Origin of the sequence: Nocardia sp. CA-119907, assembly GCF_050955995.1 — a bacterium.
Taxonomy (GTDB): domain Bacteria; phylum Actinomycetota; class Actinomycetes; order Mycobacteriales; family Mycobacteriaceae; genus Nocardia.
In genome coordinates this window covers 5,974,946-6,090,288 of sequence record NZ_CP192091.1, presented here as the reverse complement: position 1 = coordinate 6,090,288, position 115,343 = coordinate 5,974,946, and the positions used below count along the sequence as shown (strand labels likewise).

Sequence of the window (115,343 nt, the reverse complement as noted above, 5' to 3'; positions counted from 1 at the left end):
GATTCTCATCAAGGGCTACCGGAGGCTGGCGGGGACGCTGTCCGGAGTAGTCGCTGGCACTGGACTCGTTGCACTCGTCGCCGGACACACCTGGTTGACCTTCATCCTGACAATTCTCAGCTTGTTCGCGGCCTTTTTCACCGCGGCCGCTTCCTACCTGCTGATGTCGTTCTTCATCACCGCCGTGATCGGGCTGCTCTACACGCTGCTCGGAGCCTACAACGACACCGTGCTGGTACTTCGACTCGAAGAGACCGCCATCGGCGCCGCCAGCGCGATGGTCGCGGCGCTGCTCGTGCTGCCGACATGGACCGAGCAACAGACCACCGAAAAGATAGTCGAAGTCCTGCACTGCATGCGCCAACTAGTTGCCGGGGCCACGGCGCACCTTGGTGGCGATCCGCAGAAGGGACTGCTCGATGCCGTGAGAGAGGCGGAGGTCGCGCTAGAAGGCTTGCGTGCTGCCGCGCAGCCACTCCTCCATCCTGCGAACCCGCTCCGCGCCCAGCGCAGCCGAACCTGCTACATCCTCGATGCGCTGGAGACCAGCGTTTACCACGCCCGCGGTCTCGCCGTTGCAGCCGAGCGCGCAGGCACTGTCACGACCACCACTGCCTGCGACCCTGGACTGAAAACGGTCGGACAGCGAGTGGAAGACAACGCGCTATGGCTCGAAGATCTCCTATCGGGCAGTGGCGGGATGCCCCAACCAATCGTCAGCCGTCCCAGCGCGGCCACACGCATCGAGCATTCCGCGAACCCCGTTAGTCCCGACTGCGCGATCATCGCACGAGCTTTGAGCCACCTACACCGGCTCGACGACTGCGTCACCGCCTTGGCGCGCACACTCGGAGCGCCGACCGCATCCAGCCAGCCTGAGGCCTCGTCCGCACTTCACTCGTCCACGGCAGGGGCCACCTCCGCTCGCCGTTTCAGCCGTGCACAGCGGTAACCTTCTGGGGGAGCCAACCGTCGTTCTTCTGCAGAGATTCGAGCACAGCGCCGACGGCCGCTCGTATCGCAGTGTCCTTCTCCTCCCCGCGCCGACAAAACACGGCAGTCTCCCATCCCAAGGGTTCGCCCTCGATGGGTCGCCACGCGACATTCCCGAGTCGATCGACGACCGTGGCGGGGATGAGCAGCACCGCATTTCCAGAGGCCAGTTCGGACTCCACCGTGAGGCTATGGAAAGACCACTCACCTTGCCGAATCCGCTTGGGCCGGAAACCGTGCGCGGCGCAGGTCGCAAGGATGTTGTCATACATCAGTGGCGATTTCCGGCGCGAGAACATGAGGAGCGTCTGACCTTGCAGCGCTGATAGCGCAATCGCACTGTTCCCTGCGAGCGGATGATCATGTGACATCGCGATACCGAGCGTCTGCCGCAAGCGCGGTGATGCCCACAGTCCTGGCTCCTGGATAGGCGTGCGAAGCACACCAAGATCGAGACCACCTGTCAGCAGCATCTGTTGCTGGGTAGACGACGAGGCCTCCGTCCAGTCGAGGCTCAGATGAAGCTCCGCCAATTTGACACGAAGCATGCGTAGCACATCGTGGGATGTGTCGTTGGGGAAGCCCACGCGAAGCGGGCGGTCCAGATTTGCCGGCATGGCCATCGCCGCGCCGATCGCATCGAAGGCCCGAAGAGCCTCCACGGCCAGAGGCAGCAATCGCTGCCCGTGGGCTGTGAGTTCGACCGATCTGCTAGTTCGCACAAACAGCGGCACCCCGAGCTCGTGCTCGAGCTCGGCAATTCGCTTCGACAGCGGTGGCTGACTCATACAGAGCCGACTCGCGGCGCGTCCGAAGTGCAGCTCCTCCGCGACGGCGGTGAAGTAGCGCAGGTGGCGAATCTCCATACTTAACGATACCAATCCGGAATTGATAGGTAAAGACTTTGGTCTTGGACGAAGCCCTGGCTGGCTGTCTAGCATGATGTAGAACACAGGGAGATGCCACACAATGGCAGGTTCCGAGCATACGCGTCAGACCGCTAGTTCCAGAAGTGTAGGTGGCGCACCACATTGCTGCTACGCGTGGCCGATGCCCTTGGAAGCCGCCCGTTCCGTTGCGCTACTGCGCTTGAGACCGTGTTGCCACAATTTAAGTAGCAAGCATGAAAGGTAGCCGGCTCACTCGCTTCGCAAATGACATAATCGCGAATCCCAGCCGTCTTTGTGCTGCGCGATTACCTCAAAAGAATCGGGACGACCTCCCCGGAAGTATTTCACACTTCGGCTCCGCTCGGACCGATTTCGATTACAGAAGACCTATTAAAGCTCCTCGACTTGCGGCACCGTCGACGCATGTCGAGACAGATTTCGGCAGGAAAGCTCGACGGTGAGAAAGGACTCTCCGATGACACTCTCCGGCTTGAAAAATGGCGCTTCTGAAGATCTGCGCACGAGCACTGATCTGGCGGTGACCTTTCAAGGACGCCAGTTCTCAGCCTTGACAGCGGCCACGTACAGCCTCAAGGGCGAGGCCGCCGTGCACGAATTGTGGCGCCATGCCCTGTCCGCAGAGCAAAACATCAAATATGTTGACGGTCTCACCAAAGTCGGAATCTCCTCCGACGAGCCGCCAGCGGTGAAAGCGGCAAAGTACCACTACTTCACCAACATCATCGGCGGCCTCGAGATGGAATACATCGAAGAATCCGACCGGAAGGTGTGGATCCGCTACCGCACACCTATGTGGGCCTATAGCGGCGTCGCGCTGATCGCGATGCCCGAACGGCTGCGTCGCACCATCTTCAGTGTGTGGCATCCACGTGACGGGATCCTGATGGGCACAAAACGACTGGCGTTCGTCGCCACCAAGTTCTCACTGGAAGGCGACCCATACGACGAGTGCTACTGGGAGGAAGTCGACAGAGATCTCTCGCCGGAGGAGATGATGCGCTACGAAGTCGCCGTCCGCACGCCAGAGTTCGATCCCGATCGTGCACCGCGGCTGGACACCGAGCTGTGGCCGGAGACCCGTATTCTCAAGGCTCGCCACAAGTTCTCCGAAGGCTATGTCAGGGCCACAGTCGACGGGCTGTACACGATGTTCGGCGCGTTGACCACACATCACATCGTGGAGACCGCGATGCGAAAGCTGGCCATTCAGATCACCCCGGAGTTGGCCACCTTGGCCGGTGTCACCGATCGATCGGTGGCCGGTGTCGCACGACTGCACCAGCGGCTACTGGTAGCTACCCGACGTAGCACCGAGGTCCAGTGGAAAGATTCCAATACCGCTGTTCTGCGCGTGACCGACCGCCGCCCATTCGACATGTCGTATCCGTCCGACCTGACCCGAGCGTTGTTCGAATTCCACCGAGCCGCGACACAGATGCTCAACGGGCACCTGAGCATCGAACAACGTATCGAGGCCGACGGCAGCGAGACCTGGACGCTCACCGATACCGGCCGCTGGCTGTGGTGAGCCGGCTCGCCCCACATCGTCGGCGTGGATGCCGATGCCGATGCCGCGGCCGTGAGCCGCGCCCCACCATCTACAACCTTTCCGAGCACAGGCTGGCTGGATCTGCCGGACCGTCCTCATATCGATGAAACTGGACAGAGTAATGAACACCACCGAAGTCGGGACCTCCGCCACAGCTGAACCCTCGCCGATCGTTAGTCGCAACGTCATCGGTGCGGCCGTCGGAACCCTGACCGAGTACTACGACTTCGCCATATACGGCCTCGTCGCCCCCGCAATCGCCACAGAGTTCTTCCCGCACGGCAATCCGACCACCGCGACACTGAGCACCTTCGCCATCTTCGCGCTGGCCTTCGTCACCCGCCCTATCGGCGGAGTGGTGTTCGGATACCTCGGGGATCGAGTGGGCCGCAAGAGTGTGCTGGCCGTATCGATCCTGCTGATGGCTGTATCGACGGCTGCGATCGGCGTACTGCCCACCTACGAGACCGTCGGCCTGCTCGCGCCGGTATTGCTGCTGATCTGCCGATGCCTGCAGAGCCTGTCGGTGGGCGGCGAATTCTCGGGTGCAAGTTCCTACCTTGCTGAAACCGTGCCCGCCCACAAACGCGGCACCTACGCAAGCATGGTTACCGCGGCGGCCGGCCTGCCGTTCATCTTCGCTATCGCCATCATCCTGCCGCTGTCGGCTTCGCTGGACGACGCTGCTTTCAACTCGTGGGGCTGGCGCGTACCGTTCTTGCTCGCTGCTCCGCTAGGCCTGTTCGGGCTCTACATTCGTATGAAACTCGAGGAGTCCGCCGCCTTCACCGAGCTGAAAGCTTCAGGTTCGGCACCGCGCAATCCACTCCTGACCGGCATTCGCACCCAGTGGCGAAAGATGATCCTAGTGTTCTGCGCTGCGGCGGTGACCGCATCGGCCTACTACATTTTCAGCGCCTACATGGTCACCTACGTCACCTCCACCTTGCATTACGGACGTGACACCGCGCTGATGATCAATGGCGTGGCAACAGCCTTCCTTTGCGCAGGAATCCTCTTGGCTGGCCGAGCCTCCGACCGTTTCGGGCGGCGCCCTGTCATCGCCACCGGCCTTGCCGGTTTGGTGATCCTGGGCGTCCCCAGCTTCCTACTCCTCCAGACCGGCAGCACGGCCGCTCTTCTTCTCGGCCAAACAGTCTTCGCATTGTGCATCGCTCCGGTCACCGCCGTCGTGCCAACTCTGGCATCCGAGCTCTTTCCGACCTCGGTGCGATACAGCTGCAACGCTCTGAGCTACAACCTCGCCTATACAGTGTTCGGCGGCACTGCGCCGTTCATTGCTGCCTGGTTGATCTCTACCACGAGCCTCAAAATCGCCCCCGCAATCTATGCATCGACTATTGCCTTCCTTGGCGCAATCGTGATTCTGGGTCGCTTGAAGGAGACTCGGGGCACCGCACTTCACCAGATCTAGCACAGCCACGCGGGCCCGCGACACGACAACGCTGCGATATCCTATAGAAACACGCGGTCTTGTGTCTGGCGTAATCCGCCCGGGCATGCCCATTACGTCGCTAAACAATGAAATCGAAAGGCTCCACAATGACCGACAGCGGCAACGCGATGAGATACCTTGAGATGCATTCGCGTGAGCGTCCCAATCATATTGCCTTGCGATTCGTGGACCGCGAGTACACATATGCGGAAGTGCATGAGGAAACAGGCCGGCTTGCTCAAGCTTTTGGCGACCTCGGTGTGCAGCGCGGAGATACGATCTGTCTCATCATGCCGAACTGCCCAGAATTCGTCTTCACCTGGTATGCCCTTGCTCGGCTCGGAGCGATCACCGTACCGATCAATGGCGAGTATACGGAGGATCGTCTCGCTCGTCTGATCAATACAGCGAGCGCCGAGATTGTGGTTGTAGACAGCCGCTACAGCGAGTCGCTTTCCAGTGCGCTTACCTTGGGAACGAAAGTTCACACGATTATCCACCATGGCTCTCGTCCCGAGACCGGCGCCGACCAATTCCGTACGATTGAATTCTCCACACTCGGTGCCGGAAAGTCCGACGCAGGGCCGTGGACGTCCGTAGGCCCTCTGGACACTTTCATGCTGGTGTTCACCTCTGGAAGCACGGGGGAAGCCAAGGCAGTGGAAATCAGCCACGGGTTCGCCGAGTCGTTTACTACGTCGCTGGCCAACTATGCCGGTTACAACCGCGACGACGTGCTCTTCACCTGCTTCCCGCTCTTTCACGCCGACGCAGCCTTGACGACAGTACTTCCTGCCCTGATTCTCGGCGGGACAGCCGCAATAGTAGAGCGTTTCTCCGCGTCTCGCTTTTGGGATCAGATCCGCAGTCTAGAGGCTACCGCATTTACGGCCATGGGGGCTGTGCAGGGAATCCTCCTGAACCGAGACCCGAGTGAAGGTGACCGTGACCACCAGGTACGCGTCACGGTGGCGGGCGCGGTCCACGATCGCGTCCGCGAGTTCGAAGATCGTTTCGGCCTACAATTGATCCAGGTTTACGGCGGCACCGAATTCGGGTTGGTTGCCTTCCATCGAGACGGCAGACCCGCACCCGGAATTATCGGGCGCGCAACCGAATATCATGAGATCCTCGTGGCTGACGACGACGACGTGCCGGTTCCGCCCGGAACCACAGGTCAACTTTTGGTTCGTCCTCGAGTCCCCCAAGCGTGTATGAGTGGCTATTACGGTGACGGTGCCGAGACCGCGCGCGTGTGGCGAAACCTCTGGTACCACACTGGTGATCTCGGCTACGTCGACAATGCGGGCGTGTTGCACTTCGCGGGTCGAGCAAAGGACGTAATCCGACGCCGCGGCCGCAACATACCACCAGCAGAAATTGAAACGGTCCTCCGAACCCACCCCGACGTCCTCGATTGTGCTGCCATCGCAGTGCCGTCCGAACTCATTGAGGACGAAATCAAAGCCGTCATCGAGAGTCGGCCCGGCACCAATCTCGGTATCGACGATATCGCCGAATTGGCTCGCCAACGGCTGCCCCGATACATGCAGCCCCGATACATCGAAATCGTGGAAGAAATCCCGAAGACGCCTACAGGGAAACTGAACAAACCGAAGCTACGCCAGGACTGGAAAACTCCTTCAACGGTGGATCTCGATAGAAAGAGAACCGATCGCGACGAACGATCCGAAGCAACAGCCGGCGGCACTTTGAGAAGCTTGCCCTGATAACCGAACCGCGGTTATATCAAGACGATAGACCCCTTACATTTGGAGCAGCTTGATGTTACTCAAAGATAAAGTCGCGATGGTAGTCGGCGGAAGTGAATCCATCGGGAGAGCTGTCGCTACCGCTCTTGCCGAGGAAGGTGCGAGCACCGCAATTTGTAGCCGCCCGAGGCCTGAAGAGCCTGAGGTGGTGGCGGACCTTCGCGGACGCGGACTTGAAACCATGTGGGCTCCAGGTGACATGACGGAGGCGGCGAGCATGGTGAGCGCTGTCGAGCGAGTGATAGAGCGTTATGGAAAACTAGACATCATGGTCGTGAGTGGCGCCCCGGCCGGCTTCGAGACAGGACTCTTCGAAGATCTGGATCCTGCGCAATATCACATTATGATCAGCTCTCAGCTGACATCACGATTGAATTGTCTGCACGCCGCTCTCAAGCCAATGATCTCACAGGGATACGGAAAAGTCGTGTTTATCACGACAGATGCGGGTAGGACGCCGACTCCTGCCTCGTCCGTAACTGGAGCCGCAGCAGCTGGCGTTACCTTTTTCACCAGGTCCGCCGGGAGGGAACTCGCCCGAAGAGGAATCCGGATCAATTGCATCGCGACAACACTGACTGCTGACACTCGGCAATACAACGAACTCAAGCAGAAGGGTACAAATCCGGTTCATACCAAGAGCTACGCTAAAGCGGAAAACAAATTCGGATTCCGAATCAATCTCCCATCGGACATCGCCGACGCTGCACTGTTCTTCGCTGGACCACAATCCGATCAAATTTCAGGAGCAGTTGTCAGCATCAATGGCGGACTATCGTTCCCCTGATGATCGTGGGTGATATACCTAAACACTATCGGCGTCCGCGACGGTTACCGCTGAACTGTCCCGGGTATCACGCGTTCCCGGCAATCTGGGTCCCGCTAGTTTTCACAGCGGTTAGCCTGGTCCTGCGAGTTCGATGATCAGACACGGCAGGATCGAGCGCATCGCATGCCGCGATCCGGACGCAAATTGCATCTCGCATCGGATGCAATCACTCTGGCCGTGGTGTTCCGTGTCAACGGCCGACCACCGGAACACCCGAACCAGCTCGCATCGGCCCAGCTCGACAGTGTTCCGCTCATCCTCCGCTATCCGGAACAATTCCGGGATATGGGTGGTGGGGTACTGCCGCTGTTCCATCGGCGAACAGGACGTCGAGATCTGATCGATGGCTGCTCGCCCGCGGTGTGCCACGCGAGCGGATCTCATCGACCGAGGCTTCTCCGGCACCACGCGCCGGAACCGCACCAGCCTGTACGACGCGCTTGCCGCGGTGACCTCAGCGGCGGGTGCGGTCACAGGCTGCTCGGTCGTGTTGACCGTGACCAAGTTCGACCGGGTTCGCCCGCGGCGTGGCCGAGGCCAGCGGGATCCTGACCTGCCAGCGTGAACACCGGTGTGCTGTTCGGGCTCGACAGCGCGGCCTACGACTGGAAAGCCCGTTCGGCGGCTTGTGCGCCTGCAGACCCTGGCCATGGTCGCGAATTCGCAGCCAACCTGGGGCGCCCGCGCACCTACGAATGCATGGCCAAAGCCCGCGTGGACGGCCGAAACTGGCCTCTGGCAGCACGAAAAACGATCCATCTCTGCGACCACGACCGGTGTTTTGCTGGCGAGTCGGTGCATCAGCAGAGGACCAAAGGCAGCTCTCCAAGTGGCCTTACATGCCTCGGCCGTGTTCTGCGACCCAGGCTGCGATCTGTGACCTGGAGGTGAATCCAAGTTTGGTAAGGATATGCTCGACGTGTCCTTGTGCTGTGCGCTGCGAGATCACCAACCGGGCGGCGATTGCCTTGTTGGTCAGTCCCTCGGCGATGAGGTCCACGACTTGACGCTCGCGCTTGGTCAGACTCGCGGCTTCCCGGTCGGTCGATGCCACGGCTTCGTCCCGCTCTCCCAGCGCGAAGTCGACTGCGGCCTCGAAACTCATCGCGGAGCCCTCGCGGTAGGCGGACTCGTACTCTCGACTGCTGAGCGCGTCACGGGTGTGCTGCTCACACTCGACATGGTAGGCAAGTAGATGGGGAGATTGCACGATGCCGGAGCCGCCGCCCGCCTGAAGGAGTTCGTGCGAGGCACCCAACAGTACGGCTGCGCGCCGGGCATCGTGCTTCTCGGCCGCGATCCAGGCCAGTATCTCCAATCCGATCGCGGCAACGATCGGATTGACCACCTGTCGCGCCGAACGAAGGGACTCCTCCAACAGCTGCTCAGCCCGCTGACGCTCACCCTGCTGCCAGACCGCAAGCGCCATAGGCCGTAGAGCTATCGAGCGGTACGCCGTTTCGCCGTGAGATTCCGATATGGTCAGCAGTTCCTCGAGACGGGCGATGGCACTCTGCATATCTCCCTGTAGAACACACGTCCAGGCGAGCATGACCAGCGCCCGCATTCGGAACTCCGGGGAGTTATGTGCTTCGACTGCACCGCTCCATTGAGCGCGCGCGAGCTAGATCGCCGCTGCCGAAAGCGGTGAACGCGTCGGCGTAGGCGAGTAGGGCCCCAATTGTGAGGTCGCCGGTGCTCTCGGCAAGAGTGCGCAACTCGAGAAGCCTACTGATTGCGGCTGGTAGGTCACCGAGATGTCCGGCAGAAACGCTGCTTGTATGGATGGCCTTGGCACGGTCGGCCGACGATGCGTCAGGTGTGCTGTCGAGCAGGCAATCGCACCAGCGACGGCACTCGCTGAGCCGCCCACTCGTATACCAGAAATTGTAGAGAGCAGAGACCGTGCGCAACCCGGCAGCGTCAGCCTCTGATACAGGCGGTCAACCGGCGATCGACAGGCTGCGGCTGAGGCAACGTACGAACACCTGATAAGTCCGACGGCGGCAGAACCGTGACTACCGCGAGACCCAGTCCGGTGGCGGTGGCGTGGTTTGCAGACATCGGTGACTTTGCCGGTGGCGACCTCCAACGCCGCGAACAGAGTGGTGGTGCCATGGCGATGTAGTCGTGGGTGTGGCGATCGACACTGCCGATCTGCGTCGGCAGTGTCGGTGCCGTCCGGTCTAGGGCTTGGATCTGGGATTTCTCGTCGACGCACAGCACGATCGCGTTCTCGGGCGGGTTCATGTAGAGCCCGACGACGTCGGTGACCTTGCCGGCCAGTTCCGGGTCGGTGGAGAACTTGAACGTCTCGGACCGCCACGGCGCCACCCCGTACTCGCGCCACACTTTGGATACCGTGCCGTGCGCGATGCCGAGGTGATCGGCCAGCAGGCGCGAACTCCAATGCGTCACAACGTATTTCTTCGGCGGCGGAGTCGGCGTGGTGGTGATCAGCTTGTCTCGATCCAAGGTCCGAGGCCGACCCGAACGGTCCTCATCACCCAAACCCGCGATGCCCTGTGCCTGATTAGGTTATCGCCAGTTGATGACCGTCTGTCGAGAGATATCGAACCGCCGCGCGATCTCGGAGTGGGCCACACCATCGGCGGCCAGCACGAGTCCGCCCGCAGCGCCAGCCCGGACTTCATCGACCGCGACCGGATCCAGTCCTGCATGATCTCACATCACCTTCACGCAACACCAGCGGAGCAGCACGTATTGAGCGGTCCCCATGACGCGACCACCCGGGAATAGAGCCCAGGTGATTCTGTTCCGTGTTCAGTTGGTCCCGCAGGCCACCGGGTGGTGGGTGTGGGTGCAGGCCGCAGCGTACTCGGCCGGCGTCAGATAGCCCAGCGCCGAATGCCGCCGGTGCCGCTGGTTATGGTCGGCCTTGAAATCGCCGATCACCACGCGGGCTTCGAGCAGGCTGGTCCAGTGGTTGCGGTTCAAGCACTCGGTCCGTAGTCGGCGGTTGAACGATTCGACGTAGTCGTTGTTCCAGGGCGTGCCTGGTGGAATGTAGGAGATGCCCACTCGGTCGGCGCAGAACCGTTGCAGGGCATGGGAAATCATCTCCGGGCCGTTGTCCATACGCAGGACCCGCGGCGGGCCGCCGGCCACGGTGAACACCTTCTCCAACTCGGCGACCAGGCGCTCGGCGGTGATCGACCGCTCCACCATGTGCAGGAGGGATTCGCGGGTATGTTCGTCGATCATCGATGCGATCTTCACCGCCCGACCATCGACCGTTGAGTCGAACTGGAAATCCAAGGCCCACACAACTTTCGGGGCATCGGCCTCGATCGGCGGCACCGACTACACTCCAGCCCGCTTCCGCGGGTAGTGTTCGCGGACCTGCAGGCCATCTTCGCGCCAGAGCCGGTGCACCTTCTTGATGTTGACGTCGCCGCCCTCGTCGAACCACAACGCCGCCCACGCCCGCCGGAACCTGTGACCCTGATTACGGACCGCATACGAGCGCAGCCAGGACCGCAGTCCGCCAAGGACGCCGCCGCACCACCCTTCTCGTAGTACGCCGAACGCCACCGCCCCCGATGAGGGAGGGAAGCGGTGGCGTTCGACTTACTGTCGGCCGGAAGGGGATTCAGCCGACGAGCTCCAATTCCGGCTCCTGCGCCCGCGCCTTTGCCCGCCTGGGCAGGTAGGCCGTCATGGCGATGAGCGCGCCGACAATGGCGACACCGGCGGCGAACTGCCTCACCGACCGAACCGCCGTAGACGGTCTGATCGTGGGAGAACACCGCGACCGGACGACCGTCGACCATGCCGTGCCCGGTGACCACACCGTCGCCGTACAGCGCCGCCGGATCACCCGGCTTACGCACCAGCGCACCGATTTCCACGAAGGTCCCCGGATCGAGCAGCATATTGATCCGGTCGCGGGCGCTGGGGATTCCCTTTTTGGCCCGCTTCGCCACCCCCGCTTCACCAGCCGGTTCCTGCGCTAATTCCAGTCTTTTGCGCAGCTCGGCGAGCTTCTCGGCCGTAGTGCTCACTTGGCCCCTCTCATCAGGTGCACCCCCTAAGCCTCGATCCACCGATGTGGTTTCTCGGTGGTCGGCGCGACTGCGGTGCGTGGATGGCCGGATTTTGGGTAGCCGGTAGCCGCTGGTCTGGCCAGCCTTTCCACTGTTGTTCCTGGTCGTAGGGATGGTTTACCGGTGTTCAGGCGGTTGAGAGTGTGGCGGTGGTGGCGTGCCACAGCGCCCGCCATGCGGTGGCCCATGGCCAGTGAGCGGGCAAATGCAGGACGGGTTTTCGCTGCGGACGCGCGAGGCGAGCAGGAACGGCGATGATCTTGCGTCGTAGCGTGGCTGCGCGGGCTCTGCCCAGTGGCGGGTCGGCGAGTGCGCCGGCGGCGCGCAGCAGGTTATGCGCGATCGCTGCGCACAACACCCACGCGGAGTTCGCGCCGAACCGCCCGGAGGGCATGTGTGCCAGCGGGCCGTCGATGAGATCGGCGAACACGGTCTCGATGACGGCGTGGCGGCGGTGGGTGAGGTCGGCATCGACGGTGGATTCGGTCGAATCGGTGAAGAAGGGGTGATACCGCCAGACCGGGAACAACTCGTCCTGGCGGGCGACGTCTTTGACGCGGCGCACGATCAGCCGGGCGGTGACCCTGTCGGGTTTGGAAGCGAAAGCGGTGTAAGGGATTTCGGCGACCTCGGCGTCGGAAATCCAGCCACCGGTGTCAGGGTCACCGACCGCGCCCGGATACTTCACCGGTATCCACGCGTCGGCGGGGATCGACGCGATCGCCCGCGCCACGGCGCGGTTCTTCGTCAGCACCAGCGAAAACCGTGCCCCGAGACGGCGGCACGCACCGATCACGGCCCGGCCACCGAACGCCGAATCGCCACGCACCAGGATCTCACCGCTCACCCCGGCCGCGCGGGCGCAGGTGATGGCTTGGGCGACCATCCGCCCGGCCCCTTTGGCGGAGGCGGCTCTCCCGGCGCGCAGCCGCATTCCCGCGATCACCGGCGCGGCCAGATCGGTGCTGATCGTGGTCGCCAATGGTGAAAGACCTTTACGCAGAACCTGTTTGCCCGCAATCTTGGTGAACCCGTAGGACGCGCCCTGCTTGGCATACCCATACACCGGCCGCAGCAGCGAGTCGATATCAACGAACGCCCGATCGCCAGCACCAGGCAATAACTCGACCCGCTCGCACAACCGGGACAGGTGCACGGCCAGCACCGACTCCAACTGCCGGGCGTGACCGAAGGTGAACTCCCGCAACAGGGTTCCGATCGTCGAGGGCGCATACACCCGCTCGAACACTCTGCTCATGCCGCCGCTGCGCAGCACATCGACATCGTCAATACTGTCCGCACCTGCGCACATCCCGGCGATCAACGTGGCCAGCTTCGGGCCTGGGTTCGCCGACCCGGACTTGATCCGCGGCTCGGCGATCGCCACCTTCTGGGCCAGCAGCTCACTCAGCCCGGTCTGCTCGGCCAGCCGCATCACCGGCACCAGACCGGCCAGCGACACGAGATTCTGATCATCGAACACCGCTGACTCCGCGGCGAACCTGTGCGAAACTTGCACCCGAAGTGCCCTTCTGAAACGGGACCGATCACTGCCTAGACAACAGCGATCATCCCAGCTCGAAGGGCACTTTTCTCATTCACAACACACAGACGGGCATAAGCCCGTCAGTGGATCGAGGCTTAGTCCGGAGAAAATAGTTCCAAATCCGTGCCGAGTGCGGAATGTCGGTCCGGATCAACGGCGACGGTCCGACGTCGGTGTCTCTCATGGCGCGGGTGCCTGCGCCCCTCTCATCGCGGCTTCGAGGTACTAAGGACCATCCGTCCGGCCCGGACCAGGGTTTCGGCCGCTGATGCTTTGCGCGGGCAGGACTTTGCCCGGCATGCGATGTGGGTTTGGAGGACTTGGTGTGCCTCGGCTGGAGTGAACGGCAGGGTCGGTGCGACATGAGCGCCGGCCTCATACAGGGCGATTAGTTGATTCATGGCAAGGGAATGGGTGGTCATCCGGTATCTCCAATTCGAGCGGATTCTGTTCTTGCGGTGCCCGGCACGGGGGACTCGAAGCCACCGGCCCGCCACCCACGGAAAGGCCGGTGCGCCGCGCGAGGGGTGCAGCATCGGCCCGGTGCCGGGTACCAGGACTGACCGTAGATCCATAAGGAGGCCAGGTACGCCAACAAATTACGGTTCCTGTTCTAGATATATGGAAAACCGTATATTCTCCGGGGACAACGGTTTTCGGGTGGACAACCAAGCAAAATCGGTCGACAATCGGGGGCGTTGGATATGCATATGACGACTGGCGAAGTCATCCGACGGATTCGTAGGTCCATCGGCATGACTCAGACCGAGCTGGGAAAGCTGATCAATTTCTCACAGCCCGCGATCTCGGGCCTGGAGCGTGGCGGTCCCGCCGCGGACGACCTTCGCGTCCTACGCCTCGTGGCGCGTGCACTTCAGGTTCCGCTTGCCATGCTGGTAGTGGAGTCGGACGAGGAGGCAGACGTGGACCGTCGCAACTTCTTCAGAGCAGGGGTGCTAGGCAGCGCCGGAGCAGCCGTGACGGCAGCGACCGGATCGTCCCACGCGGGATCGGCATCATCGGTGAAGATCGGTGCTGAGGATGTCTCCGGGATCGGCGCCAGCATTAATCAGATCCATGAACTCGACCTGTTGGTCGGCGGCGACCGGCTTTGCGCCCTCGCGGCCGGGCAGGTTCGATACGTCAAACAGTTGCTGGACTCGGGCACCTACACCGAAAACGTCGGTCTACGACTCGCCACGGCGACCGCCGAGATGATGACAGCAGCGGGCTGGGTGCACTACGACGCTGATCGCCGGGACGACGCACGCGCGTTCTACGCCGATGCAGTCCACACTGCGAACGAGGCTGGTGATGGCATCGCTGCCGCACATGCTCTGATGAATGCCAGCATCATTGACCTCGACACTGGTGGATTGGTGCAGGGTGCGAGCGCCAGCCATCGGCCACGTCCGCAGAAAGCCGCACACCTGGCACAGGCAGCTCAGAATGCCGCACGCCGGAACGGTGGTCCGAGAGTTCGAGCGTTGGCGGCTCTCCGCGAAGCCCAGGCCCAGGGCGTGATCGACAAGACAGCGATGGGCAAAGCGATCGGCCGCGCGCACCGAGCCTACGAATCCGGCCGAGGGTATGACCCGGACTGGGTCTATTTGCCCGAAGCGGAAATGTTGGGCCTCACTGGTATCGCGCATATGTTCGCGGGTCAGTACACACAAGCCGAGGAATCCCTGCAGGCGGCTATCAACGAGTCTGCCGAGTGGCCCCGTGAGCGCACGGGGTGGCAGTTGTACTTGGCCCACACCTACATCGAGGCCGGTGACCCCGCTAAGGCATGCTCGCTGCTCACGGACAACTTCAGCACGATCAGCGCCGTCGCGTCCACCCGCCTGCAGCGGAAGCTGGACACTATCGCGACCGCGGTCCGCCCGCATCCAACAGTTCCGGAAGTCCGAGAATTCTTGGAGATGCGGGAATCACGCGTATAAGAACTCGCGCTGTGGGCCGTCGTTCCTCTGCACGGCCGTGCCCGTTTACTACTCACCTTGCCGTAGTCCCGCGTTCCGCGGGATCACCAACCGGTGGCTCCACGATCTGCGGAGACGTGGGCCAACCCCTTGTCGTGCACGACAACTTATGTGATTGGCCGCCCGTGGACCACCGCACCAGGTCAGTGCTGACTCAATCGCCTTGTGGCCGTTGGATCCTGGACCAGTCCTGTATCAGGAGCTGTCGCTCTGTGTTTCCGTTAGCGGTACGGAGTCCAGATCGCTGCGGAGTCGTTGTCACGAAACGTTGTGAATCTGTAGCGCCATTGGTCTGTCAGTGACGGGTTCGCGTGCAGCACGGGCAGAACGCTCGTGACGAGCTGGAGTTCGCGAACACGACGGAGGACCGGGAAGTCTGGCCAGTCCATCACGTCGGTGCCGTACTCGGCGACGAGCTGGCTGTGGTGGTCGGTTCCGTATGCGAAACGGAGCTTGCCGACGGCGACGGGGGTGAGGTCCCATTCGCGTGGTCCGTATGAGGCTGAGTCGAAGTCGCAGATGACCGCGCCACGGGGGCCAGCGATCAGGTTGCCTACAAAGCCATCGGCGTGGATCGGACCTATCGGCAGCCGGTAGTCGACATGTGCCAGCGCATCTTCGACGTCATCGCAAATGTCGAGCAAGAACTGGTGCTCGGCCGAGGTCAGGACGTTCTCCTCAGCAATGCGCTGGCGTATCGCAGTCAGGGGCTGCCAGGTTGGGAGGTCGGCTGCTGGGAGCGCGTGGTATCTGTGAAGGATCCGTCCGAGGTCGTGGCCGTTTGGGGGAGCTGCATGCTGTGGTTCTATCACCCTGTGCCAGAACGTGATTGAGTGGTCGCCGAGTGACAAAGGCTCAGGAAGTTCCTCGATCAGCCGCACGGACGGCATGTCGTGTTCTGCCAACCACCGCGCAACCGAGATAACCTTGCTCACGCGGTTGCCGACTGCCGAGGAGCCGGGAATGCGGACAACTACGGGTGCTTGTTGCAGTGCAAATACCGCGTTATTGGTGAACTTGATCAACTCGGCACCGGTTGGATTGAGGCCAACTGCAGCGCAGGTCTCTTCCAGAACCGTTCTTGCCCAATTGACGTCGTGCTCGGCCTCGGCGTCGTTGCCGATTACGGATTTGGTCATATACGAGCCTCTTCATCCTTGCGTGTGGGAGTCATTCGGTTGATGTCCTGTGCCAGCTGCTGCAAGTCGGCATCGTTGGGGTGGTCGCTGGCAGCGTCCCGTAGCGGCTCTAGCCTGTCGATGGTTCGCACTGAGCGCACCGCCGCCGCAGCCGTTAAAGCCTGCTGGCCTACTCGTAAACCGGACTCACGGGATCCCGTGAGTAGATACGCGGTGGCTAGGGCTGTGAGCTCAAAGGCTTGGCTGCGAATCATGGCGGGCGTGCGGAGACCGATTGCTGTCGTGAGGTGTTCGATACCTTCGTTCAGTTCTGCGTCTCGTGCAGCCGGAATTGCTGTGAGCGCGACCCCGACTGATGCGTGAAGGTCGGCTGCACCGAAGAACTTCACCCAGTCGGGCGCATCGCCGACGATGGCGCGAGCGTAGGCATCCTCTGCCCAACCGAGCGAACGACGCATTTGACTGCGATCGCCGATCGCGGCGTAGGCCTGAGCCTCATTCGCGTAGAGCATCGCGACAGTGAGCGAACATCCTGAATCTTGGGCGGTAATTTGTCCCAGTTGGAAGAATCTGAGGGCTTTGTCTGGCATCTTGCGGTGCAGGTGCAGTTTCCCCGACCGATACAAGATGTTCGCAGCAAGTGAGTGGTCTTCTGCCTGTCTCGCCAGGCCGAGGGCAGCCTTGAAATGCTTACGAGCGACGGTATACATACCAACGTCGAATGATGTCCAGGCCGCCAGATTGTGCAGGTCGGCCAGAGCGATCAGCAGCTGGGACCTGATCTCGTCGGTGCAATGAGAGTTGAGGAGTTGTTGTGCCCAGCGCACCTGTGCGGCGATGGCATCTCGGCATGCTCCGCCCCCGCTACGGTAGTCGACGGTCCGCATTGCTGCGGTAAGTCCGCGAATGTGCTCGACGTCTGAGATGCCGATGGCGTCGGGTGCAGGGGCGGTCTCACTATCTATGGGTTGCCACCAAGAGGCGAGACCATCGACGTCGATACCCATGGTTACGTTCGCAGCATAGGACAGCAGCTCCGCGACCTCGTCGCGTTCGATGGCGTCGGTCGAGCACGTGGCTGTTGCTAGGTCAAGTGTGACCTCTGTTGTGTGGTCGTATGCCAGGCCCATGTAGCCGCGGGGAATCCCCAAGGCATCTGCTACACGCACGAGCAGGTCGTAGGCCATGATCTTCCGCCCCTTGTGGAGGATTCGATATATCTCCGACAGGTTCAGATCTACTCTTCGTGAGATCGCGCGCTGCGAGATGCCATGGCGTTGAAGCAGTTCGAACACTGTCTTGATGTCCCGCGCTGCCAATGCTCGGCGCATTTCTGGGGTCTCCCACAAGGCTGGACTGATTGGCGCCGCCGGTACTGCATCCAGGTTCATAGCGACTCCGTTCCTGTTGGCGGCCGTCGAGGTCTGACACCAACCCCAGGCTAACCGGCTCGTCGCATGGCTGGCAGTACCTGACCAAAGTGACTGCATCTGGCAGTCGCCTAAGTGACTGCTGAAGCTGCCATGTGGCGGGACTTACTCTGGAGCCGAGGAAACCTCAATTCTTGTTGCTATCACCACAAACCGAGTGGACGGAGCTGTGTCATGACCAAGCTCTTGTTGCCTGACAAAGATGTCATGGTGGCGGTGTGCCGTGGGCTTCCCGCCATCGTCGATCATCCAATTATCGATTGGGTTGGGGAGCTCGGGCATTGGCACGGCCTGTACTTGCAGCGCAACCTCACCGACTCGAAAGTGTTTGATGGCCACCGTGCACGGCTGGCCAGGGAGATCGACCGATGGGTCAACCTCAACCCTGTAGCACTGGCCGGTGCTTGCCTACATACGGAGACCTTTGGCTCCGTGGTTGATCGACTGGCTTACCTATGTGCGCTCGCCTTTCACGCACCCAGTGAGATGCTCAGGGGCGGAGCGCGTTTCGACGCTGAACTACTCGTGCAAGACCTAGCCGACGGGTACCAGATACTCAATGTGCAGGTTTCGCAAGGGCACCGTCGCTTGCCCCTCGTTTGCGATTTGGCCTCGACACCTGACGCACTGGGCGTGTGCTTGGCCGCCCGATGCGCGCCGCGCCGCAGCTTTGTCAACCGATCGGCCAGAGTAAGGCCGCCATAGACGTCGACTGAAGCTCGCATGCAATTCGATTTTCGTTTGGAGAGATACCGGCTATGGGAGCGAAAAGCATATCCGAATTTGACGTGGAGTCCGGGCGTCGTCCGGTGCTCAATATCGGCACATCTGATGGGACGAAAAAACTGCCGTCCCCGAACCAGCGGGACCTGTGGCTAGTCAACGGCCGCGATTGTGCCAGCACGCCTGACCCGGGAATTAGTGACGCGCACGCTGATTTCCTCGCGACCGTGCACGCGGGTCACGGCGGTGGCTGCTGTCAGTTCCTCGGTGCTGTTGCGCGTCGCCGTGAGGCATGGAGTCGACAGTGACTCGGCACAATATACGAATTTCCGTATAACCAAAACAGGAACCGTAATTTCTGGATCTACCGGCCCTTCTTACGGATCTACGGTCAGTCCTGGTACCCGGCACCGGGCCCGATGCTGCACCCCTCGCGCGGCGCCACCGGTATTTGCGTGGGTGGCGGGCCGGTGGCTTCGAGTCCCTGGTGCCGGGCACCGCACGAACAGAATCCACTCGAATTGGAGACACCGGATGACCACCCATTCCCTTGCCATGAATCAACTGATCGCCCGGAACGTCGCTCATACCGACGCGCACGCGAACATCTTCTCCCAGGCAGGCCAGCCGTCAATGCCGCCATGGCTGACGGAGCCGGCCGAATCCGCCCGAAAGACAAACTGGGACAACGGCAGTCGCCGTCCGCCGGTGCTGGATGCTGCTGTGGCCGTCTGGTGGACCATTGTCCGTCGACTGAAATTGACTTCCTCGCATGGTGTTTGCGCCCCATGCCACATCCCATGCGGAGCGTAGACAGCTGGGTCGGTCTTGGGCGGAGGATTTACGCCCGCTCGCGTAGCTCACAGCACCGCATTGCCCTCGCAACCAGTAAGGCACGTCGAACATGAGCGCACCCTTCACAACGAGTACCGCACGCGCCCGCGGTTCCGAACTGACCCGTCAGCGTCTGCTGGTCACCGCGACTGATCTGTTTCTCAGCGATTCCTATGCCGCGGTGTCGCTTCAGCGGATCGCTGAATGCGCCGGACTCACCCACCGTGCGATCGCGCGGCACTTCGCGTCCAAACCTGCCCTCGCCGACGCCGTGCTGGAGCAGCTATTTCTCCGCGCTGATGCCCATGTGCATCGCTACCAGGTCCGCGACCACGATCAACTCGTCGCCACCATCTCGACATGGGTACTGTTCGCGACCGCGCACCCTGGATGGGTGCGGCTCGAACTCGATCTCGGCGCCGCCGCACCAGGGGCCGTATCTCGTGACCGGCTGCGTGAAATCCGGTGTATAGCAACGGATTTCATAGACAGGGCTATAGGCGAGGCGGGGGTGGATCCGGCTGTGGCGCCTGAGGTGGGCGCTTGGATGTTGCTGACGAGCGTCGTCGGACACGCCGCTACGGATAGCGGCGCTCCTTGCGCTGCAACGGCAGCGCTGCGTGCATTGGTCGAACATGTGCTCGCCGAACGCGCCGCGTGATGTCTCCACGATGAGCGCCAACGTATCCGCGCGCGGCCCAAGGGTGCACGAGCGCGCGCAACCCAATCATGATGAAAGGCGAACATCTGTGAGCACCGGGAAGCCACACCCGCCGGGCGACGCGGCCGCACCGGTGCCGATATGGGAGCCATGGTTCACTGTCTACTCGCACCCCACCTACTGCGCGATGCGCGAGCACCAGGGGTCGCTGGTCCCGGTCGAGATCGCACCGGGTGTGGAAGCGGACCTGGTCCTTGACCACGAGATCGCACGACTGATCCTGCCCGATGACGACCACTACCGGGCCGATCCCCGCCGCTGGCAGGACACTGTCACACCCGACTGTCCCGCATTGCCGTTTCTGAGCTGGCGGCCCGACGCCTTGCGTTCCGACGGTACCGAGCACACCCGCTACCGGCGCGCGGTGACCGACAGCCTCAAGGACATCGACCAGTACGCGTTGTGCCACACGGCCGAAACCACCGCGAAAGCACTGATCGACCAGTTCTGCGCCGCCGGTACGGCAGACCTGCTGCACGACTACGCGATCCCGCTCACCGTGACCGTTCTCGACGCCGTGCTCGGGTTGCCGCCCGAGACGGCCCGACAGGCATTCACCGCGACCGCAGCGCTGTACGACTCGGTCGACCCTGCCGCGGCGCACCAGCTACTGATCGAAACGATGCAGGAAGCGGTGGAAGTCAAAAGGACTCACCGCGGCAGCGATGTGGCCACGTGGCTGCTGGCGCACCCTTCCAAGCTGTCCTCCATCGAGGTGGCGCACGCGCTGGCGATGCTGTACGCGCTGGGGACCGAACTGACGTGGAACCTGATCTGCATCACGGTGCTGGAAGCGATCACCGCCGATCTTGCGGCACAACCGTTGCCGACCCGGGAGCTGATCGACGAAGCCCTGTTCAACAACCCACCGCTGGCCATCGCCAGCCCCCGGTTTCCGCGGGGGATACAGCCCCTGGACGGCATGACGCTGCAGCCGCATCGACCCGTGCTGATCAGCCTGGCAGCAGCCAACCGGTCCGTCACAGGCGACCGCACGGGCAACCGCTCCCATCTGGGGTGGGGCGCTGGCCCGCACGAATGTCCAGCCCAATCCGAGGCCCTGCTCATCGCGGGAGAAGGCGTCGGCCAGCTACTCGACGCGCTACCAGAGATCGCGCTGGCCACACCCGCTGACCGATTGCAGTGGCGACCGAACCCGTTCCGCCGCGCGCTCAAAACTTTTCCGGTCACCTTCCCGCCGTCACTGCCGCTTCCGCTGACCTAGTAGGAGATTTCCGCTGTGCAGCCGCACACATTCGCGCAAACCGGCACGACCGGCGGTGTCTCGATCGAGGACCTCGGGCCCCGAATCCCGATCTACACACCCGATTTCGTCATCGACCCGCTGCGCCGATACCACGAGATGCGCGACCAATACGGAGCGCTGGTGCCGGTCGAGCTCGCCTCCGGCTTGGACGCAACACTGGTCATCGACTATCGCACCGCGATCGGCATCCTCAACGACTCCGAGCATTTCTCCGCCGACCCGCGCGCCTGGCAGCAGACGGTGCCCGAAACCCAGCGCCGCAAGTGGGACGTCTACACCATGATGGAATGGCGGTCGAACTCGTTGCGCAGCAACGGGAAAGAACACGATCGATACCGTGAGGCGACAACTGCCGGACTGGCCGGGATCAACCAATACGCTCTACAACAACTTGTGGAACGAACCGCGGGGGCGGCGGTCAACACCTTCTGCCGCGACGGGGGCGCCGATCTGCTGGGTCAGTACTGCGGGCCGGTGGCATTCGGAGTGGTCACCACCATCCTGGGGTGCACGCCCGAGTTGGCAGCACGTCTGGGTGCCGCCTCGGCGGCGCTGTTCGACGGCCGCGACACCGACACCGTCAACCAGATGTTCGACGAGGCGTTGCGGGAACTGACCCGCAACAAACGCGCCGCCCCCGGCGACGACGTCGCGTCTCGGCTGGTCGAACATCCTGCTCGTCTAGACGACGACGAGATGGTGCAGCAGCTGTTGACCATCGTGTCGGCGGCGATCGAGGTGCCGCAAAACCTCATCGCCAACACCTTGCTGCTGTTGCTGAGCGAACGCGAGCGGTTCACCGCCAGCACAGCGAGTGGCTTGCCTCCCTCGACCAGTGCGGCCATCGACGAAACCCTGTTCATCAACACGCCGATGGCCAACTACTGCATCACTTATCCACGACAACCCCGGCGCATCGAGAATGTGTGGCTGCCCGCCGGTCAGCGTGTCGGCAGCGTGTGGCTGCCCGCGAATCAGCCCGTCGTCACCAGCATGGCCGCGATCAACGACAGCCCTGAGATCAACACCGGCCACTACCTCGGCAACCGGTCACACATGGCCTACGGGTCCGGCCCGCACGCATGCCCGAACCCCGCGCGCGTCATGGCCCGTCTGATGGCAGAAGGCGCCATCGACGAACTCCTGGACCGCCTGCCCGACCTGCATCTCACGGTCGATCCCACCGAGCTGGCCTGGCGGCCAGGCCCATTCCATCGCGCGCTGACCGAGCTTCCCGTCATCTTCCCCAAGTCCCGGCCGCTGCCGATCCACGTCTAGGAAAGATTATGAGCACCATCTACCACCACCGTCCGGTTCGGCATCCCGTACTCGACGCTCACGCTGTCGCGTTCTTCGCCCGCCAGCTGGCCACCATCACGCTGACCGAGGCACAGGCATTGACCCTCTGCGATGTCTTCGAAGGTCCCGTCGCGTACGCCGACGATTCGTGGCTGCCGGAGCCGGGCCGACGTATGGCAGAGGAGGTCCAGGCTCGGGCCGCTCAAGATCCCCATCACGGCGAGCGGTGGGGCGTGCACTTCGCCTCACTGGCCGAACTCTGCGAATCCTGGCATCCGGCACAGGCTTTCGCGGTCTTGAACGCGATCGACCGGTACTGGATCAGCGACCACGACGACGCCCTATGCGCGGTAGGTCTGGTCCGCAGACCTGCGGCCGACATGGAATCCATCCCGGCACTACCACAAGCACCCGGCACGGTCTGACACGAAAGGTCGTGCAGCACAAAGAAATTCGGTGATACGCAACTCGGCAAACCCCGCGCGAGGAGTGCGTCGCCGGCAGTAGAACCCGAAGGGGAAGCCATGACAACCCATCCCATGGTCACGCCAATCGAACCAGTCGACGCCGATCCCGTGGTCGATGCCTTGCGTGCGGTGCTGGTCGGCTCCGACGGCCCCGTGCACGAACGGGTACGCGACGCAGTGCTCGCGGTAGGGTACGTACCGACATCCGGGCAGACGCAGGCACAACAGGCCACTCGCACACCGGATCTGCTGCGCGCGATGATCGCCGAGATGGGCGGGTCCGCACTCGACATCGCCCACGATCCGCATCTGCGCGGCATCACTTTCGAGTGGACCGCCGTCGCCGCACCAGCAGTGTTGACGGTCTCGAGCGGGCAATTTAATCTGGCAGGCCCCGCAGTGGCCGCATCGGGGGGCGAGTCGGAGTACGTGCGGCGTTGCGCTGCTGATCTCGACACCGGTAAGGCGGTGGGAGTGCTGGCGTTGACCGAGCTGGGTGGGACGAATGGGTCCAACTGCTGCACGACCGCTACCTGGGACGCTGCCGCTGGCGGGTTTCGGCTGGCGACACCCGATGTCGACGCCGCGAAGTTCATGCCCAACGTCGCAGACCCGAAGACCCCAAAAGTGGTTGTCGTGACAGCGCGTCTGAAAATTGGCGGCCGTGACGAAGGAGTGCTCCCGTTCCTGGTGCCGCTGCGCGATGCGGGGGGACGGCTGGCCCCTGGCGTGCGGGTGGCGGCGTTGTCGGACAAGGTTGGTGCGGCCATGGATCACGCGATGATGTGGTTCGACCCTGCCGACTGTCTGATTCCTCGACGGGCCTTGCTGGGCGGGGACTGGGCATGCATCGGCCGTGACGGTGCGTTCGAATGTGAAGTGCCGCTTGAAAAACGGTTCGACCACACGATTGTTGTGCTCAGCGACGGCCGCCTGGACCTGGCCAACGCCGCCATTGCCAGTGCCCGCGCCGCACTGGCTGGCGTGGTCAACTACGCGTCCCAGCGCCGGCCGGGCAAGACAGTGATGATCGACCGTGGCCCGGTCCAGCGCGATCTGGTTATCGGCCTGGCCGCGGTGTGGGCGACCAGCGTCCTCGGCCGCCAGCTGCGCGAGCTACGCGCGACGGGTTCACCACAGTGGTCGGCACTGTGGCCGATGGTCGCCAAGCCGTTGTTGTCCGCCGCCGCCTACAAGATCCTGGTCACCTGTCGGCGTCGCGCCGGCGCTCAGGGAACCCTGCGCAGCAACTACATTCCCGACTGGATCGCCAACGCCGACAATATCTCGACCGCCGAGGGCGACGACCAGATCATGCAGGTCGCGGCGGGAAAGCGCTACCACGCTCTGGTCGAACTGCAGCTCCCAGACACACCCGAAGACCTCCCGCAACACATCGAGTTGCTGACCGCCCGCGAACACGCCATCGCCGACGGCCTGCACCGCGGAGATTTCGGTGCGGCCGGTCCGGTGTGGGGCTGGGACTCCGCGGCCGCCGAACTGGCGACCGCGACCGGGGAACGGCTCGCCGCGACCGCGCTGCACAAGGCGGCGTCCACCGCGACCGACCCGACCGCCGAGCATCTCCTCCGATCCGCTGCCGCCGCCTACGCGCTGGACCGGATCTGGCAAAGCGGCGGCTGGTACGCCGCCCACGGCTGGATGACCACCGACAAGGCACAACAGATCTGCACGGACCTGACCCGCCACCGCAGCATCCTGGCCGACTCCCTACCGGAACTGGTCGCCGCCTTCGGCATCCCCGCCCTCCCCGGAGCCGCCCTATTCGCCCGCGATTACCGCGAGCCATACCGGCAGCTCTGGAACGGTGCGAGCGCCAACGACCGAGACACCGCGTGATCGAATCGTCGACCGGTCCGGCGCTCGGACCGGGCCGGTCGACTACACGACCGATCTTTCAAACATCGCGCACGCGACCCTATGGAAATGGAGACAACGACCCACATGCTCACGGCACCATGATGTCTCGCTCGGCCCCGGCGCCCATCGACGACGCGGAAACTCTCGGCGACACGGGCGAAGCGCGGTGTATGCGGCTATGACGGCACCGACGAAACGCCGAAGCCGCGTACGCGGCCACAATCGAATTCGCCACTCGTTGCCCCGAATTCGCGGGATTGGCCGCGCAATTGCGGGCTGCTGGGCTGCCGTCCCATCCGTCACCGGTACGCCGATCATCCGGGATGTCGAGGCGGGCGGAGATCCCGACGACGCAGTCACGGTGGTGTACGCGGCGCAGCTGCCCGAACTCGTGCTGGTGGTCACCAACGACGAAATCGGCGGTGAGCGTGCATGTTCCGAGGCGGGTCTGATGTTGCACCGCGAGATGGCAGAGCACCGGACATGATCACCCGAACTGCGACCGCTGCCTTCGCGGTGCTCGCCGGTGCCGCGCTCATCATCGCTGTGCGAGCGGCGCGGCAACTGGCCCGAGGTCTCGACTGCAGCGGCGGATACGGCAGCATCGGCACCTACGAAGACTGGCCGACGAATTCGCCGACGACCGAACACCCGGAGCGGCAATGACGCGAAACCTCGTTTACCCCACCGCAGCATCGCTCATCGGCGAATCGCGAGTCAGGGTCGTTCTCAGCGATCTCCAGGTCGAGCTCATCGAGGTCCTCACCGCTGCTGAACACGGCAGCACTACAACCGAACTCGCCGCCACGACCAGCTTGGCCCGCACGCAGCCAGTAGTACCGGCGCTCACCTCTCTCCGATCCCGGCAGCTCGTCGATGACAGCACCAACTCGGAGTCAGCCAGAGTGTGGACGATCACCGAACTCGGGCGCGATATCGGAGACATCCTCTCCCGTTCGCGAGAGGAAAAACTCGTCAACGGCACAACATGCGGCAATCGGATCGCCGCGCCCTGACCTGCCCGCCGGGAGCTGACTTCCCTTGCCCTGAAACAGAAAGGTGTCCAATGGCCTACAGTCCGCGGCCGGAGTTCGTATTTGTCAGCGAGGAAGTGATGGCGGTGCATCAAGCCGCTGAGTTGATCGCGGAGCTAACCCGCCAGTACGACAGCGAATACGTCCTGTTGCTCTCACAGGCGGTTGAGTCCGGTAGGCGCAACGATCAAGCGAGTTACAAGACCTGCTTGGATGCCGCAATCGGCGTGCTTGCCCACGGGGGCTGTGGCATGGAGACGGCCACGCAGATGGTCTTCGATCACCTGGGACACTTCTTCGCCGCGTTGCGTGCCGACTCACAAGGAAGCGGGCACCGCGACGTCGCCCCAGATCTTCCACCACGGTGATGTCGATTCCGGGGGTGCCCTGTTCGAGGGGTAGGTGACGGGCCGAGAGGCGGCCCACCCTTGGAAGGACAGAGCAATGCGCAATGTGGTGGCTTTCGAGCACATGACCCTGGACGGCTACGCCTCCTCCGGCGAAGGCCTGGGGTTCGAGTTCACGTTCCGCGCTTACGACGAGGAGCTGATGGCGTATGCCGAGCAGATCCAGGCCGACTTCGACACCGCCGTCTATGGCCGTGAGACGTACCTGGGGATGTTCGGTTTCTGGTCGCAGCACCCGAACGCCGACAGCTCGCCGTACGAGCGTGCGCACGCCGAGTGGGTCAACGCGGTGGACAAGATCGTCTGCTCCACCACGCTGGAGTCGGCCGACTGGAACAACACCCGGCTGATCGGCAGCGACGTCGCTGCGGAGATCGATGCGCTGAAGCGGAAGGAAGGCGGCGCGATCGCGATCTACGCCAGCCCGAAGCTGGTGCATTCGTTCATCGACATGGGTCTCATCGACGAGTTCCGGATCGTCGTGCATCCGGTCACGCTCGGTTCGGGCACGCCGCTGTTCCACGACAAGGCGAAACTGGACCTCGACCTGCTGGAGTCGAAGTCCTTCGGTTCGGGTGCGGTTTACCTTCGCTACCAGGTCCGATAAGGAAGGATGCGGACATGCGCTATCTGATGCTGCTCCATTTCGACCCCACGGCCGCGCCGACGCAGGGTCCGGATCCCGCATTGGCCGAGGACATGGGCAAGCTGCTCGAGGAGATGACCAAGGCGGGCGTGCTGCTCGACACCGCGGGACTGCGCCCGCTCGCGGAAGGTGCCCGGGTTCGCCAGACCGGCGGCAAGCAGACCGTGCTCGACGGCCCGTTCAGCGAGTCCAAAGAGGTCATCGGGGGATACTGCCTGCTGCAAACCCGGTCGCAGGACGAGGCCATGGAGTGGGGTTCGCGGTTCCTGCGGCTGCACGGGCCGCAATGGGATATCGAACTGGAGATCCGCCAACTCGACGACCAGGCTTGACCCGATGCCGTTACCCGAGGTGAGCGGCCGTTCGCACGCTGGTGGCGACGGCCGCTCACCGGCGGCGCGGGCCGTCGAGGCAGCGTGGCGCATCGAATGGCCGAAGCTGGTGGCGGGACTGACCCGGATGGTCGGTGATATCGCCACAGCCGAAGAGTTCGCACAAGACGCGCACCTGGCGGCGCTGGAACAGTGGCCGCGCGACGGGATTCCGCCGAACCCGGGCGGCTGGCTGATGCTCACCGCGAAACACCGTGCCATCGACAGGATCCGGCGCGACGCCACCTTCGCCCGCAAATTGCCGATGCTCGGGCATGACCTGCTCACCGAACAGACTGCGGAACAACCGAATACGGCCGATGACATCGAGGACGACCTGCTACGCATGGTGTTCACCGCATGTCACCCCGTGTTGCCGCAGCCCGCGCGAGTGGCCTTGACGCTGCGCATGATCGGCGGCCTCACGACGGACGAGATCGCTCGCGCCTACCTCGTGTCGGAAACCACGGTGGCGCAACGGATCGTGCGGGCCAAGCGCACTATCGCCAAGAAGAAGGTGCCCTACGACGTTCCGTCAGGTCCGCAGCTGGCGGATCGCCTGGAGTCCGTCCTCGAGGTCATCTATCTGATCTTCAACGAGGGTTACGCCGCCACCTCCGGCAAGAACTGGGTGCGCGCCGAACTGTGCGACGACGCACTGCGATTGGCGCGCATCCTGACCGGCCTGATGCCCCAGGAGCCCGAAGCGTTCGGCCTCGCCGCCTTGCTGGAATTGCAAGCCTCCCGTACACATGCTCGCAGCGACGCGACGACACAGCTTGTGCTGCTGCCCGATCAAGACCGGAGCCGTTGGGATCAGCTGTCCATCCGTCGCGGCTTCGCCGCCCTCGGCCGGGCGCACACCCTGGCCCTGCGGCGCGGCGTTCCGCCCGGCCGCTATGCCCTCCAAGGGGCTATCGCCGCCGCTCACGCCATGGCCGCCACCCCGGAGGACACCGACTGGCGGCGCGTCGCCGGCCTGTACGCCGTTCTCGCCGACCGCTTCCCGTCGCCCATCGTCGAGCTGAACCGCGCCGTTGCGGTAGCCATGGTGCACGGCCCCGCCGCCGGCCTCGACCTCGTCGACGCGGTCGCCACGACCGGCGCGCTCGACTCCTACCACCTGCTGCACGCCGTCCGCGCCCATTTCCTTTCCCGCCTGGACCGCCCGACCGAAGCCCGCGCCGCCTACCTCCGCGCCGCCGCCCTCACCGCCAACACCGCCGAACAAACGTTGCTGCGCGACCGCGCAGCCCCGCTCGACTAGGTTCTGTGCCCTGACGGGTGTCGGAGCCATTGGTCGATCGCGGCGATATAGATCGTGGCCAGGTAGCGGACGGCGAGTTTGAACCTAACCGCGGTCCAGGGGTGGGTCGGACTTGTATCGTTCATCGATCGCGGCGATCGTGTGATCTTCTCGGTGAACCGGGATGGGGCGGAAGGGTTGTGTGTGGCGGTCGTTGGGAGGCCGAAGTTTCGTTGTGGTCTGTGAACGCTTTGGTGTAGTCGGCTGTTTCAGTTGGTCCCCAGGGCTCCGTCGGAGGGAGTATTGGTCGTTCACCGGGTTGTCGTTGGCGCCGAATCGGCGGTCTAGCCATCTGTGCCAGTCGTTTCGGTGTTGTCGATGCTGGGTGATGCGCTCTGCGCGGCGATTCGCGAGCCCGTGGGCGGTAGCGATCGTGTCGAGGCTTGTCGGGCCGGTTCGGATCGAGCCGTGTTCGTGGGTGATCAATCCGATCGTTGTGAGTGTGGCTAGTGCGGTGTATCCGGCGGTGCGGCCCATGCGTGCGCCCGCGATCGCGTCGGCGGGCGTTGTGGCTCCGTGATGGGTGATGAGTTCGTAGATGCGTCGGCAGTGCAGTCCCAGGACCGTCCACGACTCGTGGATGGGTTCGACCCGCGTCCGGTTCAACAGGACGGGGTCGGGTTCGAGTGGTCGATCGCCGAGATACGGTGTCACCAATGCGTATTGGTCGGCGAGTACCCCTGCTGCGCGCCGAGTACGCAGGAGAGGTGATCCGGGGAGATCACGGAGTTCGCGGAGTGCTTCCCACACAGTCGTTTCCGGCATGCAACCAGCCATGATCGACAGGGATCGGCCACCGAGTTCGACCACTGGCACACTACCCACGACGTGACCGCCGACGACGGACGCGTAAGCGATTGCTTGGCAGATGGCGTGCATGGTCCATCGCCGCGGTGATTGCGGCCAGTGGGCATCGATCCATGCGGTGGTGGTGGCGAGCCATCGCGTTTGGGTTTCTGCGTGAAAAGCGTTGTGCCCCTGCCACCCCCCTGTGTGTTCTTTCTTCTTGTGCACGGTTGGTAGGAATTCGGGGGCGTTTCGTGCCGCCCACCGGCAGGCTGAAGCCCAGTCGCGGTGCAGCGCGTCGTGTGCACGGTGACCGTAGCGGTGGTAGGCGGCCGCCAATCCCGCCCAGTCACCGCCGGCCTCGGGGAGGCGTGCGTGGATATCGGTCAGGCTGTATCCGCGCAGTAGCGCGGCGGCCAAGACCGATTGCCGGGCGGCGGAACGATCGAGGCGACCGTCGCGTGCGCGCCATCGCGCGTCGCCTGGCGCGTCGCCCGCGCGCGCGAACGCGATCGTGGCCTGCGGTAGCGGCCCTCGGCGGCGGTATTCCGCGCGCAGTCGCGCGTGGTCGCCGCTGCCTTCCCATATATCCGTGTCGAGCGGTGCTGGCGCGTTCGATGTGCTCGTACGCGCTGCGCGCTGAGTGAGCACGGTGCGCGCGGTATCGCGCGCGGCGGTGCGCGCGCGCTCGATACGTGCACTGCCGAGCAGCAGAGTGAGTCGTCCGAGGAAGTTGGGGTCACTGCGGACGGTGAGGGCGTCGACAGCAGCATCGAGGGTGCCGTCGAGGGTGCGGAATCCGCCTTCTTTACAAGCGGATCCGGGTGGGGTGATGCACCCGGAGTTCTCGTTGCACATCGGGGTGATGTCGAGAGTGACCAGACGCTCGGCCAGCAGTCGCACGATCGGAACGACTTGCGCTCTGGTGAGCGCGATACCGAGGGGGAGCGGGATGAGGATGTGGCGGCCGCTGCTGGTGCTGTGGTCGGTGATGGCACGGCCACCGCATTCGGTAATCCATGCGAGGGCGCGGTCCACATCGGCGTCGACGGTAGTGGGGCCGTGGTGTTTAGCGTCGAAGTCCAATGCCAGCAACCGAGTACGGCCCCGCTGATACAGCGGCAGCGCGGCGGGGGTGTGCGGGAGCTTACGTGTCAGACGTTGGGCATGGTCGCGATAACCATTATCCGCAGGGCTCCATAGACGCATCGAACGGCGCGCCGCGAGCAGCGGTGCCAGGCGGGCGAAAACCGTTTGTGCCCTGGGGCGGCCGGGTGCGGGATCGGTTGTTGTAGTGGATGGTTCGAGTGGAAGTAGCGCAGGTGTGGATACGACTGGGCGACCGCTGGCACAGGGGCCAGCGGTTGAAGTCGTCTCACGGCATGGGCTACCCTTAGACCTGCTTCGCAGCACTTGCAGCCTTCGGGTTGTTCGGCCCTCAGTTCGCAGCTGGGGGCCCTTGTTTTGTTATCGGTTTAGGCGTGGGGTGCCTCGATAGGGACGAGGCACCCCACGACCCCGGGATCGACCCGGGTCAAGGTTTCGAGAACGCGATTCGGCGGGTTTCATGCCGTTCGCGCGATGACGGACACCTCCTGTCGATTCAGGGTGCGGAATCCGATGGTGTCGGCGCACTTGATGATTCGATCGACCGTTGACCGGGTCCAACCTGTTCGGGTGTCGCGACTCATTTGGGCTGTCACGGCGTTGGCGTTGAGTCCATGGTCGGCCAGTCGCAGGATTTCCACGATGTGAGCCACGGACTTCTGAGACGCTCGGGTCCGCACCATCTCGATCGCGACTCGGGTGTAGCGGTCATGCGGTTCGACATCGACGATCGGTGTCGCGTCCGCGACATCGTCGACCAGCGTTCCGGTAGCGGACAAGTCGTGCGAGGCAACGGATTCCGCGGCATGCGACGAGGGCGTCACCGGTGCGAGGTAGCGAAGCGCCGCGTCCGGTGAGCTGATGTGTGCGGGATCGAACGCTGTCGTGCCGGGCACGGATAGACGAGCCTCATCCGGTCCGGCGGAAGGAGGGCCGTGTCGGTAGGCATCGGTGTCACTGGACTGGTCGGTGGTGATGTCGCTGTTGTGTTCTGAAGTGGCGACGGTGTCGATCAGTGTGGCGTAGCGAGCCATGAGCCAGGCGTGCAGCCACATCAGTACGACCACCATGATCGGTGCGACCGCGTATTCGGCGGCGCGTCCGAAATGCCCAGCGGCGACGTGTGGTCCGCAGTTGAGGCTGACCGTGGCAACCAACAACGTCGCTTCGAACGCGATGATCCTGGTGCGTTCGACCTGTTGTCTGAGCCGAGCCGCAGTAGCGGCTTGGGACATGATCTCGAGGATCGGCACCGAGATCATCGCCTCGATGCCGAAGGACAGGATCCACAACATCCACCAGGAAGCCCCGGTCGGGCCGTCGGTCGGGGCGAGGTTGCGCCCGACATTGATCGCCGACCACACCAACCCGACCGCGATGACCCCGCGGAGTCGCAGCGACGACCACGTCGCCTTGCGATGCAGGGTCGCCTCTTGGGCGTCGGCGCTGGTGTACCGTAGCCGACTCGCCCTCGAGCGCGCATGCCACCTGCGTTGCCGCTCCTGGTCGCGGCGCACCCGTACGGCTTCGCGGCGATCACGATTCTGTCCAGCGAGTTCTGCACCGAATACGCGCCCTCGTTGACGGCGCGCCTTGCGACGCAACCGTTTGTGCAGGCGCACTTCGGCGTCGATCTCGCGGTCGTCCATCACCTCATAGAGTTCGGGACGGTGCTGCAACAGGATTCGCTCGCGCGCCTGGTCGAAACGTTCGGCCAATCCGGGCGCATGACGAGACCATCGCCGTGGTGGTAGGTGTCCGGGTTCGGTGGTCGCAGATTCGACTTCTTCTGCCGAATCCAGCGGATCTGGGCCGAAAGCGGTTGTGGTGGTGAGGTTGTCGACGAGGCCAGGTTTCACCGATCGTCTCCCTTGGTGATAGCCCGGACGTTGGCTCGAGCGATTTCTTGGGATATTGCACGGGACAAACTGATCGGTCCCGACATCGGTTCGATGTCGGCACGAAGGACCGAGGCATTCTCGGAGGTCTGCCAGAACAGATCGCCGCCGTCGGTGAGCGGGTGCGGCTCACCGGTCAGCAGCTCGAGCGCTTCTGCGATTTCCTCGATGCCCGCGCGGGTGTAGATATCGTTTGCGCTCTGGAACCGATCGAAGTGTCCGCCGTAGGCTTGCGCGACTGCTTTGCCGAAATTACGTTCGACAAATCGCAGCGTGGTATGACGAATCCAGTGAACAGTGATCCCGTGTGACTCGACGGTCGGCACATGTTGTCCGATCCGCTCGAACAGATAGGCATACCGGCGGTCGGTGATCGGCTTGGTGCTGCGGTAGCGCAGCAGACGCTCACCGGGCACCGCACCACGAGACGAACCGTGGTAAGAGAGTTCGGCCATTAAGCTCGGTGACACGGGCTGCCACCGTACTGTTCCCCCCTTCTCCCGCAACTGGACTACGCATTGTGTGGGATCGAGGTCCTCCGGCCGCAATGACAGCGCGCCCGATATCCGGCACGCGGTCTCGATATGTAATCGGACTATCAGGCTGTCGAGTTCAGGGTCGTCGCCGGTCGTGTCGGCGACCTCGATGATCCAGTGAAGTAACTGGCTTGGTAGGGCCCGGCGCCTGGACCGCGCATATGACGGTTTGGCCAGCCGCCTCGCCGGGTCATCGGCATGGTTGATGAGCCGATCGTCGACGGCGCGCCGGAACAAGTAGCGCAGTGCAGCGATTGCATGCTGCACAGTGCCGCGCCCACCACGGTCGCTGCGGCGGATGGTCCGAGTCGCTCGGAAATGTTCGACCATTGTTTTGCACTCGGTCACCGTCGGCTCGTCGATCGCGCGGTCGGACCATCCGTAGTCGAGAACCTTCTGCCAGTAGGTGCTGTAATTCTGCCGGGTATTGCCCTCCGGCAACGATGCAATTACGACCGGGATGTACTCGCCGAATGTTGGAATGGACTGCCGCCCGACCGGTGATGCCAGTAGATCCTCGGGAGTCAGATCCATCCGCTCGAGTAGCAGCCGCGCGGCGATGAGGGTGTCTTCCCCAGGGAGTGAGGCGCGTTCGGTCATGACAGCTGCTCACCGAGCGATGTGGCGATATGCGTCAGGAGGGCTTCGTCCAGTGCCAGCATCGGAAAGACCACGACGATTCCCCGAGCGAGGCCACCGGTGACCAGGACCCGATCGCCGATCCCGAGCCGCGCTGCAAGGCGCGCGCGCGAAGGAATCCGGAAATAACCCTTGGACGTGATCGCGGTAGTTTCCCCGGGCGGCACCGTCGCGGCATGCACCGGTCGGGTGACGACAACCAGACCGGATTGAAACTGCCACCGCAGCCGATCGCCCGGTGACCAACCCAGGAGATCAACGATTCCCTGGGCGTGTACGCAGGCGTTGCTGTCGATCGGACGAACAGTGTGGAAGGCGCCGGTCCTGCGGTGCCGACGAAACTGCGGCAGCGGCAGTCCCGCAGCAGTCGATGAGGACGACAGACCGCGCTCGGAATCCGGGTCGACGCGCTTGGTGGCTCTCTTCTGCGAGGTCAGGGGTGGTCTGGTCACAGCGACCACCCCGCTACCGGATAAAACCGCAGGTCAAAGGGGTGAGTGAACGGCGTGGGGGAGGATGGTCGATCTGTCCCGTTATCGGGGGTGAATTCGCTCCAAGAGTGCACTCGTATCGGTGAACGGACCATCGAGCACGGTCTGCTTCCCGCCGGACTGGGCGATCTTGGTGGCTTCGGTGATCGAGTGCAGACCGGCGGTATCGAGCAGCACCCCGGCCTTCGTCATCTCCTCGATCACCTTGTTGACCTGTTCGATCAGTGCCTCGTCCGGCTCCGGCGCATTCGTCGGGTCGACTCGGATCAGCATCATGTGTCGCATCTGGCCATCCTTCGCTCGGTGGTCGGCATTGTCCGACCCTCACCTCAACGCATCGAACGGCGCGGGCTCGAATCGACATGCTCAGCGAAAATTCTTCCGGAACCAGCCGGTGGGCGCACCGGAGGGCTGCGACCGACCAGCCTCGCTGCAGCGTTTCGCGGGTTATCGGCCCAGTTCAGCGGTACGTGGCGCGCGTGATCGAGCACGAACGGGCGGAGTGCGCGGCTTGCTGCATGCTTATGCGGGCCAGGCGCGGACCGCGGCACGCGCCGTCCAGCGGCCGTCGTCGTAGCGCACGGCCACCGGGTGGTCGAAAGCCGTCGATACGGTCTCCGTCGTGACCGTATCGATGGCGGCTCCCGAGGCGACCGTGCGCCCACCGGCGATCAACAGCGCGTGCGTTGTGGTGCTCGGCAGCTCTTCCAAATGATGCGTGACCAGGATCGATGCGACCTCGGGATGGGTTTCGCCGAGTGCGTCGATGGTCTCGAGCAGTTGTTCGCGCGCCGCCACATCGAGTCCGGTGGAGGGCTCGTCGAATAGCAGTAGGCGCGGTTCGGCGATGAGGGCGCGGGCGATCAGGGTTCGGCCGCGTTCGCCCTGGGACAGCGTCGGCCAGATCTCCTCGGCCTTGCCTTTGAGACCAACGGTATCGATCATGGCGTCGGCGCGGCGCAGGTCATCGGGTGTCGGCGTCCAGCGCATCGGGGTGTCGATGGTGGCGGTGATGCCGGTGAGCACGACCTCGCGGACGGTCAGCGGATAGCGCAGTGGGTGGCGGGGATTGACGTGCCCGATCGAGTGGCGCAGCGGCGCGAGGTCGACGCGGCCCATGCGCCGGCCGAGGATATCGACGGTGCCCGAGGTCGGGAAGGTGACCGCGGCGCAGAAGCCGAGCAGGGTGCTCTTACCCGCGCCATTGGGTCCGAGCAGTGCCCAGTGTTCGCCCGCGTGCACGGTCAGCGAGATGTGGTCGATGATCTGCTTGCCTTCGCGGCGGAAGGTGACATCGGTGAGTTGTAGCACGGGGGTTCCGGTCATGGGAGATCTCCGTTCGGGTCGGACGCCGTCGTATCGGTGGTGCCGCCGCGCGGTGCGACCGCCGAGTGGTCACGAGAACGCGTCCTTGAGGGTCATCAGGTGGGAGCGGCTGAATTCGGCTGCGGCACTGGGCTTTCGGTGTGCGATCGCATCGGTGAGCCGAATGTGTGCGTCGTGGTCGGCGGGTTCGGAGGGGACCGGGCGGATTTTGAGCATGTCGACCATGGCCACTCGTAGCCGGGGGAGGAAGGTGTCGAAGAGCTGGGTGAGCACATCGTTGTGCGCGGCCACGATGACGGCGCGATGGAAGGCCATATCGGCATCCACATGGTCGGCGATCGGTTCGCCGTGTGCCTCCCGCGCGGCCAGTGCCCGACGGATGGCGCGCAGGTCGGCGGGGGTGCGGCGCTGTGCGGCCAGTGCGGCGGCCTCGGCCTCGATGGCGATGCGGGCCTCGATGACCGCGGCGATGCTGGCGCGGCGCAGTACGACGTCCCAGTCCTCGGTGACATCGAGGGCGGTGACGAAGACCCCCGCGCCCTGGCGACTGTCGAGCACGCCCTTACCGGCCAATTCGCGGATCGCCTCGCGCAGTGTGGATCTGCCGACACCGAGCTGTGCGGCCAACGTCGTCTCGCCCGGAAGGCGGTGTCCCAGTGGCCATTCCCCGTCCCGGATGCGGGTGAGCAGCAGTTCGGCCGCCTGTGCCGCCAGGGGATGGCGCCGTACCTGCGAAACCATCGCAACCTCTCTACTTGTCTGAGGAGTTGTGTATAGTCTAGCAATCATGCGCACCATGCTTCTGCTTAGCCGCCACGGCGGGGCCTAACGACCGGCCGCCCGCCGTGGGGCTGCGTCGTGGCCGGTCACCTGTCCGTGACGGCCACAAGGCCAGGAAGCAGTAATCATGAGCACTTTCCCCACCATTGCCACGCCTTCCGGTGCGCTGGCGGCCAATGCCCCGGCGTGGAACAGGCAGCGACATTCGCGGATGCCCTCGCACCGCTACCGCGATGTCTACGATCGCGTGGACGTGCCACTGACCCAGCGTGATTGGCCCGCTGCTCGGCTCACCGATGCGCCGCTGTGGGTGCCGGTCGATCTGCGTGACGGCAACCAGGCGCTGGCCGAGCCGATGGACCCGGTGCGCAAGCGACGGTTCTTCGAACTGTTGGTCGCCATGGGCTATAAGGAGATCGAGGTCGGCTACCCCTCCGCATCGCAGACCGATTTCGACTTCGTCCGACTGCTCGCGCGCACCGATATCGCGCCGGCGGATGTTGCGATCGTCGTATTCACCCCGGCTCGCCGCGATCTCATCGAGCGCACGGTGGCGTCGGTGCGCGGCATTCGCAACGAGGTCGTCATCCACATGTACACGGCTACCGCGCCTACCTGGCGAAAGGTGGTGCTGGACAAGGATACTGCCGAACTGCGCGAGCTGATCCTGTCCGGTGGCCGCGATGTGCTCGAATTCGCCGGTGACCTGCCGAATGTGCGATTCGAATTCTCGCCCGAGGTCTTCAACCTGACCGAACCGGATTTCGTACTCGATATCTGTGACCGCATGACGACGCTGTGGGATGCCACCCCGCAGCGCCCGGTGATCCTGAATCTGCCTGCCACCGTGGAGGTCGCGACGCCGAATGTCTACGCCGACCAGATCGAATACATGCACAAGAATCTGGCCAGGCGCGCGAGCGTGATCCTGTCGGTGCATCCGCACAACGACCGTGGCACCGGTATCGCCTGTGCCGAACTGGCCGTGCTCGCGGGCGCCCAGCGCGTGGAGGGCTGTGTCTTCGGCAACGGTGAACGCACCGGCAATGTCGATATCGCCACCCTGGCACTCAATCTGCATGCCCAGGGCGTGGATCCGATGATCGACTTCTCCGATATCGACGAGATCCGCCGGACCGTCGAGTACTGCACGCGCATGCCCATCCACGAAAGGCATCCGTACATAGGCGATCTGGTGCACACCGCGTTCTCCGGCACCCATCAGGACGCGATCAAGAAGGGAATGGCCGAACACCGCGATCGGGCCGCCGCCACCGGGATCGCCGAACGCGAACTCGACTGGCGGGTCCCGTATCTGCCGATTGATCCGGCTGATATCGGCCGCAGCTACGACGCGGTCATTCGGGTGAATTCCCAATCCGGCAAGGGTGGTATCGCGTATCTGCTGGATACCGAATACGGTCTGGATCTGCCGCGCCGGCTGCAGATCGATTTCGCGCGACACGTCCAGGCGCGCACCGACGACACCGGTCTGGAGATCACCGCCGCCGAACTGTACGAATTGTTCGAGGCGAGGTATCTGGACACCCCGACGGAGTCGGTCGGTCTGCGGGCATGGCGGACCACGGGCGCGGGGGACGACACGGTCACCGAGGTGACGCTCACCATCGGCGGCCCGGCCGAATATCGCGATGTCGGTCCGATCGAGGCGCTCACCGCGGCATTGGCTCGGGTCGGCTACCCGGTCGAGGTGCTCGGGCTGACCCAGCAGTCGATCGGCGCGGGGAACGGCGGCACCGCGATCACCTATCTGGAATTCCGCGGCGGCGAGCGCACCGGATGGGCCTGCGGACGCAGTGATTCCGTACTCGCGGCCTCGATGGCCGCGGTCATGCGAGCGGCGAATACGCTGGTGGTCGACTAGCGAGCCGGCCGCGAATCCGACATCTCGGTCAAAATGCCCGAGACGGCGGCCGCACGTGAAAAGGTATGCAGCGTGGTGCGGCACGAGACAGGGAACCTCCCCGCTGAGGTGACGAGCTTCGTCGGTCGTGGCGCCGAGGTGGCCATGGCACGCAAGCTGCTGTCCAGCACTCGCCTGCTCACGCTGACCGGGCCGGGTGGCGTCGGCAAGACCCGGCTCAGTCGGCGGGTCGGGGAGGCGGTGCGGCGCGCTTTTCCCGATGGTGTGTGGTTCGTCGAGGTCGCGCACGTGCACGATGGGGAACTGGTGGCATTGAGCGTCGCGCAGACCTTGGGTCTGCGCGACGACACCCGTTCGCCGGTTGTCAGCCTGACCGACTATCTGGCAGACAAGAGTCTGCTGTTGATCCTGGACAACTGCGAACACCTGATCGACGCGTGCGCGGCCCTGGTGGACCGGGTGATTCCGGCGACGAAGGATGTCCGGATCCTCGCGACCAGCCGCGAACCGCTCGGGGTCTCCGGGGAGCAGGTCTTGCCGGTGGCGCCGCTCGCGGTGCCGGAGGTGGACGAGGATGCCCAGGCACGTCGTCCGGCTCAGGTCGACAGCGACGCGCTGCGGCTGCTGATCGATCGGGCGACCGCGGCGAATCCGGACTTCCGGGTCACCGATGCCAATCGCGGGGCGCTCGCGGCGATCTGCCGTCGCCTCGAAGGAATTCCGCTGGCATTGGAACTGGCGGCCTTACGGTTGCGGATGTTCACCCCCGATCAGGTGCTCGCGCGCCTGGACGATGCGATCCGGCTGCTCACCACCGGGTTGCGCACCGCGCCGGAGCGCCAGCAGACCCTCGAGGCGGCCATCCGGTGGAGCTATGACCTGTGCACACCGGATGAACAGCATCTCTGGGAGCAGCTATCGGTCTTCGCCGGCGGCTTCGACCTCGAGGCCGCGGAGGCGGTCTGCGTCGTCGATCCGGCCGATGAGCTGCTGGACGCGCTGACCGGATTGGTCGACAAATCCGTCCTCGGCTATCGACAGGATGCTGATGGCACCGGCCGGTACACCATGCTCGAACCGCTGCGCCAGTTCGCCTTGGCGCGGCTGGTCGCGCACGGCGGTGAGCGGGCGGTGCGACTACGCCACCGCGACCATTACCACCGGGTCGCGCAGCGGGGGCGCACCGCGTACTGGGGCAGTGAGGATGTCACGTGGTTCCGCGATGTCACCCGGGAACATCCGAATATGCGTGCGGCACTGCAGTTCTCGCTCGCCGATCCGGAAAGCGCGCATCGCGCACTGGAAATCGCGACGGAACTGCGACCGTTCTGGGAGCACTACCGATTCCTGTTGGAGGGCTATCGCTGGCTCCTGGAGGCCTTGGACAAGGATCTCGACCATACGAAGGATCGGGCGCGGGCACTGGCCGCCGCCTCGGTGATTGCCGCCATGCTCTCCGATCCCGAGACGGCGACCCGATTCGCCGGTGAATGTCTGGAAATCGCCAACGAACTCGATACCGAGGACGTACTCGTCGAATATGCCCTGCTGTCGGCGCTGCTGGCCTTCGCCAACGGCGATTCGATGCGGGCACTCGATATCGCCGAGGCCGCCTCGGACCGCGCGCGAGCCTGTGCGCACCACGGAGTCGAGATGGAGAGCCTGGCATTCGCCTACGTGTGCGCACTGGTGCTCGACGACGAACGCGCTGGTTCCATCGCGGATCGGTTCCTCGCCAAGACGGAGGAGTACGGCTCGCATCTGCTCGGCGGATTGGGCTATTGGGCGGTGGGTACCTACCACTGGCGAAAAGGTGAGCAGGACAAGGCCATCGAGGATCTGCGCAAGGCGGTCGAGCTGTTCAGTCTGTTCGATCGGTGTGTGTGGACGGCATCCGGATTCGACGGGCTGGCGTGGGCGGCGACCGCCGACGGCGATCTGCAGCGGGCGGCACGGTTGATGGGGGCCGCATCGACGGTGCGGCGTGGCAGTACCCAGCGACTCGCCCATGAGATGACCGAGTACGTCGGCGATAAGGTGCGCCTTCAGGTGCGCGATGCGATGGGCGAGAAGGAGTTTCGCACCGCCTTCGACGCGGGCGCGGCCCTGGGGCTGGAGGAGGCGGTCGGTTATGCCCTCGGCGCCGAGCCGCGTCCGGCCGCGAAACCGGTGAAATCCGTTGCGGCAGATGTTCTCACCCGTCGTGAGCGGGATGTGGCGCGGTTGGTCGCGGCGGGCTACAGCAATAAGAACATCGCGAGCGAACTGGTGATTTCGATCCGGACCGCGGAGAGCCACGTCGACCACATACTCACCAAACTCGGCTTCACCTCACGCACCCAGATCGCCGGGTGGGTCAGCCACAATCAGCTCTGAGGCGGCTCAGTCGCCGGTCGCGCCGTCGATACGCTCACGCAGGAAATCCGCGTGACCATTGTGCCGCGCGTATTCCTCGATCATGTGCACATAGACCCAGCGCAGGCTGTATTCGGTGGCGCGATAGCTGAAAACGTGCTCGAGCGGCAGATCGGCGACGGCGGCGTCGGCCAGCTCGATCTCGGCACGCAGGGCCGCGAGGTCCGCGGCGGCATCGGCATCGGCGATATCGTCGAAATCGCCGTTCGGGTTGTCCTCGCCGCAGTAGAGATAGTCCAGCGGTGCACCGCGAGTGGCGATGCGGAACCAGCCGCGTTCGCATTCGGTGAGATGGCGGACCAGGCCGAGCAGCGAGAGCGTCGATGGTGCGACGCAGCGACGCTTCAACTGCTCGGCCGCTAGTCCGGCGCATTTCCACTGTAGGGTCCGACGGTGCAGGTCGAGCCAGGATTGCAGCATGGTCCGCTCGTCGGCGACCAGCGGCGGCTTGGTTCGGGAGAGTTCGGGTGCGGTCCATGTCACGGGGCGACTCTAACTCCGAACCCGCGACCGAAGCTCCCGAATTCCCGTGACATCGGCCGGACGTCATGACGCCGACGCCGTGGCAGGGGCGCTACAGACCTGAAGTCAGGAAATCGATGACCGCACGCTCGAACGCGTCCTTGCGTTCGATCTGCACCCAGTGTCCGCAGCGCCCGAACAGCCGCAGATCGGCACGGGGCAGCTGACGCGACGGCAGCAGCGCGCCCTCGACCGGGGTGACCCGATCATCGCGCCCCCACAGCATCAACACCTCGTTGCGCAGCGCGCGCAACCGCGCCCACAGCGGAACCGCCTCCGCGAACGCGGGATTCGCGAACGTCGCATAGGCGTCGCGGATGGCCGCGATGGCGGCCGGATCCGCGGCCGTGGCCAATCGGTTGTCGACGAGTTCGTCGGTGAGCACCGCCTCGTCGAACACCATGGTCCGCAGCCAGGCCAGCACCCGCTCCCGGGTGGGTTCGGCGGTGAAGTCGAGCAGCCGCCGAATCCCCTCGGACGGTTCGGGTCCCAGCACATTGACCCCGACGCCGCCGGGCGCCATGAGCACCAGCCGATCGACCCGCTGACCGTGTTCGAGCGCCACCAGCGTCGCCACCGCGCCGCCCATGGAGTTGCCGAGCAGGTGCACGCTGGGCAGTGCGAGCTGATCGAGCAGCCCGACCACCGCATCGGCGGAGATGCGCAGGTAGTTGCGCTCGTACACGTCGGGACGCTCGCTCGCGCCGAAACCGGGCTGGTCCAGGATCAGGCAGCGGAAATGTTGGGCGAGTACGGGCAGGTTCGCACCGAAGTTGGCCCATCCCGACACCCCGGGACCGGATCCGTGCAGCAGCACCAGCGGTGGACCCGAACCCGCCTCGTGGTAGCGAAGTTTCAGCCCGTCGACGGTGATATGGCGACTGGTATCCGCCGCGTCCATCAGACCATCCGATCTTCGACCGGCAGCCCGAATTCACCGCGGCCGAACATGGCAAGGGCCCGCTCGACATCGTTGATCACGTGCACACTGCCCGCGTGCGCGTCGCGCCAGTGTCGTTCGATCGGATTGGGTTTGCGGATCGAGTGCCCGCCGGAGTTGTCGAACAGCAATTCGATGGCCGCGATCGCGCGCTCGGTGCCGCGCACCTGATCGCGCCGGGTGCGCAGCCGGACCTCATACGGAATCTCTTCGCCCGCTTCGGCATAACGCAATTGCTCGGAGATATTGTGCTCCATCTGCAGGATGGCCGCATCGATCTCCGAACCCGCGCGCGCGACCCGCACATGCGCGAATCCGTCCTCGGCGACCTTCTGCCCGCCGTAGGACAGCCGGACCCGTTCGCGCATCCGCTCGATATGCGCCTCGTAGGCGCCCTGTGCGGCGCCGATAATGGGCGCGGTAATGGTGTTGGAGAAGACACCCGCGAACGGAATCTTGTACAGCGCAGCGGGATTGGCCTCCTGGCCCGGCCCGCGCAGTTGCGATTGTTCGGTGGCGCTGTAGGCGCGGTGATGCGGTACGAAGGCCTTCTCGATGACGATATCGTTGCTGCCGGTGCCGGACAGGCCGACCACATGCCAGACGTCGTCGATCTGATAGTCCTTGCGCGGCACCAGGATTGTCAGATAGTCCTTGGGATTGCCGTGCTCATCCGGTGCGAGTGCGCCGAGGAACGCCCATTGGGCGTGGTCGCAGCCGGAGGAGAAACTCCATCGCCCAGTGACCTCGTAACCGCCTTCGACGGGAGTGAGGCGGCCGGTGGGCGCGTACGACGAGGAGATGAGCGTATCGGAGTCCGCGCCCCACACCTCCTCCTGCGCCGCCAGCGGGAACAGCGCTAGCTGCCACGGGTGCACGCCGAGCACCGACGACACCCAACCGGTGGACGGGCATGCCGATGCGATCGCGCGAATGACCTCGTAGAACGCCACCGGCGAGGCTTCCTCGCCACCGAAGCGGGACGGCTGCAGCATGCGGAACACCCCCGCCTCGGTCAATTCCCGGATGCTCGCCACGGGAACCCGCCGCGCCAGATCGGTCTCCGCGGCCCGCTCCCGAATCACCGGGAGTAGATCCCGGACCCGATCGAGCACCTTGGGCCCACCCGTCTCCCGGCCACCACCCCTCATCGAATCGCTGCGCGATGCTGAGCTCATGCGGGACTCCTCCTGTATTCCTCGGGTTCGCCGGTCGGCGCCATGTTTTCGACGCTATGGCGACCGCGGCGACACCGCGGGGAGCAGTCCCGGTGATCGGAATACCAGCAGGAGTGCTGCGCTATACCGCTTTCAGCAGCTTCCCCGCCTCGGCGGTCTCGTAGGGGTCCGGACCCCACCGGTAGCCGTAGCCGCGGATATTCGTGATCAATTCGGGGCGGTCCAGTTTGGCGCGCAAGGCGGCCATATGCACGTAGAGCTTGCGCGAGACGGCGAGCAGCGAATCGCCCCAGACGCAATCCATCAACTGCTCGCGGCTGACCGCGATGCCGGGTCGTTCGACGAGCACCCGCAGCAGCTCGAACTCCAGCCGGGTGAGTGGGACCAGCTCCCCGGCCACCTCGACCCGCCGTGCCGCCAGATCCACCCGGACGTCATCGCTGACGACGGTCTCGCCGCGCGCGACGGTAGCGACGCCGACCCGGCGCGTCACCGCTTCCAGCCGGGCCGCCAACTCCGCGACGCGCGCCGGTTTGACAATGTAATCGTCTGCGCCACTGTGCAATCCGAGTACGATCGAACGCTCGTCGGCCTGCTCGCCGAGGATCAGCACCGGCACCGAGCTGACCTCGCGCAGTTTGCGCAGCACCTGTAGGCCGTCCATATCCGGTAGGTCGAGGCCGAGGAGGACGGCGTGATAGCCATGGTGGGCCAGCAGCAGGTCGGAGCCGCGGTGTTTGCGATCGACCTGATGGCCGTGGAGTTCGAGCGCTTCCGCTAGTGCGTCACCGCCTTCGGCGTCATCGTCGATCATGATAAGCCGCATCCGTCTCACCTTCCCGCACCGTCCCGCCGAAGAGCAGCGATTCTGCATGGTTGCCGCAGACGACGCCGTGCGCAAAGTGCTTACCTTGCCACTCTTGGGAAGGAAGGCGGGCGAACTCACCTGGACGGATGATCAGGTGTGAGCTTTGTTGCGCGCCGCGGCGGCTCCGGCTTTGCGGCCGAAGAGGGTGCAATCGCCCAGTGAGGTGCCGCTGATATAACCCTCGCCGTGCAGACCGGAGCTGGCCCGGCCCGCGGCGAACAGGCCGGGGATGGGGCTGCCGTCGAGGTCGAGGACCTGGCCGTCGATGCTGGTGTGCAGCCCGCCGAGGGTGAATACGGAGGCTCCGGTGCCGCGGCGGTCACCGGATTCCGAGGGTGGGCGCACGCCCGCCTTGATATCGATAGCGGCCAGCGGCGGTGTCAGCGGGCGCAGCCAGCGCCCTGCCTTGTGGAAGTCGGGATCTGTTGCGCGCGCGGCGAATTCGTTGTAGCGGGTGATGGTGGCGGCGAGTGCGCCCGGCGGCAGGGCCACCAGTTGGTCGAGTTCGTCGATCGACTCGGCGACATGGGTCGGGCGCACACCCCAGCGCTCGCGCTCGGGCACCTCCTCGTAGCCCTGCTCGTCGAGCACCACCCATACGTTCATATCCTGGCGGAACAGCGCGGCTTGGCCGATGCGGCCGGGATAGGTGTCCTCGTTGACGAAGCGCTGGCCGCGATTGTTGACAATGATGCCGCGCGCGGCGAAGCCGGGGATCAATGAGGCACCGACCTGACCGGCCGACATATGCCGGACGGCGGCGCCGGCGGCCTGCGCGATCCGGATACCGCTGCCGTCATCGGTGCCGGCGCTGACCTTGGTATGGCCGAGCAGCCGGGGTGCGTGGGCGGCGAGCATATCGTCGTTATCGATGAAACCGCCGGTGGTGAGCACACAGCCGCGGCGCGCGCGGATGGTGAGTTCGCGGCCATATCGACGGGCTACTACGCCGAGCACCGAACCGTCGGTATCCAGGATCAGATTCGTCACATAGGTGTCGTATTGCGCTGTCACACCGACGGATTCGGTGGCGGATACCAGGCAGTCCAGCAATAGCTTGCCGCCGAAATCATGGGCGGTCGGTCGGTGCCCACGCGGGGCCGGGTCGGCGAGTTCGGTAAAGGGCCAACTGTTCTCGCCGAGCCACATCAGCCCGTCATCGGTGGGCGGCACCCAGGCGGGTGCGTCCCAGAGACTCGGCTTGAACGGCACACCCCGATCGACGAGCCAGTGGAAATGTCCGACGCTGTGCTCGCTGTAGTGCTCGATCTTCTGCTGGTCCGCGCCCAGTCCGAGCGCGGCCACCAAAAACGCCGCCATCTGCTCGGGACTGTCGTCGAATCCGCATGCCCGTTGAATCGGCGTACCGCCACCGAGGTAGATCTCACCACCCGACATCGCCGATGCGCCGCCCGCGCCACCGGCCCGATCGACCACCAGCACCTCGGCTCCCGCGGTCGCCGCCTCGTACGCGGCGCAGGCCCCCGCACAGCCGTATCCGACGATGAGCACGTCGGTCTCGATGTCGTAGGACTTCACCTCGGACGCCGCGCGCGGCGCGACCGGATTGCGGACCGTCATGGTCTCGAGGTTGCGCCGGCCGACCAGGTGCCGGAATCGATGATCTCGGTGGCCGAGTCGGATACTCCCGGTCAGTGGGACTGGAACCGATCGCCGCGCCCCGCACTCGCGATGGTGTGTGAACGGCGTCACGTTTGCCTGTTCCGGCGCCACTGAGGAGAGGAAATCGATGCGGGTCCTGGTCACCGGAATCACCGAGCCGAGCGGTCGCGCGGTGGCGCGCATGCTGTTGGCCGCCGGGCACGAAGTGGCCGGACTGGACCAGCGGTGGCATCGCTGCATCGATCCGCGGGTGCAGTTCACGGCCGGAGATCCCACCGACCCCGCAACCTATGCGAAAACAGTCGACGGTTGTGCGAGCGTCGTGCACCTGGCCGGCCGAGGGATCGCCCAGGTCGCGGCCGCGGCGCGCAATGCCGGTGCGCGCGTGGTGGTCCCGGTGATCGCCGGTGCGCGTTCGGCTCGGCAATCCGAGGCCGAGGCCGCGCTCCAGGGTGCGGACGGCGTGCTGGTCCGCACCGCGTCGATTGCGGGGCGCCGGATCGATCACGAAACCCGCCGCGCGCTCGAGCCGATCCTCGGTTCGAAATCCGAGGACGGGTTCCAGGTGCTGCACAGCGACGATCTGGACCGCTTCCTGGTACTGGCCGCCACCGCACTGCCGCCCGGTGCCGAGGCGGACGGGCTGGAGATCGTCGACCTCGCGGCCTCCGGAGTGGTCACCAGCGCGGAAGTGCGCCGCATGCTGCGCGAAGCGGGCGTGCGGTACTCGTCCTGGGTGCCCGGTTGGTCCGGCGGTCAGCAGCTGCTGGATCCGACTGTCGCGCAGGAGAAATGGGGCTTCCGCTGCGGCTGGACGGCCCGGGAGGTGATCGCCGATCTGGTGCGCGGCATGATCGGCCGCAAGCCCGACGGCGGCGGGTTCCGCACCCGTCGCGGCGCTATTCCGTTGCCGTCGCATGTGATTCCCGCCCGTGCCGCCACCTCCGACAACCACCCGCTGGCCGATGTAGCGCCCGACGGGCTGGAGGGTGAGTTCGATGATCGGGTCGACGAGCGCTACCCGGTGCACACCGCGACCAATACCTCCGAGGCGCTGCCCGGCCCGCTGACCCCGCTGACCATCGACCTGCAGGCCGGTGCGATCCGCCTCAGCAACGAGGCCATGGGCGAGATGATCGCGCTCGACGGAATCGCCTTGGAGCACTGGACGAGCCGGGTCACCACCGTCCTCGGCCACCATATCTACATCAATGCCTCGATCGGTGTGCTGGCCGCGGAGAATATGCCGGGCTGGGACGAGGAGAGCATCCGCCGCGACGCCTACGGCAATATTCCGGCCGAGATCGCCCTGCAGCCGCACGGAAAGCCGCCGATGCCGACCGGACTCGCCAGCTCCCTGGCGACGGCGCGCGCGACCTCCCGCGTCATCGCCACCGCGCGCCGCTTCGCGAAGACGGCCGAGCTGATCAATGCCGCCTCGCATGCGGAAGCGCTGAGCGCCAGCGATATTCGCGCACTCACCGATGAGCAGCTGCACGTGCGCGCCCTGCTCTGGCGCGACCGTCTGCACCAGGCCTGGCAGGCCGCGGCGATCGGTGTGATGATGACCGGCGCCGCCACCGCCATCCACGCGCGCGGCAAGGATGCGGGTGAGGTCCCCATCGACCTCAACCGCCTGGAATCGGCCAAACCCATGCTCGCGGTGGAGCGGCTGGCCGAATTGTGCCGTGCCGACGCCGATCTCGCCGAGCTGGCGCGTGCCGGAGATGTCGACGCGGCCCGGGCGGTCTCGCCCGCCTTCTCGGCGGCACTCGATGAGGAGCTGGTACGTATCGGCCACCGCGGTCCCGGCGAATGCGAGCTGATCAATCCGACATTCGGTGACCGGCCCGCACTTCTGGTGAGCGCCGCCGCCCGCGCCGCGCAAATGCCCGCGCCCAAGCGTGAACCCGTGGATCCGTCGCCGAGCCGCACGGCGCGAATGGCCGCCGGCGCCACCGTCGCCAGGGAACGAGCGCGCGATGGTGTCGTCCGGATCACCCACTGCCTGCGACTCGCCGTGCGCGAGCGGGCGGATCGGCTGGTTCGCGCCGGTCGGCTGGATGAGCTCGATGACGCCTGCTACCTGACGCTGGACGAAATCTTCTGCCTCCCGGTCGATGCGGCCGACAAGGTGGCCCGCAGGCGCGCCGAACGGCTTCGGCTGCAGACCATCCGGATGCCGGATGTCATTGCTGGACAATGGGAACCGGTTGCCGAGGCGGTCGCGCTCACCGCCGATGAGAGCCTGACCGGCATCGGTGTCTGCGCCGGTGTGGTGGAGGGGCGGGTGAAGCTGGTGCTGTCGCTGGACGACGATATCGAGCCCGGCGACGTTCTGGTGGCCGCGGTGACCGATACCGGGCACACCGCCATGTTCGCCTACGCCGCTGCGGTGATCACCGATATCGGCGGCTCCGCATCGCATGCCGCGATCGTCGCTCGCGAGTTCGGCATTCCCTGTGTCGTCGACACCAAGACCGCCACCACCCGCCTCGCCGATGGTCAGCGGGTGCGCGTGGACGGTGCGGCCGGGATGGTCACCCTGCTCGCCGACTGAGTCCGGCTCGAAGCTTGGGCCGCGGACCACTTGCGGCCCATGATGAAAGACATCCCAGGAGGCTTGAATGTCAAGCAGTAGCCTTCTCGCCCAGTCGAGGCCAGGCGGTGCCCTCGTCGTAGAGGGTTCCGGTTTTGAGGCATCCGTGGAGGATGCCGACGAGTCGGTTGGCGAGCTGGCGCAGGGCGGGGTTGTGGCCGACGCCGCGGGCTCGCTGGTGGTCGTAGTAGGCGCGGGCGCCCGGGGACCACAACAGTGCGGAGAACGCTTGTGTGGTGAGGGCGTCGATGAGCCGGTCGTTGTGCACGAACCGGGCCAAAGCGACCTTCTTCTTGCCGGAGGCGCGGGTGATCGGGGAGGTGCCCGCGTAGTTCTTGCGGGCTTTGGCGCTGAGGTAGCGGGTGGGGTCGTCACCGAATTCTGCGAGCACCCGGGCACCGAGGATCGGTCCCAAACCTGGCTGGGACATGATGATCTCAGCGGCCGGGTGCTTGCCAAAATGGGCCTCGACCTGCCCTTGCAGCGTCTTGATCTGAGTGTTGAGGACGGTCAGGACCGCCAGCAGCGCCTGCACCGACGCGGCGTAGGCATCGGCCACGACGTCGGGCTGGCCGAGTTGGGCCGAGCGCAGCGCGGCCTGGATGACCGCGGCTTTGTCCGCGATGTTCTTGCGGCGAGCGCGTTTCAACGCGGCGCTGATCTGCGCGATGGTCAGCCGGGCCGCCTGGGCGGGTGTGGGTGCCTTGGTGAGCAGTTCCAGGGTGTCGGCGGCGTCGAGGTCCTCGAACGCGGCCAGCGCGGCGGGGAAGTAGTCGCGCAGGGCGTGCCGCAATCGCTGGGTATGGCGAGTGCGTTCCCAGATCATCGTCTTGTGGGTGCGGGCCACGACCTTGATCGCCTCGGCACGCGCGGAATCCCCAGCAACCGGCCGCAATTGGTGAGCGTGGGTGCGGACCATGTCCGCCAGCACGTGCGCGTCGCCGGCGTCGCTCTTGGCGCCGGAGACCCCCAGCCGGTCACGAAACCGGGCCGCCTGCAACGGATTCACCGCCAGCACCGTGTATCCGGCGGCGACCAGCGCGGCGACCCAAGGGCCTCGGTCGGTTTCGATCCCGACCACGACCTCGATCTCGTCGACGTCGTCGCCGACCAGGTCACCGACGATCGCATGCAACCTGCCCATTCCGGTCACGCCCTCGGGCACACGCGCTTTGGCCAAGCGGCGGCCGGAGCTGTCCATCACCTCCACATCGTGATGGTCCTCGGCCCAATCGTCTCCTACGAACAGTCTCAATGGCTCTCCCGTTCTCGATGCCGATCACCGTCGAGCAGCCAGCGAGAGAACCATCAGCGACCTAATCAAGCAGTGCTCACATCACCACGGACGGGCACGACATCCCAGCAGCGATCAACTCTCCCGACCTACTGGCAGAGGCACGGTCTTTCTTCAGGACTCGAAGTCCAGGAACACAGAGTGCTCACCTGCCAGTCGGCTACCACCAAGGAGTTTGCCGGATGGCTCACTCCCCGAACTGATTAGGAACACCCCTCGTGAAGAATTCGCGCGCTTTCCGCGGCGCTGTCGCGGCCGCGGCCGCAGTGCTCGTCGGCGTTCTCCCGGCGCTGGCCGGTCCGGCATCGGCGGGTCCGGCGCTATCGGGTCCGGCCGCGCCGGTACTGCTCTCGCCGGGCCAGGCCGATCGGCCGATGGGTCTGGCGCATGCGCCGAATGCCCGCGATATCGGCGGCTATCCGGCCAAGGGCGACAGCAAGCTCGCGACCGGTGTGGTCTACCGCTCCGACGCGCTGGCCAAGCTCGATGCGAGCGAACAGCAGAAGCTGGTGTCGTTCAATATCACTCAGGTCATCGACTTCCGCAGCCCGACCGAAACCGGTCGTGATCCGGATAAGCTCCCGGCCTCCATCCGCCGCACCGAGCAGCCGGTCTACGATCCCGCCAATGACTTCTACCTCATGGTGGCGCGACTGATCCAGGCCGGACCGGCCGCGCAGCAGGAGGCGCTCGGCGGCGGCAAGGCCGCCCAGATCATGCGCGACTACTACGGCTGGTTCGTCTCGAATCCGTCCGCGCGCGCCCAATTCGCGCAGGCGTTCAAGGATATTGCGTCGGCGCAGGGTGCGGTGCTGTACCACTGCACGGCGGGCAAGGACCGCACCGGCTGGATGACCGCGATCCTGATGAGTGCGCTGGAGGTGCCGAAGGGGCAGATCTACAACGACTTCCTGGATTCCAATGACAATCTGGCGGCCGGGAACAAGGTGCTGCTCGACGGGCTCGTCGCCCAGGGCCTGGTGACCGATCGCGCACTGTGGGAACCCATTCTCGGTGTGCAGCGCGACTTCCTGGACGCGGCCTTCGATCAGGTCCAGGCGTCGTACGGGTCGTTCGACCGGTTCCTCGGTGACGGTCTCGGGGTCGACGCCGCGACGCTCGACGCGCTGCGAGCGAAGCTGCTCACCAAGCACTGACGCCGCGGATGCCGTTGCTGGACAAGGTGATCCAGCACGTGCCGGTGTCGCCTCGACGGTGACACCGGCACGTCGCGGCCTACTCGGAGTCGGTAAATCGCGCAGCCGCTTCGCCGCGCACACGTCCCGCGGGCAGTGTCCGGCCGCACAACACCAGCAGCAGGTCCTGCGCCGAGCCCGCGAGCACCGACCCGGAGCCGTAGGTGAAGTCGAGATCGTCGGCCCGCAATTCGATCCCATCCAGATCGACGCCGAAGAAGTTGACGCTCCTCGGTGAGAGTGCCCCGAGCACCAGCCGCATCCGATCGGCCGGGACCACCCGGTCCAGTCCCAATGCCACGGTGATATCCAAGCCGTGAATGACGTCATGGCTCAGCGCGCCCGCGAAACCGCCGCCCGGCGGCTTCCAGGGGTGAGTCACATTGTCCCGCACCGCGGCAACCAGGCCCTCGGCCGTCAGCACTGCCGCGTCCGCCCGCGCTGTCTTATCCGCCATTTTGTTGAAATTCCCACGCGCCTTGAGCATTTCGAGTGCGAACCGCGGTGTGGACAGCCGAAACGGCATGGTGATGTGTGCGACGACCTCCCGCACCCGCCACCCCGCGCACAGGGTCGGCTCATCCCACTGCTCGGCGTCCAGCCCACCGAGCAGATCCGCCAACTCACCCCGCTCGGCCTCGATCGCCGCACGCACCTCGGTATCCGTCATCGAGCCTCCTCCGCCCGTCCATAGCGTCCTTCCACGACATGAGACGAACCTGCGCCCGGAAATTCATCGGTCGTCGCCGACAACACCCTCGGCGAGCTACGAACCCGCCGCCTGGTCACCGCGATCCTGATCACCGCCGACGACGGCTACCTGTGGCGCTCGGTCCATGAAACCGCAACTGCCGCCGCCGAGTAATCCCGCGGTGCGGCAGCCGCCCGACCCGCGAACCGCACTTCCTGCCGTCGATGGCCCCGTCAGTGTCGGTGGGCGGTGAGGAAGGTGCCTGCGTGGATGGTGGTGCCGAAACCCGGGGCGAATTCGCCGTATTCGTAGAGGAGGTGGCCGTTGACGATGGTGGCGGCGACGGCGCGGTCATTGCGGTTGACCATGCGGTTCATGTCCGGGATACCGGGGACGTCGGCTTCGGCGTAGCTGCTGCTGGAGCCGTCGAAACCGGTGGGGTCGATGATCGCGATATCGGCGCGGGCGCCTTCGGTGAGGCGGCCGGTGTCGAGACCGTACCAGTCGGCGAGTTCGCCGGTCAGGCGGTGCACGGCGGTTTCGACCGGCATGAATCCGCGCTGATGTACGCGCTCGAGCATGCGCAGGCCGAAGTTATAGAAGGCCATATTGCGCAGGTGGGCGCCGGAATCGGCGAAGCCGACCTGCATGACGGGGGACAGTTGCAGTCGGTCCATCACCTCGTCGCGGTCGTTGGCGATGACCGTGCGCCAACGCAATCGCGCGCCGTACTCGACGGTGAGGTCGAGCAGGGCGTCGGCCGGATGGATGCCGCGCTCGTCGGCCACCTCGCCGAAGGATTTACCGATGACCTCGGGATCCGGACAGGAGACGATCTGGGCGTCGTAGAGGTCGCGATGCCATACCCGGGGGCCGTATTTCTTGCTGAGATCCTTGCGGAACTGTCGGCGGTAGGACTCGTCGGCGAGCAGTTCCCCGCGCTTCATCACATCGCGGATATTGAGTGCCGCGACCCCGGAGCCGAATTCCTCGAACACCACGAGATCGACACCATCGGCATACACCTCGAACGGCACCGGTAGATGCTGCCACCGGAACTGCGCTCCGCCAACGGTATTCGCGATCCAGGCGACGGTGGTCGCGGCGCGCGCGGTAGTGCGATCGGCCTTGACATCCATCCCCGCGATCAGCGTGGTCTTGAGCGGCTTGCGGAACGGTCGGCCCGCACTCTCGGCGAGATAGCGCGCTATCTCGACACGGGCTGTCAGGTTCGGCGTGCTCTGATGGATCCGATCACGTTGCCGCAGAATGTCGTTCAGTGCTCGATATTCGTGCCAGGTGGCATAGGTCGATGGCAGCTGTCTGGTCGGGAAGCGCACGCCCTCCAATTTGGAGAACGAACTGCGGATGGTGGACAGCCCGAGGAATCCGGCGTCGAGTGCCTCGGACAGCATCTCGCGCAGACGATTCAGTTCCACCTCGGTCGGCAGCGCCGTAGCGTCCACGGCCCGAGCCAGCCCCATCACCGCGATCCGCATATCCGAATGTCCCAGCAGCGCGGCCACATTCGCCCCGAGCGGGCGTGCGGCGAGTGCGCGGGCGTAGGCGCCCGGACCGTCCCAGTCCTTGTGCTCCTTGACCGCGGAATGTACTGCGTCCCAAGGCAATGCCTCTACCCGGGCGAACATATCGGCGCAGTCCTCGGCCTCGGAGTACACCGTCGAGAGCGAGCAATTGCCCAGCACCACGGAGGTGACTCCGTGCCGTACCGATTCGCCCAAACCCGGATTGCCGAGCACTTCGGCGTCGTAGTGGGTGTGCACATCCAGCATGCCGGGCATCACCCACTTGCCCGCCGCGGCAATCGTGCGTACCCCGTCGGGCAGCGCCGAGGTGCTGATCACCGTGACCTTGCCGTCGGTGATCCCGACATCGGCGACGCGCGGCGCGGATCCGAGGCCGTCGAATACCGATCCGCCGCGAATCACCACATCGCACCGAGTCATCTCAGCACCTCACGTCCACTCGGTATCCGGTACTACCGGTATCTCCTTCATGGTTGCACGGGGCGCGGGGCTCTCGCGAAAGAAATATCAGGCGACCTTGAGTCCGGTATAGGTGGCGGCGAGCAGTCCGCCTATAACGCCGAGTCCGACCAGCGGGCCGAGCGTGGCGACGGCGAGGCAGCCCAGGCCGATCAGCGCTCCACCAGCCAGCCAGGTCGCAATGGGTGCGGACCGGGACATCAGCTCGAAGAATTCGGTGGGCTGGGTGTGCTCGGGTTCGCAGGGCGGTTCGCCGTCGTGGACGAAACCGACCACACCGGGCAGCCGCCTGTTCACCAGGGCCGCACCGTGCCCGCCCTTGATGTAGCGGACCTGCAGCGTGCCGGGCGGAACGGAGTCGAATCCGGTGAATCCGCCGACACCGACATCGCGCATACCGAGCCCACGCAGGGCGCTGCACAGCCAGGCGACCGGTTTATCGGCGCTCGCGCACACATTGACCAGGGTGCGGATCTGCCCGTTGTCGGCGCATTTCATCCAGTCGAATTCGCGGGGCAGCACACTGCCCGCCAGGAAGACATTGTGGAATTCCAGCGCCGGAATCTGCTTCAGCGATTGGCCGAACAGGTAGGTGCCGTTGCTGTGGCCGACGAAGTGGAACGGAACGCCGGGATGCCGGGCCAGATGGTAGCTGTACTGGTCGGCGAACCAGCGCAGATTGCGTCGTCGGGTGAACGGCAGCGCGAAGTCGTAGGCCGACAGCCGCCCGTACGAGGGCGTCACCACGAGCACGTCCTTCTCGAATTCGTGCAGTTCGGTCTCGAGTTGGGTCGGCCAGGCGCCATTGCCGGACCGAATTCCGTGCAGTGCGAACACAACCGACTTGATGGTCGCCTCACGCTCGGGCAGTGGGCTCGGATCGGTGGCGGCGACATCCTCGGTAATGGCCCAGCGCAGAATGTCGTAGCGCTGTCCGGTGTAGTCCTCGCGGACCTTGCGTCCGGTGCACGCGATATCGCCGTGCGTCGAGTTGGGCATCAGCCTTTGCGCGCCGGTGGGCAGCGATTCCAGATCGCGGCTGTCCTCACGGTCCACCGCCCAATCGTTCCTGGCGAGCACCTGCACGACGGTCGGGGCCTTCTTGCCGAGATCGGCTATTTCGCGCAGCCATTGGATGCGCAGGTTGGTGATGAACGGGGTGCCGCAGAGCAGGTCGAGCACGGTGAACGTCCGCAGCAGCGGGACCAGCAGCTTCGCCGCCACCCGGCACGGCCACGGCGCGCGGTTGAGATCTACGCCGCGGTTCGGCGCGGCCAGCAGCACGATGCGAGTGACCGCATCGGCCCAGGCCAACTGCGGACCGTCGAGACCGCGCAGTGCCTGCAGGAAGGCGTAGCGGAGCATGACGCCGCCGATGCTGTGTCCGATGAGGACGATCTCCGCGGTCTGGCGCGGTCCGGTCCAGTACGCGTCGATGCGATCGGCGAGATCACGGCAGTGTGCGGTCAGACTGCCCCGGCTGAGCCGGGTGACCGGCTGCGGGAACTGCCAGTAGATGGCCTCGTCGGGCCCGTATCCCGGCTCGTGCCGCAGCTTGTTGAACAGGTCCTTGGCCGCGTGCGGCGGTTCGGAAAGACCGGCGACGTAGACGATGAGCCGACGGCGCGGTGGGTGCGCGGATTCCATGATGATCCCCCAGGGTGCGGTGCCGCCGATCCTCACTCGACGGTAGGCGGTATTGCTTGTACTACAACATCGCGAAAACGTCCACCGGCGTTTCGCGCGGCATTGCATCGTCGCTGCTAGGCGGCGTTTCTCAGCGCGGGTAGACGGCCCGTTGTGCGCGCTCGTACTCGGCTCGAATCCGCCGACCGATCGCCCCGCCGTCGTCGGGTGCGCGAACCTCGGCGGCGGTGCGTGCGGTCCATTGCGGTGGCCGCGCCGTGCCGCCGAGGGCCCAGGCCGCCTGCCGGGCGGCACCGAGCGCGACGTACTCGTTCGGCTCGGGCACGATAACCGTGACCCCGATGATCTGGGCGGCGAGTTCGGCGACCAGACGGGAGCGGGCCGCGCCGCCGATGAGCACGACGCGGTGGATCGGTATTCCGATGGTGCGCAGGCGGTCGAGCGCGTCGGCCATATTGCAGAGCATGCCCTCGACCGCCGCGCGGGCAATATGACTGGGGTGCAGGGTTTCCGGTCGCAGACCGTGCAGACTGCCGGTGGCGTGCGGCAGATTCGGGGTGCGTTCCCCGGACAGGTAGGGCAGGAGTACGACCCCTTCCGCACCTGGGGGTGCCTGGCGGGCAAGGGTTTCCAACTCGGCCACGCCGACGCCGAGCAGGGCGGCGGTGGAGTCCAGTACCCGGGCGGCATTGAGCGTGCAGACCAGCGGCAGGAACGCGCCGGTCGCGTCGGCGAATCCGGCGATCGCTCCGGCGGCGTCGGCGCTGGGCGCGGCGGCCCGGGTGTAGACCGTGCCGCTGGTGCCCAGTGACATCACGACGTCACCGTCCTCGATACCCAAACCGAGTGCGGCTCCGGCATTGTCGCCGGTGCCCGCCGCGACCAGCGCGCCAGCGGGGGTGCGGCCGACCGCTTCGGCCGGTCCGGCGACGCGAGGGAGTTCCGGGGTTCTCCCACGGAAGGCCAGAGCCACCAGGTCTTTGCGATAGGTCCCGGTCGCGGGCGACCAGTAGCCGGTGCCCGACGCCTCGCCGCGGTCGGTGGTCGGTTCGACCGTGCGATCGGACGGCCCACCCCGCAGCCGCCAGGTCAGATAGTCGTGCGGCAGCAGTACCCGGTGTGTCCGGTCGGCGTGTGCGGGTTCGTGATCGGCCAGCCAACGCAGTTTGGCGACAATGAACGCGGCCAGCGGCACACTGCCGACGGCATCGGCCCACACCTGCGGGCCGCCGAGTTCGGCGATCAACTCCTCGGCTGCGGCCGCGGAGCGAATATCGTTCCACAGCAATGCATCCCGCACGGGCCGACCGTCGGCGTCGAGTGCCACGAGCCCCTGTTGCTGACCGGCCACCGCCACCGCATCGGCCCGATCGAGCAATCCGTCGCCCGCCGCACACAGTGCCTGCCACCAGGATTCCGCGGAAACCTCGGTGCCGTCCGGGTGCGGGGCGTATGCCTGCGCCAAGATCTCGCCGGTATCGGCATCACAGCGGATGACCTTGCACGATTGGGTGGAGCTGTCGACTCCGACGACGGTGGCCATCAGGCGGGCACCCCGCGGGAATCCCGACCCGGTCGAATCTGGATCTTGCGACCGGTGCCGTCGCGGAAAGTCTGTAGCGCATCGGCGAATTCAGGTAATCCGAAGCCATGGGTGATCATGGTGTCGGCATCGATCACACCCTTGCCCATGAGTTCGACCGCGCGCCCGAAACTGTGCAACACCGCCATCGAACCCACGATGGTGATCTCGTCGTTGTAGATCCGAAACGGCGAAATCGATGCGGTCGCCGCACCCGGCGCGACCCCGAACTGCTGGAACACCCCGCCCCGGCGCACCCGGCCGAGTCCGTCCTCGATGGCGGCGATCGCGCCGGTGCAGTCGATGACCACCTCCCAGCCCTGCGGACGGTCGAATTCGTCGGCGGTGGTCGCGGTGGCATCCGCGCCGAGTTCGTGCGCCACCTCGAGTCGCGCGGTATTGATATCGACGACCGAAACCGACGCGGCCCCGGCGACCCGCGCGAGCTGCAGCATCAGCAATCCCATGGTGCCCGCTCCGTACAGCAGGTAGTGCGAGCCGAGGGCGCGCGGCAGCACGTCGAACGCGTGCACAGCACACGACAACGGCTCGACGAGCGCGCCGTGCGTGGTCGATACGGTCTCGGGCAGCCGATGGCAGTTGGCGGCGGGCACCGCGACGTACTCGGCCATCGCGCCGTCGACGGTATCGCCGATCGCACCCCACCGCTCGCACAGATTGCCGCGCCCGATCGCGCAGTAATGGCACGCGCCGCAGAACAAGGACGGATCGACCGCGACGGTATCGCCGATCCGAAGGTCGGCGCCGGAACCCAGCGCCACCACCGAACCGGCGAACTCGTGACCCGGCACGATCGGATAGGGCGTCGGCGGGAACTCGCCGCCGACAATGTGCACATCGGTACCGCAGATCCCGACCGCGTCCACCCCCACCACGACCTGGCCGGGAGCCGGTGTCGGATCCGGCACCGTCCGCACCGAGAAATTCCCTGGCGTATCGATCACGACCGCGCGCATAGCACTACCTTGCACCCGGACACTGGTATCGCGTCGCATTTCGCCCCGCCGCACCGCGGATTTCCGGATGCGGCAGACTGTCGCGGTGAACGACGACCCGGACCGGCACGCCGACGTGCACGTCCGCACGGGCGACGGAACCACATTGCCCGCCCTGACGGATCCACTGCTGGACGATATGCTGCACGAACCACCGGACCCCGATTGCCCCGCGATCGTGGTCAGCCGCGGCGAGCACGCCTACATCCAGGCTCGCCTGTTGCCCGACGACGTCTACGAACTGGAGCACCGGGCGGACGGAGCGGATGAGTGCTTCCAGTTGTACACCCCGGACGCCCGGCTGGTGCGTGACGTGATGTGGGCGTGGATCGATCAGAAGCCCTGGTGGCGTGACGGTGTCGGGTGGTATCGCGTCGACCCGGCGGTCGCGGAATTGGAAGCCACCCGACGCGAGCTGTCCGGCCTGCTGGACGGGCTGTCGGTGATGGACGGCATCGAGTCGGCGTTGGACGATGCCCTGTCTCGTGCCGATGAGCTACTCGCCATGGAACTGCCCGATGACGAGGACCTGAATCCGCACTAGCCGCCGATATCCGCTGGGCCCTGATACCACAGCGCCGTGGTCGCGATATCCGCGTTTTCCAGCGGGAGGTAGGTGCCGTCGTCATGCCAGCCGAGCGCCTGCATCGTCACGCGCAACTCCCGCTGGTAGCAGATGGGATCACGAATATGCCAGCGGTACATGCCGAATCGCTGCTGTGGCCGATAGATCTCATCGGACGGCAGCACCTGGTGCAGTCCGAGATAGGGCGTGGAATAGGTGCGATACGCGCCGTCGAGGTCGAAGTTCCAGGCACCGCCGAAGTAGTCCTCGGTGCCGGTGCCGCACAGTGTCGGATGGGTGGTGTCGCCGTCGAGGTAGAACTTCAGCTCGCCCTCACCCCACCAGCCCGGTGCGCCCGGCCGGATGGCCAGATAGGTGCCGACGTACCGGCCGGGTCCGGGCACCGTGTCGAGGATGGTGTGCACGGCGGGCGCGCCCAGCGGTGTGCTGGTGCGGCGCAGCGCGTGCAGATATCCGGCGTCGTGGGGTACGTCCTGCTCGGTGTAGGTGAATTGGTAGTAGACCGGAACCGCACGGTCACTGCCGTTGCGCAGGGTGATCCGGGCGTGCGCGCGAAAAGGCATGGGCCAGTAGCTGTTCAGGCCGCCGGCCGGGGCGACGACCACCATCTCCGACCGCACCAGCGCCAATTCCTCCCAGCCATTGCAGAAGAAATCGCCGAGCGGCAGCTCGATCGCGGGCTCCGGCCGGTTGTCCCAGTACATGCGCAGGGTGATCAGCCCGAGCGCGGTGCGGTCGGTGGTGAGCCAGCAGTGCCGGAGTACGCCGGGGCCGGAAATATCTGCCAGCGTTGCGGTTTCGCCCGCGGCGAGGTGAATGGACGGTGAGACCTTCCAGCCGGGGCCGAGCAGCCGCGCCGCGTGCGCGCCGGTGCCATCGGTCGCGCGGGCGCCCGCACCGGGGGCGCCGGTCGGATTCTCCGCACTGATCGAGCGGGTGCGTGCGGCATCGAGATGCCAGAGTTCCGATCCCGGTGTGCTCACAGCCCCGGCCAGCCGTATCGGTCGGTCACCGCGGCGTGGCCCGCGCGCTTCTGGTAGGTGAAGGCGGTCTGCGGCTGTTCGGGTTCACCGACCGACACGCTGGCCGAGAGCTCGGCCAGCTCGCGCCGGAACTGGTCCATATCCAGCCAGAGGATCTGCTGCACCAGTTCCTCCATCGATTCGGCGGCCATCGCTCCGGCCTCCGAATACACCAGCAGGCCCTCGCGGAAGGCCATGAGGGTCGGATACGCCTCGATCTTGGCCATGCGGGTCAGTTGCTGTTCGGCGTCGATATCGACCATGCCGTAGACGATTTCGGGGTGCAGGTCCGAGGATGCCTCGAAGACCTCGGCGAAGCGGCGCGATGGCTCACACCATTGCGCACCCCAGTCGATCAGCACGATATGACTGTTCGCGACGGTCGCGTCGAAGTTGTTCCGGGTCACGGTCATGGTCGGCATCGAGATCCCTCGCGATCACTGTCCTATCGGCAACCTTGCATCCTCGCACAGGCACGGGCCTATGGGGGAGGTGCGGATCGGTGTTGTTCCGCCGCAAGGAAATGTGCGATATGCCTGGTGGATTCATACATCTCGCGGTAGCGCTGATAGTACGCAGCGTAAATTGCTCCGCGCTCCGGATCGGGCTCCACCACGCCGATGACGGGATTCCAGCCCGCGGTATCGACGCCGACGGCCGCCGCCGCGAGCAGGGCATCGCCGAGGCAGGCCCCGACGGTATCGGCCGGGAGCTGCTGCGGCAGGCCCGTCACATCGGTGACGATCTGGGTCCAGAGTCCACCCTTGGTGCCGCCGCCGACCGCGACCAGCCGTTGCGCCTGCCCGCCCGCCGCGGTCATCGCCTCGAGGTTGTGCCGCACGCCGTAGGCGATGCCCTCCAGCACTGCCCGATACAGCTCCGCACGTCCGTGTCCGAGGGTGAGACCGGCGATGATGCCTCTGGCGTCCGGATCGAACAGCGGTGTGCGCTCGCCCGCGAAGTAGGGCAGCGCGAGCAGGCCGCGACTACCCGCGGGGACCTCGGCGGCCTCGGCCACCAGTTCGGCGAAGTCGCCGCCGACGAGTCTGCGCAGCCAATCCGTGACCGCGCCCGAGGTCGCCATGCCCGCCGCCGATGTGTAGGTGCCGGGCCAGACCCCGCAGGTGAGCCACAGTCCGGGATGCGGCCGCGGATGGGTGAGCACCTGCACGAGGAACATGGTGGTGCCGTACATGATCATCGCGTCGCCGGGTGCGCGGACGCCGACGCTGGCGGCCTCGGCCCAGGCGTCGATGGTTCCGGTGGTGACCGGAAGTCCGGCGGGTAGTCCGGTCGCCGCCGCGGCGGCCGCGCTCACCCGTCCGACAACGTCTGTGGGCCAGGCCAATTCGGGCAATCTCAGGCCCGGTGCGACGGCGGCGGCCCAGTCCCATGCCCAATCTCGTCGGCGCAGGTCATACATTGGCACGCACTGGCTGGCCGATTGATGGTCGAGCACATAGCGACCGGTAAGGCGATGCACCAGAAATGAACTCGCCATCAACAGCATGTGGGTGCGGGCCGCGACCTGCGGCTCATGGCGGGCCAGCCAGCGCAATTTGGGGCCGACGGCCTGGCTGGTCAAAGGGGAACCACTGCGTTCGAGCACCGCGGCTGCGCCGAACTGCTGGTTCAGTTCGGCGATCTCGGCGGTCGCCCTGGTGTCGACGCCGTACAGGATAGCCGGGCGCAGGGGAGTTCCGTCGGCGTCGGCGGGCAACAGGCACGGGCCGATTCCGGATACGCCGAGTGCGTCGAGCTTGGCTCCGTCGGCCGCGTCGAGGAGTTCGCGGATGATCGCGCAGAATTCCGCCCACCAAATGGCTTCGGCATCGTGTTCGACCCAACCGGGTCGTGGTGTCGAAACGTCGTGCATACGTTCGGATCTGGCGATGACTGTGCCGTCCGGCCGGACCAGCACGCCCTTGGAAGCGGAGGTTCCGATATCAACTCCGAGGAACATATCCGGCCCTCCTGTTCGCGAAGCACGTTATCGGGTGAATTCGTCGACGGTGATATCGAGGAGATCGCAGGCGGCCCGGACCGGAGCCCGCTGATCGCCGGGGACGGCGTGAATATGGTTGGCGCCGAAGCGGGACAGGAAATCTCCGGCGTGTGCGTCCAAGCGGGCGAAGGCGTGTGGCCATTCCCAGGTGGACTGCTTCATCAGCGCTTCGTTGGTCGCCTGGTCGTAGGTTTCGAAATCACCCAGCATCAACTGCATTCGATAGTTGCCGTCCTTGCGGGTGAGGCGGGCCAGGGTCATCCGGCCGGATGCGGCCAGATGGTGCACGGAGGCACCGCCCGCCGGGAAGAAGAACACCTCCGGATACAGATGCACATGGGCCAGGTTCTCGTGCGGATCCTCGCTGCGGGCGGCGAACCAGGTGGCATGTTGGCCGGAGTTGCACAGATCCCAGATATCGCGGTCTGCGTGATAGTGCCGGACATCGGCGAAGAGCACCGGGGTGTGCGCGATTCGGTGCAGCAGCTGCATGGTGAGCGCGCCGTCCATATCCGCTTCGGTCGCGCACACATGGGGTTGTTTGGGGCCGTTCCAATCGTAGGGATCATTGAGGAACGCCTCGGTGATATCCATGGTCGCGAAGTATTGGGTGAGTTCGGGCTGACCCTTGATACCGGAGAAGTCCAGGCGCCATTCGGCGATCAGTTCGCGCACCGCGAGATATGACCGGATCTGCCGTTCCAGCAATTCCGGGGTGAGTTTCACGCCATCGTAGTGCACCCCAGCGGTATTGCGCTCCAACCACTCTCGCGCACCCTTCGCCTCCCCGGCATCGGCCGATTCGGCGCGGCGCACGATCTCCCACTGGTCGATCTCCTCGACATCGATGCCGAATACCCGCTGCCACTGATCGGTATTGGCCACGGCCGTATTCATCCCCATCGGCCGACCGCCGAAGCGTCCGAAAGTACTGCCGCGCAGACTCGATACGGCCGCCGCCGCGGTGGCCTGGACGCCGATCGCCGCGATCAGCTCGGTATCGGCCGGATCGCCCCACAACCGGTTATGCGCGCGGCCGATCTGATCGAGCGCACCGCCCGCCGCCAGCATGCCGACCATGCCGGGCTGCACCGGATCGATATTGGACAGCAGCAGCAGCGGCCCCGGCGTGGCCCCCGCGGCCAGCATGGTGAAGTGCGGGAATGCCCAGACCGCGTAGTGCAGCACGGTGAGATCCACACCGGCGGCGGCCACTTCACGAGCCACCGATCCGGCCAAGGCGTTCGTACTGATCGGCGCCGCGCCGCGGACCACCTCGTGTCCGGCCGCCCGCAATCCGGCGACCAGCCGATCCTCCGTCGATTCGATGAATTCCGCGATGCCGGCGTGCACGTAGTCACGCCCATCGGAAATGCTCACAACCCCGATCCGCGCCATCCCGACCGCCTCCCAACGCGCAGGCCCCCTCCAGGATTATCCATCCGGAGGGGGTGGCGGGTGGTCGGCTTCGGGTCAGCGGGTCAGCGGTCGTTATCCACCGGTGACCGTTCGGCTGGCTACCAGCTCGGCGGTGATCGCGTCCAGGCGCCGGGCTCGGGCCGGGTCGAAGTCCGTGCCGACAAGGGGCAGCCGCGTGCGGCGCCGGAAGGCCGCGAGCGGCTCGGTCGGCGGCTGGTCGATCAGCTCCGCGATGGGGACGATGGCCGTGCGGACCGGTTGTCCGGCGACCAGCAGCCATGCCTTGGTGAGCAGACGGTGCGCCATCGGCAGCGGATCGGCCATGGCGGTGCGCACCATCAGTGGGTTGTAGAGCACATATCGGGTGCGTGCCCCGGGATGGCGTTGCGGAAATGCCACGCCGAGCAGGTCGATGCAGCGCGAGGACTGCATGGCCGCGCGCATGCCGCGATAGCCGTCGCGCAGTTGCAGGTCATCCCATTCGATGGTGCCGGGAAGTCCGCCGGGGCCCGCGATATTCATGATGACCGGCGCGGTGGCGCGTTCGAGTGCGTCGAAGAGTCCGTGCCCGAGGACATATCGGCTCAGATACAACAGTGCGAAGGTGTATTCGAAGCCATCGTCGGTCTCCTGGCGTACCGACCGGAAGTTCTGCGCGCCGAATACCAGCCCGTCGACGGTGTCGGTGACGGCCTCGACCTCCGCGAGGACCTTGCGCATCCCGGCGAGCGTGCTGAGATCGGCCGGTACGAACACGGCCCGGTCGGCGGCGCCGAGTCCGGCGGCCTCGGTCAGGAATCGGGCGCCTTTGGCCGCACCGCTGGCCACCGCGAACACCCGGTCGCCGCGGCCGAGGAAGTGCAGGCCGAGACCCTTGCCCATGCCGTCGGCGCGACCGTGCCGCCACCCGATCGGCATTGCTGGACGCCGCCCGAATCCGGTTCGCCACCATCGGATTCGACCGAACCGGCGTCCGCGATATCGCGGGTGATGTCGGGGTGGATCCGGCGCTGGTGTTCCGCTACTTCGGCTCCAAAGAGCAGCTCTACGCCGAGGCGATGTACCTCGATATCCCGAAAGGGGTTGCCGCCGATCCGCATCGGCCGGTGGTGTCCATCGTCGATGCGCTGCTGCGCGATGTTGTCTTCGAGGATTGGCCCGCTTTCGGCGGTGAGCATCCGCTGCTGGCGATGTTGCGGTCTTCGGGCCATGCCGCCGTGCGCGACCAATTGCGCGCCCAGCTCTGCGAGGGCTACCTGTGGGAGATGACCGCGCGCCTGGACGGTCCCGATGCCGCCCTGCGCGCCGAAATGATCGGTGCGGTGCTGCTGGGTCTGGGGGTGATGCGTTCGGTGGTCGGCGCGCCCGCGGTCTCCGGGGCGACCTTCGAGCAGACCAGGGCGCTGGTGGCGGATATGGTCCGGGCGGTCACCGCGGGACGGACGCGCTGACGGAGGGGGGATTCGGAAAGGTCAGCGGTGCCAGATGCACACCGCCCTGCGCCCAGCCCGCACTGGTGATCCACCAGCGGTCATCGTCTCGGACGAGTTCGGCGGCGTGGGCGGCGATATGGCCCGCCTTATCGCCGATGCGGAACTGGTAGGGGTCGTCGCTGCGGAAAACATCGGTTCCGAGGTAATGCGGGCGCGGACCGATGAACAGATACCACCAGCCGCCGTGCTGTGCGACGAACGGCGATTCGGTATTGCCCGCCTCGGTGCCGCTGGTCGGGTCCGTATAGGCGATATGCCGATCGCCCCAATGCACCAGGTCTCCGCTGGTGCGATAGGCGACCACATGGTGACCGCCGTGCGGGGCGCTGGTGGCGCAGTAGTACATGACCCACTGCTCGCCGATGCGTAAGACCATCGGATCCCTGGCGTCGTAGCCGTCGCGGAACAGTGGCCCGGACCGGCTGCGAGTCCAGTGGTACAGGTCGCGCGAGGTGGCCAGATTCATCGCGGCGGCGGTCCGATCGACGCCGCCGCCCGCGTAGAACATGTAGTACCGACCGTCGACGCCGATGACATGTGGTGCCCACAGATGTGTCTCGCCGTAGTCGCGATCCACGGTCAGGGCGGACGCCTGCTTGGTCCATGGTCCGTGCAGCCGGTATGCGGTGGCATGCGCGAATTCGATTTCGTGGAACGGGTCGGCCGGTTCCCAATGGGTGATGCCGAATAGGTGCCAGCGACCGGATGCGTCGCGAACCACGGTGTGGTCGTTGATGTACCACGACTGCGACTCACCGGCACTGGGGTCGTACACCCTCGCGAACGCGCCCGCCCGCACCACCTCGCGCGTTGCCATACGCTCATGATGCCGGGGGTAGGCCCCGCCGAGGCGGGGTCCGACACATTGAGATGTGGTGGGTATCAGGGGGTGGATGGCTGCTTCGGTGTTTTTTCGGGGGAGTCGGATGATGCTGCCGTCGGCTGCTCGACGATCGCTGTCGGCTGGTCGGTGCTCGCCTCGGGAGTACTGGACTGTGCCTTTGTCGACACGTCGGCAGTTGGCTCGGGCGTCGTGGACTGAGGCGCGGTCGTCTGGTCGGCCGTCGGCTCGGGCGCGGTCGACTGGTCCGTTGTCGGCTCGGAAGTGGTGGGCTCGGGTGCTGTCGGCTGGTCACCCGTTGGTTCTGGAGCTGTTGACTGCGGCGGCTCTGGTTGGTCCGCTGATGCCTGGGGAGTCGAGGATTCGGGCGTGGTGGGCTGGTCAGCGGTTGGCTGGGGAGTTGTGGGCTGAGGCGCGGTCGTCTGGTCGGCCGTCGGCTCGGGCGCGGTCGTCTGGTCCGTTGTCGGCTCGGAAGTGGTGGGCTCGGGTGCTGTCGGCTGGTCACCCGTTGGCTCTGGAGCTGTCGACTCCGCGGTCTTCGGCTGATCCGCCGTCGATTGGGAAGTCGTGGATTCGGGCGTGGTCGGCTCGTCGGCGGTTGGTTGGGGAGTTGTCGACTCGGACGGGTTCGGTTGATCCGCCGTAGGTTGCTCGGGAGTTGTCGATTCGGGCGTGGTCGGCTCGTCGGCGGTTGGTTCGGGAGTTGTCGACTCCGGCGAGTTCGGTTGGTCGGCGGTCGGTTCGGGAGTCGTGGCGTGGGGCGTGGTCGCCTGAGACGCTGTGGGCTGGGGCGCCGTCGGTCGCGTCCATGTCGGTGCGGGTGCGTGGGCCGCTGCGGCCCGCTGATCCTCGCGCTGCTGTTTGCGCCGCGCCACCGCCTGGCTGAAGCTCGTACTGCTGAAATGGGTGCCGTAGACGCCGAGCGCGACCACTCCGGCCGCGATCACCGCGACGCCCGCGCTCCAGTCGATGTGCCAGAACGCCGCGATCACGCCGACCAGGGAGCTGAGCAGGGCGATAACCCTGGCCGCCTCGTCGGTCATGCTCGGGTTCGGCGTCTGTTCGCCCGACTGCCAATCGTCGAGCAAGAGCAGCACCGCGAGCAGCGGTAGCGAAATGGCGAAGGCGATCATGGAGATTCGGCCGGAGGCGCCTAGTGGTGCGGCCGTGAGGAAGCCCTGGAGGATGACGACGCCGACCGCGATCAGCCCGCCGTACATCAGGCTGTTCTGTCTGGCGAACTTCTTCTTCTCGGCGGGGGTGGTGAACTTTTCGAAGTCGACATCGTCGTGCACGCCGGTGACCCTACTGGAGCTGCGGCGGCAATTCCGGGTGAACGGTTTCCACTGCCGGGACTAGTCGGCGTCCACCAGCACCTTGCGGAGCTGGGCCAGTTCGGCACCGGAAAGGCCATGTGCGCACAGCCATTCGCCCGCGCCACCCTGGGTGGTGTGCAATTCGTCGAGGAACCGCATGATCACATCGGGATCGACCGCGAGTATGCCGGTGCGCACCGGTGGCAGTCCGTGATACGAGGGCAGTGCGTCGAGGCGTTGTCGAATGCGTTCCAGCCGTTCGCCGGTGAGCGCGTAATCGGCGGCGATCACCTCGGCGGGCACACCCACCGCGTCCAGCACCATGGCCGCCAGCACGCCGGTGCGATCTTTTCCTGCGGCGCAATGGAAGACGACCGAATGGCGCTCGGAATCGGCGATGATGCGTGCCGCCGTAACGATGGATTCGCCACTGCCGGAGAGCAGTTCGCGGTATAGGGCGAAGAGATCGTATTGTCTGCCGTCCGGAACGAGTTCGGCGGGCGTCGCGGCGACGGCGCTCGACTTGCGCACCGGGAGATTGACCATGCGCACGGCCGCATTGCCGCTCAGCCTGCCGTAGCCCTCGCGCAGCACTTCGTCCGGGTTGCGTAGGTCGATCAGGGTGCGCAGGCCGACCGGGCCGATGAGTCTGCCGAGGTCGTCCTCGGTGAGATGCTGGGGTGTGCTCGCGCGGTAGACGACGCCGAATCGGGTTGTGCCGCCGCCGATTATCGGAAGACCGCCGAGGTCACGGACATTGTCGATTTCGGCGAAGTCCACCCATCGCTGCTGGGCATTATCGGTGAACATGGCGCTAGTGGGCCCGGCCCGCGGCGGCTTCATCGGCGCGGCTCAGGCCGCACAGACCGATGAGGTCTTCGTGCAATTCGAACCACACCGTGTGATAACTGTCCATGATCGGCCGGGCCACCCAGCTGTGGTCGCCACCGTTCATGCGCTCGACGGCGCGGTTCAGCCGATCGGTGTAGGGCGTGAGGCGGGGCGCGATGGTGCCGATGCGTTCGACCAGCGGTGCGACGCGGTGGTGCAGTGTGGTGAGACGCGCCAGAATCGCTGTGTCATAGGCGTTGTCGGAGTGATCGTTCACCGTGCTCGGGTCCTTCATCTGCCACGCCGTGATGACTTCCTTCAGCTCGGCATTGAACTCGCAGAATTCATCGTAGGCCGCGGCGATGACGCTTCGGTCGACATCGGCGCGCTCGTGTTCCAAGAGTTGAGTCAGTTGTTCGCGGCCGTGCGGGGTCAGGCGCACGCCGACCGGTGTGCCGGCACATAGCCCCCGCATTACGAAATCGCTACTGCGGGAGTCGGCTTCGGCCTCAGCGATATCGAGGCTCGTCGCGACAGCGTTCGGTTGCACGCGACCCTTGATGCCGATCAAGCGGAGGATTGCGAGCTCGGACACCTCGGGCTTCGCCTGGATAACATTGTGGGCGTTGGTATCCAACGCGGTCGCCGATCGTACCACTTCTGCATCGGAATGCTCTGCTGTTGCCGGGGATTCGATTCGATCGCGATCGGCCAGGTGCTCGGGCAGGTCGGCGGAATCGACCCGTGCCCACTGTGCGAGGCGATCGACGTCCTCGAGCACCGCGCCCTCCACCGCCTTTCCGACCACCTGTCCCGGCCAGACCGTGCCCGCACCGCCGTCGACAGTGACGAGGCGACCGACCAGCGCCTCGACAACCCCTGGGCCGCAACCGACGACACATGGGCGGCCGAGTTCCCGGCTCACCAGTGCGGCATGCGAAGTGGCGCCGCCGAGTTCGGTGACGATGGCCTGCGCCGCGATCATGCCGTGCAGATCGTCCGGGCTGGTGGTCGGGCGTGCCAAGATCACGTACTCGCCTGCGGCGGAACGTGTTTCGGCTTCGTCCGGATCGGTGACCACGACACCGGTGGCGAGGCCGGGGCAGGCGGATTCGCCGTGGGCGAGTGGGGTCAGGCCGGTGTCGTCGCCGGATGCGGGGCGCAGGACCGTCCGCAGTTGGTCGGCGCTGACCCGGCGCAATGCCTCGTTCGCGTCGATGAGGCCCTCGTCGACCATTCCGACGGCAGCCCGAACCGCCGCGCGCGCGGAACGTTTCGCCGGCCGCGACTGCAACAACCACAACCGGCCGGACTCGACCGTGAATTCGATGTCCTGAATATCGCGGCCGTCGCGCTCGAGGAGTGCGGCGGCGGCGAGCAATTCCCGGTGCACCTCGGGCAGCGCCGCCGCGAGGTCGTCCAGCGGACGCGGGGTGGTGCGCCCGGACACGACATCCTCGCCCTGGCCGCCGACCAGCCATTCGCCGAAGACCGGGCGTTCACCGGTATTCGGGTTCCGACTGAACAGCACGCCGGTCCCCGAGTGCGCGTCCAGATTGCCGAACACCATGGCCTGCACTGTGACCGCAGTGCCGAGCGTGTCGGAAACGCCCTGGGTGCGCCGATAGGTCTTGGCACGCGCGGAATCCCACGACCGGAACACCGCGGTGACGGCACCGCGCAACTGCTCCCACGGATCCTCCGGCACGATGCCATTCGCATCGCCGAGCACGATTTCCCGGTACTGGGTGCTGAACCTGCGCCGAGTATCGCTGGCATACACCGGATTTCCGGTCTCATCGGTCAGCGCCCGCTCGACCGCGTCGGTCATCCCCAGATTCAGGACGGTATCCATCATTCCGGGCATGCTCACCGCGGCCCCGGAACGCACCGAGACCAGCAGGGGCCGCTGCGCGGAACCGAACCGCCGTCCCGTTCCGCGTTCCAGCGCGGCGATGCCCTCCCGCACCCCGGCCCAGATCTCCGCACCGATCACCCCGCCGTTGGCTCCGAATTCCGCCCAGGCCTCGGTGGTCAGCACGAACGCTGGCGGCACCGGCAGTCCCAGCCCCCGCATGTGATCGACGCTCCACGCCTTCCCGCCGATTCGCTCCCGCGACAGTCCACACGTCCCATCGAGCTCGACAACGGATGCGTGCCGATCGGAATCGAGCCCTCCGAAGACCGCCTCCGGTCGCTCCACCGACTCCACTCCGATCGTCATGTCACTCCTCACATTGTCGACAGCCACCACCCAGCAGGTGACCAGGGCAGATCACGGGTTCGCCGGACCGAAGTCCGGCCGTCCGATCGCCCCGGCGAATACCGCCCCGTTCTCGCACGCCGCAGGGCAGCGCAATCTCAGCCTGCCGCCGCGCAACGCTCCGGCGTACCGGACGTCCCGGTCAGCAGGATGTGCCGCGGCGATCGCGGCTCATCACGGGCAAACCTGGACGCACTGGCGTGCCGACCGGGTCCACGATCAATGCGGGACGCTGCGCCGCAGGTAGTCGGCGGTGATGGAGCGGTGCTCGTCGAGCAGTGCCGTGGGAGTTCCGGTGAAGACGATTTCGCCGCCGTGCTTACCGCCGTCGGGTCCCAGATCGATGACCCAGTCGGCCCGTTTGACCACCTCCAGATCGTGTTCGATGACGATCACCGTATTGCCCGCGTCGACCAGTCGGTCCAGCAGCGCGAGCAGCGTGTCGACATCGGCCATATGCAAACCGGTCGTCGGCTCGTCGAGTACGTAGATGCCGCCCCTGCGGTGCAGGTGGTCGGCGAGTTTGATGCGCTGGCGCTCACCGCCGGACAGTGAACTCAACGAGCGTCCCAGCGTCAGGTAGCCGAGGCCGACCTCGTTCAGTGCGCGCAGCGGCGGGCGAATCCTGCTGCCCGCGTCGCCGTTCCAGAAGTCGAGCGCCTGCTCGGCCGTCATATCCAGGATATCGGCGATGGATGCACCGCGAATCGTGTAGCCGAGCACCTCGTGGCGGTAGCGACGGCCATGGCAGCTCTGGCAGACGGTGGTGATCGGATCCATATACGCCAGATCCGTGAAAATAATGCCAGCGCCGCCGCATTCGCCGCACGCGCCCGCGGAGTTGAAGCTGAACAAGCCGGGCTTGACGCCGTATTCCTTGGCGAACAGTTGCCGCATCGGGTCCATGATGCCGATGTAGGTGGCCGGACTGGAGCGCCGGGAGGCGGCAATGGCCGACTGGTCGATCGCGATCGACTGCGGATAGGCGGTGACGAATGCGCCGGATACCAAGGTGCTCTTACCCGAACCCGCCACCCCGGTGACCGCGGTGAGCACGCCGGTCGGGAATCGCGCGGTGAGGTTTTTCAGGTTGTAGGAGTCGGCGTCGGTGACGGTGAGCCAGCCGGTCGGGGTTCGGTTGACGCGCTTGATCGGCTGGACGAGACGCAGTCGCTCACCCGTCAGTGTGCCCGAGGTGCGCAACTTTTCGACCGTGCCCTCGAAGACGACCTGACCGCCGTGTCCGCCCGCGCCCGGCCCCATATCCACGATATGGTCCGCGACGGCGATGACATCGGGGGAGTGCTCGACCACCAGAACCGTATTCCCTTTGTCCCGCAACTGGATCAGCAGCTGGTTGAGCCGGCCGACATCGCGCGGGTGCATGCCTACGCTGGGTTCGTCGAAGATGTAGGTCATTCCAGTGAGACTGGACCCGAGATGCCGAACGACCTTGAGTCGCTGTGCTTCACCGCCCGATAGCGTGGACGTCTCGCGGTCGAGCGAGAGATAGCCGAGGCCCACTTCCTCGATCCGCCGCAACCGGGCAATGGCGGCCGCGGCGATCGGTGCGGCGGGCGTCGGTGCGAGTGCGCCGAGCACCTCGATCAGGTCGGACACCTCGAGGCGGCCGTACTCGGCAATGCCGAGGCCGTTGATCCGGCTCGCCAATGCGGCGGAGTTCAGCCGTGCGCCACCGCATTCCGGACAGATCTCCTCGCTGACCACCGCCGTCGCCGCTGCGCGATTCTTCTCGCTCAACGCGCCGAGGTCGCGTTTGACATAGAGCCGGTCGAAACGTTCCAGCAGCCCCTCGTAGGCATTGCTGCCCATCGAACCGGTCCTATTGAGTCGCGGCACCCGGAACCCGTTGCCGTGCAGGAACAGCTGCCACTGCTCGGCGCTGAAATCACGTAATGGCATGTCCGGATCGAAGAGTCCGGATTCCGCATAGAGCTGCCACTGAAAAGTGCCCACGGCGAACGGCGCGAAGGTGATGGCGCCCGCATTGAGCGACTTGTCGGTATCGAGCAGCTTGTCCAGATTCGGCCGCACGACATGTCCGAGCCCGCCGCACTCCGGGCACATGCCCAAAGGGTCGTTGAACGAATAGTAGGTAGCCGCACCGGCACTCGGCTCGCTGTAGCGTGAGAAGAGCACCCGGATGACCGACTGGATATCGGTCATCGTGCCGACGGTGGATCGGGAGTTGCCGCCGATCGGCTTCTGGTCGACCACCACGGCGGGCGCGAGATTGTCGATCACATCGGCCTCGGGCCGCTCGTATTTGGGCAGCCGGTTGCGGATGAACCAGGTGAAGGTCTCATTGAGCTGGCGCTGCGATTCGACGGCGACGGTGCCGAAGACCACCGACGATTTGCCCGATCCGGATACGCCGGTGAAGACGACGATCTTGCCCTTGGGGATGGCCAGGGAGACGTTGCGCAGGTTGTTGGCACGGGCCCCGATGATCTGGATGGTGTCTCGGTCTGCGTTCACGATCGCCACGGTAGAGCGAAATAAGGTCAGGATCGGTCCTCATTTCGAGGGATACTGAGGGCTGTGACCGAAACCGCCGCCCGCCTGCTGCAACTGCTGTCCTTACTGCAGACTCGTCGCGAATGGACCGGGCCGGAACTGGCCGAGCGCCTCGGCGTGACCGTGCGGACGGTGCGCCGCGATATCGAGCGGCTACGCGAGCTGGAGTATCCGGTGCATGCGAGCCTCGGTTCGATCGGCGGCTACCGCCTGGCGGCGGGAACCGCGCTGCCGCCGCTGCTGCTCGACGACGACGAGGCGGTCGCGATCACGCTCGGACTGCGCAATGCCGCACTCGGCGCGGTCGAGGGCATCGACGAGTCATCGGCACGCGCGCTGGTCAAACTCCAGCAGGTGCTGCCCGCCCGGCTGCGTCGCCGCGTCGAGGCGGTGCGGTTCGCGACACTGTCGCTCGGCGGAACCGCCGCCGGACCGCTCGTCGACCCCGAAACCCTGGTCGTGCTGGCCGCCGCCTGTCGCGACGGCGAACGCGTTCGCTTCCACTACCGCGATAAGAGCGATACCGAAACCCGCCGACTGGCCGAACCGCACAACCTGGTCTCCGCGGGCCGTCGCTGGTACCTCGTCGCCTGGGATATCGACCGCGCCGACTGGCGCACCTTCCGAGTCGACCGCATCGAATCCCCGCAACCGATCGGGATCCGCAGTACGCCAAGGAAGTTACCCACCGCGGACGCCGCCGCCTTCGTCACCGAATCGCTCGCGAAATCGCGCCCTGTACGCCGAGTCGTCTTCGTCGTCCGTGCCCCGGCCCCGGAACTGATCGAAAGCTTCCGCGTCCGTCCCGAGGAAATCGAGCCGATCGACGCCAACACCTGCCTACTCCGCACCACCGCCGACTCATTGGAATGGACGGCCCTCCGAATCGCCCACCTGGGCCTGGAATTCGAGGTCAGGGAACCACCGGAGATGGCGGATATGCTCCGCGAACTCGGCCGCAAACTCCTGCGTGCGGCGGGTGCGGAAAGTTAGGGATCACACTGGCGGGTTGAGTGTTTCGTAATTGCGGAGCGGTTTCGACAGGTCCTCACGCGCGGGCGGTCGCCCGGAATCGTGAAAGGGCCTGTCGTCATACCTTTTCCACCCCGCCATCGCGTGCGTGGCAACCAGTTGGAGACCCATCTTTTCCACATAGCCGATGCATTGGACATGTGCGTCCATCGACGGGAATTATCCGAATACGGTGATGACGCCGAGTGCGATCAGCGGTGTGGTGTGGGAAAGCCCTGCGCGGCAGCGGGATTCGTGGTGACAACCGTGACGGCGCGCGGCGTTTCGACCAGCGGGCTCGGCGTACCATATAGCACGGCCACAATGGCGGCCAGCACGAACAAGCCGCCGAGAGCGAGCGCGATCTGCACCCATGAGGGAAAGGTTCCCCGGATGGACCCGGGTCGGAACTGCGATGCCTGCCCGAATCGAGCCGGGCGAGGTTGCTGCCGATATTTCACAAGGTGTTTCCTTGAACTAGTTGAAATACAACCTGATTCGCGGTGGAACGGCGACTCGCCCCGAGCTCGAGTCGTCGCGTGGGAAATATCCTGACAGCCCAGCTGTTTTAGAGCAACCGATTCCGGCAAATTGCCGTCGTCGTTCCGTCAAGCCTGGTTCACGGGCGACAAGATTCCGACCGGTCCTTAAAGTCCCTCGCGCGGAAAGAGATCCGCACAAGGGGCAGCGTCAGTGCAATACCGGTCCGTCCGCCCAGCGAAACAGATGGGCGATCGCGGGTTCGACTATGGCACTGGGGATTTCGGCGTCGAACCAGCGGTCGACATGGGTCCAGTGGTAGGGGTGCAGTAGGTATTCTCCGTTGAGGCCGTCGGGGTCGGTGAATTCTTGTTCCCACACATGCGTCCACGGCGTCGCGGGTTGCCGCGCGGTGTCGACGCGGCTGAGCGCCCAGGAGCGGATGGCGGTGATATGCGCGGGCATGGCGGTCAGATCCGCCTCGAATCGCGCGCGGACACCGTCGGGCGTACCGGGGCGAACGCGCAGCAAGAGGGTTCGCTTGATGCGCCTTCCGGCAAACGGGACATGCTGTGCGGCAACCGGAATCAGCGGCACGGCATCGGCCGCGGCCGAAAGGTCGGGCAGGACCGCCGAAGGCGGGGCGGTGGTGGTCAGATCCCACGTCATGCCCAGGCCGCCGACGGTGCCGGGGAGATCGGGGCCCGCCGAGCAGGCCACGACCTCGCGGCCAGCGCGGGCGGTGGCAACGGCGGGCGCGACGTCGGTGGTCGGTGTGCGAATCACCCAGCGAATCATGGTGTTGCGTCCTCCGCGTGTGCTTCGGCCTGCAGTGCGCGCCGGTCCCTGCTGATGGCGATGGCGTCGGTGTCGGCCCAGAAGCGGGCGATATCGGGGTCGGCGGCGGCCGCACCGCGCATCCCGTAGAAGGCGTAGGGATCGCGTAGTTCCCACAGGATATCGATGGCCACGGCATCCGGTGCCGGATGCGAACGCCACATGTGCACCGAGCGCATCCCGCGTTCCCGCGCACCGGGTAGATACTCGGTGCGCCAGCGCCGAATCCAGGAATCCACCTCGGTTGTCGGCAGCACCACATGGTCGAGGATGTGCACGAGGTTCACAGCTTGGCCACGACCTCTTCGCGATACCGGTCCACGGTGTCACGCAGACCGTCGAGTCCGCGCGGACCGAGTAGCGAATCCGGGCCGAACAGTGGCGGATTGAGTACCAGCCGAGTAGCTCCGGCCCGAACATAGGGACGCACGAAATCCGGATCGAATTCCCGAGTGGGATCACACGAACCCGGCCACACCGTCAGCTCTACCGCATCCTCGCCACGCCCCGCCGTCACCGCGGTGTCTCGCAACCGGTCCGCCGCAGCGGCGAAGTCAGCGGGCCCGATGGTGTACGGGAACCAGCCGTCGGCCAGCAGTCCGGCGCGCCGCACGGCCGGAGCGCTGTGCCCGCCCAGCACAATCGGGACGGCGCCACTCTCCGGCCGCGGCACACAGCTCAGCCGATCGAATGCGGTGTGGCTGCCGTGGAAGCTCGCCGGTGCGTCCGCCCAGAGCGCCCGCATCGCGCCGATGCAGTCCTCCAGTCGCGCGCCGCGCGCCTGGAACGGCGCGCCGACCGCCGCGTATTCCTCCTTCTGCCAGCCGATTCCGAGGCCGAGCAGCAGACGTCCGCCGGAATGGCGGTCGATGGTGGCGGCGCGCTTGGCCAGTACCACCGGACTGTGCAGCGGAGCGACCACCATGGCGGTGCCGAAGCGGAGGGTGCGCGATGCCCCGGCCATGAATGCGATCGTCTCCAGCGGATCGGTCATCGGGACGGCCGATTCCGGGCCCGGCATGCGACCGTCCTTGGAGTACGGATACAGCGGCTCGTAGTCCTCGGCCACCACAACGTGTTCGACGGTCCAGACCGATTCGACGCCGCACTCCTCGAGCGCCGCGGCGAACTCGCGTAGGAAGGTGCCGGAGGTGGCGAGTCCGTCGACGTAGGGCACCAGCATGCCGATTCGGGTCATTGCCTCACTCCACTTCCTTCTTCATCTGCGCGGTCAGGATGCGCTGATATCCGGAGCCGAAAATCCGGGGCAGCAAATCGATTACGCGGGCGTCGGCACCGATGAGGATCTTGGCCTTGTCCTTTCGGATGCCGCGCACGATGGTCTTGGCCGCGGATTCGGGTGTCGTCTTGGCCAGCTTGTCGAAGTTGGCGGCCAGGGCATCGCGGTCGCGGTCGCCGCCCGCGCGGGCCTTCCAGGCGATGTCGGTCTTGATCATGCCGGGATGGACGCTGCTGACGCCGACGGGGTAGCCCGCGATCTTCATCTCCTGGCGCAGTGCGTCGGTGAAGCCGCGGATGCCGAATTTGGTTGCGTTATAAGCGCCCTGGCTCGGGCAGGCAGCGAGTCCGAACATGCTGGAGACATTGGCGATATGGCCGTCACCGGACGCGATGACCTGTGGCAGAAAGGCTTTCGTGCCGTACATGACGCCCCAGAAATTGATGCCGACGATCCACTCGAAGTCTTCCCAGCTCAACTCCTCCACATTGGCGGTCAGCGAGACGCCCGCATTGTTGACCACGAGATTGGCCGGGCCGAAGTCGGATCGGACCTCGTCGGCGTGTGCGTAGACGGCGGCGCGGTCGGTGACATCGAGCCGGTAGGCGCGCGCCTTGGCGCCAGCCTGTTCACACAGCGCGGCGGTTTCGCTGACATTGGCCAGGTTTCGCCCGGACAATGCCAATCTGGCGCCTTGGCTCGCCAGCTCCAGTGCGAGCGCGCGGCCGATGCCAGCACCCGCGCCGGTAATGACGACGACCTTGTCCTCAAAGTTCTTCACAGCAGGTGTCCTTGGTTATTTGGTGGTGTAGCCGCCGTCGGCGACGAATTCGGAGCCGGTGCAGAAGCTGGACTCGTCGGAAATGAGGAACAGCACGAGGTTGGCCAGCTCACCCGGCGCCGCGGCACGGGGGAGCGGCTGGTCGTGCACCATCGAGTTGGAGCGGTCGGAGTCAGCGGTCATCTCGGTGGCGACGACACCGGGATGGACCGAATTGACCCGGATTCCGTCGGCGCCGAACTCCTGGGCGGCGGCCTTGGTCATACCGCGCACCGCCCACTTGGACGCGACATAGCCGAGGATATTGCTGAAGGCGATGATGCCGCCGATCGAGGAGATATTGACGATCGAGCCGCCACCGGCCCGGCGCATCGACGGAACCACGGCCTTCATGCCGAGGAAGACCCCGACCTGGTTCACATCGATGACGCGACGGTAGTCCGCCTCGGCCAACCGCTCGATCGGATCGACGTGCACGATGCCCGCATTGTTGACCAGTCCCCAGACCGGCCCGAAGGTGCGTTCGGCCTCGGCAACCACTGCCGCCCAAGCAGATTCGTCGGTGACGTCGAGCGGAACGAACAGCGCGTCGTCTCCGAGTTCGGCGGCCACCGCCTTGCCCTCGTCGGCGAGAACATCCGCGATAACGACCGAGGCTCCCTCGGCGGCCAGTCGACGGGCGAATGCGGCGCCCATACCGCGCGCGCCGCCGGTAATGATGACGGTCTTGCCTGCGACTCTGTCCACGTCATACTCCTCAGGGATGTTCGAGATCGGCGATGTGCTGGGCGGCGATATAGCCGAACACCATGGCGGGACCGATGGTCGCGCCCGCGCCGGCGTAGCTATTGCCCATGACGGCGGCCGAATTATTGCCCGCCGCATAGAGTCCGGGGATCGGCGCACCGTCCGCGCGCAGTACCCGGGAGTGTTCGTCGGTGACCAGACCGCCCTTGGTCCCCAGATCGCCGGGCACCATCTCCACCGCGTAGAACGGTCCCTGATCGATCGGCGCCAGGCAGGGGTTCGGGGTGACGGTGGGGTCGCCGTAGTAGCGGTCGTAGGCGGATTCGCCGCGATGGAAGTCCGCGTCGCGCCCGGCGCGCGCGAAACCGTTGAAGCGCTCGACCGTCGCGGTCAGGGCATCGGCCGGCACACCGATCTCGGTGGCGAGTTCGGCCAGCGTATCGGCCTTCTTGATAATTCCGGCGTCGAAATACTTCTGCGGGATGGCCTGTTTCGGGAAGGTGCCCAGGAACAGGTACCGGTCGCGGAAGCGCTGGTCCATGATGAAATGCGCGGGTACATGGCCGACGCCGGTGGCGTGTCGCTCGTACATGGTGTGCACCACATCGACGTAGCTGGCCGATTCGTTGGTGAACCGCTCGCCCGCGTCATTGACCATGATCGCGCCGGGCTGGGAGCGTTCGGCCAGGCAGAAGAACGGCGGCCCGTCCGGATTGCGCACCGAGGGGCCCCACCAGGCGTCATCCATCAGATCCAGTGCGGCGCCCAGCTTTTCACCCGCCAGAATGCCGTCGCCGACATTCTCGGTCGCGCCGACGGTCCAGTCGGTACTGACCGGCTCGGCGAAGAATCGCTCGCGCATCTCCAGGTTGTGCTCGAAACCACCAGCGGCGAGCACAACACCGCGGCGCGCGCGGATAACGATGGGCGCACCGTCGCGCTCGGCGCGCACACCGACCACCACATCATCCTCGGCAATGAGGTCCGTGAGCGGCGTGCTCAGCCAGACCGGCACACCCGCGTCGCGCAGTGCCAGCCACAGCCGCGCCACCAGGGCCTTGCCGAGACTCAGCGGCTGCCGCCCGCGAATGCGGTTCAGCACGGCCTTCGCGCCCACCTCGAGCGCGGTGCGCTTCCCCTTCCAGGTCCGCGCGATCATATTCAGATCGTGGAAGTCGCTGACGGTGAACGCGATGCCCTTCGGGCCCGACATGGTCGGCCGGTTGATGAGCTCCATGTCCTTGCCGAGCAGACGACCGTCGACGATCGCGGGTTCGATGCTGCGGCCCTGCGCGAGTCCGCCGGGCAGTTCCGGGTGGTAGTCGGAATAGCCACGGTCGTAGACGAATTGGAGATGGTTCGTGCGCGCGGTGAGATAGGCGAACATCCGCGGTCCGTTGTCCAGGAACGCATCCTGCTTCTCCTGCGGAACCCGGTCGCCGACCACGGATTTCAGGTAGACCCGGGCCAGGTCGGGACTATCGGGTACGCCCTCGCGCACCAGCACCGGATTGTTCGGAATCCAGACACCGCCGCCGGAGCGGGCGGTGGAACCGCCGAAGCTGCCGCTCTTTTCGATCAGCACCACCGAAAGCCCACGGTAGGCGGCGGTGAGCGCGGCGGTCATACCCGCCGCGCCGGAGCCGACGACCACGACGTCGAAGCTGTATTCCTGGGACATCTGGCTCTCCTTCACTAGTAACCGGCGCCGGTGAGCATGCCGCCGTCGATGACGACCTCGGTTCCGGTGCAATAGCTCGCGGCATCGGAGGCCAGGAAGACCACTGCCTCGGAAACCTCGCCGGACTGTCCCCAGCGCGGAATCGGCAGCCCGGCGAAGAAACTGTTGCCGTCGACGCCCGAGCCCGCCGCCGCCGTCATCGGGGTCGCGATGCCGCCGGGATGGATGGAGTTGACCCGGATTCCGTCCTTGCCGAGTTCGCGGGCGGCCGATTTGGTGAGTCCGCGAATCGCGAACTTGCTCGCGCTGTAGGCGGATAGGCCCGCCGCGCCGATGAAACCCTCGACCGAGGAGATGTTCACGATGGCGCCGCCGCCGGTCATGGCGGGTGCGGCGGTCTTGATGCCGAGCCAGGTGCCGGTGACGTTCACCGTCATGATGGTGGTGAAGTCGGCCAGGCTCATCTCGGCGATGCGCTGGAAGCGCAGCATGCCCGCATTGTTGACGAGCACATCGAGTCCGCCGAACTCGTCCACCGCGGTCCGCACCGCGGCGGCCCAGTCCGCCGCACTGGTCACATCGTGGTGCACATAGCGCGCGCCGGTCTCGGCCGCGAGCTGTTCGCCCTGCTCGTCGAGGACATCGCCGAACACCACCCGCGCGCCCTCGGCGACGAAGCGGCGGACGTGTTCGGCGCCCATTCCGCGCGCTCCGCCGGTGATCAGCGCGACCTTGTCATCGAGTCGACCCACTGCAGGTCCGTCCTTTCTGCGGCGTCGGTTCGAACGCCGTGTCGAATTCGACGCTATGGGCGCGGCGGCGAGGCGACCTGAGCCAGTCCCATCCACCGAGACATGCACCTGACCTCAACGAGAGCATCGGAAATATTTCTACTAGGCATATTGAGAAATGGAGGCCATGCATGAAGTTCTCGATGATCTTCGAGGCGCAGATGACCAACCCGTCGGCCGATCACGAGCGGCAGGTCCTGCGCGACTGTGTCGAGCAGGCGGTGTTGGCCGAGGAGATGGGTTTCGACACCGTCTGGGCGGTCGAACACCACGGCCTGAAGTGGTACGCGCATATGAGTGCGCCGGAGATCTTCCTGACCTGGGTGGCCGCGCGCACCGAGCGGATCCGCATCGGCCACGGCGTGGTGTGCATGCCCTTCAACTTCAACCACCCGGTGCGCGCCGCCGAGCGCGCGGCCATGCTCGATGTGCTCTCCAACGGGCGGGTGAACCTCGGCGCCGGCCGCGGCGCCACCCCGCAGGAGACCTCCATGTGCGGTGTCGATCCCGACCGTACCTACCAGGAGGTGGAGGAGTCGCTGCGCATCATCGGCAAGGCATGGCAGGACCCGGAGGGCGAATTCGAATGGCACGGTGAGCTGCTCGATATCGATCCGCATCCGATGCTGCCGCGGCCGGTGCAGCTGCCGCATCCGCCGCTGTTCATGGCGTGCACCAAGAAGGACACCCTGAAGCTGGCCGCCGACTACGGAATCGGCGCGCTGGTACTGGGCTTCGCGGGTGTGGAGGAGATCGCCGAACTGCGCCGCACCTACGACGCGGCCATTGCCGAGCGGACCGGGGAGCGGTTCGTCTCCACCGTGGTCAACGACCACTTCGCGGCGCTGTGCCCGACGATCGTACTCGACGACCGGGAGAAGGCGCAGCAGATCGGTGCGCGCGGCCAACGGTTCTTCGCCCAGTCCATCAAGCACTGGTACGGCGCGGGCCCGGTGCCGGACGAGGCCATCGATCCGACCGTGGACGAGCTGGCGCGTATCCGCGAGGCCGCCGATGAGCATGTGGCGTACCTGCACGAGGCGAAGATTCCGGTGAAGGCCGGGGCCACGTCGGTTTTCAATGCCGAACACGCCTATGGCAGTCCCGAGGACGCCATCGCCTACGTCGAGCGGCTGCAGGAAGCCGGTGCCGACGAGATCCTGTGCCTGATCCAGATGGGCACCGTGCCGCAGGAAGCCTGCCTGGAGACGATCCGGCACTGGGGCGAGAAGGTCATCCCGCACTTCCGCAAGAGCTAGTCAGAACTGAATTGGCAAGGAGCAGAAAATGATGGATCTGACCGGCAAGGTAGCGCTGATCACCGGCGCCGCGCGGGGACAGGGTGCCGAGGAGGCTCGGCGGTTCGCCGCGGCGGGTGCCAGCGTGGTACTGACCGACGTGCTCGACACCGAGGGCAAGGCCGTTGCCGAATCCATCGGCGCCGCCGCGCGTTTCGTGCGCCATGATGTGAGCAGTGCCGAGGACTGGGCGGCCGCGGTGCAGACCGCGGTGACCGATTTCGGCAAGCTCGATGTGCTGGTGAACAATGCGGCGATCTACACGACGAAGGCGCTCACCGAGACCACTGTCGAGGAGCTGGAACGCATTCTGCGGATCAATCTGGTCGGCGCGTTCATCGGCATGCAGTCGGTCGTTGGCCCGATGGTGGCGGCGGGCGGCGGTTCGATCGTCAACATCTCATCGCAGGCCGGATTGCAAGGGTTGATGGGGCATTCCGCCTACGGTGCGTCGAAATGGGCGCTGCGTGGGCTGACGAAGACGGCGGCGCTGGAGCTCGGTCCGGTGGGGATCCGGGTCAATTCGGTGCATCCCGGCCCCATCGCCACCCCGATGATCGGCCATCTCGGCCTCGGCACCGGGCCGGGCAGCTTCCCCGCGCTGCCGCTGGGACGGGTCGGACTGCCATCCGAGGTGGCGGATCTGGTGGCGTTCCTGGCCTCCGATGCCGCGGCGTTCATCACCGGTGCCGAGTTGGCCATCGACGGCGGATTGTCCGCGGGACAGTTCATTCCGCCCGACTCGATGCCGCCGGTCGGCGCGACGGGCGAGCAGTGAGGTACCGGCGATGCCGCTGAAACCCGAGGCGCGGGTGATCGTCGACGCCGCTTCGGCATCGTTCCCCGCATTGGGTACCGAGGTGCTCGATGCGGCACAGGCGCGCCGGATTCTCGCCGCTCGTCCGGCGGCTCCGGTACAGCCTGTGCCGGTCGACCGTGTCGAAGAGCGGATGGTGCCCGGGCCTACCGGGGCGCCGCCGGTGCGGGTTCGCCTGTATCGGCCCGCGGGCACCTCGTCGCCGGTCGTGGTCTTCTTTCACGGCGGCGGTTTCGTGATCTGCGGTCTGGACAGTCACGATCAGCTGTGCCGGGCCATGGGCAACGGTGTCGGCGCGATCGTGGTGTCGGTGGACTATCGGCAGGCGCCGGAACACCGATTCCCGGCCGCGGCCGAAGACGCCTACGCGGTGCTGGAATGGGTTGCCGACCAGGCGAGTACGTTCGGCGGGGATCCGGACCGGATCGCGGTCGCCGGGGACAGCTCGGGCGGGAACCTGGCCGCGGTGACGGCGCTCATGGCCCGCGATCGCAACGGGCCCGATATCGTCCACCAACTGCTGGTCTATCCGATGTTGGATCCGGCGCGTGACACCGCGTCCTACCGGGACAATGCCAACGGGTACTTCGTCACCGATGACCATCTGCGGTGGTACTGGGAACAATATCTCGGATCCGACGGCGATGCGGCCAACCCCTACGCGGCACCGCCGCGCGCCACCGATCTCGCCGGGCTGCCGCCCGCCTATGTCATTACCGCCGAATTCGATCCGCTGCGGGACGAGGGTGAGGAGTACGGCGCCCGACTTCGTGCGGCCGGGGTCGAGACCGTGCTGATCCGCTACGACGGCCAGTTCCACGGCTTCTTCACCATGGCCGACAACCTGTCCGATGCGAAAGAAGCCACCGCCCAGGCCTTTTCCGCACTCCGCCGTGCATTGGAGGTCCGATGAGCGCACCATCGCGCAGCGATTCGACGAAAGGTGGGACGGTCGAACGACTCGGCACGATTTTCCCCGCCGACAATCTCACCGCCGCCATCGATCTGCTCACCGCCGTATTCGGCACCACCGCGACATTCGTCGACGGTGATCGGTGGGCGCAGTTCGATATCGGTCCGACCCGAGTCATGCTCGCGGGGGCCGATCAGCGTGATATCCCATCCCTCGCGGTCAAAGTGGGCGACCTGGACGCCACACTCGCTCGTCTGCGGGCCGCCGGTTTTTCGGCCGACGAGCCGGTGACCGGGCCGCACGAACGTCGCACCTCGGTCCGCCCGTCGCCCGAATCACCGTGGGCGATAGTTCTTTACGAACCCGCGCCCGCGAATCGTCCGGCTGGATAGCCGCGCATCGCCTGGCCCCTGTGGCTCAGCTAACTTCGCACCACACCCTCCATACGCTACCGTATGGGCAGCGTTCCATACGGGACCGAATGGAGGTTGGGTCGTGGTTCGAAACATCCATCAGCGCGAGTACCCGGTGCCCGCGGAGCAGGTCGGCGCGCTGCTCGCCAGGGCCGCCGAACCGGACAGTCCGGTGTGGCCGCCCGACTGGCCTGCGCTGGTGCTCGACCGGCCACTCGCCGTCGGCGCCGACGGCGGCCACGGGCTCATTCGGTATCGGTGTACCGAGTGGGTGCCGGGTCGCCGCGTTCAGTTCACTCTCGCGCCCGGATCGTTCCTCACCGGCACGCACACCTTTGACGTGCTGGATGGCAAGTGGCCCGATAGCAGCATCCTGCGCCACGAGATCGACGGCCGCCTGCGCGGAATCGGCTACATCCTGTGGCCGGTCGCGATCCGCTGGATACACGACGCGATGATCGAGGCAATCCTCGATAGAACCGCCGTCTCGCTGGGGCATCCGCCCGTTACCCCGGCCCGCCCGTCTTGGTGGGTCACCTTCCTGCGCAAGGTCATCTCCCGCCGCGCGACCGCCGCGCTCACCGATTCGGCCGCGTAGGCGCGCGCAGGGCGTTCAGGTGCTGGTCCGCCTGGGCGGCCCCGGGTTCGGTGTGTCCTGGGCGGCCCAGGCCATGGCGCCCGCGCAGTACAGTCGTCACATGGCACTGTCGGCGCAGGACCGCATCGAGATCGGCGATCTGATCGCATTGCACGGTCACCTCATGGACGCGGGTGAGCTGGACCGGATGGACGAGCTGTTCACCGCCGGAATCACCTACGACCTTACGGATTTCGGATCGGGAGAGCTGCGCGGAATTCCGGCGCTGCGGGAGGCGGCGGTCGCACTCGGTGACGGAAATCCGGTCGGACACCACATTACGAATGTGGTCATCACCGAGACGGACGGCGCGGTTCGGGTGCGCTCGAAGGGGATCGGGATCTACGCCGATGGGAGCAGCCGCAGCGTGGAATACGACGATACGGTCGCGCGCGAGGCGGCTGGCTGGCGCATCTCCTATCGCCGGGTGATCCTGCACGGGACACCGCTCGGTGGTCGCGTGACCAAGTCTGCCTAGGTCGAAAAACATACGCCAGCATTGTTTTATCGGCGACATATTTGTTAGCCGTATGCGGACGGTCGCGCGTTGATATCGTCGCGCCCATGTCGGACACACGGGACGCTCATCTCGAAGCCGAGCCTCCCACCGACCATCAGGTGGGGGCGGCTGATGCCGGGCTGCCCGGACCGGATCCCGAGCACCGAGCACTGCCGGACAAGATCGAGGTCGACGACGAGGAACGGCCCGCGCGGGTATTGCGCGGGTGGGCAGAGCGGGTCGTGGCGACGGCCGCTTTCGCGGTCGCGCTGCTCGTGCTGTGGCAGGTGTTTCGGCCCTTGGCGCAGGGCAGCCAGTACTACCTGGTGATCTTCCTGTCCGGGACGCTGCCGGTAGTGTTCCTGGCCTATCGGTCCGGGCCGCGCTGGCTCGAGCGCGGTGACGGTCCGGGGCCGGTCGATTGGCTGCTGGCCCTGGTCGCGCTGGTGGTCTGCCTGTATCCGGTGCTGCCGATGGCGATAGGGTCCGGTGGCGGCGGTTATAACGCCTTCCTGGATCGGCAGGGCCTCCTCGATCCGGTCGATATCGCCATGGGCACGGTGCTGTTGGTATTGGTACTGGAGGCCTGTCGGCGCACCACGGGGTGGGTATTGCCCGCGGTCTGCCTGGCGTTCATCGGTTACGGCTATTACGGCGGCTACTTGCCACAGCAGTGGACCGTCGCGCACGCCGGACTCGATTTCGGGCAGATCGTCGATGCGCTGTACAACTCGGGCAGCGGGTTCTACGGCACGCCACTAGATGTGGCGGCCAGCTATATCGTGCTGTTCACCCTCTACGGTGCGGTACTCGAATTCTCCGGCGCGGCACAGTTCTTCGTCGATCTGTCGGTCGCGGCCTTCCGGCGCTCGCGCGGCGCCGCCGGACGCACCACGGTCGCCTCGGGATTCCTGCTCGGCACCGTCTCCGGATCGGGCACCGCGACCGCGGTGACGGTCGGCGCGGTCACCTGGCCGATTCTGCGCCGGGCCGGGTATCCGCCGGAACAGGCGGCGGGGGTGCTCGCCGCGGCGGGTGTCGGCGCGATCCTGTCGCCGCCGACACTGGGTGTCGCGGCGTTCATCGTCGCCGAATACCTCGACGTCTCCTACGTCACGGTGCTGGGCTGGGCGATGATCCCAACGTTGCTGTACTACCTCGGGATTCTGCTCGCGGTCGAGATCGATGCGCGTCGGCTCGGCACCGAGCAGGTCGAGATCAGCGTCGGCTCGGTATGGCGGCTGCTGGCCCGATTCGGCTACCACTTCCTGTCTTTGATCGCGATCGTGGTGCTGCTGCTCATCGGCGTAAGCGCCGCCAAGGCCGTCATATACGCCACCGCACTGGCATTCGTGCTCGCCTTCCTCGACTCGCGCACCCGTGCCCCGGCACGTTCGCCGCGCCAGATCTTCCACATGCTCGGCAGCGGTGTGCGTTCGGCGCTGCCGGTCGTCGCGGTGTGCACTTCGGCGGGGGTGATCACCGCGATCGCCACCAAGACCGGGCTCGGCGCGCAGTTGGCCTCGGTGCTGGTGCGTGCGGGAAAGGCGGTGTCGGACAACCACACCGTGGTGCTGGCGTGCACCGTGATGCTCGCCGCGATCGCACTCGCGCTGCTCGGGCTCGCGGTGCCGGTGACCGCGTCGTTCATTATCGGCTGGGCGATCATCGGTCCGGCGCTGCTCGCGCTGGACGTGTCCGCGCCCGCCGCGGCGATGTTCGTCTTCTACTATTCGGTGCTGTCCGAGGTGACGCCCCCGACCGCGCTGGCCGCGGTGGGCGCTGCGGCGATCACCGGGGCGCGTGCGGTGCCGACGATGTGGCAGGCGCTGAAGTACGCGCTGCCCGCCTTCCTGGTGCCGATCGTCTTCGTGCTCAGCGGACCCGGTGAATATCTGCTCGGGCACGGACCGGTGCTCGGTGTGCTGTGGACGACGATCGTGGCCGGTATCGGCGTGGCGGCGCTGGCCGTGGCGACCGGCGGCTGGATGCTCGGCATCGGCCCGGCCGGGGTGCCGTCCCGGCTGCTCGCCGGGGTGGCCGGTCTGGCCCTGTTGTACCTGGAGCCCGGCGCACTCGTCGTCGGTCTGGTCGCGCTGACCGCGGCCGTCGGGGTCACTCTGCTCTCCCGAAGGAGGACGACTTGAGAAGAGCTGCCATAGGATTCGCCGTTGCCGTGGTGGCGGCCGGATTGCTGGCCGGATGTGGGGGACGCCGCGATACGCCGCAGTCCGATAGCGGTGGCGCGGTCACCTGTGCGGTGCAGGACGACACCCGCGTCGGCATCGCGACGGGCAATTCCACCGGCGTGTACTTCGCGCTCGGCAACGCGTACGCCGAACAGATCTCGCAGGCCACCGGTGGCAAGGTGAAGGCGACCGCCGCCGAAACCGGTGCGTCGGTGCAGAACATCCAGCAGTTGGTGGCGGGCACCTATCAGGTTGCGTTCGCACTCGCCGATACCGCCGCCGACGCGGTCGCGGGCAACGCCGGCTTCGACGGCAAAAAGCAACCGGTACAGGCACTTTCGCGGCTCTACCCGAACTACACCCAGGTGATCGTGCGCACCGGCGCCGAGATCGAATCGGTCGCCGATCTGCGCGGCAAACGGGTCTCCACCGGCTCGCCGAAGTCCGGTACCGAGGTGATCGCCCAGCGCGTACTGCAAGCGGCGGGGCTGAATCCGGACACCGATATCTCGGCCCAGCGTCTGGACCTCACCAAAACGGTGGACGGTATGAAGGACGGCTCCATCGACGCCATGTTCTTCTCCGGCGGCCTGCCCACGCCCGGCATTACCGACCTGTTGACCTCGACCAAGGGCAAGGTGCGCTTCCTCGATATCGCCGATCTCACCGGCAGCATGCACGCGGTGAATCCCGTCTACGAGGAGGGCACGATTCCGGCCACCGTCTACGGCCTGACCACCGATGTGAAGACCATTGTCGTGCCGAATCTGCTGCTGGTCCGTGACGATCTCGACGCGAATCTGGCGTGTGTGCTCACCAAGACCCTCTTCGATCGCAAACCCCAACTGGAACAGGCGAATTCGGCCGCGAAAGGGATCAGCCGCGATACCGCGACGATCACCGCGCCGGTCGTGTTGCACCGTGGGGCGGCACACGCGCTGACGAAGTGACCGTGCTCAGGTCGCCAGCGCTCCCGTCAGTGCGCGGGCGGTGTCGACGGTGGCGGCGATGAATTCATCGCGTTCGGGTTTGGTCGTCGATGCGCGCAACGGCCCCAACTGGACCTCGTAGGCCGCCACCCCCGCGGCGTCGAAAACCGGTGCGGCGAGATAGCTCAGCGGCAGCACCGCCTTGGAGTCGAGCTCGGCCTTGGTGAACGGTCGCGAGGTGAGAAATGCGAGGCGGCGCAGGGCTCGGGTGCGCAGGTGCGGCTGCACGAGTTCGGTGCCCATGGCGCCGAGGAGGTCGGCGAGGAGTTCGACCGTGCCCGCATCGTCGGTGCGCGGGCGGAACAGGGCAACGCCGCGGTCGCGAACGAGGGTGAGCAGGCCGCTCGCGATGCGGCGGTCCGCGTCGGGCGCGGTGGCCAGCCAGGTGTTCTGTTCGGTGGCCGAACGCCACGGCATCACACTGGCCCCGGCCGGAAATTGCAGTGGGATGCGATGGCCGACCGGGATGCCGGGGACGACGCGTTCGGGTCCGTGCCGCACATCGAGGACAGTGAGGTGCTCGGGCTCGATCCGGCTGAGGGTCGCGCCGTAGCCGGTGCGGACGGTGAGTTCGGTGAGGACATCGCCGAGCGCGCGCGGTAGCGCCGGGCCGTGCAGATTCGCCAGCGCCGGGCCCAAGCCGTAGCCGCGGTTCGGATCGCGCAACACCCAGCCCGCCGAATCCAGTTCGGCGAGAATCGCGGTCGCGGTGGCGCGGGCGATATCGAGGCGGTCCGCGATGCCCGCGACGCTGATCGGCTCCGGGGTCGCGGCGAGCAGCGACACGATATCGATGACGCGGCGGGTCGGCGGGGACGGGGACCGGTCGGACATGGACAACCTCTTGTGCGGTTCGGTGGAGCGGTTCTACGATGACGAATATTACGACAAGCAGTGTCGAATATTCGACAGTTGTGGAGTGCGCATGATTCTGGACAGATTCCGAATCGACGGACAGGTCGCCGTCGTCACCGGCGCGGGGCGCGGCCTCGGCGCGGCGATAGCGGTGGCCTTCGCGGAGGCGGGCGCGGATGTCGTCATCGCTTCCCGCACCAAGAGTCAGCTGGACGACGTCGCCGAACAGGTGACGGCCGCGGGCCGGCAGGCCCACGTGGTACCCGCGGACCTGAGTGATATCGAGGCGACCGCCGGGTTGGCCGACGCGGCCGTCGAACGCTTCGGACGGCTGGATATCGTGGTCAACAATGTCGGCGGCGCGCTGCCGTGCCCGCTGCTCGACACCACGCCGGACGCGCTGGTGCAGGCGTTCAACTTCAATGTGACCAATGCGCACGCGCTGGTGCGTGCCGCCGTGCCGAAGATTCTCGAAACCGCCGGTGGCGGTTCGATTCTCAATATCACCTCGACCATGGGCCGCCTGCCCGGTCGCGCGTTCGTCTCCTATGGAACGGCGAAAGCGGCGCTGGCGCACTACACCCGGCTGGCGGCAATGGACCTGAATCCACGCATCCGGGTGAATGCCATCGCACCGGGCTCGATTCTGACCTCCGCGCTGGAGATCGTGGCGAGCAACGATGCCATGCGCACGGAGCTGGAGGCGAAGACACCGCTGCACCGCATCGGTGAACCCGAGGATATCGCCGCCGCCGCACTGTATTTGGTGTCGCCGGCCGGAAAGTACGTCACCGGCAAGGTGCTCGAACCCGACGGCGGTCTGATCGCGCCCAATCTCGACCTGCCACTTCCGGATCTGTCATGACCTATCGCGTAGTCCAATGGGGCACCGGCAATGTCGGAGCGCACGCACTGGCCGGTGTGATCGCGAATCCGGATCTGGAATTGACCGGGGTGTGGGTATCGGGTCCGAAGAAGGACGGGCTTGACGCGGGAACCATTGCCGGACTGGATCATCCGGTCGGTGTGACCGCGACGACCGATACCGAGGCGATACTGGCGTCGAACCCCGATTGCGTCGTGTATTGCTCGATGACCGACAACCGTCTGCTGGAGGCGGTCGAGGATCTGCGCAGGCTGCTCAGCGCCGGAATCAATGTCGTCGCGTGTGCGCCGGTGTTCTTCCAGTACCCCTACGGTGTGCTGCCGGATGAGCTGTTGAAGCCGATCCAAGAGGCTGCGGCGCAAGGGAATTCGTCGTTGTGGGTCAATGGCATCGATCCCGGCTTCGCCAATGATCTGCTGCCGCTGGCGCTCGCTGGCACCTGTCTGCGTATCGACCACCTGCGGTGTCTGGAGATCGTCGACTATGCCAGCTACGACAACCGTGAGGTCATGTTCGACATCATGGGTTTCGGCAAACCGCTCGACGAGATCCCGATGTTGTTGCAGCCCGGGGTGTTATCGCTGGCCTGGGGCGGCACCGTGCGCCAACTGGCGGCGGGCATCGGCGTCACCCTCGACGCCGTCACCCAGACCTACGAACGCATTCCCGCGCCGGATTCCTTCGATATCGCCACCGGCCATATCGCCGAAGGAACCGCGGCCGCACTGCGTTTCGAGGTGCGCGGCATGGTCGGAGACCAGGTCGTGACGGTACTCGAACACGTCACGCGCCTGCGCCCCGACCTGTGCCCGGACTGGCCGCAACCCGCCCACCACGAGGGCTCCTACCGTGTCGAGATCACCGGCGAACCCAGCTACGCCATGGACCTGGTCACCTCCAGCCGCAATGGCGACCACAACCACGCGACACTACTGGCCACAGCCATGCGCATCGTCAACGCGGTCCCAGCGGTCGTCCAAGCCCCAGCGGGCATCCTCACCGCCCTTGACCTGCCGCTGATCACCGCCCCCGCAACCCGCCCACCAGCGTAACCCGATGCTCCGCACCCTAGGTAGGGCCCGTTAGGGGCGCGAACCAACCCAAAACCTACGAGCTTCCGTATCGCTTTCGCCGACAAGGACATTGCGGAACACTGGCAGAACCGTAGACAGTCGTTTCGTGCGCATTTGCCAACCGTGGCGAGTTCTGCGCCATCAGCTTTACTTGGTGCCGTGACGTCTACCTCTACCAGTGTCCGTGAGTTGCCCCCGATGGTCACTGGCCGCCTCCGCAACACCAAACGCTTTCTCACCGACCCGATTGCGTTCCTCTCCGACGCCAGGTCCCAGTACGGTGACGTGTTTCGATTCCAGCTGATCAACGGGGGCATGGTCGGCGTTACACATCCCCACCACATCAAGTACATCCTGCAGGAACGCATGGTGAACTTCCCCCGCGAGACCGAGATGTACGACATCCTGGAGCTGTTCGCGGGCCGCGGGCTGGCGACCATCGCCGACCACGACAAGTGGCGACATAACCGGCGCCTCGTGCAACCTGCCTTTCACCACAAGAAGATCAACGCGCTCAGCGAGATCATGGTGGCCGAGATCGACGCCATGTGCGACGAATGGGCCGAGCACGCCCGAGCTGGCCGAACGATCGATGTCGGCGAGCAGATGGGCCACTTCACCTTGCGGGTCGTGGTGCGGGCTCTGTTCGGGATGGATCCGCAGGGACCAGAGGTGACCGGTTTCTCCAGCGCTGCACAGCGGGTGAACGACGAGCTGGGAAAGTTCATCCGGATGCCGTTGATCCCCTTGCAGTTTCCAACTCCGAGCCACCGCCGCTTCTGGCGGGCGCTCGGCGAGATGGATGCCATCGTCTACTCGGTGATCGACCAGCTCCGCGACAACGACAACGGCGGATTGCTGGCCATGCTCATCAATGCCACCGACGCCGAGACCGGCGAGAACTTCACCGACAAAGAGTTGCGCGACGAGGTCGTCACCATGCTCTTCGCCGGTCACGAAACCAGCGCCTCGGCTCTGACATCGGCCATTCTGCTGCTGCAACTGCATCCGGAGGTGCGTGAGCGGCTGCGCGACGACATCGACACCGCGTTGCCCGGCGGTCACGCCACCATGACCGACCTGCCCGCGTTGGCCTACAACAAGCAGGTGATCGAGGAGGTGTTGCGGCTGATGCCACCGGCGTGGATGGGACAACGCCGCGCCCGCGAGGACGATGAGATCGGGGGCCACCTCATCCCGGCAGGCACTCCGGTGATGTTCAGTTACTATCACGCACACCGCAACCCCGAGGTTTGGGATCAGCCGGACACCTTCGACCCGGACCGCTTCGCACCCGACGCGGTCGCCGGTCGTGACCGGAACATCTACCTGCCCTTCGGTGCGGGTGGACACCTCTGCATCGGCAACGCGTTCGCGATGATGGAAATGCAACTCGCCTTGTCGACCATCATGCGGCGATTCGAGTTGACCATCGAGAACCCAGACCCCACTCCGGCTACAGCGATCACCCTCAACGCCAAGTCCCCGCTGATCGCGTCCCTGACCGAACGCGGATAGCGCGCCGGTACCGCGAGCCCCTACTGGGTTCTATCTCGAATGGTGCGGGCGGGCCCACGTCCCGCACCCACACACCAACGCGGGCAACAACTTCCATCGAACACACCGAGGGGTGGCACCGCAAACGGTGCCACCCCTCACCTCACTTCGAAACTCAGTAGCCGACATGCCTGTAGCGCGTCTAACCGCCGAGCACTGCCTGCCGTCTGTTATACGGTGGCCCAATGTTTGCACTCGTGGTGAAGTTCGACTTGTTCGACGTCGACAAGGCGGCAGCCTTCGACCAGCTCGTCGCCGAGACCGTCAAGAGCATCATCGAAAACGAACCCGGCACGCTGGTCTACGCAACCAACACCGTTGACGGTGAACCGCTCTCGCGGATCTTCTATGAGGTGTACCGCGACCGCGATGCGTTCGAGGAGCATGAGCGGCAGCCGCACACTCGGCAGTTCCTGGACAAGCGCAGCGAATACGTCGCGTCATTCCGCGTCGAGTTCCTAGCCCCGGCTGTCGCAAAGGGCTTGCCCGCCTAGAGTCGCTGGGCAATCCCGCACCACACGGCGAACCCGTGCACGCTGTCGACGGCGCGGGCCTCAGCGCGAGCAAGCGCTCGGGCGGTCTCGTGAACCATTGGGTTGTATCGGGTCTGCGCCGGTGCGATCGACTTCGCAGTGAGCAGCGCGTCGAACGCACGCCGACGTGGAATGCAATCCCGCCCCTCTCCAATTCCGCATCGAGTTGCAGCTATGGCATCGATCGGGCACCAGCAACCCACAGCCGAAGGGCGACCACGTCGTGGTCACGCAAATCCCCAGCCCGCACCTCAACGTCGCTGCGATGGCGTTGGACTGCGTCCCTGGCGTGTGGTGGGGCAAGATCGTCATGCGGGCTACATGGGACACCGGGACGGATGAGGTCCCCAAGGAGACGACGCCCACCTTCATCCAGTGCTAGGTTGACCTCGATGAAGCTGCTCCATGGCGATATCAGCAGCGGCCCTGCCACTTGGTCGGGTCGCTGGTTCTGGCTGCGCCGCAACCTTTACTACCGGTTTCGGCATGTTGCCCGCGAGCCCGGCTACACCGGGGAGAACCAGTGGAATCCTCACCGCGAATACGGCGGGTGGGTCATCCGTCCGGCCAGCGGATGGCGGCGGAGACGCTGGATAACCCCGCCCCTGCATTACACGCGCGGCATCCCCGCTGACGACATGTACGCCGTCGGTAGTTGGATGCTGGAGAAGCTGGAGAAGTAAGTCCGGTAATCCGGACACAGCGTCCGGGGTCCGGCTGCGCCCCGCCTCCGATTCGGGAGGCGGGGCGGATTGCATTGCGTGTCGGACAGAGCGGTTAGTCTGCGCTCATGCGATCAGTGCGGGAGACCTAGTCCATAGCAACACTCGTTCAATAGCAGGTGTTGCAATCAACCCTTGAAACCCAAGGGGTGCGGTGGCCGAAAGAGGGTGCGGCGGTCAGCGCTCGGCTAGGGCGGTCAGGGCGCGGTCGATATCGTCGGCGCTGTTGTAGAGGTGGAAGGAGAAGCGTAGGCCGCCGCCGCGGGCGGATGCGATGATGCCCGCTTCTTCGAGACGGGCTGCGGCGTCGCCCGCGCCGGGCACCGAGACGATCGCCGAATCGGCGGGTATCGACTGGAAACCCAACTCTGCCAACCCGGTTCGGAATCGGGCGGCGAGTTCGCGATTGTGGGCGCCGATCTTGTCGATGGTCAGCTCCTCGATCAATGACAGACCCGACAGCGTTGCGATGACGCCGAGCCAGTCCGGAGTGGAGTCGAATCGTCGGGCGGTGCTGGACAGTGCGATCGGGTCGTACAGTTCGGCCCAGCGGTCGGCCGCCGCGTACCAGCCGGGGCTGATCGGGCGCAGCTCGGCGGCGGCTTCCGGTGCGGCGGCGAAGAATGTGATGCTGCGTGCGCCGATCAACCATTTGAATGTCGCGCACACCCAGTAGTCGGCGTCGTCGAAACGCAGCGGCACCCATCCGGCGGCCTGGGTGGCATCGGCCAGCAGTCGGGCATTGTGCGCCCGGGTGGCCGCGCGCAGCACCGCCATATCCGTGGTCCGGCCGTCCTTGGACTGCACGACGCTGACCGCGACCAACGCCGTTTCGGGACGCACCTCTTCGGCAATGCGCTCCCATGGCACGAACCGCACGGCCAGATCGCCGCGATGCACGAAAGGCATGGAGACGGAGGAGAATTCACCTTCCGCAAGCAATACTTCCGCACCCGGCGGCAATGCGGCGACCGCCGGCGCGATGAGCCCGGCGACGGTCGCGCCCAGCGCGATATCGTCGACCGAAGCGCCCGCCAGCAGTCGCGCGAACCCGGCCCGCAATTCGGGTACCAGGTCGTCCCGCGTCGCCGGTGCGCCACGACCCGCCGCCCAGAACGCGTTGATCTCCTGCAGCGCCGCCAATGAGCGCGCGGACGGCAATCCGTGCGAAGCGGTGTTCAGATAGGCGGTCTCGGTCGTGAACTCATCGGGCGCAAGCGAAGACATACCTGACACACTCCGCGCACGACCCGCCCCAGTCGAGTGCCACCCGCCAAATACTGGACCCAAATCCCACCCTCACCCGGCATGCCGTGTAGCGCTTGGACAAGCGATCACCATGCGCTCACGCAGGCAAACGTCGAGAACGCATCCGCACCAGCGCATTCTCGGCTCATGATGGCGTGTTTTCGGGGTGAGGTGGGCTGGTTGGCTGGCTCTCAGGCTGGATGGTGTTGTTCGATGGTCGCCTTCATCACCTGGGCGCCGCGCTCGACTCGCGGCCGCACCTGGTCGGCGGCATGGTGGGGCAGCACGTCGGTGACCCAAACCAGGGCGCTGCGACCGTCTTCGGCATCGAGCACCTGGAACGAGGCGTGGTGGTGGGTGAGCGGCAATTGGAAGCCCTCGACAGCCGAGTAGGCCAGTCTGCGTGCCTCGTCATCGATGGTGACGATGAGTTCGCGAATCACATTGCCGCCGGGCATGGTCAAGAATCTGATGTCGCCATCGATGCGGGTATCGACGACATATTCGGGCAGCAGGCGTTCGTGCACTGCCCCGACATCGCGCAGGGCCGCCCATACGTGCTCCGGGTCGACGTCGATCAGAATTTCATGGTGGATGGTGGCCATAGCGGATCCACCGTATCGGCTGTTCTATTTCGGGGTCTCAGCCGCCCACATGTTGGACAGGAGTTGGTAGCTGGGGGTGTCGGCGAGGGATTGCATCGACTCGTAGATCCGTTGATAGCTCGTCGCGGTGATGCGCCAGCGGCCGTCACTGTCGCGGCGATAGCTGTCGGTGTAGTAGCCCGCGCCGCGGATCAGTACACCGTATTCGGTGGCGATCACGGTGTCCTCGAATGCCCAAGAGCCCGTTGCGGTATCGCCGTCCACGGTGATTTCCGGATGGTTGGCGATATGGGTCGTGACGATGGCGGGGCCGAGGTTCTCGCGCATGAACGCGGTGACGGCGTCACGGCCGTCCAGGGTCAGCGGTGCGCCCATGGCATGGGTGCCGTAGCGACCGGCGACGTCGACGGCGAGGGTGTCCGCGAAGTCGTTCCATTGTTTGAGATCCAGTGTCCGGAAATAGCGGTACTTGAGCTGGCGGACGGCTTCGATGGCGTCGAGATCCATCCGTTCAGCTTGGCACTCGAGGAGCGGCAAAACAAGAACTTGTTCTAGCCGCCCGATGGGGCCGTCGGCTGTGCGGCCGCGGCCTGTGCGGCGAGGCCGTCCAGGACCGTGATGTGGGCGGGTGGCACTTGGATATCCATGAATACCGCGCCCGGCTCGGCGGGGGTGAACGTGAAGCTGAAGAAGGCGCAGCAGCTCGATTCGCGGGCCGCGAGATCTTGCGCGCTCGCCGTGGCCGCGGCATCGAGTTCGAGCCGGAGCAGGGTCGGCGCCGAGCGCTCGATCTTGCGCAGCGCCGTGGCGAACAGGAGTGCGAACTCACCGACGCGCCATGGCTGCTGTTCGGTGGACAACGTGCACACCTGCGGTGCCACCCACATCAGATTCTCGCCGAGCATTCCGACCACCTCCACGAGGCTGTTGGTATATGCCGAAAGGGTAGCGCGGAATCCGCGCCGGGAACAGCACCGGATCCGCCTCGCAATTGCGGGTGTTCGCGCGGATGCAGCGGGTATCCGAATGGTGGACGCAGTAGTCGGCGCGCCCCGCTGCGCCCATCGCATCGCAAGTTCATCTTGGCCAGGAGTTCGCCATGACCGAAGGTCGCACCCCACACGAACACCACGATCCGTCCATCGATCAGAAGTTGGCACTGCGTACCGCCGCGCGCCGATTGGAGCGCGAATTCGACGGAGTCCCCGATGAAACCGTCGACCAGTGCTTGCTGTCGGCCTACGACCACGTCGCGGGCCACGCCACCATCGACAACTTCCTACCGTTGCTGGCCGAGCGCTACACCCGCGAATGGCTACACGCCATGACCGAGGATGAGTCGACTAACGGCAGCGTCCCGCGGCACGCCGTATCACCTGCTCGGCGTCGCCGCTGATCCGGCCCACGAGATCGGCGGCCGATTCCAGGCCGCCGATGAGGCCGACCGCTTCGCCTGCCCAGGTCGGCACACAGTCGAGATCGCCCCGCTCGGTCGCGTCTCGATACCGTTGTCGCGCAATCGAATCGGCCGCGAGTTCGGCTTCGCGGCCGTGCCACTCGTCGAGGAAGCGGTTGCGCAGCGTGCGGGCGGTGTATTCGGCGGGCCACGGGGATTCGCGCGCGATATCGATGATCCGGTTGCGTTCGGTGTCACCGGCATCGGCCTCGACGATAGCCTTTGCCTGTTCGGCGGATATCAGGGCTTCGGGTGTGGCCTCGAAGCGCGTTCCGATCAGCGCACCGGCCGCACCGAGGACGAGTGCGGCGGCGAGCCCGCGACCATCGGCGATGCCACCCGCGGCGAGCACCGGCACCGTCCCCGCCAGATCCACGACGGCGGGTACGAAGGGCAGCGTGCCGCGCTCGCCGCCGTGTCCGCCCGCCTCGCCGCCCTGTGCGACCAGGACGTGCGCACCCGCGTCGAGGGCGCGGGCGGCCTCATCCGTGGTGGTCACCTGAACGAGCAGGCGAATATCGGCCGCCAGTACGGCATCCGCGTACGGTGTGGGATCGCCGAAGGACAGCATGATCGCCGCCGGGCGGCGCTCGACAACTCGCAATACCGCGTCGAGATCGGTGGCCCAGCTCAATAGTCCGATGCCCCAGGGCTTTTCGGTGCGGACCGCGAGCAGCCCGCATTCCCGATCGAGCAGATCCGGATCGCCGCCGCCGGCGCCGATCAGGCCGAATCCGCCGCCCTCGGAAACCGCGGCGGCCAACTCGCCGCCCGCCACGCCACCCATCGGGGCCAGCATGACGGGGTGCTCGATGCCGAACATCTCGGTGAGATCGGTACGCAATGCCATGACCAGCCCCTTCGTCGCCTTCGACTGCCGTCCTCGACGATACGGCCCGGGTCGGTCAGAGATCCGGACGGACCAGGATCTGAATGTGGTCGTCCGGATTGCGCAGTGCGTCGATGGCCCCGGCGACGCCGCTCAACCCGACCTGATCGGTAATGAGCGAGGCGGCATCGATGGTGCCGTCGGCGATGCGGTGCAGGGTCTTCGCATACTCCTCGTGCGGATAGACCATGCACATTTGCAGTGAGATGTCCTTGTAGATGCCGACGATCGGGCGGATGACATCATCGGTCATCACCGCGCCGACCTGCAGAATCGTGGTCTGGCGCGGGACCTTGTACATCAGCTCGTTGATCATGCCGGGCACCGCGGCACAGACCCAGACGTGCAGGAGTTGGCCGGGGGAGGCAGCCTCCCGCCAGACCTCGATCGGATCCGCGACCGCCGGGTCGACAACGCGGTGCGCGCCGAGCCGCAATGCCGTGTCGCGCCGCAGCTTCGACGGATCCGAGGCGACAATCGGGGCGACCCCGCGCTCGGCCAGCGCGGCGACCGCAGCCAAACCCACCGGGCCGCAACCGATCACGATGCCGGAGCCGCCGGGACCGATCCCGGTGCGCGCGACATTGCCGAAGCCGACCGCGAGCGGTTCGGTGAGCGCGGCGACGTGCGGTGCGACCGAATCCGGAATCGGTTCCAAGGCCATGGCCTGCAACACCATGCGCTCGCCGTAGCCGCCCGGGAATTCATTGGAAAACCCGACACCGTGGATCTGGCCCGCATGATCGATGGCCCAGGGCAGGGCCACCACCAGCTGTCCCTCGGTATGCGGGGTATCCGGTCCGGCCGAGACCACCCGTGCCGCGATTTCATGGCCCATGACGACATCGCGATCGGGATCGAATTGAAAAGTGGGGACACCACTGTCGTGGGAGGCCTGCAGGAATTCGTCGGTGTAGTCCAAGGCCTGCTTATCGGATCCGCAGATACCGCAGGCGATCGTCTCGACCAGGACCTGACCGGGTCCGGGTACCGGCTCCGGCACCTCGTCGACGACCAGTGCGCTGGCCCGCATCACCACCGCGCGCATCAGTTGGTCTCCTCGGTGCCCAGTGCGGAAGCCAAGGTCTGGCCGTACTTTTCGAAGGCGCTCTGAATGCCCGCGGTCAGGCCGCCGATCATCCGTTCGCTATTGGCATGCGCCCATTCCAGCGAGGCGGTGCGATTGCGGTTGGCGCGGGTGAAATGCGGGATCACCTGCTCGGCGAAGAGCCGGGCCGAACGCTGGGTGGCGTCCCAGTCCGCGATATTCAGTCCGAGCAGCAGGAAGGTGCCGAAGCCGCCGGACTGTTCGGCGAGTTTCTCGATGGTCGCGATGGCATCCTCGGGGGTGCCGATGGTGGCGCGGCCGAAGGCGGGGAAGCCTTCACCGGTCCACTGTTCGACGGCGGCGCGGGCCGAGGCATTCCACGGAGCGATACGGCCGCTGAGCTTTTCGATGTAGTCGACGAGATGTCCGACGCCCCATTCGGCTTCGCGCATTGCCTGTTCGCGGGTCTCGGCGATGTGCATCGGCGCGACCAGCCGCCATTTGGCGCGATCGACGGTATGGCCGTGTTCGGCCATGGTCTTCTCATAGACCTGCCAATTCGGCAGCAGCGCATCGTATCCGCTGGGATCGGAGGCCGCCAGGGACAGCAGACCGGCGCCGTGTCGTCCCGCCAGCACCGCACCGGACGGCGAAATCGTGGAGGCCACCGCCATTTCCAGGCCCTCGACCTGGTACGGCAGCAGTTGTAGGCGGGCCTCGCTCAGGTGATACCAGTCGCTTTCGGCGGTCACCGTCTCACCGCGCAGCAGGCGTACCAGCACGTCCATGGATTCGTGCATCATGTCGCGCTGGCGGACCGGGTCGATGCCCATCATGGCGGCATCGGTGGCCAGCTGTCCGGGGCCGACGCCCATCATGGTCCGGCCCATGGTCAGGTGATCCAGCAGGCAGATGCGGTCGGCGAGCATCATCGGCTGGTGGTAGGGCAGGGAGTTCACGCCGGTGCCGAGCCGGATGCGGCTGGTCCGCTGGGCCGCGGCGGCGAGGAAAACTTCGGGCGCGGCGATGATCTCCAGTCCGGCCGAATGATGTTCGCCGACCCAGGCCTCGGCGAAGCCGAGACGGTCGGCCAGCTGCATCAGTGCGAGGTCGCGCTGGAGTTGCAGGGTCGGGTTGCCGGTGAGCGGATGGTAGGGGGCGATGAAGAATCCGAACCGGGTGGGGCCGAACTGGTTGTCGCTCAATTCAATTGTCCTTATCTACGGTGATTCAGCCGCGGTCCCAGTCATGACCCCAATAGCTATCGGCGGTCATTTCCTCTGCGGTGTAGGTGGTTTCGTCCACCAGCACGCCTTCGGTGCCGAATTCCAGATCCCAGCCGCCCGGCGTGCGGACGTAGAAGGAGATCATCTTGTCGTTGGTGTGTCGGCCCAGCGTCGAGGACAGGTGGTATCCGGCCTTGTTCACCCGATCCAGTGCACGGCCGACATCATCGAGACGGTCGACCTCGACCATGATGTGCACCAGGCCCGAACCCTCCTTACCGCCGGAGGGGATCAGCGCCAGGCTGTGGTGACGCTGATTCACACCGAGGAAGCGGATGCGGACCGGACCGTATTCCGGCGGCGTCGGCAGCCGGAACGCGCCGCGCGGCAGGAAGCCGAGAACGTCGGTGTAGAAGCGGAACGCGCCGTCGAGGTCGGGCACCGGCAGCACCACGTGGCCGAGACCGAGCCCCTCGGTGACGAAACGGTTGCCGTACTTTCCGACGACGGGGCTGTGGTCGAGGACCGGGCCATGGAAGATCTCGACGGTGGTGCCGGAGGGATCGCGGAAGGTGATCGCCTCCTCCACGCTGCGGGCATCCGCCTCGGCCACGGTGAGTGCGGTTACCTCGATTCCGGCCTTCTCCACCGCTTCTCGTGCCGCGGCCAGTGCGCGGTGGTCGCGCACCTCCCAGCCGATGGCGAGCACCTTGTCGGTCTCGCCCGGCACCAGCACCAGGCGCGCGACGTGCTCGTCCATGCGCAGGTAGATGGCGTCCGGATCCGGGCCGGTGCCCTCGGCGAAGCCGATCACATCGAAGGCGAAGGTGCGCCAGGCCGCCGGATCGCTGACTGCGACCTTCACATAGCCGAGCGAGCTGATAATGCCCATAGGGATGTTCTCCTCATTCATAGGTGATCCGGACCGTGTCGGTGACCGGCACCGCCTGGCAGGCCAGCACATAGCCGTCGGCCAGGTCTTCGCGTTCGAGTACTTCGTTGCGCAGCAGCTTCACTTCGCCGTCGACGACCCGGCAGACGCAGGCACTGCAGGCGCCCTCACGGCAGGAGTACGGTGCTTCGACGCCGCGGGCCAGCAGTAGATCGAGCAGCACTGTAGTACGCGGCCAGGAAAATTCGTTGGTGGTGCCGTCGAGTTCGACCTCGACGCGCGCGGCGTCGCCGGTGTCGTCGTCGACCTCGGCGAAGGGGTCGCCCGATAGCGAAACGAACTTCTCGACATGCACGCGCGCGGGGTCCACGCCGAGATTGCCGGACGCCTCGACCACGGCGTCCATGAAAGGCACCGGGCCGCAGACGAATACCTCGCGGTCCGACCACGGCGCGACCAGGGTGGTCAGTGTGCGCACCGAGGGCAAGTCCTGCACGGACTCGAGCCAATGCAGCACGACCAGGCGATCCGGGTGGGCGGCGGTCAGCGACCGCAGTTCGTCGGCGAAGATCACCGAGTTCTCGTCGCGGTTGGCATAGATCAGGGTGCAGCGGCCGGAACCCTGCGCCAGCGCCGACTTCAGGATGGACAGCACCGGCGTGATCCCGCTGCCCGCCGCGAGCAGCAGCAGATCGGTATCGAGCGAGGCGGGTGTGAAGACTCCAGCGGGCGCCAGACTATCGATGGTCGTGCCCGCGACGGCGTTATCGCACAACCAGTTCGAACCGTAGCCGCCTTCGGTCCGTTTGACGGTGACCTTGAGCGGTCCGTCCTCGTGCGGTGCGCTGGACAGCGAGTACGAGCGCGCCACCGAACCGGTTCGGGCACTGGGTATCCGCAGTGTCAGGAACTGGCCGGGCCGATAGGGCAGTGGCCGACCCGATTCGGTGACCAGTTCCAGCGACACCGCGTCGTGGGTTTCGGCGATCACGCGAACCACCCGCAGCGTTTCGGCCGCGCTCACAGCAGATCCCCATCACGCGTGCTCAACCCGACTTCGCCCGCGGTGACAGCCTTTTCGATGCTGTCCCGCAATGCCGCGCATCCGCGCACCGGCCCGCCGCCATCGCGGGCGAACTCGGCACAGTGCGAGCGAGCGGCCGAACTCCACTGCACACTCGTATGCGCGGGGCTGAATTTGACCACGGACACCTGATTTCGGCAGGCGTGGCAGGTGACGCAATCCATCACAGGTCCGATCAGGCGTCCGCGCGTTGGGCGGCCAGATTCTCGGCGACCTCGGCCTCCCACGCGGTGATCGCGCGGGTGGTGTCGACCTCGAATTCGAAGCGGTCGGTCATCTTCGGTTCCACCTCGGCGATATCGGTGTAGAACTGCTCGTACCAGCGCCGCAGCTGATAGACGGGTCCGTCCTCCTCGCACAGCAGCGGATTGTCGATGCGGGTCTTGCGCTCCCAGATCGCCACATCCTGTTCGAAACCGCGGCCGAGTCCATTGGCGAAACGCACCGCCATCGCCTCGGCCTCATCGGCCGACAGTCCGGGCAGCTTCTTCACGATCGCGCCGTACTGCAGCACGAACTTGGTGGGCGAGACCGGGTAGTGGCAGTTGATCAGCACGGATTCGACTGTCTGCCCGTTGGATTCGTTGACCAGGTAATCGATCATGTAGGAGGGGCCGTAGTAATGCGCCTCAGAATGCAGGGTGTTCTGTCCGCCCGCTTCCTTGGCCAGTTCACCCTGCATATCCTCGCGGCCGATCGAGGTCATGTACTGACTGGCGACGTGCCCCTCGAAGACGTTCTTGAAGTAGGTGGGGAAGGCGTAGTGCACATAGAAGAAATGCGCCATATCGACGACGTTGTCGATGACCTCGCGACAGTTCGCGCCCTCGATGGTGATCTGATTCCAGGTCCAGTCGCTCCACTCGTCGCTGAACGCGCCGTCGATCCGGGGGATCGCGACATCCGCGGGCGGCGGATTGCCCTCCGGATCGTTCCAGACGAACAGCTGCCTGTTCTGCTCCATCGTGACCCAGGACTTGGTGCGGGCCAGCGGGGGCACCCGGCGGGCATAGGGGATCGCGGCGCACCGGCCATTGCCCTTCCAGCGCCAGTCGTGGAACGGGCAGGCGATGGTGTCGCCCTTGATGGTGCCGTCGCCGAGGTTGCCACCCATATGCCTGCAGTAGGCGTCGAGCACGTGCAGCGCGCCGTCCTCACCCGCGAATACCACCAGTTCGGTGCCGAAGATTTCGATGGTGTGCGGTTTACCGTCGCGGAAGCTGTCGGCAAGGCCGATGCAGTGCCAGCCGCGGGCGTATCGGGTCGGCGGGGCGCCGGTGTCGATCACGCGCACCTGGTCGTCGGTGTTCGCCGGGCTCATTGGTCCTCCACGTTCGTCGTCCGTGTCGTTGTGCTTCGATGGTTCGGCGGTGTCCGCCATTGCCGAAAGGCGGCGTCCCACTGGTCGGGAGCCAGCTCAAACGCTGGTAAGGCGCTCGAATCCGGAGCGGTAGAACAACAGCGGGTCGGCATCGCGGTCCGCGCCGAGCGCGGTGACATTGCCGATGACAATGGTGTGATCGCCGCCGTCGAGTTCGCCGCCGAGTTCGCAATCGATCCACGCGATCGATCCGGCCAGTAGTGGTGAGCCATTGGGGGACGGCTGCCAGTCGAGGCCGTCGAATTTATCGGCACCGCGGCGGCCGAGCTGTCGGCACACATCCTCCTGATCCGCGGCGAGCACGTTTACGCAGAACTTGCTGGCCGTCCGGATCCGCGGCCAGGTGGTGGAGGTCCTAGCCGGGAACAGGGCCACCGCGGGCGGATCGAGGGACAGTGCGGAGAAGGACTGGCAGGCGAACCCGACGGGTTCGGCGCCGTCCAGGGCGGTGATCGCGGTGACTCCGGTGGCGAACCGGCCGAGGACGGCCTTGAAGTCGATCACGACGGCCATGGCGCTCCTAGTTTCTACTAGAAATATTCCGTTTCGCCATGAAGGTAAGCGGCGCGCTCGGGGGGCTGTCAACAACGGATTCCGGCTACCGAGAAGATCCGTAGCGATCTACGTAGTTTTCGGGATTCCGGGTTGTCCGCGCGACGGCACTGTGATGGGGGACACGAACAGGTATGCCGAAAACGGACATGCCTAATCGAAATACTTCTAAGCTAGATGCGCTACACAATGGAGGTGCGCCATGACGGTCGAGGTGCTGACCGGCCCGCAGTCCGAACAGCTGTTGTCGGGTTCGGGTCGACCGACCACTCGGCCCGCGCAGACGCCGGTATCCATGATCGAGCGGATGACGCTGATCCTAGACGCTTTCGACGGTTCGACGCCGACCCTGACGCTGCTCGGTCTCGCCGAGCGCACCGGCCTGCCCCGGTCTACCGTGCACCGGATTCTGGACCAGATGATCCGGCTGCGCTGGTTGGCGCACGCGCCCGGCGGTTACCGTCTCGGCCTGCGTCCGCTCGAACTGGGCGGACTCGCCGCCGACCACAACGAGATTCGCGATGTGGTGAGTCCGCTGCTGCACGATCTGTGTCAACGGACCGGCATGGTCGGCCATCTCGGCGTACTCGATGGGCGCGAGGTGCTGTACCTGGACAAGGCCGGTGGCCGGGTTACCGCCAGCGTCCCGACCCGCCTCGGCGGACGGATGCCCGCGCACACCACGGCGCTCGGCAAGGCGCTGCTGGCCTCGCTGGAGCCGAGCATTGTCGAGACATCGTTCCGGGACCGGTTGCCGCAGTTGACGCCGCGCACCATCTGCGACAAGGCGGAACTGCATCGTGAGCTGACCAGGATCCGGCACCGGCAGGGTGTTGCCATCGACAACGAGGAGTCGGTCACTGGGATCGCCTGCGTGGCCGTGCCGATTCGGGGCCGGGGGGCGGCCGTGGGGGCGCTGTCGCTGTCCGGCCAAATCGGCGGGGAGCGAACGGCTCTGGATACCGCCCGGTTGGCGCGCGTCCTGGTAGAGGTGGCGCATGAGGCGGGGCGGGCGCTGTTTCCTCGGCACGCGCGCTGGCGGTGACCCGAGGGGTGTCGCGCGGCGTTGCCGGTGACCTGAGGACCGTCGCGTGGCGTTACCGGTCGCGGCGGGACAACTGGGGACGGTAGCGCGGTGCGCGGATCCGATTCGGCCGCCTCCGATAAGGGGCTCGACTAGCGTCGGAGTGGGGGCCTCGGTGAGGAGGGCGACGTGATCTACAGCGATGAGCACCAGGAATTCCGTGCGCTGGTTCGGCGGTACCTCGAGCAGAAGATCAATCCGCATGTCGACGAGTGGGAACGCGCCGAGTGGATGCCGTTGCACGAGATCTTCGCGGACATGGCGAAACTCGGCATGCTCGGGCTGGAATACGATCCGGCCTACGGTGGCCAGGGCGCGGACCACCTGTTCACGGTGGTGTTGTGCCAGGAACTCGGCCGGGTAGCGCACGGATCTTTCCCGATGGCGCTCGGTGTGCACGTCGCGATGGCGACGCCGTCATTGCACGCGCACGGCAGTGCGGAACTCAAACAGGAGTTCCTCGCGCCGGCCATGCGCGGTGAAGTGGTCTGCGGTGTCGCGGTCACCGAGCCGGAGGCCGGTTCGGATGTGGCGGGGATCCGGACGCACGCCCGTCGCGACGGTGACGACTGGGTGATCAATGGCTCGAAGATGTTCATTACCAACGCCCTTCAGGCCGACTGGCTCTGCACCCTGGTGCGCACCTCCGACGAGGGCGGTTACCGCGGCATCAGCCAGATCATCATCCCCACCGAAACCCCCGGATTCCGGGTCGACCGCAAACTCGACAAGCTCGGCATGCGCGCCTCCGACACCGGTCTGCTCACCCTCGACAATGTCCGAGTTCCCGTGCGCAACACCATCGGTGAGATCGGACGCGGTTTCCAGCAGCAGATGTCGCAGTTCGTGATGGAGCGAATGTTCGCCTCCTACAGCGTGCCCATCACCTGCGCGCACGAACTGGAACTCACCCGCGACTATGCCCGGCAGCGAAAGGTGTTCGGCCACCCACTGACCGCGAACCAGTACCTGCAGTACACCTACGCCGAACTCGCTGCCCGCGTCGATATGCTCCGCGTCTATACCGAGTCCACCGCCCAGTCCTATATGGCGAGCACCGATGTCACCCGCATGGCCACGATCTGCAAACTGGAGGCCGCCCGCCTCGGCCGTCAGGTGGCCGACTGGTGCCTGCAAATCCACGGTGGCATGGGGTATATGGCGGAAACCTGGACCTCGCGCGCCTTCCGCGACAGCCGCCTGCTCAGCATCGGCGGCGGCGCCGACGAGGTCATGCTCCGCGTGCTGTCCATGATGGACGGCTTCACCGACTGACAGGTGCACGAAAGCGGGCCGGAACCCGATGGTCCCGGCCCGCGGTATCTCGTGGTGTCAGTGGGCGGTGCCGCCGGTGGCGGGGGTGCGGCCGTGGCGCATGACCAGGGCGATCAGCAGGGCGATCACCGAGGCGCCCGCGGCGAACCAGAAGCCCATTTCGTAGCCGTGGTCGGCGAAGACCTGGGGGATGACAGATCCCTGTGCCGGCTGACCGGCGACGCTCACCCGCGCGGTGATCGGACTGGCGTTGAGGTAGGCGGTGACAATGGCCAAGCCGATGGCGACGCCCATGGATTGCATGACGCCCAGCATGCCGAGGCTGATGCCCTGCTGTTCCTGCGGAACGGCCTCGACCATCAGGATGGGCATGGACGCGTAGTAGAAACCGAACCCGATGCCGAATGCGGCACTCACCCACAGGAATACGACCCAGGTATGGGGCAGGACGGCGTAGCCGACGCCCGCGCCGACGAACAGCATGAGCGCGAAGACCAATGGCAGCCGGGCCCCGATCTTACGGGCCAGCGCACCGGCCAGGGCGCCGCAGATCATGGCGAGTACCGCCTGCAACAGCGCGACCCGGACGGCGAATTGCAAAAGGGTGAAACCGTTTCCGTAGCTGTACCCGGGATCCAGCAGCACCTGGACCATCGCGGGCGGCATCGGCTGACCGGTCTGCTGCTGGATCTGCGCGAGGGTGGCCTGCTGGACACCGGCGGCGACGGTATCGGAATCCGGGGTCTGGGTCATATAACCCAGTGCGTAGGACTGGACGCCGATGAGGAACGACGCGAACAGCGCACCGCCCAGGACCAGCGCCACCCGCGGATGGAACAGCAGTTTCATATCCATGATCGGCCGGCTGACCCGCAACTCGACCACGACGAACAACACCAGCAGGGCGATGCCGCCGAACAGCCAGGCCAGCGTGAGCGGTTCGTGCCAACCCCAATCCTGGCCCTTGTCCAGGTAGATCAGCGTCAACGCGGCCCCGGCCGACAGCAGTACCGCACCGAACACATCGATGCGCTCGCTGACCCGCAACTTCGATTCGGGCACCACGATCCACACCAGCGGCAGCATCAGCAGCGTGAATCCGGCCAGCACCCAGAAGATCGCGCGCCAGCTGTAGTTGTCGACGAGGTATCCGCCGAGCAGCGGCCCGCCGACCGCGGACAGTCCGAGGCCGGTCGCGGTGACGCCGAGGCCGAGCGGAACATATTTGCGCGGCAGGAGATCTCGGATCAATCCGTAGGCGATGACCGCGGTGGCGATGGCGGTCGCCTGCAACCCGCGTCCGATCAGGAACAGCCCCCAGGAGCTGGTGACCGCGTCGAGCGCGCATCCGATCATGAACAGCACGCCGCAGACCAGGAACATCCGCTTCTTGCCCCAGACGTCGCTCATCTTGCCGATGAGCGGCGACGCGGCGGCGCCGATGAGGCCGAAGACGATAATGGCCCAGTTGATATTCGCGCCGACGCTGGGGAAGGTCGGTGCGATCTTCTGCAGTGCGGCCGCGACGATCGTGTACTGCATCGGGGCGACCTCGGTGAACGCCACGATGACCGCGAGAACGGCGAATATCCTGGCGGGCGATGCGCCGTCGAGTCGGCCGGTGTCAGCGGATTCGATTGCGCCGCTGGGTCTTTCGGCAGCGGCGGCATCTTTGGGAATGGTGGACATGAATCGGGCTCCGCAGTTCGGGAACGACCTGGTGGTGTTCGACGGTGATGATTTGTGAAACCTGTCACAAGGCGGTGCCGGTCGTATGTTTCGAATCCCACTGAACGGGATGTTTCACTCGGTAGATGCCGCCCTCGAGTGCGCCGGTGGTCAAGTGGGGGAAGTTCTCGGCAACGAACACCGCGCCCGCTCGCGCAATCCCGGGCCACCACCACGCCGGCACTCTGAACGTGTCGGCAACATCCCAACTCGCTCGCTGGTATCACGAGTGACCGTCGAATCGTACTGGGGTATCGCAGGGGTCTGGGGCGGTAGCACGATGCGCTGAACCACTCCGTATCAATACCGTCGGATTCCGGCATGGTCGACAACTATTGAGGGATCCGCGATGCGGCGACACCACCGGAGGACGCCTGAGACCACATCGAACGTGGACGACGTGCGCACGGACCGAGAGGATCGCATCGCCGAGATCGATGCATTGCGCGGTTTCGCCCTGCTCGGCATACTCGTCGCCAACATCGTTTACTTCGCATCCGGCTACCCGGCCCACCTCGCCACCGACCCGGCATATGCTTCTCGGCTGGACAGTACGACCACGTGGCTGACCGCCTTCCTCATCGATACGAAGTTCTACCTGCTGTTCTCCTTCCTGTTCGGCTACAGCTTCACGTTGCAGATGGACTCCGCGGCACGAGCAGACGCCAGATTCACTCCCCGTTTTCTGCGCCGTCTCGGCGGGTTGTTCGTGCTGGGTGTTCTGCATGCCGTGTTGCTGTTCCACGGCGACATCCTCACGTCCTATGCACTCGTCGGATTGATTCTGCTCACGGTCAGGAAGGTCTCTACGACCGTCGCCCTCGTGAGCGCGCTCGGGCTGACCGCCGCGGTCGCTGTGATCTTGCTACTGGTTGGGAGCCCCGTGGAAGCCGATTCCGCCGCGGCGCTGATCGAGGGTGCTCGGACCACCGATGCGTTCCGCGGTGGCCCGGGCAGCGTCATCGCCGAGCATCTGCGATTGCTCCCCGCGCAGCTGGCGAGCAACGCCGGACAGGCAGCGCTTGCGCTGTCCGCGTTCCTGGTGGGACTGGCGGCGGGCCGGCATCATGTGCTGTCCGACCTCGCTCGGTACGCGCATCTGCTGCGGCGAATCCAGTGGTTCGGATACCCGGTGGGGCTGGCTGGAGCGCTGGTCTTCGCATCCGGCGGCGGTACCCATGACGCCGGAACGATGGCGGTCGGACTCCTGACGGCGCCGTTGCTCGCCGCGGCCTACGGCGCATCCGCGCTGCAGCTGGTGCACTCCCGCACAGGAACTCGGCCGGCACGAAGCTTTGCCGCGGCCGGCCGGATGGCGCTGACCAACTACATCGGCCAATCGGTGATCTGCGTTCTGGTGTTTACCGGGTGCGGATTCGGTCTCGTCGGCCGAATAGCGCCACCGCTGGTCCTCCTGATCGCCTTCGCGATCTTCGGCAGCCAGCTTGTGACGAGCACGTGGTGGATGAGCCGCCACAGATACGGTCCGCTCGAATGGATCCTGCGCTTCGTCACGTACGCGCGACGGCCACCACTGAGGTAATCGAGAGGAGTGGTCGTGGTGCAGGCGGTACCGGCCGAACATCGGCGGGCCGTAGCCCTGGGGCCCGTGGCTACCTGTACTTGCCCGGTGGCACGCGTGCCGATGTAGGTTGCGCACCATGCCAAGTGATACTCAGTTGAAGATCCAAAACGCCATTCACCGTGCCCTGCTCAAAGTAAGCGGCGGGCGGTTGGGCAGGACGATCGTGGGGATGCCGACTCTCGAGCTCACCACGATCGGTCGTAAATCCGGTGAGCCGCGGAAGGTCATGCTGACTGCGCCGGTCATCGATGGCGAGATGATCGTGATCGTGGCCTCGCGCGGTGGTGATCCCACCCATCCCGCGTGGTTTCTGAACCTGCGTGACCATCCCGATGTCGAGGTGGCGCTGCAGAGTGGTCCCAAGCAACCGATGGCGGCTCGTGTGGCCACTGCGGAAGAACGCGCGGCGTTGTGGCCCAGGGTCGTCGCGGCGTACGACGGCTACGCCGGCTATCAGCGCAAGACCACCCGTGAGATCCCGCTGGTGCTTTTGACGCCCAATCGGTGAGATGCTGTTCCTGGCGGAATCCTCGCCAGCCCAGTCGGCGTGCGGCGATCTGATTGCGGTTGGCGAACCGCCCGCTGTCGGACACCGATGATCGCCCGGCGACCGCGCTGACGATTGTTGAAATCACCAGTACCAGTTCAAGTCTCATCCGCGGTTGCCCCCGGATTCAGAGCGATGACCCACCCAGCACATCACTCGATGGTCATCGACACCAGACCGGCGCCGATGACCATCGAGGGGCGGTCACTGAGCTGGGCCATTGTCGCGGCTGTGGAGGTCAGTTGGGTTCAACTCTTTTGGGTCCAGCAGGCTAGGGTGTCGCGCCAGCCGCGGTCGGCGGCGGTGCGTCCGGCCCAGGCGATATAGCCGTCGGGACGCACCAGCAGGGCGGGGCCTGTGTCGGTGCGTTCGGCTTGGATGAGATTCGTTGCGACGGGGGAGGTGCCGCGTTCCCGGATGAGGACGAAGCCGGGTGTGCGCTGTAGCACGGTGAGCCGGTCGCCCCGGAGGGGAGTCTCCGTGGCGCGGGTTCCAACCAGCGGAGACTGGCCGCGGCCGGACGGGTAGCGCAGGGTAACTCCGGCGAAGCTGCCCGCGATCGCGTCCGAGATCGGGCCGAAGCCGAGCACTTTCGGGGCGATTCGGTCCCGCATCCAGCGCGCGACGCGCGGTTTCACCGTGACCGCACGCATCATCGCGCCGCTCTGCCGCAGGACGCGGCGGCCGATAGGGTGGCGTTCGGCGTGGTAGGTGTCGAGCACCGCGTCGTTCGCGCCACCGAGGACGGCGTCCAGCTTCCAAGCCAGATTGGCGGCATCCTGGATGCCGGTGTTCATGCCCTGCCCGCCCATCGGAGAGTGCACGTGCGCGGCATCGCCTGCGAAAAATACACGTCCGGAACGGTATTCGTGGATCTGGCGCTCATCGCAGTGGAACCGGGAACGCCAGCTGATCTCGGCCACGCCGACATCACGTCCCATCGCCCGCGTGAGCACGTCCTCCACTTCGCACTCGTCCACCGGCTCGGAGTCGGGCAGCTGGTTGCGGCGATCCCAGGTCATCGACCGGTACCAGCGGGAGCCCGAACCGTCGCCGTAGGGGACGAGGAATCCGAAGCAGTCGCGGATGTCACCGAGCGTCAAAGCCACACCGGCTGGCCCATTGGTGAGCAGCACATCGGCCAGCACCACCGAGGACAACACCGACTTGCCCGCGAATTCCACCCCGAGCAGGGTTCGGATGGTGCTGTGGGCACCGTCGGCGGCCACCAGATACGGTGCGCGCCAACGGGTTGTCTCGGTGTCCACCGGTGCGTCCTTGTGCTGGGCCGTCACCGTGACACCGTCGCGGTCCTGCACCAGGCCGACGACCTCGACACCGCGGTGGATATCCGCTCCCTGTGCTTCGGCATAGCGGGCCAGGGCCTGGTCGACATTGGTCTGCGGCGTGATCAGCCCGCAGCGGTACCGCGAGGGCAGGTGAGTCAGATCGACCTTCGCGCCCGCGAACAGGTTCACCGCCGGTGTGGTGCTGCCCTGTGCGAGTAGATCCTCGGCCAGACCGCGGGCGTCGAGGACTTCCAGGGTGCGAGCCATGGTCGCGAATGCCCGGCTGGCCGGGTTGATCTGCGGCCATCGCTCCAGCACGGTCACCGACCGTCCGGCGCGAGCGAGATCACCGGCGGCCGTCAGGCCGGTGGGGCCACCACCCACCACGATGACATCGGCAGAGTTCACAGGCGTCTCCACGACTGCTCCTCGACCGCGGCGATTCCGTGGCAGGCCATCGGCTCGATCAACCTGGCCACCGCACGATCGCCGTAGCCGAATGCCTCCACGAACATCGCTCATTCGCTCCGGGTGAGCCGCCCGGCAAGCACAAGGAACACAAACGACACCGTGTCGCGTTGCTCGACGGTCTCCAACGGCCCAACGCACTGTCCGGCGGCAACACCGGCTCGGGCAACCACGTCCCGAGGTATCGCTCTCGGCGACTGCGTACGGAGTCGAGCCGGTTCGGACAAAGGTTCATCGCAACCTTGGCCAACCACGCCCATGGCACCTCGACCGAGCCGGGTTCAGTATTGTGCCACCGCAGGAACGTCTCTTGGACGATGTCTTCGGCGTCGGCCGCCGAACCGAGCGTTTCATACGCCAGACCGAGCAATCGTGCCCGCTGCCGCTCGAATATTTCGACCGCCCCTGCCGCCATACCGCAAGCATGACAGGGGCACAGCCGGTCATACGCCGGCTTTACGCACGTCACCGCCGATCTCGACCCCGAGACCATCGAGGCCACAATGCACGCCTACCAGCACAGCAGCACATAGATGACCTTGGTAGAACTTGATGTTCTCGCTGTGGGCTGGCGAGATGTGGGCTCACATGTCGGCGCTGGCGCTGATGGCACCCGAGTCCCGTAACCGTGAATGCTTCGCCCGCAATTCCGCTGGTATTGCAGCGTTGACATACGCTGCCGAACTGCAATGGAACCGGCGCTTTTGCGGGTAGCAGGAATACCGGTGCGGGGGAGAGAATAGATGCTTGATGTTATGTGCACCATCAGTATTGGGGCATGTCCCTGACATGCGCCGTGTCCGTTCAGCGGGGTGCCCGAAGCGGGCGGTGCCGTTGTGAATGAACCCTTTGCGCCCTTTTTGTTGGAATATGGGCAGCCTCCCGAAATCTCTGCCTCGATATCCGATTCGTGACCAGGGGAACTCGACGAAACCCACGGTAACGATCAGCCCGGAATCTGCGGAGCGGGGGCCGCCGCCACGTACGGGAGTGTCCATGACCGATACCACCGCTTCGGTCATCGAAAATCCGAGCCAGGCCAGTCCGCATCGCTGGGGCTTCGGCATCGACGTGGGCGGTAGCGGCGTGAAGGGCGGCGTCGTCGATCTCGGCACCGGGCAGCTGATCGGCGACCGCTTCAAACTCCCGACCCCGCGGCCGGCTACTCCGGAGGCTCTCGCCGACACGATCCGCGAGGTGGTGAAGCACTTCCAGTGGGACGCGCCACTCGGTGTCACCTATCCGGGTGTGGTCAGCGGCGGCGTAGCCCGTACCGCCGCGCACCTCGACAAGTCTTGGATCGGACTGAACGCCCAGGAGGTGATCAGCGCCGAACTCGGCGGACAGCCGGTAACCCTGCTCAATGACGCCGACGCGGCGGGATTGGCCGAAGTCGAGTTCGGCGCCGGCAAGGACAACGACGGCGTCATTGTGCTGCTGACCTTCGGCACCGGCATCGGTTCGGCGGTGATCCATAACGGGGTGTTGTTGCCCAACACTGAATTCGGTCACATCGAGGTCGGCGGAATGGAAGCCGAGCGTCGGGGCGCCGCGTCGGCCAAGGAAAAGCACGCCTGGAGCTACAAACGGTGGGCCCTGGAGGTGACGAAGGTGCTGATCGCCATCGAAAACGCGATCTCGCCCGACCTGTTCATCGCCGGTGGCGGGGTCAGCCGCAAGGGCGACAAATGGATTCCGCTGCTGAAGAGCCGCACGCCGGTGGTGGCCGCCGCGCTGCAGAACACCGCGGGGATCGTCGGGGCAGCAGCGGCTTCGCGTGCCGATCCAACGCGCGCAACCAGCCCGCTCGGCGTCAGCGGTCGCCTTCGCTGGGCTTGATCAGCGGGAGGCCGTGGTAGCGGCGGATGTTGAACCCGAGAAAGTCACATCCCTGCCCCTGCCGGTCGATGGGCACCGGGGGTCAGAACTGGACGCCGGCGCGCATTTCCCAAACCAGGATCTCGGCACTCAATCGTTCTCGAGGGTGAGATCGGGTTTCGATCCGACGACGACGAGGTGGTGCTGGAGCCTGGCGGCTACCTCACCAAGCCGCGCGGCCAGATGCATGTCATGTGGAACGCAGGCTCTGTGCCCGGACGAATCGTCGAGATCATCACGCCAGGAGGGTTCGAGACCTACTTCCGGGAGCTCGTGTAGACGCTGGCTGTCTGTGCACGGGAAGACCCGAAATATGCCTAAGCGATATAGTCCTACCGTGACCGAAGCGAAGTCCCCGGTGGACGCCCGGGTCCCCGATCTGCCGACGACCAGTTGGGCCGTGCTCGGCATGCTCTCGCACGCCGAGGAACTCTCCGGCTACGACCTGAAGAAATGGGCCGACTGGAGCCTGCAATTCTTCTATTGGAGCCCATCGTTCAGCCAGATCTACGCCGAGCTCAAACGCCTCGAGAAACACGGCTACGCCACCTCGCGCACCGTGCTCCAGGACGACGGCATACGCGGCAAGCGGATGTACGCGATCACCGAGAGCGGCCGTGCCGCCGCCGCGCACTGGGTGAACCACGCGCCGGTGGAGGCGCCGGTGCTCAAGCACAGCGTCATGCTGCGTGCGTGGCTCGGTCATCTGGCCGAACCGGACCGGCTGCGCGAAATCCTGACCGAGCACATCGGCTACGCGGAGAAGATGCGCAAACTGGCCGAGGTCGACGCCGAGGGCGCCGATGAGAACCCGGACTGGGCCTATCCGGGGGCGGTATTGCGCTGGTGTGTGCGCCATTACGAGGCCGAGCGCGATTTCGCCAGGGAACTGCTCGCCGACGTGGACAAACTCGCCGACCGGCTCCCGCAGAAGAAGGCGGCGAAGGGGAAGGGGCGCCGCGCTTCCTGAGTTCGTCCACTCACCGGGACGCGCGCTTCCTATGACTAGTCGAAATACTTCTACTAGTCATATAGGAGGTGGTCATGCGTACCGAGTTCGCAGATCAGCGTCGCACGATCGGGTCGGCGCTGGATCCCATTGAGACCGCTCTGGCCGCGCTCGCGGCGGGCGGCATGGTCGTCGTGGTGGACGATGAGAATCGGGAGAACGAGGGCGATCTGGTGTTGGCCGCCGCCTTGGCGACGCCGGAATCGATCGCGTTCATGGTCCGGCACACCAGTGGCGTGCTGTGCGCGCCGCTCGTCGGTGCGGATCTGGACCGGCTCCGGCTGCCACCGATGACACCGGTCAACGAGGACCCCAAGGGGACGGCGTACACGGTGTCGGTGGACGCGGCGTCCGGTGTGACGACCGGGATCTCGGCCGCTGACCGCGCGCGCACCGTGCGCTCGCTGGCCGATCCGCGCACCGGACCGGACGATCTGACCAGACCGGGCCACGTGTTCCCGCTGCGCGCGCACCCCAGCGGTGTACTCGGCCGTGCCGGGCATACCGAGGCCGCCGTCGACCTGACCCGGCTGGCCGGACTCCGACCGGCCGGTGTGATCGCCGAAATCGTGAACGACGACGGATCGATGGCGCGCCTTCCGCAGCTGCTCGAGTTCGCCGAAACCCATGCACTGCCGATTATTTCGATCGCCGATCTGATCGAGTACCGCCGCCGCGTCGAGCACACCCTGACCCGGGTGGTCGAGACTCGCCTGCCGACCCGATTCGGCGAATTCCGCGTCGTCGGATATCGCGACGAGGTGTCCGGAACCGAAACGCTCGCACTGGTCTTCGGCGACCCGGGCCGCGAATCGGTATTGACCCGGCTGCATTCGGAATGCCTCACCGGTGATGCTCTCGGCTCGCTGCGCTGCGATTGCGGCGATCAGCTCGACGCCGCCCTGCGGGCGGTGGCCGAAGAGGGCAGTGGCGTGGTGATCTACCTGCGCGGCCAGGAGGGCCGCGGCATCGGGTTGTTGAACAAATTGCGCGCGTATGAATTACAGGACCGCGGGGCCGATACCGTCGAAGCGAATCTGGCACTCGGGTTGCCGGTCGATGCCCGCAGGTATGCGGCGGGTGCGCAGGTGCTCGCCGATCTCGGTATCCGTTCGGTGCGGCTGCTCAGCAACAACCCGGCCAAGCAGATGGGGCTGGAAGATTATGGGGTCACGGTG

General features: G+C 65.6%; 108 protein-coding genes and 2 pseudogenes (2 of these 110 running past the window's edge). 50 read left to right on the top strand and 60 right to left on the bottom strand.

The features are described from left to right. A protein-coding gene (locus ACQP2D_RS26890; RefSeq protein WP_433678696.1) for an FUSC family protein crosses the window boundary here: on the top strand, positions 1-952 show its 3' portion. 1,463 nt of this gene lie to the left of the window's left edge; 952 of the gene's 2,415 nt are visible here — the last part of the coding sequence; its start codon lies beyond the left edge, outside the window; it ends in the stop codon at positions 950-952. On the opposite strand, the gene ACQP2D_RS26885 is transcribed toward ACQP2D_RS26890, so the two are convergent. Then, positions 933-1,859, bottom strand: coding sequence for a LysR family transcriptional regulator (locus ACQP2D_RS26885; RefSeq protein WP_433678695.1), 927 nt, complete (start codon positions 1,857-1,859; stop codon positions 933-935). The two genes, ACQP2D_RS26890 and ACQP2D_RS26885, sit on opposite strands and share 20 nt — an antisense overlap. A gap of 592 nt (positions 1,860-2,451) precedes the next feature. Between ACQP2D_RS26885 and ACQP2D_RS26880 the strand changes: the two genes are divergently transcribed. The 4 genes from ACQP2D_RS26880 to ACQP2D_RS26865 all read left to right on the top strand — a co-directional run bounded on the left by ACQP2D_RS26880 (position 2,452) and on the right by ACQP2D_RS26865 (position 7,468). Then, positions 2,452-3,432: a hypothetical protein gene (locus ACQP2D_RS26880; protein WP_433678694.1), complete on the top strand. Its 981-nt coding sequence runs from the start codon at positions 2,452-2,454 to the stop codon at positions 3,430-3,432. Positions 3,433-3,574: 142 nt separating this feature from the next. After that, positions 3,575-4,888 (top strand): MFS transporter, encoded by a 1,314-nt coding sequence (locus tag ACQP2D_RS26875; RefSeq protein WP_433678693.1) that lies wholly within the window; start codon positions 3,575-3,577, stop codon positions 4,886-4,888. A 128-nt stretch (positions 4,889-5,016) separates the two neighbouring features. Further along, complete coding sequence (locus ACQP2D_RS26870) at positions 5,017-6,639, top strand: AMP-binding protein (protein WP_433678692.1); 1,623 nt, start codon at positions 5,017-5,019, stop codon at positions 6,637-6,639. A gap of 55 nt (positions 6,640-6,694) precedes the next feature. Then, a complete protein-coding gene (locus ACQP2D_RS26865) occupies positions 6,695-7,468 on the top strand; it encodes an SDR family NAD(P)-dependent oxidoreductase (RefSeq protein WP_433678691.1) in 774 nt (257 codons plus the stop codon). 877 nt (positions 7,469-8,345) lie between these two features. Here the strand turns inward: ACQP2D_RS26865 and ACQP2D_RS26860 are convergent. The 5 genes and pseudogenes from ACQP2D_RS26860 to ACQP2D_RS26840 form a co-directional block, all read right to left on the bottom strand. Continuing rightward, positions 8,346-9,077, bottom strand: a complete 732-nt coding sequence (locus tag ACQP2D_RS26860; RefSeq protein WP_433678690.1) for a response regulator transcription factor — start codon at positions 9,075-9,077, stop codon at positions 8,346-8,348. 477 nt (positions 9,078-9,554) lie between these two features. Further along, positions 9,555-10,191 (bottom strand): annotated as a pseudogene (locus ACQP2D_RS26855) (IS630 family transposase); the annotation flags it as partial. A 103-nt stretch (positions 10,192-10,294) separates the two neighbouring features. Next, positions 10,295-10,798 (bottom strand): integrase core domain-containing protein, encoded by a 504-nt coding sequence (locus tag ACQP2D_RS26850; protein WP_433685774.1) that lies wholly within the window; start codon positions 10,796-10,798, stop codon positions 10,295-10,297. A gap of 422 nt (positions 10,799-11,220) precedes the next feature. Further along, a pseudogene (locus ACQP2D_RS26845) lies at positions 11,221-11,535 on the bottom strand (carboxyl transferase domain-containing protein); the annotation flags it as partial. 169 nt (positions 11,536-11,704) lie between these two features. Further along, positions 11,705-13,096, bottom strand: a complete 1,392-nt coding sequence (locus tag ACQP2D_RS26840; protein ID WP_433678689.1) for an IS1380 family transposase — start codon at positions 13,094-13,096, stop codon at positions 11,705-11,707. Between the two features lie 731 nt (positions 13,097-13,827). Between ACQP2D_RS26840 and ACQP2D_RS26835 the strand changes: the two genes are divergently transcribed. Further along, positions 13,828-15,069, top strand: coding sequence for a helix-turn-helix domain-containing protein (locus tag ACQP2D_RS26835; protein WP_433678688.1), 1,242 nt, complete (start codon positions 13,828-13,830; stop codon positions 15,067-15,069). A 260-nt stretch (positions 15,070-15,329) separates the two neighbouring features. Here the strand turns inward: ACQP2D_RS26835 and ACQP2D_RS26830 are convergent, their stop codons facing one another. Together ACQP2D_RS26830 and ACQP2D_RS26825 are read right to left on the bottom strand one after the other, a co-directional pair. Beyond that, complete coding sequence (locus tag ACQP2D_RS26830; protein ID WP_433678687.1) at positions 15,330-16,247, bottom strand: phosphotransferase; 918 nt, start codon at positions 16,245-16,247, stop codon at positions 15,330-15,332. Beyond that, positions 16,244-17,638 carry a helix-turn-helix domain-containing protein gene (locus ACQP2D_RS26825; protein ID WP_433678686.1) on the bottom strand — a complete coding sequence of 465 codons (1,395 nt, stop codon included), beginning with the start codon at positions 17,636-17,638 and terminating at the stop codon, positions 16,244-16,246. Before ACQP2D_RS26825 ends, ACQP2D_RS26830 begins: the two co-directional genes overlap by 4 nt. A gap of 213 nt (positions 17,639-17,851) precedes the next feature. Here ACQP2D_RS26825 and ACQP2D_RS26820 point away from each other — a divergent pair, with 213 nt between their 5' ends. The 13 genes from ACQP2D_RS26820 to ACQP2D_RS26760 all read left to right on the top strand — a co-directional run bounded on the left by ACQP2D_RS26820 (position 17,852) and on the right by ACQP2D_RS26760 (position 28,594). Next, positions 17,852-18,382: a DUF4254 domain-containing protein gene (locus tag ACQP2D_RS26820; protein WP_433678685.1), complete on the top strand. Its 531-nt coding sequence runs from the start codon at positions 17,852-17,854 to the stop codon at positions 18,380-18,382. A gap of 922 nt (positions 18,383-19,304) precedes the next feature. Next, positions 19,305-19,895 carry a TetR/AcrR family transcriptional regulator gene (locus tag ACQP2D_RS26815; protein ID WP_433678684.1) on the top strand — a complete coding sequence of 197 codons (591 nt, stop codon included), beginning with the start codon at positions 19,305-19,307 and terminating at the stop codon, positions 19,893-19,895. An 88-nt stretch (positions 19,896-19,983) separates the two neighbouring features. Then, the gene (locus tag ACQP2D_RS26810) at positions 19,984-21,180 is read left to right on the top strand and encodes a cytochrome P450 (protein WP_433678683.1); all 1,197 of its coding nucleotides are present in this window, start codon (positions 19,984-19,986) and stop codon (positions 21,178-21,180) included. Between the two features lie 15 nt (positions 21,181-21,195). Next, positions 21,196-22,500, top strand: coding sequence for a cytochrome P450 (locus ACQP2D_RS26805; protein ID WP_433678682.1), 1,305 nt, complete (start codon positions 21,196-21,198; stop codon positions 22,498-22,500). Between the two features lie 8 nt (positions 22,501-22,508). Then, complete coding sequence (locus ACQP2D_RS26800) at positions 22,509-22,946, top strand: hypothetical protein (RefSeq protein WP_433678681.1); 438 nt, start codon at positions 22,509-22,511, stop codon at positions 22,944-22,946. 99 nt (positions 22,947-23,045) lie between these two features. Further along, positions 23,046-24,848, top strand: coding sequence for an acyl-CoA dehydrogenase family protein (locus ACQP2D_RS26795; RefSeq protein ID WP_433678680.1), 1,803 nt, complete (start codon positions 23,046-23,048; stop codon positions 24,846-24,848). 259 nt (positions 24,849-25,107) lie between these two features. Then, positions 25,108-25,356 carry a hypothetical protein gene (locus ACQP2D_RS26790; RefSeq protein WP_433678679.1) on the top strand — a complete coding sequence of 83 codons (249 nt, stop codon included), beginning with the start codon at positions 25,108-25,110 and terminating at the stop codon, positions 25,354-25,356. After that, positions 25,353-25,535, top strand: coding sequence for a hypothetical protein (locus ACQP2D_RS26785; protein ID WP_433678678.1), 183 nt, complete (start codon positions 25,353-25,355; stop codon positions 25,533-25,535). The genes ACQP2D_RS26790 and ACQP2D_RS26785 overlap by 4 nt, the downstream gene beginning before the upstream one ends. After that, positions 25,532-25,885: a hypothetical protein gene (locus ACQP2D_RS26780; RefSeq protein ID WP_433678677.1), complete on the top strand. Its 354-nt coding sequence runs from the start codon at positions 25,532-25,534 to the stop codon at positions 25,883-25,885. Before ACQP2D_RS26785 ends, ACQP2D_RS26780 begins: the two co-directional genes overlap by 4 nt. A gap of 50 nt (positions 25,886-25,935) precedes the next feature. Then, on the top strand, positions 25,936-26,271 hold the full coding sequence (locus tag ACQP2D_RS26775; RefSeq protein WP_433678676.1) for a hypothetical protein: 336 nt from the start codon (positions 25,936-25,938) through the stop codon (positions 26,269-26,271). Positions 26,272-26,347: 76 nt separating this feature from the next. Then, entirely contained in the window at positions 26,348-26,917 is a 570-nt protein-coding gene (locus ACQP2D_RS26770; protein ID WP_433678675.1) for a dihydrofolate reductase family protein, read from the top strand. A gap of 14 nt (positions 26,918-26,931) precedes the next feature. Beyond that, entirely contained in the window at positions 26,932-27,288 is a 357-nt protein-coding gene (locus tag ACQP2D_RS26765) for a YciI family protein (protein ID WP_433678674.1), read from the top strand. Positions 27,289-27,292: 4 nt separating this feature from the next. Further along, a complete protein-coding gene (locus ACQP2D_RS26760) occupies positions 27,293-28,594 on the top strand; it encodes an RNA polymerase sigma factor (protein ID WP_433678673.1) in 1,302 nt (433 codons plus the stop codon). An 84-nt stretch (positions 28,595-28,678) separates the two neighbouring features. On the opposite strand, the gene ACQP2D_RS26755 is transcribed toward ACQP2D_RS26760, so the two are convergent. The 7 genes from ACQP2D_RS26755 to ACQP2D_RS26725 all read right to left on the bottom strand — a co-directional run bounded on the left by ACQP2D_RS26755 (position 28,679) and on the right by ACQP2D_RS26725 (position 36,157). After that, positions 28,679-30,505: a hypothetical protein gene (locus ACQP2D_RS26755; protein ID WP_433678672.1), complete on the bottom strand. Its 1,827-nt coding sequence runs from the start codon at positions 30,503-30,505 to the stop codon at positions 28,679-28,681. 479 nt (positions 30,506-30,984) lie between these two features. Continuing rightward, positions 30,985-32,385, bottom strand: a complete 1,401-nt coding sequence (locus ACQP2D_RS26750) for a hypothetical protein (RefSeq protein WP_433678671.1) — start codon at positions 32,383-32,385, stop codon at positions 30,985-30,987. Further along, positions 32,382-33,197, bottom strand: coding sequence for a tyrosine-type recombinase/integrase (locus ACQP2D_RS26745; protein ID WP_433678670.1), 816 nt, complete (start codon positions 33,195-33,197; stop codon positions 32,382-32,384). The genes ACQP2D_RS26750 and ACQP2D_RS26745 overlap by 4 nt, the downstream gene beginning before the upstream one ends. A 359-nt stretch (positions 33,198-33,556) precedes the next feature. Continuing rightward, positions 33,557-34,051 (bottom strand): hypothetical protein, encoded by a 495-nt coding sequence (locus ACQP2D_RS26740; RefSeq protein WP_433678669.1) that lies wholly within the window; start codon positions 34,049-34,051, stop codon positions 33,557-33,559. Between the two features lie 81 nt (positions 34,052-34,132). After that, entirely contained in the window at positions 34,133-34,375 is a 243-nt protein-coding gene (locus ACQP2D_RS26735; protein ID WP_433678668.1) for a YciI family protein, read from the bottom strand. Positions 34,376-34,612: 237 nt separating this feature from the next. Beyond that, complete coding sequence (locus ACQP2D_RS26730; RefSeq protein ID WP_433678667.1) at positions 34,613-35,416, bottom strand: ABC transporter ATP-binding protein; 804 nt, start codon at positions 35,414-35,416, stop codon at positions 34,613-34,615. A gap of 69 nt (positions 35,417-35,485) precedes the next feature. Next, positions 35,486-36,157: a FadR/GntR family transcriptional regulator gene (locus tag ACQP2D_RS26725; protein WP_433678665.1), complete on the bottom strand. Its 672-nt coding sequence runs from the start codon at positions 36,155-36,157 to the stop codon at positions 35,486-35,488. 250 nt (positions 36,158-36,407) lie between these two features. On the opposite strand from ACQP2D_RS26725, the gene ACQP2D_RS26720 reads away from it, so the two are divergent. Both ACQP2D_RS26720 and ACQP2D_RS26715 read left to right on the top strand, forming a co-directional pair. Then, entirely contained in the window at positions 36,408-38,081 is a 1,674-nt protein-coding gene (locus ACQP2D_RS26720; RefSeq protein ID WP_433685773.1) for a 2-isopropylmalate synthase, read from the top strand. A 75-nt stretch (positions 38,082-38,156) separates the two neighbouring features. After that, positions 38,157-40,457 carry a LuxR C-terminal-related transcriptional regulator gene (locus ACQP2D_RS26715; protein ID WP_433678664.1) on the top strand — a complete coding sequence of 767 codons (2,301 nt, stop codon included), beginning with the start codon at positions 38,157-38,159 and terminating at the stop codon, positions 40,455-40,457. A gap of 6 nt (positions 40,458-40,463) precedes the next feature. Here ACQP2D_RS26715 and ACQP2D_RS26710 read toward each other — a convergent pair whose 3' ends face one another. The 5 genes from ACQP2D_RS26710 to ACQP2D_RS26690 all read right to left on the bottom strand — a co-directional run bounded on the left by ACQP2D_RS26710 (position 40,464) and on the right by ACQP2D_RS26690 (position 45,585). Beyond that, positions 40,464-40,979 carry a DinB family protein gene (locus ACQP2D_RS26710; protein WP_433678663.1) on the bottom strand — a complete coding sequence of 172 codons (516 nt, stop codon included), beginning with the start codon at positions 40,977-40,979 and terminating at the stop codon, positions 40,464-40,466. Positions 40,980-41,070: 91 nt separating this feature from the next. Beyond that, positions 41,071-41,919 (bottom strand): alpha/beta fold hydrolase, encoded by an 849-nt coding sequence (locus ACQP2D_RS26705; protein WP_433678662.1) that lies wholly within the window; start codon positions 41,917-41,919, stop codon positions 41,071-41,073. Further along, the gene (gene hsaA / locus ACQP2D_RS26700; protein ID WP_433678661.1) at positions 41,919-43,136 is read right to left on the bottom strand and encodes a 3-hydroxy-9,10-secoandrosta-1,3,5(10)-triene-9,17-dione monooxygenase oxygenase subunit; all 1,218 of its coding nucleotides are present in this window, start codon (positions 43,134-43,136) and stop codon (positions 41,919-41,921) included. The genes ACQP2D_RS26705 and hsaA overlap by 1 nt, the downstream gene beginning before the upstream one ends. A gap of 121 nt (positions 43,137-43,257) precedes the next feature. Continuing rightward, the gene (locus ACQP2D_RS26695; RefSeq protein WP_433678660.1) at positions 43,258-43,962 is read right to left on the bottom strand and encodes a response regulator transcription factor; all 705 of its coding nucleotides are present in this window, start codon (positions 43,960-43,962) and stop codon (positions 43,258-43,260) included. Positions 43,963-44,094: 132 nt separating this feature from the next. After that, positions 44,095-45,585: an FAD-dependent oxidoreductase gene (locus ACQP2D_RS26690; RefSeq protein ID WP_433678659.1), complete on the bottom strand. Its 1,491-nt coding sequence runs from the start codon at positions 45,583-45,585 to the stop codon at positions 44,095-44,097. 169 nt (positions 45,586-45,754) lie between these two features. On the opposite strand from ACQP2D_RS26690, the gene ACQP2D_RS26685 reads away from it, so the two are divergent. Continuing rightward, the gene (locus ACQP2D_RS26685; RefSeq protein ID WP_433678658.1) at positions 45,755-48,187 is read left to right on the top strand and encodes a PEP-utilizing enzyme; all 2,433 of its coding nucleotides are present in this window, start codon (positions 45,755-45,757) and stop codon (positions 48,185-48,187) included. Positions 48,188-48,257: 70 nt separating this feature from the next. Here ACQP2D_RS26685 and ACQP2D_RS26680 read toward each other — a convergent pair whose 3' ends face one another. Then, positions 48,258-49,481 carry an IS110 family transposase gene (locus ACQP2D_RS26680; RefSeq protein WP_433678657.1) on the bottom strand — a complete coding sequence of 408 codons (1,224 nt, stop codon included), beginning with the start codon at positions 49,479-49,481 and terminating at the stop codon, positions 48,258-48,260. A 257-nt stretch (positions 49,482-49,738) separates the two neighbouring features. Here ACQP2D_RS26680 and ACQP2D_RS26675 point away from each other — a divergent pair, with 257 nt between their 5' ends. Beyond that, a complete protein-coding gene (locus ACQP2D_RS26675) occupies positions 49,739-50,677 on the top strand; it encodes a tyrosine-protein phosphatase (RefSeq protein ID WP_433678656.1) in 939 nt (312 codons plus the stop codon). Positions 50,678-50,756: 79 nt separating this feature from the next. On the opposite strand, the gene ACQP2D_RS26670 is transcribed toward ACQP2D_RS26675, so the two are convergent. From ACQP2D_RS26670 to ACQP2D_RS26650, 5 genes are all read right to left on the bottom strand, one after another. Further along, a complete protein-coding gene (locus ACQP2D_RS26670) occupies positions 50,757-51,386 on the bottom strand; it encodes a maleylpyruvate isomerase family mycothiol-dependent enzyme (protein ID WP_433678655.1) in 630 nt (209 codons plus the stop codon). A 254-nt stretch (positions 51,387-51,640) separates the two neighbouring features. Further along, complete coding sequence (locus ACQP2D_RS26665; RefSeq protein ID WP_433678654.1) at positions 51,641-53,374, bottom strand: N-acyl-D-amino-acid deacylase family protein; 1,734 nt, start codon at positions 53,372-53,374, stop codon at positions 51,641-51,643. An 87-nt stretch (positions 53,375-53,461) separates the two neighbouring features. Next, a complete protein-coding gene (locus ACQP2D_RS26660) occupies positions 53,462-55,096 on the bottom strand; it encodes an esterase/lipase family protein (RefSeq protein ID WP_433678653.1) in 1,635 nt (544 codons plus the stop codon). Between the two features lie 94 nt (positions 55,097-55,190). Further along, complete coding sequence (gene xylB / locus ACQP2D_RS26655; protein WP_433678652.1) at positions 55,191-56,603, bottom strand: xylulokinase; 1,413 nt, start codon at positions 56,601-56,603, stop codon at positions 55,191-55,193. Continuing rightward, complete coding sequence (locus tag ACQP2D_RS26650; RefSeq protein WP_433678651.1) at positions 56,603-57,619, bottom strand: zinc-dependent alcohol dehydrogenase family protein; 1,017 nt, start codon at positions 57,617-57,619, stop codon at positions 56,603-56,605. Before ACQP2D_RS26650 ends, xylB begins: the two co-directional genes overlap by 1 nt. Positions 57,620-57,686: 67 nt before the next feature. Here ACQP2D_RS26650 and ACQP2D_RS26645 point away from each other — a divergent pair, with 67 nt between their 5' ends. Beyond that, positions 57,687-58,202, top strand: a complete 516-nt coding sequence (locus ACQP2D_RS26645) for a hypothetical protein (RefSeq protein ID WP_433678650.1) — start codon at positions 57,687-57,689, stop codon at positions 58,200-58,202. Here ACQP2D_RS26645 and ACQP2D_RS26640 read toward each other — a convergent pair. The 5 genes from ACQP2D_RS26640 to ACQP2D_RS26620 all read right to left on the bottom strand — a co-directional run bounded on the left by ACQP2D_RS26640 (position 58,199) and on the right by ACQP2D_RS26620 (position 63,608). Beyond that, entirely contained in the window at positions 58,199-59,227 is a 1,029-nt protein-coding gene (locus tag ACQP2D_RS26640; RefSeq protein WP_433678649.1) for a glycoside hydrolase family 172 protein, read from the bottom strand. The two genes, ACQP2D_RS26645 and ACQP2D_RS26640, sit on opposite strands and share 4 nt — an antisense overlap. Next, complete coding sequence (locus ACQP2D_RS26635) at positions 59,224-59,679, bottom strand: thioredoxin family protein (RefSeq protein WP_433678648.1); 456 nt, start codon at positions 59,677-59,679, stop codon at positions 59,224-59,226. Before ACQP2D_RS26635 ends, ACQP2D_RS26640 begins: the two co-directional genes overlap by 4 nt. Positions 59,680-59,747: 68 nt before the next feature. Continuing rightward, the gene (locus ACQP2D_RS26630) at positions 59,748-61,229 is read right to left on the bottom strand and encodes an FGGY-family carbohydrate kinase (protein ID WP_433678647.1); all 1,482 of its coding nucleotides are present in this window, start codon (positions 61,227-61,229) and stop codon (positions 59,748-59,750) included. A 27-nt stretch (positions 61,230-61,256) separates the two neighbouring features. After that, a complete protein-coding gene (locus ACQP2D_RS26625; RefSeq protein WP_433678646.1) occupies positions 61,257-62,669 on the bottom strand; it encodes an L-fucose/L-arabinose isomerase family protein in 1,413 nt (470 codons plus the stop codon). Between the two features lie 93 nt (positions 62,670-62,762). Continuing rightward, entirely contained in the window at positions 62,763-63,608 is an 846-nt protein-coding gene (locus ACQP2D_RS26620) for an SDR family NAD(P)-dependent oxidoreductase (RefSeq protein WP_433678645.1), read from the bottom strand. On the opposite strand from ACQP2D_RS26620, the gene ACQP2D_RS26615 reads away from it, so the two are divergent. Then, entirely contained in the window at positions 63,608-64,141 is a 534-nt protein-coding gene (locus tag ACQP2D_RS26615; RefSeq protein ID WP_433678644.1) for a TetR family transcriptional regulator, read from the top strand. The genes ACQP2D_RS26620 and ACQP2D_RS26615 overlap by 1 nt on opposite strands. Here ACQP2D_RS26615 and ACQP2D_RS26610 read toward each other — a convergent pair. The 4 genes from ACQP2D_RS26610 to ACQP2D_RS26595 form a co-directional block, all read right to left on the bottom strand. Beyond that, positions 64,119-65,000, bottom strand: a complete 882-nt coding sequence (locus ACQP2D_RS26610) for a glycosyl hydrolase family 32 (RefSeq protein ID WP_433678643.1) — start codon at positions 64,998-65,000, stop codon at positions 64,119-64,121. The two genes, ACQP2D_RS26615 and ACQP2D_RS26610, sit on opposite strands and share 23 nt — an antisense overlap. 65 nt (positions 65,001-65,065) lie before the next feature. Next, entirely contained in the window at positions 65,066-66,319 is a 1,254-nt protein-coding gene (locus tag ACQP2D_RS26605) for a hypothetical protein (protein WP_433678642.1), read from the bottom strand. A 60-nt stretch (positions 66,320-66,379) separates the two neighbouring features. Then, positions 66,380-67,150 carry a tyrosine-protein phosphatase gene (locus tag ACQP2D_RS26600; protein WP_433678641.1) on the bottom strand — a complete coding sequence of 257 codons (771 nt, stop codon included), beginning with the start codon at positions 67,148-67,150 and terminating at the stop codon, positions 66,380-66,382. 4 nt (positions 67,151-67,154) lie between these two features. Beyond that, on the bottom strand, positions 67,155-69,395 hold the full coding sequence (locus tag ACQP2D_RS26595) for a pyruvate, phosphate dikinase (protein WP_433678640.1): 2,241 nt from the start codon (positions 69,393-69,395) through the stop codon (positions 67,155-67,157). Here ACQP2D_RS26595 and ACQP2D_RS26590 point away from each other — a divergent pair. After that, positions 69,394-69,681: a hypothetical protein gene (locus tag ACQP2D_RS26590; protein ID WP_433678639.1), complete on the top strand. Its 288-nt coding sequence runs from the start codon at positions 69,394-69,396 to the stop codon at positions 69,679-69,681. The two genes, ACQP2D_RS26595 and ACQP2D_RS26590, sit on opposite strands and share 2 nt — an antisense overlap. On the opposite strand, the gene ACQP2D_RS26585 is transcribed toward ACQP2D_RS26590, so the two are convergent. Next, positions 69,654-71,933 carry an ATP-binding cassette domain-containing protein gene (locus tag ACQP2D_RS26585; protein ID WP_433678638.1) on the bottom strand — a complete coding sequence of 760 codons (2,280 nt, stop codon included), beginning with the start codon at positions 71,931-71,933 and terminating at the stop codon, positions 69,654-69,656. The two genes, ACQP2D_RS26590 and ACQP2D_RS26585, sit on opposite strands and share 28 nt — an antisense overlap. A 63-nt stretch (positions 71,934-71,996) precedes the next feature. On the opposite strand from ACQP2D_RS26585, the gene ACQP2D_RS26580 reads away from it, so the two are divergent. Next, on the top strand, positions 71,997-72,965 hold the full coding sequence (locus ACQP2D_RS26580; protein ID WP_433678637.1) for a helix-turn-helix transcriptional regulator: 969 nt from the start codon (positions 71,997-71,999) through the stop codon (positions 72,963-72,965). A 230-nt stretch (positions 72,966-73,195) separates the two neighbouring features. Here ACQP2D_RS26580 and ACQP2D_RS26575 read toward each other — a convergent pair whose 3' ends face one another. From ACQP2D_RS26575 to ACQP2D_RS26540, 8 genes are all read right to left on the bottom strand, one after another. After that, the gene (locus ACQP2D_RS26575; protein ID WP_433678636.1) at positions 73,196-73,444 is read right to left on the bottom strand and encodes a hypothetical protein; all 249 of its coding nucleotides are present in this window, start codon (positions 73,442-73,444) and stop codon (positions 73,196-73,198) included. Between the two features lie 229 nt (positions 73,445-73,673). Then, entirely contained in the window at positions 73,674-74,249 is a 576-nt protein-coding gene (locus ACQP2D_RS26570) for a Dabb family protein (RefSeq protein ID WP_433678635.1), read from the bottom strand. 8 nt (positions 74,250-74,257) lie between these two features. After that, a complete protein-coding gene (locus ACQP2D_RS26565; RefSeq protein ID WP_433678634.1) occupies positions 74,258-74,587 on the bottom strand; it encodes a hypothetical protein in 330 nt (109 codons plus the stop codon). Further along, positions 74,584-75,498, bottom strand: coding sequence for a TIGR03619 family F420-dependent LLM class oxidoreductase (locus tag ACQP2D_RS26560; RefSeq protein ID WP_433678633.1), 915 nt, complete (start codon positions 75,496-75,498; stop codon positions 74,584-74,586). Before ACQP2D_RS26560 ends, ACQP2D_RS26565 begins: the two co-directional genes overlap by 4 nt. A gap of 4 nt (positions 75,499-75,502) precedes the next feature. Continuing rightward, positions 75,503-76,321, bottom strand: coding sequence for an SDR family NAD(P)-dependent oxidoreductase (locus ACQP2D_RS26555; RefSeq protein ID WP_433678632.1), 819 nt, complete (start codon positions 76,319-76,321; stop codon positions 75,503-75,505). Positions 76,322-76,336: 15 nt separating this feature from the next. Continuing rightward, positions 76,337-77,068 (bottom strand): glucose 1-dehydrogenase, encoded by a 732-nt coding sequence (locus ACQP2D_RS26550; RefSeq protein WP_433678631.1) that lies wholly within the window; start codon positions 77,066-77,068, stop codon positions 76,337-76,339. 10 nt (positions 77,069-77,078) lie between these two features. Then, positions 77,079-78,749, bottom strand: a complete 1,671-nt coding sequence (gene kstD / locus ACQP2D_RS26545; RefSeq protein ID WP_433678630.1) for a 3-oxosteroid 1-dehydrogenase — start codon at positions 78,747-78,749, stop codon at positions 77,079-77,081. Between the two features lie 14 nt (positions 78,750-78,763). After that, on the bottom strand, positions 78,764-79,501 hold the full coding sequence (locus ACQP2D_RS26540) for a glucose 1-dehydrogenase (protein ID WP_354956203.1): 738 nt from the start codon (positions 79,499-79,501) through the stop codon (positions 78,764-78,766). Positions 79,502-79,671: 170 nt separating this feature from the next. On the opposite strand from ACQP2D_RS26540, the gene ACQP2D_RS26535 reads away from it, so the two are divergent. From ACQP2D_RS26535 to ACQP2D_RS26500, 8 genes are all read left to right on the top strand, one after another. Then, positions 79,672-80,799, top strand: coding sequence for an LLM class flavin-dependent oxidoreductase (locus ACQP2D_RS26535; protein WP_433678629.1), 1,128 nt, complete (start codon positions 79,672-79,674; stop codon positions 80,797-80,799). A gap of 28 nt (positions 80,800-80,827) precedes the next feature. Next, positions 80,828-81,616 carry a glucose 1-dehydrogenase gene (locus tag ACQP2D_RS26530; RefSeq protein WP_433678628.1) on the top strand — a complete coding sequence of 263 codons (789 nt, stop codon included), beginning with the start codon at positions 80,828-80,830 and terminating at the stop codon, positions 81,614-81,616. A 10-nt stretch (positions 81,617-81,626) separates the two neighbouring features. Continuing rightward, complete coding sequence (locus ACQP2D_RS26525) at positions 81,627-82,568, top strand: alpha/beta hydrolase (RefSeq protein ID WP_433678626.1); 942 nt, start codon at positions 81,627-81,629, stop codon at positions 82,566-82,568. Further along, complete coding sequence (locus tag ACQP2D_RS26520; protein WP_433678625.1) at positions 82,565-82,960, top strand: VOC family protein; 396 nt, start codon at positions 82,565-82,567, stop codon at positions 82,958-82,960. The genes ACQP2D_RS26525 and ACQP2D_RS26520 overlap by 4 nt, the downstream gene beginning before the upstream one ends. Before the next feature lie 103 nt (positions 82,961-83,063). After that, the gene (locus ACQP2D_RS26515) at positions 83,064-83,579 is read left to right on the top strand and encodes a hypothetical protein (protein WP_433678624.1); all 516 of its coding nucleotides are present in this window, start codon (positions 83,064-83,066) and stop codon (positions 83,577-83,579) included. 100 nt (positions 83,580-83,679) lie between these two features. Further along, entirely contained in the window at positions 83,680-84,096 is a 417-nt protein-coding gene (locus tag ACQP2D_RS26510; protein ID WP_433678623.1) for a nuclear transport factor 2 family protein, read from the top strand. Positions 84,097-84,182: 86 nt separating this feature from the next. After that, a complete protein-coding gene (locus ACQP2D_RS26505; protein WP_433678622.1) occupies positions 84,183-86,264 on the top strand; it encodes a TRAP transporter permease in 2,082 nt (693 codons plus the stop codon). Then, complete coding sequence (locus ACQP2D_RS26500) at positions 86,261-87,256, top strand: TAXI family TRAP transporter solute-binding subunit (protein WP_433678621.1); 996 nt, start codon at positions 86,261-86,263, stop codon at positions 87,254-87,256. The genes ACQP2D_RS26505 and ACQP2D_RS26500 overlap by 4 nt, the downstream gene beginning before the upstream one ends. Before the next feature lie 6 nt (positions 87,257-87,262). Here ACQP2D_RS26500 and ACQP2D_RS26495 read toward each other — a convergent pair whose 3' ends face one another. Further along, entirely contained in the window at positions 87,263-88,129 is an 867-nt protein-coding gene (locus ACQP2D_RS26495) for a helix-turn-helix domain-containing protein (RefSeq protein WP_433678620.1), read from the bottom strand. Between the two features lie 91 nt (positions 88,130-88,220). Between ACQP2D_RS26495 and ACQP2D_RS26490 the strand changes: the two genes are divergently transcribed. From ACQP2D_RS26490 to ACQP2D_RS26465, 6 genes are all read left to right on the top strand, one after another. Beyond that, positions 88,221-89,015, top strand: a complete 795-nt coding sequence (locus tag ACQP2D_RS26490) for an SDR family oxidoreductase (RefSeq protein ID WP_433678619.1) — start codon at positions 88,221-88,223, stop codon at positions 89,013-89,015. Further along, entirely contained in the window at positions 89,012-90,088 is a 1,077-nt protein-coding gene (locus tag ACQP2D_RS26485; RefSeq protein ID WP_433678618.1) for an NAD(P)H-dependent amine dehydrogenase family protein, read from the top strand. The genes ACQP2D_RS26490 and ACQP2D_RS26485 overlap by 4 nt, the downstream gene beginning before the upstream one ends. A 180-nt stretch (positions 90,089-90,268) precedes the next feature. Continuing rightward, the gene (locus tag ACQP2D_RS26480) at positions 90,269-91,627 is read left to right on the top strand and encodes a cytochrome P450 (protein WP_433678617.1); all 1,359 of its coding nucleotides are present in this window, start codon (positions 90,269-90,271) and stop codon (positions 91,625-91,627) included. Between the two features lie 224 nt (positions 91,628-91,851). Continuing rightward, positions 91,852-92,160 (top strand): putative quinol monooxygenase, encoded by a 309-nt coding sequence (locus ACQP2D_RS26475; RefSeq protein WP_433678616.1) that lies wholly within the window; start codon positions 91,852-91,854, stop codon positions 92,158-92,160. A gap of 262 nt (positions 92,161-92,422) precedes the next feature. Further along, the gene (locus ACQP2D_RS26470; protein ID WP_433678615.1) at positions 92,423-92,581 is read left to right on the top strand and encodes a hypothetical protein; all 159 of its coding nucleotides are present in this window, start codon (positions 92,423-92,425) and stop codon (positions 92,579-92,581) included. A gap of 10 nt (positions 92,582-92,591) precedes the next feature. Beyond that, the gene (locus ACQP2D_RS26465; protein ID WP_433678614.1) at positions 92,592-92,882 is read left to right on the top strand and encodes a hypothetical protein; all 291 of its coding nucleotides are present in this window, start codon (positions 92,592-92,594) and stop codon (positions 92,880-92,882) included. A gap of 216 nt (positions 92,883-93,098) precedes the next feature. On the opposite strand, the gene ACQP2D_RS26460 is transcribed toward ACQP2D_RS26465, so the two are convergent. From ACQP2D_RS26460 to ACQP2D_RS26445, 4 genes are all read right to left on the bottom strand, one after another. After that, complete coding sequence (locus tag ACQP2D_RS26460) at positions 93,099-94,148, bottom strand: aminotransferase class V-fold PLP-dependent enzyme (RefSeq protein ID WP_433678613.1); 1,050 nt, start codon at positions 94,146-94,148, stop codon at positions 93,099-93,101. A gap of 212 nt (positions 94,149-94,360) precedes the next feature. Next, positions 94,361-94,774, bottom strand: a complete 414-nt coding sequence (locus tag ACQP2D_RS26455) for an SRPBCC family protein (protein ID WP_433678611.1) — start codon at positions 94,772-94,774, stop codon at positions 94,361-94,363. A gap of 24 nt (positions 94,775-94,798) precedes the next feature. Further along, positions 94,799-95,281: a nuclear transport factor 2 family protein gene (locus ACQP2D_RS26450; protein ID WP_433678609.1), complete on the bottom strand. Its 483-nt coding sequence runs from the start codon at positions 95,279-95,281 to the stop codon at positions 94,799-94,801. 44 nt (positions 95,282-95,325) lie between these two features. Then, positions 95,326-95,694 carry a hypothetical protein gene (locus ACQP2D_RS26445; protein WP_433678608.1) on the bottom strand — a complete coding sequence of 123 codons (369 nt, stop codon included), beginning with the start codon at positions 95,692-95,694 and terminating at the stop codon, positions 95,326-95,328. A 179-nt stretch (positions 95,695-95,873) separates the two neighbouring features. Here ACQP2D_RS26445 and ACQP2D_RS26440 point away from each other — a divergent pair, with 179 nt between their 5' ends. Further along, the gene (locus ACQP2D_RS26440; RefSeq protein WP_433678607.1) at positions 95,874-96,170 is read left to right on the top strand and encodes a three-helix bundle dimerization domain-containing protein; all 297 of its coding nucleotides are present in this window, start codon (positions 95,874-95,876) and stop codon (positions 96,168-96,170) included. Here the strand turns inward: ACQP2D_RS26440 and ACQP2D_RS26435 are convergent. From ACQP2D_RS26435 to ACQP2D_RS26400, 8 genes are all read right to left on the bottom strand, one after another. Next, complete coding sequence (locus ACQP2D_RS26435) at positions 96,118-97,080, bottom strand: NAD(P)H-dependent flavin oxidoreductase (RefSeq protein WP_433678606.1); 963 nt, start codon at positions 97,078-97,080, stop codon at positions 96,118-96,120. The genes ACQP2D_RS26440 and ACQP2D_RS26435 overlap by 53 nt on opposite strands. A 55-nt stretch (positions 97,081-97,135) precedes the next feature. Further along, on the bottom strand, positions 97,136-98,167 hold the full coding sequence (locus tag ACQP2D_RS26430; protein WP_433678605.1) for a zinc-binding dehydrogenase: 1,032 nt from the start codon (positions 98,165-98,167) through the stop codon (positions 97,136-97,138). Beyond that, complete coding sequence (locus tag ACQP2D_RS26425) at positions 98,167-99,372, bottom strand: LLM class flavin-dependent oxidoreductase (RefSeq protein ID WP_433678604.1); 1,206 nt, start codon at positions 99,370-99,372, stop codon at positions 98,167-98,169. Before ACQP2D_RS26425 ends, ACQP2D_RS26430 begins: the two co-directional genes overlap by 1 nt. Before the next feature lie 25 nt (positions 99,373-99,397). After that, entirely contained in the window at positions 99,398-100,285 is an 888-nt protein-coding gene (locus ACQP2D_RS26420) for a VOC family protein (RefSeq protein WP_433678603.1), read from the bottom strand. 13 nt (positions 100,286-100,298) lie between these two features. Beyond that, positions 100,299-101,309: a 2Fe-2S iron-sulfur cluster-binding protein gene (locus ACQP2D_RS26415; protein ID WP_433678602.1), complete on the bottom strand. Its 1,011-nt coding sequence runs from the start codon at positions 101,307-101,309 to the stop codon at positions 100,299-100,301. Beyond that, positions 101,306-101,491, bottom strand: coding sequence for a hypothetical protein (locus ACQP2D_RS26410; RefSeq protein ID WP_433678601.1), 186 nt, complete (start codon positions 101,489-101,491; stop codon positions 101,306-101,308). The genes ACQP2D_RS26415 and ACQP2D_RS26410 overlap by 4 nt, the downstream gene beginning before the upstream one ends. Positions 101,492-101,544: 53 nt before the next feature. Next, complete coding sequence (locus ACQP2D_RS26405; RefSeq protein WP_433678600.1) at positions 101,545-102,690, bottom strand: Rieske 2Fe-2S domain-containing protein; 1,146 nt, start codon at positions 102,688-102,690, stop codon at positions 101,545-101,547. A 96-nt stretch (positions 102,691-102,786) separates the two neighbouring features. Next, on the bottom strand, positions 102,787-103,263 hold the full coding sequence (locus ACQP2D_RS26400; protein WP_433678599.1) for a flavin reductase family protein: 477 nt from the start codon (positions 103,261-103,263) through the stop codon (positions 102,787-102,789). Between the two features lie 241 nt (positions 103,264-103,504). On the opposite strand from ACQP2D_RS26400, the gene ACQP2D_RS26395 reads away from it, so the two are divergent. Both ACQP2D_RS26395 and ACQP2D_RS26390 read left to right on the top strand, forming a co-directional pair. Beyond that, complete coding sequence (locus tag ACQP2D_RS26395) at positions 103,505-104,347, top strand: IclR family transcriptional regulator (RefSeq protein WP_433678598.1); 843 nt, start codon at positions 103,505-103,507, stop codon at positions 104,345-104,347. 168 nt (positions 104,348-104,515) lie between these two features. Further along, a complete protein-coding gene (locus tag ACQP2D_RS26390; RefSeq protein WP_433678597.1) occupies positions 104,516-105,661 on the top strand; it encodes an acyl-CoA dehydrogenase family protein in 1,146 nt (381 codons plus the stop codon). A gap of 57 nt (positions 105,662-105,718) precedes the next feature. Here the strand turns inward: ACQP2D_RS26390 and ACQP2D_RS26385 are convergent, their stop codons facing one another. Beyond that, positions 105,719-107,350 carry an MFS transporter gene (locus tag ACQP2D_RS26385; protein ID WP_433678596.1) on the bottom strand — a complete coding sequence of 544 codons (1,632 nt, stop codon included), beginning with the start codon at positions 107,348-107,350 and terminating at the stop codon, positions 105,719-105,721. Positions 107,351-107,789: 439 nt separating this feature from the next. Here ACQP2D_RS26385 and ACQP2D_RS26380 point away from each other — a divergent pair, with 439 nt between their 5' ends. Both ACQP2D_RS26380 and ACQP2D_RS26375 read left to right on the top strand, forming a co-directional pair. Continuing rightward, positions 107,790-108,932 carry a DUF418 domain-containing protein gene (locus tag ACQP2D_RS26380; protein ID WP_433678595.1) on the top strand — a complete coding sequence of 381 codons (1,143 nt, stop codon included), beginning with the start codon at positions 107,790-107,792 and terminating at the stop codon, positions 108,930-108,932. Positions 108,933-109,050: 118 nt separating this feature from the next. Next, positions 109,051-109,482 (top strand): nitroreductase family deazaflavin-dependent oxidoreductase, encoded by a 432-nt coding sequence (locus ACQP2D_RS26375; protein ID WP_433678594.1) that lies wholly within the window; start codon positions 109,051-109,053, stop codon positions 109,480-109,482. Between the two features lie 287 nt (positions 109,483-109,769). On the opposite strand, the gene ACQP2D_RS26370 is transcribed toward ACQP2D_RS26375, so the two are convergent. Then, a complete protein-coding gene (locus ACQP2D_RS26370; protein ID WP_433678593.1) occupies positions 109,770-111,230 on the bottom strand; it encodes an FAD-dependent oxidoreductase in 1,461 nt (486 codons plus the stop codon). Positions 111,231-111,276: 46 nt separating this feature from the next. Then, complete coding sequence (locus ACQP2D_RS26365) at positions 111,277-111,693, bottom strand: sigma factor (protein WP_433678592.1); 417 nt, start codon at positions 111,691-111,693, stop codon at positions 111,277-111,279. Positions 111,694-112,274: 581 nt separating this feature from the next. On the opposite strand from ACQP2D_RS26365, the gene ppgK reads away from it, so the two are divergent. From ppgK to ACQP2D_RS26345, 4 genes are all read left to right on the top strand, one after another. Continuing rightward, on the top strand, positions 112,275-113,117 hold the full coding sequence (gene ppgK, locus ACQP2D_RS26360; protein ID WP_433678591.1) for a polyphosphate--glucose phosphotransferase: 843 nt from the start codon (positions 112,275-112,277) through the stop codon (positions 113,115-113,117). A 48-nt stretch (positions 113,118-113,165) separates the two neighbouring features. Beyond that, positions 113,166-113,435 (top strand): cupin domain-containing protein, encoded by a 270-nt coding sequence (locus ACQP2D_RS26355; RefSeq protein WP_433685772.1) that lies wholly within the window; start codon positions 113,166-113,168, stop codon positions 113,433-113,435. A 58-nt stretch (positions 113,436-113,493) separates the two neighbouring features. Then, positions 113,494-114,126 carry a PadR family transcriptional regulator gene (locus ACQP2D_RS26350; protein ID WP_433678590.1) on the top strand — a complete coding sequence of 211 codons (633 nt, stop codon included), beginning with the start codon at positions 113,494-113,496 and terminating at the stop codon, positions 114,124-114,126. 74 nt (positions 114,127-114,200) lie between these two features. Beyond that, positions 114,201-115,343, top strand: partial view of a bifunctional 3,4-dihydroxy-2-butanone-4-phosphate synthase/GTP cyclohydrolase II gene (locus ACQP2D_RS26345; RefSeq protein ID WP_433678589.1) — the 5' portion only. Its footprint extends 126 nt past the window's final position; only the first 1,143 of its 1,269 coding nucleotides appear in the window; the start codon lies at positions 114,201-114,203; its stop codon lies off the right edge, out of view.

What these genes read in the sequence shown, in the direction of transcription:
- ACQP2D_RS26870 (WP_433678692.1), top strand. Translation starts at nt 5,017, where the DNA reads ATGACCGACAGCGGCAACGCGATGAGATACCTTGAGATGCATTCGCGT.
- ACQP2D_RS26620 (WP_433678645.1), bottom strand. Translation starts at nt 63,608, where the DNA reads ATGCCGATCGGGTGGCGGCACGGTCGCGCCGACGGCATGGGCAAGGGT.
- ACQP2D_RS26610 (WP_433678643.1), bottom strand. Translation starts at nt 65,000, where the DNA reads ATGGCAACGCGCGAGGTGGTGCGGGCGGGCGCGTTCGCGAGGGTGTAC.
- ACQP2D_RS26395 (WP_433678598.1), top strand. Translation starts at nt 103,505, where the DNA reads ATGACGGTCGAGGTGCTGACCGGCCCGCAGTCCGAACAGCTGTTGTCG.
- ppgK (WP_433678591.1), top strand. Translation starts at nt 112,275, where the DNA reads ATGACCGATACCACCGCTTCGGTCATCGAAAATCCGAGCCAGGCCAGT.
- ACQP2D_RS26735 (WP_433678668.1), bottom strand. Translation starts at nt 34,375, where the DNA reads ATGCGACACATGATGCTGATCCGAGTCGACCCGACGAATGCGCCGGAG.
- ACQP2D_RS26600 (WP_433678641.1), bottom strand. Translation starts at nt 67,150, where the DNA reads ATGTTCACCGATAATGCCCAGCAGCGATGGGTGGACTTCGCCGAAATC.
- ACQP2D_RS26835 (WP_433678688.1), top strand. Translation starts at nt 13,828, where the DNA reads ATGCATATGACGACTGGCGAAGTCATCCGACGGATTCGTAGGTCCATC.
- ACQP2D_RS26595 (WP_433678640.1), bottom strand. Translation starts at nt 69,395, where the DNA reads ATGACGATCGGAGTGGAGTCGGTGGAGCGACCGGAGGCGGTCTTCGGA.
- ACQP2D_RS26760 (WP_433678673.1), top strand. Translation starts at nt 27,293, where the DNA reads ATGCCGTTACCCGAGGTGAGCGGCCGTTCGCACGCTGGTGGCGACGGC.
- ACQP2D_RS26430 (WP_433678605.1), bottom strand. Translation starts at nt 98,167, where the DNA reads ATGCGCGCGGTGGTGATGCGGGCCAGCGCACTGGTCGTCGACGAGGTG.
- ACQP2D_RS26820 (WP_433678685.1), top strand. Translation starts at nt 17,852, where the DNA reads ATGACCAAGCTCTTGTTGCCTGACAAAGATGTCATGGTGGCGGTGTGC.
- ACQP2D_RS26490 (WP_433678619.1), top strand. Translation starts at nt 88,221, where the DNA reads ATGATTCTGGACAGATTCCGAATCGACGGACAGGTCGCCGTCGTCACC.
- ACQP2D_RS26830 (WP_433678687.1), bottom strand. Translation starts at nt 16,247, where the DNA reads ATGACCAAATCCGTAATCGGCAACGACGCCGAGGCCGAGCACGACGTC.
- ACQP2D_RS26465 (WP_433678614.1), top strand. Translation starts at nt 92,592, where the DNA reads ATGAAGCTGCTCCATGGCGATATCAGCAGCGGCCCTGCCACTTGGTCG.
- ACQP2D_RS26530 (WP_433678628.1), top strand. Translation starts at nt 80,828, where the DNA reads ATGATGGATCTGACCGGCAAGGTAGCGCTGATCACCGGCGCCGCGCGG.
- ACQP2D_RS26670 (WP_433678655.1), bottom strand. Translation starts at nt 51,386, where the DNA reads ATGACGGATACCGAGGTGCGTGCGGCGATCGAGGCCGAGCGGGGTGAG.
- ACQP2D_RS26420 (WP_433678603.1), bottom strand. Translation starts at nt 100,285, where the DNA reads ATGGGCATTATCAGCTCGCTCGGCTATGTGAAGGTCGCAGTCAGCGAT.
- ACQP2D_RS26825 (WP_433678686.1), bottom strand. Translation starts at nt 17,638, where the DNA reads ATGAACCTGGATGCAGTACCGGCGGCGCCAATCAGTCCAGCCTTGTGG.
- ACQP2D_RS26460 (WP_433678613.1), bottom strand. Translation starts at nt 94,148, where the DNA reads ATGTCTTCGCTTGCGCCCGATGAGTTCACGACCGAGACCGCCTATCTG.
- ACQP2D_RS26365 (WP_433678592.1), bottom strand. Translation starts at nt 111,693, where the DNA reads ATGGCGGCAGGGGCGGTCGAAATATTCGAGCGGCAGCGGGCACGATTG.
- ACQP2D_RS26440 (WP_433678607.1), top strand. Translation starts at nt 95,874, where the DNA reads ATGACCGAAGGTCGCACCCCACACGAACACCACGATCCGTCCATCGAT.
- ACQP2D_RS26385 (WP_433678596.1), bottom strand. Translation starts at nt 107,350, where the DNA reads ATGTCCACCATTCCCAAAGATGCCGCCGCTGCCGAAAGACCCAGCGGC.
- ACQP2D_RS26375 (WP_433678594.1), top strand. Translation starts at nt 109,051, where the DNA reads ATGCCAAGTGATACTCAGTTGAAGATCCAAAACGCCATTCACCGTGCC.
- ACQP2D_RS26650 (WP_433678651.1), bottom strand. Translation starts at nt 57,619, where the DNA reads ATGCGCGCGGTCGTGATCGATACGCCAGGGAATTTCTCGGTGCGGACG.
- ACQP2D_RS26630 (WP_433678647.1), bottom strand. Translation starts at nt 61,229, where the DNA reads ATGTTCCTCGGAGTTGATATCGGAACCTCCGCTTCCAAGGGCGTGCTG.
- ACQP2D_RS26520 (WP_433678625.1), top strand. Translation starts at nt 82,565, where the DNA reads ATGAGCGCACCATCGCGCAGCGATTCGACGAAAGGTGGGACGGTCGAA.
- ACQP2D_RS26690 (WP_433678659.1), bottom strand. Translation starts at nt 45,585, where the DNA reads ATGACGGTCCGCAATCCGGTCGCGCCGCGCGCGGCGTCCGAGGTGAAG.
- ACQP2D_RS26815 (WP_433678684.1), top strand. Translation starts at nt 19,305, where the DNA reads ATGAGCGCACCCTTCACAACGAGTACCGCACGCGCCCGCGGTTCCGAA.
- ACQP2D_RS26770 (WP_433678675.1), top strand. Translation starts at nt 26,348, where the DNA reads ATGCGCAATGTGGTGGCTTTCGAGCACATGACCCTGGACGGCTACGCC.
- ACQP2D_RS26450 (WP_433678609.1), bottom strand. Translation starts at nt 95,281, where the DNA reads ATGGATCTCGACGCCATCGAAGCCGTCCGCCAGCTCAAGTACCGCTAT.
- ACQP2D_RS26505 (WP_433678622.1), top strand. Translation starts at nt 84,183, where the DNA reads ATGTCGGACACACGGGACGCTCATCTCGAAGCCGAGCCTCCCACCGAC.
- kstD (WP_433678630.1), bottom strand. Translation starts at nt 78,749, where the DNA reads ATGTCCCAGGAATACAGCTTCGACGTCGTGGTCGTCGGCTCCGGCGCG.
- ACQP2D_RS26775 (WP_433678676.1), top strand. Translation starts at nt 25,936, where the DNA reads ATGGCCTACAGTCCGCGGCCGGAGTTCGTATTTGTCAGCGAGGAAGTG.
- ACQP2D_RS26780 (WP_433678677.1), top strand. Translation starts at nt 25,532, where the DNA reads ATGACGCGAAACCTCGTTTACCCCACCGCAGCATCGCTCATCGGCGAA.
- ACQP2D_RS26560 (WP_433678633.1), bottom strand. Translation starts at nt 75,498, where the DNA reads ATGACCCGAATCGGCATGCTGGTGCCCTACGTCGACGGACTCGCCACC.
- ACQP2D_RS26635 (WP_433678648.1), bottom strand. Translation starts at nt 59,679, where the DNA reads ATGACCGTGACCCGGAACAACTTCGACGCGACCGTCGCGAACAGTCAT.
- ACQP2D_RS26885 (WP_433678695.1), bottom strand. Translation starts at nt 1,859, where the DNA reads ATGGAGATTCGCCACCTGCGCTACTTCACCGCCGTCGCGGAGGAGCTG.
- ACQP2D_RS26510 (WP_433678623.1), top strand. Translation starts at nt 83,680, where the DNA reads ATGGCACTGTCGGCGCAGGACCGCATCGAGATCGGCGATCTGATCGCA.
- ACQP2D_RS26485 (WP_433678618.1), top strand. Translation starts at nt 89,012, where the DNA reads ATGACCTATCGCGTAGTCCAATGGGGCACCGGCAATGTCGGAGCGCAC.
- ACQP2D_RS26875 (WP_433678693.1), top strand. Translation starts at nt 3,575, where the DNA reads ATGAACACCACCGAAGTCGGGACCTCCGCCACAGCTGAACCCTCGCCG.
- ACQP2D_RS26800 (WP_433678681.1), top strand. Translation starts at nt 22,509, where the DNA reads ATGAGCACCATCTACCACCACCGTCCGGTTCGGCATCCCGTACTCGAC.
- ACQP2D_RS26765 (WP_433678674.1), top strand. Translation starts at nt 26,932, where the DNA reads ATGCGCTATCTGATGCTGCTCCATTTCGACCCCACGGCCGCGCCGACG.
- ACQP2D_RS26785 (WP_433678678.1), top strand. Translation starts at nt 25,353, where the DNA reads ATGATCACCCGAACTGCGACCGCTGCCTTCGCGGTGCTCGCCGGTGCC.
- ACQP2D_RS26695 (WP_433678660.1), bottom strand. Translation starts at nt 43,962, where the DNA reads ATGCGGCTTATCATGATCGACGATGACGCCGAAGGCGGTGACGCACTA.
- ACQP2D_RS26535 (WP_433678629.1), top strand. Translation starts at nt 79,672, where the DNA reads ATGAAGTTCTCGATGATCTTCGAGGCGCAGATGACCAACCCGTCGGCC.
- ACQP2D_RS26405 (WP_433678600.1), bottom strand. Translation starts at nt 102,690, where the DNA reads ATGAGCCCGGCGAACACCGACGACCAGGTGCGCGTGATCGACACCGGC.
- ACQP2D_RS26720 (WP_433685773.1), top strand. Translation starts at nt 36,408, where the DNA reads ATGCCCTCGCACCGCTACCGCGATGTCTACGATCGCGTGGACGTGCCA.
- ACQP2D_RS26455 (WP_433678611.1), bottom strand. Translation starts at nt 94,774, where the DNA reads ATGGCCACCATCCACCATGAAATTCTGATCGACGTCGACCCGGAGCAC.
- ACQP2D_RS26435 (WP_433678606.1), bottom strand. Translation starts at nt 97,080, where the DNA reads ATGGCATTGCGTACCGATCTCACCGAGATGTTCGGCATCGAGCACCCC.
- ACQP2D_RS26725 (WP_433678665.1), bottom strand. Translation starts at nt 36,157, where the DNA reads ATGGTTTCGCAGGTACGGCGCCATCCCCTGGCGGCACAGGCGGCCGAA.
- ACQP2D_RS26730 (WP_433678667.1), bottom strand. Translation starts at nt 35,416, where the DNA reads ATGACCGGAACCCCCGTGCTACAACTCACCGATGTCACCTTCCGCCGC.
- ACQP2D_RS26645 (WP_433678650.1), top strand. Translation starts at nt 57,687, where the DNA reads ATGCGGCAGACTGTCGCGGTGAACGACGACCCGGACCGGCACGCCGAC.
- ACQP2D_RS26795 (WP_433678680.1), top strand. Translation starts at nt 23,046, where the DNA reads ATGACAACCCATCCCATGGTCACGCCAATCGAACCAGTCGACGCCGAT.
- ACQP2D_RS26685 (WP_433678658.1), top strand. Translation starts at nt 45,755, where the DNA reads ATGCGGGTCCTGGTCACCGGAATCACCGAGCCGAGCGGTCGCGCGGTG.
- ACQP2D_RS26705 (WP_433678662.1), bottom strand. Translation starts at nt 41,919, where the DNA reads ATGGACGCGGCGGATACCAGTCGCCATATCACCGTCGACGGGCTGAAA.
- ACQP2D_RS26590 (WP_433678639.1), top strand. Translation starts at nt 69,394, where the DNA reads ATGTCACTCCTCACATTGTCGACAGCCACCACCCAGCAGGTGACCAGG.
- ACQP2D_RS26860 (WP_433678690.1), bottom strand. Translation starts at nt 9,077, where the DNA reads ATGCGGGCGCTGGTCATGCTCGCCTGGACGTGTGTTCTACAGGGAGAT.
- ACQP2D_RS26665 (WP_433678654.1), bottom strand. Translation starts at nt 53,374, where the DNA reads ATGACTCGGTGCGATGTGGTGATTCGCGGCGGATCGGTATTCGACGGC.
- xylB (WP_433678652.1), bottom strand. Translation starts at nt 56,603, where the DNA reads ATGGCCACCGTCGTCGGAGTCGACAGCTCCACCCAATCGTGCAAGGTC.
- ACQP2D_RS26475 (WP_433678616.1), top strand. Translation starts at nt 91,852, where the DNA reads ATGTTTGCACTCGTGGTGAAGTTCGACTTGTTCGACGTCGACAAGGCG.
- hsaA (WP_433678661.1), bottom strand. Translation starts at nt 43,136, where the DNA reads ATGAGCTCAGCATCGCGCAGCGATTCGATGAGGGGTGGTGGCCGGGAG.
- ACQP2D_RS26400 (WP_433678599.1), bottom strand. Translation starts at nt 103,263, where the DNA reads ATGGCCGTCGTGATCGACTTCAAGGCCGTCCTCGGCCGGTTCGCCACC.
- ACQP2D_RS26525 (WP_433678626.1), top strand. Translation starts at nt 81,627, where the DNA reads ATGCCGCTGAAACCCGAGGCGCGGGTGATCGTCGACGCCGCTTCGGCA.
- ACQP2D_RS26495 (WP_433678620.1), bottom strand. Translation starts at nt 88,129, where the DNA reads ATGTCCGACCGGTCCCCGTCCCCGCCGACCCGCCGCGTCATCGATATC.
- ACQP2D_RS26865 (WP_433678691.1), top strand. Translation starts at nt 6,695, where the DNA reads ATGTTACTCAAAGATAAAGTCGCGATGGTAGTCGGCGGAAGTGAATCC.
- ACQP2D_RS26625 (WP_433678646.1), bottom strand. Translation starts at nt 62,669, where the DNA reads ATGGCGCGGATCGGGGTTGTGAGCATTTCCGATGGGCGTGACTACGTG.